The organism is Primorskyibacter marinus (genome assembly GCF_003313245.1).
Classification (GTDB): Bacteria; Pseudomonadota; Alphaproteobacteria; order Rhodobacterales; family Rhodobacteraceae; genus Primorskyibacter; species Primorskyibacter marinus.
The window spans coordinates 1-113,965 of the sequence record NZ_QJSD01000007.1 but is presented as its reverse complement, the minus strand read 5'-3'; the positions used below and the strand labels follow the sequence as shown (position 1 = coordinate 113,965).

Below are 113,965 nucleotides of genomic sequence, written 5' to 3'. Positions count from 1 at the left end.
CTGGCCATGGCGGAAACCGTCTGGCTGCAACTGGGGCCGACGATGCGGGCGCTTTACGGGCGATTGAACCGGACCGAGCCGCCGCATTTCCACCGACTTATCATCGCCGCGCTCAAGGCCGGGGACGAACCGGGGTTGCGGCTGGCCGTGCGGTCGGATGTGACGCAGGGGCTGAAGATGCTGGCGGGCTGATCCGGGGCGCGTCGATTCGCCGGCCTGCCCCGGTCAGGTTACGCCAGCATGGGCCTCAGGCGGCCAGCCCGCGCGATCCGACCTTCAGGTATTTGCTGTGCCGTTGCTTGACCAGATCCTTGCGCGAAATGCTGTCCAGATCCGACAGAAGCGACCCGATCGCTTCTCCCACGGCTGTCACCGCCGCGTCGCTGTCGCGATGCGCCCCGCCAAGCGGTTCCTGAATGACCTGGTCGGCAACCCCAAGCTTGGTAAGATCCTGTGCCGTCAGCCGCAGCGCCTCTGCTGCTTCGCGCATTTTTTCAGCGTCTTTCCACAGGATCGAGGCGCAGCCCTCGGGCGAGATCACCGAATAGACCGAATGTTCCAGCATCGCCAAACGGTCGGCCGTGGCAAAGGCAACCGCCCCGCCAGAACCACCCTCGCCGATGATGACCGATACCAGCGGCACGCGAATTTGCAGACATTTTTCCGTCGATCGGGCAATCGCCTCTGATTGGCCGCGTTCTTCGGCACCTCTGCCGGGATAGGCACCGGGCGTGTCCACCAGCGAGATCACCGGCAGGTTGAACTTGTCCGCCATCTCCATCAGTCGGATCGCCTTGCGATAGCCCTCGGGGCGGGCCATGCCGAAATTGTGGGCGATACGCGATTGCGTGTCATTGCCCTTTTCATGGCCGATCACCACCACCGGCCTGTCGTTGAAACGCGCCAACCCGCCCATCACCGCATGATCGTCGGCAAAATTGCGGTCACCCGCCATCGGCGTGTATTCGGTAAAGAGCGCCTCGATATAATCCTTGCAATGGGGTCGGTCCGGGTGCCGGGCGATCTGGCATTTCCGCCACGGCGTCAGCGTCTTGTACAGATCTTTCAGCATGTCGGCCGCTTTGCGATCCAGGGCCGCGGCCTCTTTCTCGATATCCATTTCCTCGTTGGTCCGTGCCATGGCACGCAGCTCTTCGGCCTTGCCTTCAATCTCGGCCAGAGGCTTCTCGAAATCGAGGTAATGGGTCATGTCATGCTCCGTTTTGCCGTCTCGCGTCCCTGCTGCTATATGGCGCGGCCATCGAGCAGATGCAACAAAACAAGATTTTTGGCACCGGGCCGCGTTTGGACTTCGGCATTGCTGGCGGGATCCTGCGAATCACTGCATCAAAACAGGGACGAGAGAGCCCACCAAAAGCAGCGCCATGGTCCAGTTGAATAGCTGAAGCCTGCGCGGATTGCTCAGCACGCGGCGCATCTGCTGCCCCATCAGGGTCCAGCTTGAGACACTGGGCAGATTGATCGCGCCAAAAATCGCGGCGACCAGAAGAACAGAGGCCAGGTTTCTTTCGGGCGCATAGAGCGTGACGGCGTTCAGTGCCATGGTCCAGGCCTTCGGGTTGACCCATTGAAACGCCGCAGCCTCGATGAAACGCATCGGGCGACCGGTTCCATCGGCAGATCCGGGGGCGGCGGAATGGGCGATACGCCATGCCAGCCACAGCAAATACGCCACGCTGACCCATGTGAGAATGTGATGCGCCACCGGCCAGGCATCGAACACGCGGACCAATCCGATGCCCACCAGTGCCACCATCACGACGAATCCGATCCCCACGCCCAGCATATGCGGAATGGTGTTCCGAAAGCCGTAATTGGCCCCCGACGCCATCAGCATCAGATTGTTCGGCCCCGGCGTAATTGACGAAACAAGGGCAAAGCCCGCCAGCGCAATGAGGATGTTTTCTGTCATGCGTGCACTTATTGCGCGGGTTTCGTGTCATTAAGTTGCATTTTGTATGAAGCGCGGACTATTTATGCAACTTATGAAGGGTCTTGACGAAATCGACCACAGAATATTGCGTGCGCTGACAGAAAATGGGCGTATCAGCAACCTGGATCTGTCCGCGCGGGCCGGGCTGTCGCCGTCAGCCTGTTTGCGCAGGGTCACGGCGCTGGAACGGGCGGGCGTCATCTCTGGCTATCGCGCGGTGCTGAACCCCGACGCCATGGGCACCGGGTTCATCGCCTATGTAACAGTGGGGTTGGGTCAGCATACGAAGGTCGCGCAACAAGCGTTCGAACGCGCAATCTCGCGCAGCCCCGAAGTCCGGGAGTGCCACAGTATCACCGGCTCCGTGGAATATCTGTTGCGGATCGAAGCCGCCGATCTTGCCGCTTACAAACATTTTCATACCGAGGTTCTGGGAACATTGCCGCAGGTGGCCGCGATCACGTCCTACGTCGTGATGGGGTCGCCCAAGGATGAACGCAGTTAGGTTATGTTCGGTGGTTCAGCCTGACCGTATCCGTTCTGGACACGGCAAGCGTCGCGTCAAGCTTGGCAAACAACGAATCGCGACTCTGGCGCGAGCCTTTGTCCGCTTGGCTCGCGGCATATGAGGGCGGCGGCCCGTCGCAAGACATCGCCGGGGAAGACTCGATGCACTCGACGGATTGCAGCAGATCGAAACGTTCCGCGTCGTTCTGCGCCGGCAATACCCGAACTGGCACCGACGCCGCCGGTATATACGCGCGTGGCGATTGCCATGACCAGACAGACGGCAAGTCCGCGCCAGCCCAGGAAAGCCCCCGCCAGGATGACAGGGACGATGCGCAGGTCGATGATGACGCCCTCGAACGGGCTGATCGGCATCTCCATCTCGATCACGGCGACCAGACCGAAGATCGCGCCCAGTACATATTGTGCCTGCTGCGGGCTGGACAGCCAGCGCCGGATTTCGCCCACGCCAACGATCAGGACGCACAACAACCCGATCGGGCCGGCAAAATCGACAATATTGTACCCTTGCAACATGTCAGGCCTCCAGGACAAACACACCTGGAAGCGTCATACATGCGCAACCGTTACGAGGTTGTAAACGCTGCCGGATTTAGGTGCTTTGCGCGATCATTTCCGATTGTTTCACAATCACTTCGGCCTGTTTGATCGACGCGATGTCAACAAGACGCCCCTTGTAGACGGTCGCCCCTTCGCCATTGGCCTTGGCTTGCTCCATCGCGCCCAGAATTTCGCGTGCCTCGGCCACGGCGGTGTCGGAGGGCGTGAAAACCTCGTTGGCAATCGCCACCTGCTTGGGGTGGATCGCCCATTTCCCGACCATGCCCAGCGTGGCGGACCGCAGCGCCTGCGCGCGGAACCCTTCATCGTCAGAGAAATCACCAAACGGACCATCGACCGGCAACACGCCATGCGTGCGGCAGGCCGCGACGATGGCCGCCTGCGCCCAATGCCAGGGGTCGGACCAGTATTTCTGGCCTTCGCGCGCCATGTAATAGGTTTCCTGCGTGCCGCCGATGCCGGTGGTCGCCATGCCCATCGAGGCGGCAAAATCGGCCGCCCCCAGACTCATCGCTTGCAGGCGCGGCGTGGCAGAGGCGATCTCCTCGACATGGCTGATGCCCGCCGCACTTTCGATGATCACCTCGAATCCCAGCGGCTTGCTGCGGCCCTTGGCGCGCTCCACGGCTGTCACCAGCGCATCGACGGCATACAGATCGGCCGCACAGCCGACCTTGGGGATCATGATGATGTCGATCCGTTCGCCCGCCTGTTCCAGCAGGTCCACCACGTCGCGATACCAGTAGGGCGTGTCCAGCCCGTTGATCCGCACGCTCAGCGTCTTGTTGCCCCAGTCAATGTCACCGATGGCCTGAATGATGTTGGCGCGGGCTGAATCCTTGTCGGTGGGCGCGACGGAATCCTCAAGATCAAGGTTGATGACATCGGCTGCACTTGCCGCCATCTTCTCGAAGATCGCAGGACGCGAGCCGGGACCAAACAGTTGGCAGCGGTTCGGACGGGCGGCAGGGGTTGGCTGAATACGGAAGGACATGCGCGGACCTCTGGGTAAGGATGTTTCGTTTTGGTCGGCTTGAGTAGTATATTCTTGCGCCCCATGCTGCAAGTGCGAATGTGCGGTTGCAGCATTCAGGGCGCGCTGAGAATGCGGTTGGTCAAGCCGACACCGGCACCGCTTCGTCCAGAAAACAACAGCGGCAGCGAAGATAATGGTTCCGTGCTTGCGGCGGTATCTTTGCGATGAATCCTCCCCGCTTGTCATAAAGCAGTGCAAGTTTTCTGCGAAATATATAGAATGAATCGAAGAATCTTGTGCCAAACCTTTGCTTTTTCCGCGACTTGCGAAACTCTTTTTCCGCTCCAGTTGTTAGGGTCGCAAACAAAACTGATACAGAACCCGAGGTGCCGCCATGATCCAGACCCCCTACCTGTTGTTTCTCGGGGATGCCCCTGATGCGCTTGCAGCAAAAGTCGCGCAGGGCATTCGCGACTGGCGGCCCGACAATGCTGTCGGCCAGTTCCGGATGGACGGTTGCAAGGCCGACATGAAGCTGCCGGACATGACGCTGGCCGAGGCAAAGGCAGCAGGGGCAAAGACGCTGGTGATCGGCGTTGCCAACCGGGGCGGCGTGATTTCGCAGGCCTGGAAAAAGGTGCTGGTAACCGCGTTGGAGGAAGGCTTTGACCTTGCCTCGGGTCTGCATAACCTGCTGCGGGATGAGCCTGATCTGGTGGCCGTGGCCGCCGAATGTGGGCGCACGCTGCATGATGTGCGGGTGCCGTCGGTGAACTACCCGATTGCCGACGGGGTCAAACGGCGCGGCAAGCGCGTTCTGGCGGTGGGGACGGATTGCTCTGTCGGCAAGATGTATACCGGGCTGGCGCTGGACCGGGACATGCGTGCGGCGGGGATGAAATCCACCTTCCGCGCCACCGGACAGACCGGCATTCTGATCACCGGCGACGGTATCCCGCTGGATGCGGTCGTGGCCGATTTCATGGCCGGATCGGTGGAATGGCTGACGCCCGACAATGACGACGACCACTGGGATGTGATCGAGGGGCAGGGCAGCCTGTTCCACGTCTCCTTTTCCGGCGTGACCATGGCCTTGATCCATGGCGGCCAGCCCGACGCGCTGATCCTCAGCCACGAACCCTCGCGCGCCCATATGCGCGGGCTGCCGGACTATGCGCTGCCGTCACTGGAGGTCTTGCGCGATACGGCACTGCCACTGGCGCGGGTCGCCAATCCGGCCTGTCAGGTGGTGGGGATCTCGGTCAACACGCAGGCGATGGAAGAGGACGAGGCCCGCGATTATCTGGCGGGGCTTGAACAACGCATGGGCCTGCCCGCCACCGATCCGTTCCGCTTTGGCACGCAAAAGCTGGTGAAGGCGCTGGCTGCCATTTGAGTTCCGATCTCGCCCGTGGCAGGTTGTGCCGGGCAGCTAAGACAGGAGTATATCCGGTGCAGATAGACGTGACGCGCGATGCGTTCCCGCTGGCGCAGGTGTTCCGCATCAGCCGGGGTGCCCGGACCGAGGCCAAGGTGCTGACCGTCCGTATCGCCAAGGATGGCGTGACCGGCTGGGGCGAATGCGTGCCCTATGCCCGCTATGACGAAACGCTGGACAGCGTCGAGGCCCAAATCGCGGGCCTGCCGGACAGGTTCGACCGCACGGCCTTGCAGGATCTTCTGCCCGCCGGTGCCGCGCGAAATGCCGTGGATTGTGCCCTGTGGGATCTGGAGGCAAAGACCGCTGGCAAGCGCGTGTGGGAACTGGCGGGGCTGGCGCGGCCATATCCCGAGATCACCGCCTATACCCTGTCGCTGGATGAACCCGACGCGATGCGCGCGTCCGCTGCAAAGCACGCCCATCGGCCCTTGCTGAAGATCAAGCTTGGCACGCCCGACGATATGCCAAGGCTGGAGGCCGTCCGCGCAGGCGCGCCGAAATCCAGCATCATCATTGACGCGAATGAGGGCTGGAGCGCCGAGATCTACGCCGATCTCGCCCCGCATCTCAATCGCCTTGGCGTGGCCCTGGTGGAACAGCCTCTGCCTGCGGGCGAGGATTCCGCCTTGGACGGGATCGCGCGTCCGGTGCCGGTCTGCGCCGATGAAAGCTGCCATGACCGGCACGATCTGGACCGGCTTCAGGGCCGCTATGACATGGTCAATATCAAACTGGACAAGACCGGCGGGCTGACAGAGGCGCTGGCCACCCGCGAAAGGGCGCGGCGGTTGGGCTTTCAGGTCATGGTCGGCTGCATGGTCGGAAGCTCTTTGGCGATGGCGCCAGCGGTCCTGCTGGCGCAGGATGTCGAGGTGACGGACCTTGACGGGCCGCTCCTGCTGGCTAAAGACCGTGACGACGCGCTGGTTTTCGACGAGGCGGGGGTTCACCCGTCCGAAGCCGCGCTTTGGGGGTGATCCGCCCCGCTAGCCACGACCGGGTTCCGCACCCGACAGAACAAAGGACCACGATATGAGCCGCACCGTCTATGTGAATGGCGACTACCTGCCTGAGAGTGACGCCAAGATCTCGATCTTTGACCGGGGCTTTCTGATGGCGGACGGGGTCTATGAGGTCACAAGCGTTCTGGGCGGCAAGCTGATCGACTTTGACGGCCATGCCGTGCGGCTGGAACGGTCCTTGACCGAGCTGGATATGGCCATGCCCATGTCCAGGGACGAGCTGCTGGAAATCCACCGCGAGTTGGTGCGGCTGAACGAGATTGACGAGGGGATGATCTATCTTCAGATCACCCGTGGCGCGCCTGCGGATCGCGATTTTGCCTTTCCCGACCCGGAAGCGACCGCACAGACGGTTGTGCTGTTCACCCAGAACAAGCCCGGTCTGGCCGATAACCCGGTCGCGAAACAGGGCATCAAGGTGATCTCCATCGACGATATTCGCTGGGGCCGCCGCGACATCAAGACGGTGCAGCTGCTCTATCCGTCGATGGGCAAGATGATGGCCAAGAAGGCCGGTGCCGACGATGCCTGGATGGTCGAGGACGGGTTTGTGACCGAGGGCACGTCGAACAATGCCTATATCGTCAAGGGCAACAAGATCATCACGCGCGAACTGTCCAAGGACATCCTGCACGGCATCACCCGTGCGGCCGTGCTGCGCTTTGCCCGCGAGGCGCAGATGGAGGTGGAGGAACGCAATTTCACCATCGACGAGGTAAAACAGGCGGATGAGGCCTTCATCACCTCGGCCTCGACCTTCGTGATGCCGGTGGTGGCGATCGACGGCGCGGCGATCGGCGACGGGGTGCCGGGCGCAAAGGCGCTGCGGCTGCGCGAGATCTATCTGGAGGAAAGCCGCAAGGCTGCGGTCTGAGGTTTCGCGGCGAAACCTAAGCCATTAATATTTAACAATAAAATGTAAATTCTGTGCGCGATGCAACAAGGGTTTGTTTACTCGATTTGCATCGCGGGCCGTTCATATAGTCCGGTGATGCAGCCGGTTTCGTTGTCGAGTTGACTGGCGCGATAATCCAGACGCTCGGGCACTTCGAAGCGGGCGCAAAGCCGGAAGGTGGTGTCGCTTTGCCGCTCGTAGCGGTAGGGCGCGCCAGTGAACGGATCCTCGCGGGGCGTGTCCTCCGGGCAGGCGGCGACCGGGGACAGGGTCGGGGGCAGGGTATCTTGCCCGCCCTTGCGCGCGACGCAAACCACAAAACGCTCAAGCCCGGTCAGATCATTGAGCCGGGCAAAGTCGCGTTTCTCGGCCCGGCCCATGCCCGGCCCGCCGGTTTGCATCAGCGCAAGCGCCAGCATCGCGGCGACAAGCACGGACAGGCACCAGACGGCAAGTCGGTCAGGTTTCATTTTCAGCCTTTGTCGGATCGGAGGCCATCAGGCCTTTGACATACAGAAAGGCCAGCGCGGCCAGCAGGGCGACAAGGGCGGATTTTGCCGCGAAGCGCAGGGACAGATCGCCCGACAGGAAGGTGAAAACCACGGAAATGGCATCCCCGAGAAGGGTGAGCGCGGCAAGAAAGAGCGCAAGAAAGCCCAGCACCGCCCGCGCGCGGGATCTGCGTTGGGCACCGTCCTGCCGGGTCGCGCGGACCATTCTGCGGTCAAGGATCAGGAACAGCGGCAGGAATATCGCCAGCACGGCAATGGGCCAGCGCATCCGCGCTGCCAGGCGCATGAGTCTGTCCGCCGGGTCCGGCAGCCAACTGTCGATCAGGGCAAAGCCGAGCGGAACGGAAAAGCCCAGAACCACGGCCAATGCCGTGAACATCAGTGCATAAAGAAAAGCGTCACGCGCGCCCAGAGATGGCAACGGCTTTGGCACGGGCAGGGCAAAACCGTCTTGCGCCCATTGGCCCATCGCATGGTCGATTTCGCTTGCCGACCAGCCCGCAGCGCGCAGCCGGGCGGCAATCTCTGTCCGGTCGTGGCCGGCGGCCAGCGCGGTTTGCACAAACCCTGTCAGCCGATCATCGCCAGCCATTGCCCTGTCAGCCCTTGGGGCCGACATTTTCGGCGAAGGCCTTCTTGAAGGCGTCCTGCTTATCCGCGCCCGCATCGGTCTGGTAGTTGGCTTTCCAGTCGTCCATCGTCATGCCGTAGAACGCCTCGCGGCCTTCGTCCTTGGACATCTCGATGCCGCGTTCATTGGCGGCCTCCTGATACCAGCGCGACAGGCAGTTCCGGCAGAACCCGGTCAGGTTCATCATGTCGATATTCTGTACATCGGTGCGGTCTTGCATCAGGTGCTGGCGCAAGCGGCGAAAGGCGGCGGCCTCAAGTTCGATGCGGGTCTGGTCATCCATGTCGTGTCTCCTTGTCGGTGGCCCTGGCCATCATTCAAAGGTGGGTATCGGCAAGGGCGGCTTCAAGCAGCGGTGCAAGGCGCCGGCCCCAGGCCTGTTGCTGATCCGGTGTGGCGATCAGATCGTGGCGTAGCTCGATCAGCACGTTCAGCCGCCCGTGTTGCAGCGCGTGCCGGTCGATCGAGTCGCCGGGCAGGTGACCGCCGTAAGGTTGGTTCATCCCGACAACCAGATCGCCTTCGGCGGTCAGGCGGTGAAACATCGGTTTGGTCAGGCGTTCGTCGTAAGCGTGCAGCACGCCGATATGCCACGGGCGCGGTGGCCGCCCCTTGAGCTGTGGCGTGAAGCTGTGGATCGACACGATCACCCGTTTCGGATGCAGCGCCGCCACTTCCTCCACTGCCGCATGATAGGGCCGGTGATAGGCGTCAAGCCGGCGCTTGCGCTCTGCCGCATCGGCATGGCGGTTGCCGGGAATCACCGTCCCGTCATAGAGCCGCATCAGCAGGGTCGGGTCATCTTCGCCGCGATTGGGGTCAATGACCAGCCGCGAGAAATTGGACAGCGCCACCGGGGCATCCAGCGCGTCTGCAAGGGCGCGGCTGACGCCTGCGGCCCCTATATCATAGGCGATATGACGCGCCATTTCGCTTTCGGGCAGCCCCAATGTGCCGCCAAGTTCCGGTGGCACAAGGTTGCTGGCGTGATCGCAGGTGACCATCCAGCGAGACGGGCGTTGCACACCTTCGATGAAATATGGTTGATACGTCATGTGATTTTCATGTTGCTTGGCGATTGCATAGGGCAGTTGCGTCAGAATGTGAAATGGGCAATAACGCCCCAAAGGGCTCGTTAGCGATAACATCGCTGCGCCGATCCCGCCTGCGAAAAATCAATATGCAAAGGAAGAGCTGATATGAGACGCCTGCGGAACGTCAAGATCGTCGCCACGCTGGGCCCTGCCTCCAGCGATTATGACACCATTCGTGCCTTGCACGAGGCCGGGGCGGACGTGTTTCGTCTGAACATGAGCCATGGCAGCCATGACGAGATCAGCAAACGCCACGAGATCATCCGCAAGGTCGAGAAGGATCTGGATTCGACCATCGGCATTCTGGCCGATCTTCAGGGGCCGAAGCTGCGTGTGGGTGAATTTGCCGATGGCGAGGAAGAACTGGTCGAGGGGGCGGCATTCCGGCTGGATCTTGATGAGGCCAAGGGCGACATCAACCGCGTGCGCCTGCCACATCCCGAGATTTTCGCCGCCCTGGAAGAGGGCGCGCATCTGCTGGTCAATGACGGCAAGATCCGACTGAAGGTCGAGAAATGCGGCCCGGATTTCGCGGATTGCACCGTGATCACCGGTGGGACGATTTCCAACCGCAAGGGCGTGAACGTCCCGGATGTGGAACTGCCGCTGGCGGCGCTGTCGGAAAAAGACCGCAAGGATCTGGAATTTGTCTGCGCGCTGGGCGTGGATTGGCTGGCGCTGAGCTTTGTGCAGCGCGCCAAGGATGTCTGGGAAGCGCGGGAACTGGTCAATGGCCGGGCCGCGGTCCTGTCAAAGATCGAAAAGCCGACCGCGGTGAAATCCTTCGAGGAAATCCTTGAGGCGTCGGACGGCATCATGGTGGCGCGCGGCGATCTGGGTGTGGAACTGCCGGTGCAGAACGTGCCGCCGATCCAGAAGCGTCTGGTGCGTCGCTGTCGCCGGGCGGCCAAGCCGGTGATCGTCGCGACTCAGATGCTGGAATCGATGATCGAATCGCCGATGCCGACACGGGCCGAAGTGTCCGACGTGGCCACCGCGATCTATGAAGGGGCGGATGCGATCATGCTGTCGGCGGAATCCGCAGCCGGCCAGTATCCCACGGAGGCGGTTCAGACGATGGACAACGTCGCCCGCGAGGTCGAGGCGGATGAAACCTACCGGGAAGTCATCGAGGCCAGCCGCAAGGTCGACCGGACCTCGGTTTCCGACGCGATCGTCTCTGCCGCGCGCGAGATTGCCGAGAATGTCGATATCAAGGCGATCTGCTGCTTCACGCAATCGGGCACCACGGCGCTGCTGACAGCGCGTGAACGGCCACGGGTGCCGATCATCGCCATGACCTCGGAGCGTGGAACCGCGCGCCGGTTGGCGCTGAGCTGGGGGACGAACTGCGTGATGACCGGCGTGCTTGAGCGGTTCAAACAGGCGGTGGTCAGTGCTGCGCGGGCAGCGCGGGCAGGGGGCTATGCCTCTGCCACGGATCATATCGTGGTCACTGCGGGTGTGCCTTTCAACGTCCCCGGCACCACCAACATTCTGCGCGTCGCCCCCTGCGACGAGCGTTTGATCTTCAGCACCGACCCGGACTAGAAGCGACGCCAGACGGCGTTTGGAAAAGAAGGGGCGAGGCATGGAGAGTGATCTTTACCTCGTCCTCGGCTGCCTTCTGGGCGTTTTTTCGATCACGCGGGCGGCCGCTGCGCTGGCGGATGGGCGCGCGCCGGTATTTGCGCTGATCCTGTTGGTCATCGGCGGCGGGCTTGTCGGCTATGCGTCCTATCTGGAACCCGGCGGGCTGACTTTTGACGACGTGCCGCGCGCTTTCGCTGCTGTTATCGGACGCATCATCAACTGAAATCGCGGATCGGTTCTTGTCATCCGCGCGGGCTGCGCGTATAGGGCGGCTTCGCCTGCGCGTCCGGCTTAAGTGGCATGCCGAGTCGCGCGGTAACCGAACCTAATATCAAGGAGCCGGAAATGCCCAAGATGAAGACGAAATCGAGCTGCAAGAAGCGGTTCAAGATCACGGCCTCGGGCCGGATCAAGGCAGGTCAGGCAGGCAAGCGCCACGGCATGATCAAACGCTCGACCAAGTTCATCCGCGATGCGCGCGGAACCACGGTTTTGGCCAAGGCTGATGAGCAGATCATCAAGCCAATGATGCCCTACGCGCGCTAAGGAGATCTGAACAATGGCACGAGTCAAAGGTGGGACAGTCACCCACGCCCGTCACAAGAAAGTCACCGACGCCGCGAAGGGCTATTATGGCCGCCGCAAGAACACCTTCAAGGTGGCGCGTCAGGCTGTCGACAAGGCAAACCAATACGCCACACGCGACCGCAAGAACCGCAAGCGGAACTTCCGCGCGCTGTGGATCCAGCGGATCAACGCGGCTGTGCGCGGCCATGATGAAACGCTGACATATTCGCGCTTCATCAACGGTCTGGGTCTTGCCGGGATCGAAGTGGACCGCAAGGTTCTGGCCGATCTGGCCGTCCATGAGCCCGAAGCGTTCAACGCGATCGTGGATCAGGCGAAAGCCGCATTGCCCGCATAAGCGTGGCGCTGTCCGAGCAATCGGTCGAAACATCAAAGGGTCGTCTCTGCGGAGGCGGCCCTTTTCTTGTGTGGTGCCGGTTGCGGGGGTCCATGACGTTATTGCCCGGTCACACACGCCCTGATAGCATTGCGTCAGCTTGCAGCACGTCCGGGCTGCGCCATACTCAGCCAAGCGGAGCGCGCATGACCCGAATTGTTGCTTTGAGATACCTCGTTGCGGCGCTTGTGCTGTCGCTTCTTGTCGGCTGCGGGCGCCCGCCAGAGCTGATCGGGGTGGTCAACCCGGACTTCCCGGCGGCATCCTTCGATCTGCACCGTCAAAAGGTCTTTATCGCCACGACCCGGCAGGCCACAGAAGTGACCGGCGCGTTCTTTACCGCCCAACGAGCGCCAGAGCTGGGCTTGGCCTCTGTCGAGGTGACGATCCCGCCCAACCATATGCCCGGTCGGGTGGAGCGTGCGCGGCAGTTGCCGCCTGATCCGAGGCGCGAATTCACAGTCGTTGATCCGACTGTCTTTGACAGCGACGGCGCTTTTGTCGCGGCGCTGAACAAGGAGCTGGCGACAAGGCCTCCCGGTCAGCGGTCGGTGATGTTTTTCGTTCACGGCTATAACACCAGCGCCAGCGACGGCATCCTGCGGCTGGCGCAATTCGTCGAGGATACGAAGTTCGAGGGTGTGCCGGTGCTGTTCACCTGGGCCTCGGCGGCCAGTACGCCGCGCTATGTCTATGACCTGAACAGCGCGCTGGTGGCCCGCGCCAAGCTGAAGGAAATCACCGAGATCCTGACGCGGACCAATGCCGAAGGATTTGGCATTTTCGCCCATTCGATGGGGACGTTCCTGACAATGGAAGGTCTGGTCGATGCGCAACTGGCCTCGCGGTTGAAACATCATGGCAAGCTGGAACATATCGTTCTGGCCGCGCCGGATATTGATATTGATCTGTTCCGCACACAGGTCAGCATCCTTCCCGCCTCGATCCGGGAAAAGCTGTATGTGCTGGTGTCCAAGGATGATTTCGCGCTGCGCATCTCCCGCCGCATTGCGGGCGGGGTGCCGCGGGTCGGCGCGGCGGATGCGGCGGTGCTGGAACGGCTGGGGGTGACGGTGATCGACCTGTCGAAGATCCACGATGCAAGCTCCAGCAACCATACGAAATTCGCGGGCTCGCCGCAGGTGGTGCAGATCATCGGGCAGGGGTTGAACGCGAATACCCAATTCAGTCGGTCGCCATCGCCCGCGCTGGGGCAGCTTCTGGCGGCGTCACCGATCCAGATTTTCGGAAACTGAGCCGGACGGCGCCGCCTTTGGATCTTTCGACACCCGGCAGGCACGGTGCCGGGCGCGGGTGATTGCGCGCGCCCGGTCTTGAATTCACGGCCTCTTGTGATAGCAGGATGCCAATCAATTCCGGGGTGCGGCAATGGACGATCTGAAATCAAAATACCTGAACCTGATTGCCGAAGCGGGCGATGAATCCTCGCTTGAGGAAATCCGCCTGACGGCCGTGGGCAAAAAGGGCGAAGTGGCGCTGAAGATGCGCGAGCTTGGCAAGATGACGCCCGAGGAACGGCAGGTCGCCGGCCCCGCGCTGAACGCGCTGAAGGACGAGATCAACGCGGCCCTTGCCGCCAAGAAAGCCGCGTTGGGCGATGCCGCGCTGGACGAACGTCTGCGGACCGAGTGGCTGGACGTGACGCTGCCCGCGCGGGGGGCACGTCAGGGCACGATTCACCCGATCAGTCAGGTGACGGAAGAGGTGACCGCGATCCTTGCCGAGATGGGATTTTCCGTTGCCGAAGGGCCGCAGATCGACACGGATTGGTATAATTTCGACGCGCTGAACATCCCCGGCCATCACCCCGCTCGGGCCGAGATGGACACGTTCTACATGCACCGCGCCGACGGCGACGACCGCCCGCCGCATGTGCTGCGCACCCATACCTCGCCGGTGCAGATCCGGCATATGGAAAAGCATGGCGCACCGTGCCGGATCATCGCGCCGGGCCGGGTGTACCGCGCCGATTACGACCAGACGCACACGCCGATGTTCCATCAGGTCGAGGGGTTGGCGATCGACCGGGACATTTCAATGGCGAACCTGAAATGGGTGCTGGAAGAGTTTTTCTCGGCTTTCTTCGAGGTGGACGGCATCAAGACCCGCTTCCGCGCCTCGCATTTCCCGTTCACCGAGCCGTCCGCCGAGGTTGATATTCAGTGTTCATGGGAAGACGGGCAGCTCAAGATCGGGCAGGGCGATGGTTGGCTGGAGGTTCTGGGCTCCGGCATGGTCCACCCCAAGGTGCTGACAGCGGCGGGCGTTGATCCGGCCGAATGGCAGGGCTTTGCGTTCGGCATGGGCATCGACCGGATCGCGATGCTGAAATACGGCATCCCCGACCTGCGCGCCTTCTTCGATTCCGACCTGCGCTGGCTTCGGCATTACGGGTTTGCATCGCTGGACGTCCCGACCCTGCGGGGTGGGTTGAGTAGGTGAATGTGTGAGCAGCAATGCGATATTTGAAGGGATCGCCAGCATCGCACAACTGGTGACCGCGTTCGCTGTCGTTGCGGGCGTAAGGGTAGCCTATCGACAGCTATCGACGTGGCGGGATGAGCGTCACGAAACGAAGATTTTCGAAGTTTCGCTCGAACTCTTGGTGAGTTCCATGGAGGTTTCGGATACTTTAAAAAGCCTACGAAGCCGTTTCGATCGCATCCCAATAGAAGAAAAAGACAACAAGCTCTACCCCTACGAGCAAAGACTAAAGCGGTTCAGAGATGCGGCCTTTCATTTCGAGCGACTAAGAAAGTCTCAGCTTCTTACAACTGCAATTATGGATGATGAAACACTGAACGAAGCAGTGGAGGTCCTTTTTGAAGTTCGACGTCAAACTATCATCGCGATAGAAATGTTGGCAGAAGAACCAGAAATGTATCGCGACGAAGACAAAGAGAATAAGAAGTTCTACCAAAGTCTGAGACGAGATATGTGGGGAAGTTACAGCGAGAAAGACGACCCACTTGGCATGAAGCAACTAAACGCAGTTGAATTGATAAGGCAAATTTTGACCCCGCATATCAAATTGCGACGTTAGGTTTCGTCTTTTCCAAGAGCTCCAAATCCGATGGGGCATTCTTGCCATCCAACAGCGCGGAATCAAGCCCGGAGGGCGCCGCGCTAGGGCCAGTCCGCCCGGACGGGCTGGCGCTTTGGTGAGGTTTGCGCATCACTGTGAAGGTGTTCGGACTTGGCGGCATAAAGCGTGCAGAACAGATGTTTCGGCGCCACCCCGCGGACTGGCCCTTGCGCGGCTTGCGTGCGGCGGTGAGCGCTGGGGAAAGACGGGCCTCGGAAACTTTGCCCGTGCTTGCTACGTTAGGCCGGATATTCCCGACACTGCAAAGCGAGGCGCCCCATGCAGCTTTTCCGACATTCCAACCGCACCCGTACCGCAGAGACTCAGCGCGTTTATGCGGCCTATGAGCTGGCGCATACGCTGGTCGATTTTGCCGCCGCGATCAGCTTTACCATCGGCTCTGTCCTGTTTCTGTGGGAGAGCATGAAGACGCCCGCGATCTGGCTGTTCATCGTCGGCTCTTTCTGTTTTCTCTGCAAACCCAGCCTGCGCCTGATGCGCGAGGTCAAGCTGTGGCGCATGGGCAAGGTCGATCAACTGGCCCGCCGCATGGAGGCCGAGTAGCGCCGGGGTCTTTCCCCTCTCGCCCCTTTCGGCTAAGGACGGCGGCAAAGGCAAACAAGCGGCGGACGACCCATGAAATTCACGCTCTCCTGGCTGAAATCCCACCTCGACACCTCTGCATCGGTGGAGGAAATCACCGATGCGCTGACCGATCTCGGGCTGGAGGTCGAGGGGGTCGAAAACCCCGCCGACGCCCTTCGGACCTTTACCCTGGCCAAAGTGACCCATGCCGAACAGCATCCCGATGCGGACCGCCTGCGCGTGTGCAATGTCGCGACGAATGAGGGCGACAAGCAGATCGTGTGCGGAGCACCCAATGCGCGTGAAGGGATCACCGTGGTGCTGTGCAAGCCCGGCGATTATGTCCCCGGCATCGACACCACGCTGAGCGTCGGAAATATTCGCGGCGTGGAAAGCCACGGGATGATGGCCTCGATGCGCGAATTGCAACTGGGCGAGGATCACGACGGCATCATCGAGCTGCCTTCGGGCGAGGTGGGCGAGCTGTTCGTGGACTGGCTGGCCGCGAATGACCCCGCCAGGGTCGATCCGGTGATCGAGATTGCGATCACGCCGAACCGGCCCGACGCGTTGGGCGTGCGCGGCATTGCGCGCGATCTGGCGGCGCGGGGTCTGGGCAAGATGAAGCCGCGCGATTGCGACGGGATCGAGGGCGAGTTTGCCTCGTCCATCAGCGTTTCGATTGACGAGGACGCGCGCGACGGTTGCCCGGTGTTTTTCGGCCGGATGATCCGGGGGGTCAAGAACGGCCCCAGCCCGGATTGGTTGCAGGATCAGCTGCGCGCCATCGGGTTGCGGCCGATCAGTTTCCTCGTCGATGTGACGAATTTCTTCACCTATGACCGCAACCGCCCGCTGCATGTGTTCGACGCCGACAAGGTGTCCGGCAACCTGCGGGTGCATCTTGCGGCGGGTGGCGAGGAACTGGCGGCGCTGGATGACAAGACCTACCGGCTTGAGCCGGGGATGGTGGTGATCTCCGACGATGCGGGGGCGCAAAGCCTGGGCGGGATCATGGGCGGTGCGCAAACGGGTGTGACCGAGGATACGGTGAACGTGTTCCTTGAGGCCGCGTATTTCGATCCGGTCCGCACCGCCTATACGGGGCGCGCGCTGAAGATCAACTCTGACGCGCGCTACCGGTTCGAGCGCGGGATTGATCCGGAATGGACGCCCGAAGGCATCGAACACGCGACGCGGATGATTCTGGATCATGCGGGCGGTGAGGCGTCCAAGGTCGTGGTGGCGGGGCATATGCCCGACTGGAAACGCGCCTTCAAGCTGGATCCGGCACGGGTGCGGTCGCTGGTCGGGATGGACATTCCCGAAAGCGAGCAGCGCCAGACGCTGACGGCGCTTGGTTTCCGGCTGGAGGGCAACATGGCCCATGTGCCAAGCTGGCGCCCCGATGTGATGGGCGAGGCCGATCTGGTCGAGGAAGTGGCGCGCATCGCCTCCCTGACCAAGTTGCAGGGCAAGCCTTTGCCGCGCGTACCCGGCGTGCCGAAACCGGTTCTGTCCCCGATGCAGAAACGCGAACAGGCCGCACGGCGCACGACGGCGGCGCTGGGGTATAATGAATGCGTGACCTACAGTTTCATCGACGCCAAGACAGCGGCGCTGTTTGCGGGCGGCGATGATGCGACGATGCTGGCCAACCCGATCAGTTCGGAACTCAGCCATATGCGTCCGGCGCTTTTGCCCGGTCTCTTGCAGGCGGCGGCGCGCAATCAGGCGCGCGGACAGGCGGATTGCGCGCTGTTCGAAGTGGGGGCCGCCTTTCACGGCGGAGAGCCGGGCGAGCAGCATATGCTGGTCTCGGGCCTGCTGGTCGGGCGGACGGGGCCGAAGGATGTGCATGGTGCATCGCGGCCCGTGGACCTGTATGACGCCAAAGCCGATGCAGAGGCGGTGCTGACCGCGATGGGCGCGCCTGCCAAGGTGCAGATCCTGCGCGGCGCTTCGGACTGGTGGCATCCGGGTCGGCATGGCAAGATCTGTCTGGGCCCGAAAAAGGTGATGGGCATCTTCGGCGAGATCCATCCCCGCGTGTTGCGCGAGATGGATGTGAAAGGACCAGCGGTGGGCTTCACGCTTTGGCCTGCGGAAATTCCGCTGCCGCGCAAGCAGATCTCGACCCGTGCGGCGCTGGTGTTGAACGACCTGCAATCGGTCGAGCGTGACTTTGCCTTCGTCGTCGATGCAGAGGTCGATGCGCTGGCCTTGGTCAATGCCGCCGCCGGTGCCGACAAGGCGCTTATTCAGGATGTGCGGGTCTTCGATCAGTTCATCGGCGGCAGTCTGGGCGAGGGCAAGAAATCGCTGGCCATCACGGTGCGCCTGCAACCCAGCGGTGCCACGCTCAAGGAAAAGGACATCGAGGCCGTCAGCGCGAAGATCGTCGAGAAAGTCACCAAAGCCACGGGTGGCAGCCTGCGCGGCTAAGCCACCGCTGTGCGATATGAAGGAGAAGATGATGTTGAGAGTGTATCTATCCGGTGAAATCCACACCAGCTGGCGCGAAGAGATCATCGAGGCCTGCGATGGGCTGGACATCGCGTTCGACGCCCCGGTGACGGATCACGAAGCCTCTGACGATTGCGGCGTGGCGATCCTTGGGGCAGAGCCGAACAAGTTCTGGCACGACCGCAAGGGCGCGATGGTCAACGCGATCCGCACCCGCAAGGGGATCGAAGAGGCGGATGTCGTCGTCGTGCGCTTTGGCGAGAAATACAAACAGTGGAATGCGGCGTTTGACGCTGGCGTTGCCTCGGCGCTTGGCAAATCGCTGATCATCCTGCAACAGCCCGACCACGATCATGCTTTGAAAGAGGTGGATGCCGCCGCGCTGGCCGTGACCCGCACACCTTCCGAAGTGGCGCAGATCCTGCGCTACGTCCTGACGGGCAAGCTGCCCGCCTGAGCGGATGACGTCCTGCAACACGCCTTCCGGCACCAAGAACGCGCCGGAAGGCAGAGCCCGTCAGTCGCGGGCCGGTGTCACCAGGCCAACCTGAACGGCAGGGCGCGCTGTGAACCGCTCCAGATAGGCCTTTAGATTTGGGTGGTCGTCCCATGCCAAAAGGTCTTGCGTGCCATAAAAGTCCGGCGCACGCAGCCAGGGGCCAATGGCCATATCCGCGATGGAATAATCCCCCGCCACCCAGTCGCGCCCGTCCGACATGTGCTTTTCAAACACCGCCATCAGCCGGCGCGCTTCGTCCAGATAGCGTTTGGCGGGATAGGGATCTTTGACCTCCTTGCCCGGACCGGAATGGAAATGGCCCATCTGGCCGAACATCGGGCCAAGCCCGCCCATCTGCCACATCAGCCATTGCACGATCTTGGCACGCTCGGCGGCAGTGCTGCCAAGAAACTTTGACGTTTTTTCGGCCAGATAGATCAGGATCGCCCCGCTTTCGAACAGGGCCAAAGGCGTGCCGTCCGGCCCGTCGGGATCAATGATCGCCGGGATCTTGTTGTTCGGGTTGACCGACAGGAATTCCGGGCTTTTGACATCCGCATCCGCAAGGGTGACTGTGTGCGCCTCATAGGGCAGGCCCATTTCCTCCAGCGCGATCGAGATCTTGACCCCGTTGGGCGTGGGGAAGGAATATAGCTGGATACGCTCGGGATGTTGCGCAGGCCAGCGGCGGCTGATGAGATGATTCGACAGGTCGGCCATGATGTTCTTTCGTGTTTGTGCTTTGCGGTCGGACCGTAACTCTTTTTCCCCGTATGCAAAGGTGCAGTTTTGTGCGAATCCGGAACCACTATGTTTTTTAACGCACTTAACCCGTGAGAGTAATCGTCTGGAGGGAACCGAATGGTACAAGAATTCAAGGATTTCATCGCCAAGGGCAATGTCATGGACATGGCCGTGGGTATCATCATCGGCGCGGCATTTACCGCGATCGTGTCATCATTGGTTGGCGATCTGATCAACCCGATCATCGGCCTGTTCACGGGCGGCATCGATTTCACCAACAAATACGCCGTGCTGTCGGGCGAAGTCCCCGCGGGTGCAAGCCTTGAAGCCGCCCGCGAAGCCGGGGCGTCGGTCTTTGCCTATGGGTCTTTCATCATGGCCGTCATCAACTTTCTGATCATAGCCTGGGTCGTGTTCATGCTGGTCAAGATGGTCAACCGGGCCAAGGCGATTGCAGAAAAGCCCGATGATGTGGCCCCCGAGGTCGATACCGGCCCGTCGGAGTTGGATATCCTCATCGAAATCCGCGACTCGCTGAAGAAATCCGCCTGAACCGATCGGGCGTGACAGCCAGAGGCCCGTCGCAGCAGCGGCGGGCCTTTTTCGTTGCGCGATCTGAAGTAATTGAAAATGCGAGACATTATCAATTGCGCTGCAATGCTTGCTGCCCCGATGTGCACAGGCTATCAGGCGGCACGCAAGGCCGGGGGTGCATTCGTGACAAAGACGATGAAGATCGCCTGGGGCAGCCTGTTCGTGGGCATCCTGGTGTTGGGCATCAAGGCGCTGGCCTGGTGGATGACCGATTCTGTTGCGCTGTATTCCGATGCGATGGAAAGCATCGTCAACGTGGCCACGGCCATCGCCGCGCTGATGGCGATCCGTGTGGCGGCGCAGCCTGCCGATGCCACCCATCCCTACGGGCATCACAAGGCCGAGTATTTCAGCGCCGTTCTGGAAGGCGTGATGATCGTCATCGCGGCGCTTTTGATCCTGCACGAGGCGTGGCAAAGCTTTGCCAATCCGCATCCCCTTGAAGCGCCCCTGTCGGGTGTGGCGGTGAACCTTTTTGCCAGTGTCATAAATGGCGTGTGGTGCTGGATCCTGCTGCGCACGGCCCGCACGGAACGCTCGCCCGCGCTGGCCGCTGACGGGCGGCACCTGTTGTCGGATGTTGTCAGCTCGGTCGGGGTGACCTTTGGTGTGCTGATAGCGATCATGACGGGTGTGCCATGGATCGATCCTGCGGTGGCGGCGCTGGTGGCGCTGAACATCCTGTGGTCCGGCTGGCATGTCATCGCCGCCTCGCTCAGCGGATTGCTGGACGAAAGCCTGCCCGAGGACATCCTGGCGGAGCTGCGCGAGGTGATCTCGGATCAGGCCGAAGGCGCCGTCGAGGCGCATGACCTGCGCACCCGTCAGGCCGGGACGGCGACATTTATCGAGTTTCATCTGGTTGTGGATGGCGCAATGTCGGTAGACGATGCACATGTCATCTGCGACCGGATCGAAGCGGGCCTGCTGGAGCGAGTGCCCGATTGCGTTGTCACCATCCATGTCGAGCCTGAACACAAGGCCAAGCATAGCGGTATCGTCGTGCTTTGACACGGTTCGGGACCGCGGACCGCGCCCGCGATGTGCAGGCGCGGTGCCTGGCAGGAGGGTTCAGCCCGTCTGTTTCAGGATGACTTGCGGTGCTGTCACGTCGATGCCAAGCGCGCGGCCCACGGCATAATAGGTCAGCTTGCCCGCATGCACGTTCAACCCGTCAAGCAGATGCGGGTCATCGGCGCAGGCTTGCTGCCAGCCCTTGTCGGCAAGCGCCAGCATGAAAGGCATCGTGGCATTGCCCAATGCGATGGTCGAGGTGCGCGCAACCGCGCCCGGCATATTGGCGACGCAGTAGTGAATGATGCCGTCAACATCATAGATCGGATCCTGATGGGTGGTCGCCTTCGACGTTTCGAAACACCCCCCCTGATCAATCGCCACATCCACCAGCACCGAACCGGGCTGCATCAGCGATAGCTGCTCGCGCGAGATCAGTTTGGGGGCTGCGGCACCGGGGATCAACACGGCACCAATGACCATGTCGGCGCGCGGCAGAAGCGTCGTCAGCGAATGCTGGTCGGAATATTGTGTGGTCAGGCGTCCCATGAACACATCGTCAAGATAGGACAGGCGCGGAATGGATCGGTCGAGCACGGTGACATTCGCGCCCATACCGGCGGCCACGCGCGCCGCGGCCGTCCCCACAACGCCGCCACCCACGATCACCACATTGGCCGGGCGCACACCGGGAACGCCGCCCAACAGCACGCCGCTGCCGCCATTGGCCTTTTGCAAGGCCCATGAGCCGCTTTGCGGGGCCAGCCGTCCGGCCACCTCGGACATCGGTGCCAGCAGGGGAAGGCCGCCACGGCTGTCGGTCACGGTTTCATAGGCGATGCAGGTCGCGCCGGACGCCATCAGATCCTTCGTCTGTTCGGGATCGGGGGCAAGATGCAGATAGGCGAACAGCACCTGACCTTCGCGCAGCATCTTGCGCTCTGCCGCTTGCGGTTCCTTGACCTTCACGATCATGTCGGCGCTGGCATAGACCTCTTCGGCGGTTTCGATGATCCGCGCTCCGGCGGCGATGTAATCCTCGTCGGTAAAGCCCGCGCCGGTGCCCGCACCCGCCTGTATCAGCATCTCGTGCCCGTGTTGCACGGCCTCATGTGCGGCGTTGGGCGTGACGCCAACCCGAAATTCCTGCGGCTTGATCTCTGTTGGGCATCCGATTTTCACGACGATCTCTCCTCCTGGTCCATTATCGCGGAGGATCGCGCAGACCTGCCGCAACTGCTTTTAGAAATAGCTCGTAAAACCACTATTGTATCGAATAACCTTCGGCAATCTGCTGCCTTCTGAAAGACATCGTGAATAATGACATTGGATGAGACGGACCGACGGATCCTCAGGGTACTTCAGCGCAGGGGCAGAATCTCGAATGCGGATCTGTCGGAAGAGATAAACCTGTCGGCCTCGGCGTGTCACAGGCGGGTGCAGCGATTGGAAGCCTGCGGCATTATCCACGAGTATGTGGCGCTGCTGGAACCGCGCAAGCTGGGCATCTCGACAACCGTTTTTGTGGAAATCACCCTGCAAAGCCAGTCGGATGAGATTTTTGACGCATTCGAGAAAGCTGTCAGCCGCATTCCGGATGTGCAGGAATGTCACCTTATGGCAGGGACGGCGGATTATATCCTCAAGGTCGTGGCCGAAGACACCGATGATTTCGCCCGCATCCACCGGCAGCACCTGGCGCGGCTGCCGGGGGTCGCGCAGATGCAATCTTCCTTTGCCCTGCGCACCGTGTTCAAAACCAATGCCCTGCCGGTCTAGGCGGCTTGCGCCGGGTGGGACGTCGGACACCGCCAGCCCGCTGACAGCGCAGTCTTCCCGAAACCCGTTGGCGTTGCAGGAATGTTGCGGCCCGATCGTCGCAATACATCCCGAAAACGACAAACCCCCGGGCAGGTGCCGCGGGGGTCGTCATTCTGGTCGTAAGCTTGAAGGTCATCAACGACCCTCGGGCAAAGTGATTTACATCATCCCTTCGCGCTGTGCTTTTTTGCGTGCCAGTTTGCGGGCCCGCCGGATCGCTTCAGCTTGCTCACGCGCTTTTTTGACGGACGGTTTCTCGAAATGTTGCTTGAGCTTCATTTCACGAAAAACGCCTTCGCGTTGCAGCTTCTTTTTCAGGGCACGAAGCGCCTGATCGACATTGTTGTCGCGAACACTAACCTGCATGTGGTTTTCACCACCTTTCTAAGTTCGAGTTGCGTGGATTGCAGGAGGTGGCCCTATAGCAAAGCCACCCTAGCTTGTCTAGACTACCGATGACCGAACGGAGGCACCGATGACCGACAGTGGACACTCCCCGCAAGAGCAGCTATTGGATGCGGCCCTGACGCATGTCGCGTTTGACGGCTGGACAGAAACGACGTTCCGCGCGGCTGTTGCGGATACCGACATGGACCCGGTGATGGCGCGCGCGCTTTACCCGCGCGGCGCGGTGGATCTGGCGCTGGCCTTCCACCGGCGCGGCGATGCGCAGATGGTGGCGCGGTTGAAGGCGGCGGACCTGTCCGGGATGCGGTTTCGAGATCGAATCGCCGCTGCCGTGCGGTATCGTCTGGAAGCGGCCGAGGATCGCGAGGCGGTGCGCCGTGGCACAACCCTGTTCGCGCTGCCGATGCATGCCGCTGACGGGGCCAAGGCGATCTGGGGCACCGCCGATCTGATCTGGAACACGCTTGGCGACAGCTCTGACGATGTGAACTGGTACACCAAGCGCGCGACATTGTCGGGGGTTTACGGCTCTGCCGTGCTGTTTTGGCTGGGCGACGATTCGCCCGACCATCAGGCGACATGGGCGTTTCTGGATCGGCGGATCGACGACGTCATGCAGATCGAGAAGGTCAAGGCGCAGGTGCGCGACAACAAATTTCTCAGCGGGGTGCTCGCAGGGCCAAACTGGTTGTTGGGTCAGATCAAGGCACCAGCACGCAGGCATGACAGTGATTTGCCGGGGCATTGGGGTGGGTCCGGGCGACCCTAGCCAGTTCCGCAACAGCGATTGAATGTCGGGGCTTGCCGAGCGGCGCAGAGAAGCTAGGCTGCGGCCAGAAGATATTGGAAAAGGTCCAGCCAGATGACACAGACAATGCGCGCAGTCGAGATTTCACAACCCGGCGGGCCAGAAGTGCTGACGCTGGTCGAACGGCCACGCCCGGAGGCGGCGCATGGGCAGGTGGTCCTGAAGCTTGCCTATGCGGGCGTGAACCGACCGGATGCCTTGCAGCGCGCGGGGGCCTATGCGCCGCCTCCGGGTGCGAGCGACCTGCCGGGGTTGGAAGCGGCGGGGGAGGTTGTCGCCGTGGGGCCGGGTGTCGATTGGCCGTCTGTGGGCGACAAGGTATGCGCGCTGTTGCCCGGCGGTGGTTATGCCGAATATGTCGCGACCCCTGCCGCGCATTGCCTGCCCGTCCCGCAAGGGATGGATCTGAAACAAGCCGCCTGTCTGCCGGAAACCTTCTTCACCGTCTGGTCCAACGTCTTCATGCGCGGCGGCCTGCAAGCGGGCGAGCGGTTTCTGATCCATGGCGGGTCCAGCGGCATCGGGACGACGGCGATCCAATTGGCGGGGCATTTCGGTGCCCGTGTCTTTGCCACCGCCGGATCTGCCGACAAATGCGCCGCCTGTACGGATTTGGGCGCGGAGCGGGCGATCAACTACCGCGACGAGGATTTTGTCGAGATTTTGCGCGCCGAGGGCGGGGCCAACCTGATCCTCGATATGGTGGGCGGTGACTATATCCCGCGCAATATCAAGGCTTTGGCGGATGATGGGCGACTGGTTCAGATCGCCTTTCTGAGCGGGCCGAAGGTTGCGCTGAACTTTGCGCAGGTGATGACGCGAAGATTGACGATTACCGGTTCGACCCTGCGGCCACAGTCGGATCTGGCCAAGGCGCGGATCGCAGACGCGCTGCGCGAACAGGTCTGGCCGCTGCTGGACGCTGGCAAAGTCGCCCCGGTGATGGATTCCGAATTCCCGCTGGAACAGGCTGCGGACGCCCATGCGCGCATGGAGGGCAGCACCCATATCGGCAAGATCGTTCTGAAAATCGACTAGGACAATCCGCCGCGATTTGCGAGTTCTCCGAAGCTAGTGCAGCTTCGGGTTCTCGTCATACATCCTGCGCGCAAGTTTGATCCAGAACGCCGGCGGCACCCGGTTCCGATGCACCAGATGGGGGTCTGTGTTTGGCCATGTGATTTTCAGATCATGGCCGGTCTTGCGAATGTCTTCTTCGAACGCAGTGTTGAGCGGTTCGAAAAAACTGATCATCCGCGCGACCTCTGCCTCGGAATAGACGGTGGTCTTGACGCCTTCGCGGAAATGTTGTTCCAGCACGCTGCGGGTGAGGTTCAGAAGTTTCCGGCTGGAGGACTGCTTGATAGAAATCTGCGCCGAAGCCCAGGCCGTCAGCGGATCTTGCGACACGTTGCTGTCCCCGGCGCTCAGCGCCGACAGTTGCGGGGTCAGATGCCCGAAACCCGCCAAATCCATGATTTCGCCAATGATCCCGTCAGGCCGTCTTATCGCCTTTTCGTAAACGAAGAAACGTATCTCTTCAGGGGCGAAACCACGTTTCAGATGGCCGTATAGCCAATTGAAATCCATCAGGACGCCGGTTGCCATGCGATGCGACAGCGCGCGTTCATACAGTCTGACCCACGGCACGGCGACGGTTGACTTGGCAACCTGAAGGTAGATGGATTGCAGAAAGGACACTTGGTTGCGGATGCAGCAGATGACCTGAAACTCGTCAAATTCCGAGCACAGTTCGCGGATGTCGGCAAGGTTGATGCGCTGTTTCGGATCGCCGCGCGAAAACTCTTCCGAGGACACGAAAACCGTCTTGTCCGTGTTGGCATAGTCGCGCACCAGCGCCTTCCACGCGCTGACCGAGCCTTCTTCGTACTGGTATTGCGGCGGCAGGGTGATCCAGTCGGTCACCAGCCCGTGCTGGCCGCTTTCCGTTCCCAGTTTTGGAAAGACAAACCCATGCTTGGCAAGCATTTTTCGGTTGAGGGCCAATATGTTCTGTATCGAGGTTGTGGCGGTCTTGTGGGTGCCAACATGAAGGATCAGCTTGGACATTCGGGCCTCGTAACGGGTCGGTTTGCCGGGGTCTGTTAGCACTGCGGACGATGCTGCGCCAGCCTCCTAGCGCACGGGGTCCAGCAGAGCATCCGTCATCCGGCAATCACGCAGGACGTCGCTGCCACAGGGCACCGGGTCAAGGTCTTTCGACAGACAAATCCGCACCTCCTGAATGCGCGCGCTCTGGCAGGTGATGGTGACCATGTCAGGCGCGAATGTCGGGTTGGCCTTCAGGAACGCTTCTTCGACGACCAAGGCCGGAATTTTCACGGGCTGATCGAGTTTGCGAAAGACCGCAGGCCGCGTGATGCTGCCATAGGCCTTGCGGGAGAGGGCAAAATAGGCCTTCGCGGAGAGGCCGGAACAGGTGCCATGCTTTTTCCACTGATGCCAGGCCAGCCCGCTTGTCCCCATGATGTCGGCCATCGCTGCTGTCTGTTGACGCGACGGCGCGCGTTCCCGCGTGCGGCAATAGGACGGCCAGCCACGGTGATATTGCGGCCAAAGCCCGTGCAGCACCCAGCCGAAATCGCGCCGCGCATCGCATTGCGGAGAGTTGCGCGCATCGCCTTCAAGCGCGCACCAGGTCGGCGACCAGCTAAGTGACAGGACGTAATAGTCGAATTTGCCTGATGGTTCACCCTCTGCGCGCGCCAGTCCCGCACTCATCAAAAACAGCAATACCAACAAACGCATTTTCTCTTTCCTCTTCCGTCTTGCGCCACTATATAGGCCCGAAGTTCCCCGACAATGGTAACCGGTCCGGATCTCGGATCAGCCTCTAGGCAGGCATCGGGGAAGATTTGTAAGGAGATACCCGATGGCAAAACTGCTGCATCCCAAGGCGACCGCCGTCTGGCTGGTGGACAATACCACGCTGACCTTCAAACAGATTGCCGATTTTGTCGGCATGCACGAGCTTGAGGTTCAGGGCATTGCCGATGGTGACGTGGCCACAGGCGTCAAGGGGTTCGATCCCATCGCCAACAATCAGCTGACCCAGGACGATATCGACAACGCTGAGAAAAACCCGCTGAACCGGCTGAAGCTGAAGTTCAACGCCGCCGCCCGCGATGAGGAAAAACGCCGTGGCCCGCGCTATACGCCGCTGTCAAAGCGTCAGGATCGTCCGGCCTCGATCCTGTGGCTGGTGAAATTCCACCCCGAACTTTCGGATGGTCAGATTTCCAAGCTGGTGGGCACCACCAAGCCGACAATTCAGGCGATCCGTGAACGGACGCATTGGAATATCGCGAACATTCAGCCCATCGACCCGGTCGCGCTGGGGCTGTGCAAACAGTCCGAGCTGGATGCAGCGGTGCAGAAAGCCTCGGCCAAGAAGCAGGCCGAGGGGGCGGCATTGTCGGACGATGATCGTCGCAAGTTGCTGTCCACCGAACAAAGCCTTGGCCAGCCCGCCGAGCCGCGGATCCCGACGGCGATCGAAGGGCTGGAAACCTTCAGCCTGTCCGACCCGCGGGGTGACGAGGACGAGGATGAGGACGAAGCGGACAAGCGCGATTCCCGCGAGTACCTGGATGCGGACAGTTTCTTCAACCTGCCGGAAAGCGGCGAGGATGACGAGCAGCCGTAATCCGGTTTTTGATGCGATTTTAATGGACCCGTTGGCCAGCGCCTGCGGGTCTTTTTTGTTTGGTCCTGTCATTATGGGGCGCGTGCGTGGACAGGGCAGGAGCGAGGGGCCAGCCCCTCGCGCTCCCCGGAGTATTTTGCCAAGAAGAAGGCGCGAAAAAAGGGGATGATCAGATCGGTTTGCGGGCGTTCAGGGCGGCTGAGATCGTACCGTCGTCGAGGTAGTCCAGTTCGCCGCCGATCGGGACACCCTGCGCCAGGGAGGTCAGCGTGACCCGGTGTTCCATCTGGTCGGCGATGTAATGTGCGGTGGTCTGGCCCTCGACCGTGGCGTTGAGTGCGAGAATGACTTCGGTGATCTCTTCGTCATCAATCCGGTCCGCGAGGCGGGGGATGCGCAGGTCTTCGGGCCCGACCGCGTCAAGCGCGGAGAGCGTGCCGCCGAGCACATGATAACGGCCCTTGAAGACGCCTGATCGTTCCATTGCCCAAAGGTCGGCCACATCCTCGACCACGCAGATCTGGCCGTTGGCGCGTTTGTTTGACGTGCAGATGTCACAAAGGTCGGCGGTGCCGATATTGCCGCAGTTCACGCATTCCCGCGCGGAGGCGGCGACGTTTTGCATGAGATCGGCGAGCGGCGTCATCTGCAAGGCGCGCTTGCGGATCAGGTGCAGCACCGCGCGGCGGGCCGAGCGGGGGCCGAGGCCTGGCAGCTTGGCCATCAGGACGATCAGCGCGTCGATATCGCGGGTGCTGGACAAGCGGGGTTTCCCTTGCAGGTAGGGCGGCGCGTCCGGAGAGGCACCGCCGGTTGCCGGATCAGAAAGGCAGTTTCATGTCCTTGGGCAGGCCCATGCCTTCGGTCAGTTTGGCCATCTCGTCCTGCGCCTTTTCGCTGGCTTTGGCCTGCGCGTCCTTGATTGCGGCAAGGATCAGATCCTCGACCACTTCCTTTTCGTCAGGATTGAAGATCGACGGATCAATATCCAGCGCCCGCAGGTCGCCCTTGGCCGAACAGGTTGCCTTGACCAGACCCGCGCCGGATTCTCCGGTAACGGTGATATTCTGCATATCTTCCTGAAGCTGGGCCATCTTGCCCTGCATTTCCTGCGCTTTCTTCATCATCCCGGCCATGTCACCGAGATTTCCGAGGCCTTTGAACATCTGAATATCCTTTTGTTATCGGGTTGGTGCCTGAAATACGCATTGCCGGGCAGTGTCACAAGTGGGGAAGGGTCAGTTGTCCTCGAACGGATCCCATTCGCCCTCGACCTCGGGCAGGGCTTCGGCACCTGCTTCGGCGGCAATGTCTTCGGCGGTGCGGATGGTGGTGATCCGGGCCTTGGGGAAGGCGGCGATGACGGCTTGCCACATCGGGTGTTCCATTGCGCGCATCTTGAGGGCCAATGCAGCGGCATCGCGTTTCTCGGCAATGGTTTCAGCCGTGGCACCGTTCACGACCGACACCGCCCAGCGGTTGCCCGTCCAGCGTTGCAGGGCGCTGCCCAGATTCTGGGCAAGGTTGGCAGGGGCGTTGTCTGTCGGCGTAAATTCGATCCGGCCGGGTTGGTAGGCGGCGAGACGCAGGCCGGTTTCCACCTCGACCAGCAGCTTGACGTCGCGATTGGCGCGGATCAGGTCCAGGACATGTTCGAAAGTGGGGAACCGCGCGAGTGCGTGATCCTGCGCGATGGCCTGTGCGGGCGCGCCTCCCTGCGCGGTTGCGCCGGAAGAGGGCGCTGATCCGCGTGCGTGTTGGGGCGTTGCTTGTAGGGTCGAAGCTGTGGTGCCGCCTGTTGGCGCGCCACCACCCGATGGTCCATTGGGCGGCGGTGGGGGCGTGTCCTGCAACTTGCGCAGCAATTCTTCGGGCGAGGGCAGTTCCGCCACATGGGTCAGGCGGATGATCGCCATTTCGGCGGCCATCATCGCGTTTGGCGCGCTGGCAACCTCGTCCAGCGCCTTGAGCAGCATCTGCCACATTCGCGTCATGGCGCGCATCGGCAGCGCCTCGGCCATCTGCAGGCCGCGGCTGCGTTCGTCGGGCGAAATCGTGGGATCCTCGGCGGCCTCGGGCGTGATCTTGACCACGGAGATCCAATGCGTAATCTCGGCCAGATCGCGCAGCACGGCCATCGGATCGGCCCCATCGGCATATTGGCCGGAGAGTTCGGTCAGGGCACCCGCCGCATCGCCCCGCATGATCATGTCATAAAGGTCCAGCACCCGGCCACGATCGGCCAGCCCCAGCATGGCGCGGACCTGCTCGGCGGTGGTCTCGCCAGCACCGTGGCTGATCGCCTGATCCAGCAGCGAGGTGGCATCGCGGGCAGAGCCTTCGGCGGCGCGGGTGATCAGGGCAAGCGCCTCGTCGGTGATCTCGGCGCTTTCGGCGCTGGCGATCTTGCGCAGCAGGGCGATCTGGGTTTCGGGTTCGATCCGGCGCAAATCGAAACGCTGGCAGCGTGACAGGACGGTGACGGGAACTTTGCGGATCTCGGTCGTGGCGAAGATGAACTTGACGTGTTCGGGCGGCTCTTCCAGCGTTTTCAACAGCGCGTTGAATGCGCCGGTGGACAGCATGTGAACTTCGTCGATGATGTAGACCTTGTAGCGCGCCGAGGCTGCCCGGTAATGCACGGAATCGATGATTTCGCGGATATTGGCGACGCCGGTATTCGATGCCGCGTCCATTTCCATCACATCGACATGGCGGCCTTCCATGATGGCCACGCAATGTTCGCATTGCCCGCAAGGTTCCGTCGTCGGGCCGCCGTTTCCGTCCGTGCCGATGCAGTTCATCCCCTTGGCGATGATCCGCGCGGTGGTGGTTTTGCCAGTGCCGCGAATGCCGGTCATGATGAAGGCCTGCGCGATGCGGTCGGCCTTGAACGCGTTTTTCAGCGTGCGCACCATCGCGTCCTGACCGACAAGATCGGCAAAGGTTTCGGGCCGGTATTTCCGGGCGAGCACCTGATAGGCGGGGGAATCGGTCATGCGGTCCTTGCTGGGATTTGGCTGTGTCGGGCAGAGCGTACAAACACGTCGGCCAAAGGTCCAGCGAACAGCGCTCTGGCTGGTTCGCGCGCGGCTATGACAGCGGGCGGATGGCCGATTGCGATACATTCGGCGCGGAACGGTTGTAACGTCGAAAGCAGGTGGGTCCGCGTGGCCCCCTGACGGGCGCTGAACAGTCGCCGCCAAGGCAACCATTCGCGGCTCTCGCATGATGCGGGGAAAGGTGAGAGGCTGGACAACGACCCAAGCGGGGCTCGTTACGGCTGCTTCCTTCCGGATCTGACCGGGTTGGCGAGGCGCTCGCCCGCGCCAACCTCTCACCCCCTATCTAGGGTGTTGGATCAAGATTCGCAAGGTGCCGGTAGCAACCCGGCCTGATGCGCGCCCAACAGCAGGCTGTCCGCGACGATTTGGGCGAATTTCCCCGAGGCCGGAATGATGTCGGGCACCTGTACAACATGCATCCCGGCGGCAAAGGCCGCTTGCGCGCCGGTTTCGCTATCCTCGAAGGCCAGACAGGACTCTGGGCTGACGCGCAGGCGGCGCGCGGCTTCCAGATAGGGTTCGGGATGCGGTTTGGCGTTGGTGATGCAGTCCACGGTCACAACGGTTTTTATCCAACGCCCAAGCCCGGTAATGCGCAATTTCTGGTCCGCCTCTGCCTGACTGGACGAGGTGCAGATCGCGCGGGGCACGTCACGCTCTGCCAGCCAGGTCAGCAGCTCTTCGACGCCGGGCTTCAGGGGAATCTCCGTCTCGAAATGCTCGCGCGCGACCTCGACCCAGGTTGCGAACAGCGCGGGTAGGTCGATATCGCCATATTCCGCGCGCAGGATCGACGTTCCCGCAACCTTGTCCTTGCCGATGAGGCTGTGCAGCAGCTTGTCCGTCACAGGCAGCCCATGTGCCTCAAACGCGATCCGGGAGGAATTCATCGACAGGGTTTCCGTGTCGATCAGGGTGCCGTCGAGATCAAAGATTACAGCAGCGAAGGTCATGGTTTCTCCTGTAGCGCCCGTATTTGCCGGTCCGCGTTTTGCGGGCCTCAACCGTGTTGCATCGGATCGCGGATTTTCCGGACGGTATCACGCATTTAGCGGGGCGATGTATGTGGAGATCGCATGAACCAGATCGGATGCAAGGTGCTGTAAACACCATACGGGCGGCGCTGTCGAGCCGCCCGTGTCGCTATAGTTAGCGGTAACTTGTCGCGTCAACGCGTCTGCGTGTCAGAGCGTGATGCGGAATTGCGCGAAGCCATCGGCACCGTCGCCGGCATCCTGAATGGTCACGCCCTTCACATCGGACGTGTAGTCACGCGCCTTCGGGCCGGTTTCGAACAATACGCTGGTGTCTTTCAGCGGAGCGAAGGACCAGTTGGCATCGGCGGATGGATTGATGGTGCCTTGTTCCACGATATAGCGCACAATGACGTCGCGGTTGGTGTCGGGTGCCTCGAAGATGATCGTGTCGCCCATCGCGCCCGGAAAACTGCCGCCGCCGCTGGCACGGTAGTTGTTGGTGGCGATGATGAACTCCATGTCCGGCGTTACTGGCTGGCCATCATAGGCCAGATCCACGATGCGGTTGGCATCGGGGTTCAGCGGCTCGCCCTTCGGGCCGTATTTCGACGGCTGCGACAGGTCGATCTGATAGGTCACGCCGTCGATCACATCGAAATTATAGCTGGGAAATTCGGTGTTGAGCAGCACCTGATCGGCCTTGCCCACCTCTACCTGATTGAACATGCCGGCAGAGCGTTCCAGCCAGTCCTTGAGTTGCTGGCCGTTCACCTTCACCGCCCGTGCCGTATTGGGATAAAGGTAAAGGTCGGCCACGTTCTTGATCGCCACATCACCGGCAGGCACATCCGTGTAATAGTCCGGTCCACCCCGGCCACCGGCCTTGAAGGGGGCAGCAGCGGACAGGATTGGCAGGCCTTCGTATTCGGTGCCTTCCAGCATCTGCTCGATATACCATTTCTGCGCGATCGACACGATCTGCACCGACGGATCATCGGCCACCAGCGCGAAATAGCTGTGCAGCGGCGCAGAGGTCTTGCCGACGGCGCGGCGTACATAGGCAAGCGTTTCCTCGTGCTGCTGGCGCACACTGTCCAGCACGGCCGGATCATCCTCGACCAGCGCCGTGACGGACCGATCCTCGTTGCGTTTGCTGATCGGGCGCGCCTCTGACGCGGTGGACACGACGCGCCATTCGCCGCCCTCGCGTTCCAACATCAGGTCGATCACGCCCAGATGGCTGCCCCAGAAGCCGCCCATCGCGGCGGGCTTGCCGTGGATCGTGCCCTTGTCCACATCGACTGCGGCGTAATCCGCATAGGTGGGCGATGGAAAGACCAGGTGGCTGTGGCCGGTCATCACCGCGTCCACCGCGTCAACCGAGGCAAGCGGCACGCTGGCGTTTTCCATACCGTCGGTTTCCTTGGCCGCGCCGATGCCGGAATGCGACAGCGCGATGATGATGTCGGCGCCTGCCTCTTTCATCTCGGGGATATAGGTGCGGGCGGTCTCGACGATATCGCGGGCCTCGACATTGCCTTGCAGGTGCTTGCTGTCCCAGTTCATCACCTGCGGCGGGGTGAATCCGATAATGCCCACCTTGATGTCGTGGCTGGCACCCGCACCGTCGGTCACGGTGCGGTCAAGGATCACATAGGGGGTGAACAGCGTGGTGTCGTCGCGCGGGGCGGCACCTTTTTCGGTGGCCAGATTGGCCAGCACGATCGGAAATTCGGCACCGGCGGCAGATTTCATCAGGAAATCCAGCCCGTAGTTGAATTCGTGATTGCCGATCGTGCCCGCGTCAAATCCAACGGTGTTCATGGCGGTGATGATCGGGTGCAAGTCGCCTTCCTTCATGCCGCGCTCATAGGCGATGTAGTCGCCCATCGGGTTGCCCTGAAGAAAGTCGCCATTGTCGACCAGCATCGAGTTGGTCGCCTCGGCGCGGATGTCGCCGATGATCGACGCGGTGCGCGACAGGCCCACGGTGTCCACCGGCCGGTCGGAATAATAGTCATAGGGGAAGACATGCACATGCAGGTCCGTGGTTTCCATGATCCGCAAATGGACCTGCCCTTCGGCCGCGCGGGCCGAGAATGGATGCAACGTGATCATCGACGCCCCCGCTGCCGTACCGGCAAGGAAAGCGCGTCGTGAAAGGGTCGGGAAGACGGTCTTGGGCATTGTTCGGCTCCGTTAAGGCATTGACGTGACAAGAGCATGCGAAGACTACAATCCGATGACAAGACAACTGGAACAGGTTGCTGAAAAGAGGGTCAACTCTTGGTCGCGCAGCCGCTTGGTCAAACTCAAGGTGTTTGCCACCGGATCAGGGGCATGACATGGGAAGTGTGACATAAATGGGAGCATTTGCATGCAATTTTCTGAAACCGTGACCTTCGGCGGATCTTCGCTCGACCGGGCTGGGGAAATGCGCGGAGATGCGCCGAAATTGAAGGCGCTCGCTGATTCTGACGCGTCGCGCGCGGTGTTGTTCTGGCGCGGCAAGCCGCTGGTGGTCGCTGTTGGTGAGGGGATGATGCTGGCAAGGTTGCCGATGCGGCACCCGATCCTGACGGGTTTGGCAGCCCCTGTCTTTCTGGGGCGCGAAACTGAAGAGGCCGGATATTTTGCCTATGAACTGCGCGGCTGGGTGCCAGAGGGGCTCGACGAGGCGGCACTTCAGGAATTTCACGACCAGTCCGAACAGACCCATCCGGCTCTGACCGAGGGGCAGCATTTTGCAGAGCTGCGCGCCGTTATGACCCTGCTGGATGCACGCGATGCCGAACTGGCCGCGACCGGCAAGGCAATCCTTGGCTGGCATGGCACACACGGATTCTGCGCCGCTTGCGGTGCCAAATCGGATATTTTCATGGCGGGTTGGCAGCGCATTTGCCCGGTCTGCAAAACGCATCATTTTCCGCGCACCGATCCGGTTGTTATCATGCTTGTCACCCGTGGAAATTCTGTCCTGCTGGGCCGCTCGCCACATTGGCCGGACGGTATGTATTCCCTGCTTGCAGGCTTTGTCGAGCCGGGAGAAACGATGGAGGCCGCCGTGCGCCGTGAGGTTTATGAAGAGGCGGGCATACGCATCGGGCATGTCAGATACCTCGCCAGCCAGCCCTGGGCGTTTCCATCCTCTTTGATGCTGGGTTGTACAGGAGAGGCGCTGACGCATGAAATCAGTCTGGACCCGGTGGAATTGGAGGACGCTTTGTGGATCACCCGCGAGGAATTGATGGAGGTCTTCGCCGGCAGAAGAACCGACATACTGCCTGCCCGAAAAGGTGCAATCGCGCAGTTCCTGCTGAGCAACTGGCTTGCGGACAGGGACGAATGACGCAAAACTGGCGGTCTGTCAGATCCCGGACAGATCCACGGCGAAGCAAGGCAATAACACGATGGAACTGACAGCGAACGAAGACATCGACGCGCCTTTGGACGCGGTTTTTGCGGCGGTAACGGATTTCGATGTCCTCGAACGTTCTGCTCTGCGCCGGGGGATAGATGTGCGGCGCACCGACCGAATGTTCGAACCCGGTGCCGGCATGACCTGGGCCACGACTTTCGCGTTTCGCGGCAAGACGCGCACCGCAACCATCGAACTCACGCGGTATGAAGGGCCGGAATCTCTGGCCTTTGCCGGGACGTCAGGTGGTCTGGATGTCGGCGTGTCGATAGAATTGGTCGCACTCTCCCGATCGCGCACACGGCTGGCGATGAAGGTCGCGCCGCGCCCCCGGACGCTTTCGGCGCGGCTGCTGATGCAGTCGATGAAGCTGGCAAAGGGTAATATTGGCAAGCGGTTCCGGGTGCGTATTGCCGAATACGCCAAGGATATTGAAGATCGCGCCAAACGTATCGCGTGAAGCGATCACGCAGGTCTTTGAGCCGAGCGCTTGCAGGTCACGTCGCGGCATCATTTTTGTCTTTTGTCTTGTGAGGCAGGGGCCGCGCCTGCCACTCTCACGCATCTGTGGATTGAAACCCTGTGCAGCGCCGCTACAGTTCGGCCCTACTGCCGACCAACCGTAAGGATTTTGCCGATGCGTGCGCTTGCCTTGATTGCCGCACTCTTACCCGTCGCGGCCACTGCCCATGAATTCTGGATTTCGCCGCTGGAGTATCAGATCACGGTGGATGCCCCGTTGGTTGCGGATATTCGAGTGGGCGAGAATTTCGAAGGCTCGGCATTTTCCTATCTGCCGATGCGGTTTCGTCGTTTCGACGTGGTGATGGGCGGTGATCTGTCAGAGGTCCCCGGTCGGGCCGGGGACAGGCCTGCGCTGACCATGCCCGCACTGCAAGAGGGGCTGGCGGTGGTGGTGCATGAAACCACCGATTATCTGCTGACCTACAAGGAATGGGTGAAATTCGAATCCTTCACGACCCACAAGGATTTTGGCTGGGCCATGGATCAGCACCGCGCACGCGGTTTGCCGGAAACCGGATTTCGCGAGCGCTACAGCCGATATGGCAAAAGCCTGATTGCTGTCGGAGATGGGGCAGGGCGTGATCGCGAGGTCGGGTTGCTGACAGAGATCGTGGCGCAGGCGAACCCCTATACCGATGATCTGTCCACTGGGTTTCCGGTAACGGTTCTATATGAGGGCGCATTGCGCACGGACACACAGGTTGAACTGTTCGACAAGGCACCCGATGGGGCCGTTACATCGACGCTTTACCGCACCGACGAGGAGGGGGTGGCGATATTCCCGGTCAGCCCCGGCCATACCTATCTTGTCGATTCCGTGGTCATGCGCCCGCTGGACCCAGAGGCGCAGGATGACCCGGTTTGGGAATCGCTATGGGCGTCATTGACGTTCCGTGTGCCGGACGACTGAACGGCACCGCACGCTGCCGGACCGAGACCATTTGACCCAGAGGGTGTGGTCGCCTCAATTGCGCCAGTCAAAGAAGCCCGGCCCGCCCTGCGCCAACAGCTTGCGCGCCATTTCATGGCCCAACGCGGCCCCGTCCTCGACCGGTGCGCTGGCATCGTCGGACACGGCATCCGAGCCGTCCGGGCGCAGGATTTCCCCGCGCAGCCGCAAGGTGCCGCCGTCCAGTTCCGCCAACCCGCCGATCGGCGTCTCGCAAGACCCGTCGAGCGTGGCCAGAAAGGCGCGCTCTGCCGCCAGTTGCTTGCCGGTCAGCGCATCATGGATCGCTTCCAGCATATGGGCTGTGGGGGCATCATCGGCGCGGCGTTCGATCCCGATGGCACCCTGGGCAATGGCGGGCAGCATGTCCTCGGGGGCGATTGCGGTGCGGGGCACGTCCGCCATCGCCAACCGGTTCAGCCCGGCCATGGCAAGGAACGTGGCGTCCGCGACGCCCTCTGACAGCTTGCGCAGCCGGGTCTGCACATTGCCACGAAACTCGACGACAGTCAGATCCGGGCGTCGGTGCAGCAGTTGCGCACGGCGTCGCAGCGACGACGTGCCCACGGTTGATCCATGCGGCAATTCGAAGATGCCGGTAAAGTCATTCGAGACAAACGCGTCGCGCACATCCTCGCGGGGCAGGTAGCAGTCCAGCACCAGCCCGGCAGGTTGCAGCACCGGCATGTCTTTCATCGAATGCACGGCAATGTCGATGCCGCCGGACAGAAGCTGTTCTTCGATTTCCTTGGTGAACAGGCCTTTCCCGCCGATTTCTTTCAGCGGCCGGTCTGCGGCGATCAGCGCCCGGTCATCACCGGTGGTCTTGATCGGAACGATCTCAAAGGCAGCAGCGTCCAGTGCAAAGGCCGCGGCCAGTCTGTCTCGGGTCTCGTGGGCCTGGGCCAGCGCCAGGGGCGAAGCACGGGTGCCGATCTTCAGCGGGGTGTCGGGAGAGGGAAGTGTATGCGTCATGCGCCCAGCTTTAGTCGCGTCATCCTGCCCCGGCAAGCCGCGATGGCTTGACATATCGCCGCCCGCAAGGGACCACGGGTCGATTGACGAGAAGGACGACATGGCGATGAGCAAGACCATTCTGCGCGCACTGGCCGGAGAGGCACAGCCTGTCCCGCCGATCTGGATGATGCGGCAGGCGGGGCGCTACCTGCCCGAATACCGCGCGACACGGGCAAAGGCCGGGGACTTTCTGTCGCTGTGCTACAATTCCGAACTGGCCGCAGAGGTCACGATGCAGCCGATCCGCCGCTACGGGTTTGACGGGGCGATCCTGTTTGCCGATATCCTTCTGGTGCCGCAGGCGCTGGGGGCGGATCTTTGGTTTGTCACCGGCGAAGGGCCGCGGCTGTCCACCGTGACCGCACAGGCGGATTTCGACCGGCTGGGGCAGGGCGAGATGATCCACGAAACCCTGTCGCCGATCTATGAGACGATCCGCATCCTGAAGGGGGAATTGCCGCCCGAGACCACGCTGATCGGCTTTGCCGGGGCACCCTGGACCGTGGCGACCTATATGATTGCCGGCAAGGGCACACCGGATCAGGGGCCTGCCCATGCGCTCAAAGCCGAAAACCGCCCGCTTTTCGAGGCGCTGATGGACCGGCTGACGGACGCAACCATCGACTACCTGTCCTGCCAGATCGAGGCGGGTGCGGAGGTCGTCAAGCTTTTCGACAGTTGGGCGGGGTCGCTGAAAGGCGCGGATTTCGATGACTTTTGCCTCAAGCCCGCACAGCGCATCATCTCGGCGTTGAAGGTCAAACACCCGGATACGCCGATCATCGCGTTTCCGCGTGAAGCAGGCGAGCGCTATGTCGGGTTTGCCAAGGCAACGGGGGCCGATTGTGTGGCCATCGACAATTCCGTCAGCCCGGACTGGGCTGCCAGCCATGTGCAGGTGGATGGGTGTGTGCAGGGCAATCTTGCGTCGAAACACATGGTCACCGGCGGGCAGGATCTGGTGGACGAGACGCGGCGCGTGGTGGATGCGCTTCGCGGTGGGCCGCATATTTTCAACCTCGGCCATGGCATCACGCCGGACGCGGACCCCGACAACGTGCAGTTGATGATTGATACGGTGCGCAACGGCTAGGCCGGCTGACCGGTAAGGCTGGTAGGTCTTTCTGGATTCGTGGCGAAGCTGCTGCGCCCTGGCCAGCAATGGCCCGGACGCAGCGCGGATTCGCGTCGACGGCGATTTCGCACAGACTGACCTGCGCTGACGCAGGTTGCATTCTGAACAGACAGGTTTAGCTTTCGCGTCGCATACAGGAGACGCATATGACGGCTATGGTAAAGATTTCGAACCTTCGTAAGATCTATGATGGCGGGTTCGAGGCGTTGAAAGGTGTTTCGCTGGAGATCCGCGAAGGCGAGATTCTGGCGCTGCTTGGGCCTAACGGGGCAGGCAAGACCACGTTGATTTCCGCTGTTTGCGGAATCGCGGTGCCGACCTCCGGCACGATCAGCGTGGGCGGGCATGACACGATCACCGAATACCGCGCGGCGCGGCAGCTGATCGGGCTTGTGCCGCAGGAAATCAATCTGGAGCCGTTTCAGAAGGTCATGGATGCAGTGCGGTTTTCGCGCGGCTTGTTCGGATGCAAGCGCGACGACGCGCTGCTGGAACGCATCCTGCGCCAGCTGTCGCTGTGGGACAAGCGCGATGCCAAGGTCAACGAGCTTTCGGGCGGCATGAAGCGGCGCGTGTTGATCGCCAAGGCATTGTCTCACGAACCGCGCGTGCTGTTTCTGGATGAACCCACCGCCGGCGTCGATGTCGAGCTTCGGCGCGATATGTGGGACACCGTTGCGCAACTCAAGGCCGATGGCGTGACGATCATCCTGACAACGCATTATATAGAAGAGGCAGAGGCCATCGCCGACCGCGTGGGCGTGATTGCCAAGGGCGAATTGCTGCTGGTCGAGGAAAAGGCCGCTCTTATGGCGCGGATGGGCCGCAAGGAATTGATCGTCGATCTGCAAGAACCCGTGGCGGAGATACCGAATGCGCTTGCGGCCTACGATCTGCGCTTGATCGAAGACGGGAGGGCGCTGGTCTATACCTATGACACGACGGCAGACCGCACGGGCATCACGAACCTGCTGGCAGAGATCGCCGCGGCGGGCCTGACATTGCGCGACATCCGCACCCATCAGTCCAGTCTGGAGGATATATTCGTTGGCTTGGTGAAGGAGGATGCAGCATGAACCTGCAAGCGGTCCGTTCGATCTATTACTTTGAAATGGCGCGCTTCTTTCGCACCTTCCTGCAAAGCTTCATCTCGCCGGTCATCTCCACCTCGCTGTATTTCGTGGTCTTCGGCACCGCCATCGGCAGTCGGATAGATCAGGTCGAGGGCGTCAGCTATGGCGCGTTCATCGTGCCGGGGCTGATCATGCTGACGGTGATGACTCAGGGCATCTCGAATGCCAGTTTCGGGATCTACTTTCCGAAATTCATCGGCACGATCTACGAACAGCTTTCCGCGCCGGTGAATTTTCTGGAAATCGTGCTGGGCTATGCCGGGGCGGCGGCCACCAAGGCGCTGTTCATCGGACTGGTGATCCTGGGCACGTCGGCCTTCTTCGTGGATCTGAGTATCCAGCATCCGCTGGCCATGGCGGGTTTTCTGATCCTGACCTGCATCAGCTTTGCGCTGTTCGGGTTCATCATCGGGATCTGGGCGAAAAACTTTGAACAGTTGCAACTGATTCCGCTGCTGATCGTCACGCCCTTGGTGTTTCTGGGCGGATCGTTCTACTCGATCTCCATGCTGCCGCCGATCTGGCAGACGATCACGCTGTTCAATCCGGTCGTCTACCTGATTTCCGGCTTCCGTTGGGCGTTCTTCGGGACGGCGGATGTGCCGGTTGGGTTGAGCTTGCTGGCCATTGCGGGGTTTTGCGCCCTGTGCATGGCGGTGGTGTGGATCATCTTCCGCACCGGGTGGCGCTTGCGCAGCTGACGGGCGCGGCTTGACGGCGGACGTCTTCGCGCCTACCCGGATGACACATCAAGCCCCGGAGACGCCGCAATGCCGACATTCACCGCTTTCACCACCCTGACCGGCAAAGCCCCGGCCGAGGCGCTTGGCGCCGCGATGGAGAATATGATCCCCGAACCCACCGGCATCGGCGTGTTCGAGATGGAGGATGGGTCCGGCCTGTGGGAAGTGGGGGGTTATTTCACCGAAGCGCCCGACGATGTGGCGCTGAGCCTGTTGAGCGCAGCACATGGCGCGCGGGACTTTGTGGTCAGCGAGTTGCCCGATGTCGATTGGGTCGCCAAGGTGCGTCGTGATCTTGCCCCGGTCGAGGCGGGCCGCTTTTTCGTCTATGGCAGTCACGATGCCGACAAGGTTCCCGAAGGGTCCGAACCTCTGCTGATCGAGGCGGCAATGGCGTTCGGCACCGGCCATCACGCCACGACCTTGGGCTGTTTGCGTGCGCTGGACCGATTGGCCAACAATGGGTTTGTCGGTCGCAATGTCGCCGATATCGGCTGCGGCACGGCGGTTCTGGCAATGGCAGCCGCGCGGATCTGGACCGATCCCGTGGTGGCGTCCGATATTGACGAGGTCGCGGTGGACGTGGCGCTGGCAAATGTCGCAGCCAACGGTTTGGAAGGGCGCGTGGCTTGCTTGGAGGCGACAGGGTTCGATCATCCCGACCTTGCAGCCAAAGCACCGTTCGATCTTGTCTTTGCCAACATCCTCAAGGCCCCGTTGATTGACCTTGCACCGGCTATGGCCGCACATCTGTGCCCCGGTGGCTGGGCGATCCTGTCAGGGCTGTTGAACGAGCAGGCGCAAGAGGTGATCGGGGTCTATGCGGGCCACGGCATGACCTTGTCGCATCACGAACAGATCGGCGATTGGTCGACGCTTACGCTGACGAAGAACTCCGCTGAATGACGATGATCCTGCTTGCGCGATGCTGAACTGCACGGGACGCCTGCGTCTAAATCCCAGGGTATTCCAACGTAAAACGGCCGCACCTGATGGTGCGGCCGTTGGCCTGCCGTGCAAAGCCGAAATTGGCTTAGCGTCCCCGTGCGACAGAGTTGATCTCGCCGCGTGTCAGGCCGATATCGGCCAGCTCGGTGTCGGTAAGGCTGGACAGAGCCTTGCGGGTCTGACGCTCTTCGTTCCAGCCTTTGATGCCGGCATAGGCATTGGCAAGAACCTGACCAACACGGTCGGCCAGAAGCACGGTGTGAAAGTGGGTGCGGGTGGTGTCGATTACGGGCATGTCACATACTCAAGCGGTTAGCGGGCGTCCTGCCCGAAGGTTTCATTCTGCTGCCGAGTTAGGCGGGGGGACGAATTTCGGCAAGGACCGAAAGCGCATAGGTCATATGCGGTTTTCGCAATGCTTTGAGATTAGGCGCATGGCGAAAAAAATAGGTGAATTGAGCCATTTATCCGTGTCGCGCCTGGGCTGGAAAGAGACGTTTTCGGGCCTCGAACAGCAGCACCCTGTCGCTTTGGTGGCGCCGAGGTCGCTTTCGGACATAAAGCGTGTCGTTTTCATTCTGCTTGGTGTTTGTTCGCGTTTCGTGCTAGTGGGTCAAAAAAACAACAACGGGTGGGCAGTGATGCGTGTTCTGGGGATCGATCCGGGGTTGCGGACCCTTGGATGGGGCGTGATCGACGTCGATGGCAGCCGAATCAGCCATGTCGCGAACGGGCATTGCGTTTCCGAAGGCAAAGTCTTGTCACTGCGTCTGCTGGCGCTGCATAGCCAGTTGACCGATGTGCTGATGCGCTATCAACCCGACCAGGCGGCGGTGGAGCAGACCTTTGTCAACAAGGACGGGGCGGGCACGCTGAAGCTGGGGCAGGCGCGCGGTATTGCGATGCTGGTGCCCGCGCAATACGGTATCGACGTGGGCGAGTATTTTCCGAACACCATCAAGAAGACGGTTGTGGGGGTCGGACATGCCGACAAGTCTCAGGTGCAGCATATGGTCAAGATGCAGCTTCCCGGTGTGACCTTTGCCGGTGCCGACGCGGCGGATGCGCTTGCGATCGCGATCTGTCACGCGCATCACGCCCGCGCCCCTGGCCTGAGGGTGCGCGCATGATTGGCAAGATTTCCGGACGTATCGACTATCTCGGGGATGACCATGTGCTGATCGACGTGCGCGGCGTGGGCTATGTTGTCCACTGCTCGGACCGGGTGCTGCTGTCGCTTCCCGGCGTCGGCGAGGCGGTGGCGCTTTATACCGATCTTCTGGTGCGGCAGGATATTCTGCAACTTTTTGGTTTCCCGACCCTGATCGAGAAAGAATGGCACCGCCTGTTGATGAGTGTTCAGGGCGTTGGCGCAAAGGCGTCGCTGGCGATCCTTGGGGCCTTGGGGCCGGATGGGGTCAGCCGGGCGATCTCGATGGGCGATTGGAATTCCGTAAAAGCGGCCAAGGGCATCGGCCCCAAGACCGCACAGCGCGTGGTGAACGAGCTGAAAGACAAGGCACCCGCCGTCATGGCGATGGGCGGACGCGGCGGGGCCGCCAGCCCTGCCATGTTGGACGAGGTGATCGAAACGCCCGTTGCGGCACCGGTCGCGCGCGCCGCACCTGCGCCCGCGCCCTCTGCCGCCGCACAGGCAGAGGCGCTCTCGGCCCTGTCCAACCTTGGCTACGCGCCGGGCGAGGCGGCGTCTGCCGTGGCCACCGCGGCTGCCGAGACGCCGGAGGCAGACACATCCGGCCTGATCCGCGCGGCGCTGAAGCTGCTCGCGCCAAAGGGGTAAGGGGCCGACATGACCGAACCAGACCCGACATTGCGACCGGAAGCACTGCCAGAGGATCACGACCGCGCCTTGCGCCCGCAGATGCTGGGCGATTTCATCGGGCAGGCCGAGGCGCGTGCCAACCTGCGGATCTTTATCCAATCCGCGCGGCAACGTGGCGAGGCGATGGATCACACGCTGTTCCACGGTCCGCCCGGCCTTGGCAAGACCACATTGGCGCAGATCATGGCGCGCGAATTGGGCGTGGGGTTCCGGATGACCTCTGGCCCGGTGCTTGCCAAGGCGGGCGATCTGGCCGCGATCCTGACAAACCTTGAGGCACGCGATGTCCTGTTCATTGACGAGATCCACCGCCTCAGCCCCGTGGTCGAAGAGGTGCTTTACCCGGCGCTTGAGGATTTTGAACTGGATCTGGTGATCGGCGAAGGCCCCGCCGCGCGGACCGTCCGGATAGAGCTTCAACCCTTCACGCTGGTCGGGGCCACCACGCGTCTGGGCCTGCTGACCACGCCGTTGCGCGACCGTTTCGGCATCCCGACCCGGCTGGAATTCTACACGGTCGAGGAATTGCACAAAATCGTCACCCGCAACGCTGAAAAGCTGGGGGTGCAGGCGGAATCCGATGGGGCGTTGGAAATTGCCCGCCGTGCGCGCGGCACGCCGCGGATTGCCGGTCGGTTGCTGCGCCGCGTGGTGGATTTCGCCGTGGTCGAGGGGGGCGGGCACCTCACCCGGCAGCTTGCCGACAATGCGCTGACCCGTCTCGGCGTCGACAAGCTGGGCCTTGATGGCGCGGACCGTCGCTATCTGAGGCTCATTGCGGAGAACTACGGCGGTGGCCCGGTCGGGATCGAGACGATCAGCGCCGCGCTGTCCGAAAGCCGCGACGCGCTGGAAGAGGTGATCGAACCGTTCCTGCTGCAACAGGGTCTGATCCAGCGAACGCCCCGTGGCCGGATGCTGGCGCAAAAAGGCTGGACGCATCTTGGTCTGGCAGTTCCGCGCGCACCGGGGCAGGTCGATCTGTTCGACTGATCCCTGCGGATTATCCGGTCCGGACGCGGCCACAAGCTCTGTCCCGCCCCGGCCCCCGAGCCGGGGCCTTGCGGTTTTTCGCGTCCGGGGCTGGAAATTCGCAGCGCGCGCATTTACTCCAGCACCGCATCGAACCGCGCGCCCGAGGATTCCATGACCGCCCTGATGACCCCAGAAGAGATCGCCGCCCATTTCACCCAAGCTGATGGCACCTACCGGTTCGCGCGCTGGGGGCGGCCTCTTGCCCCGGTCGCCTTCGGGATCGAGGAAGAGACCCTGCCCGTCCTCAAAGGCGCGATCGAGGCGGTGGCAAAGCTGGCGGGCCATGAGGTCGTCGAGACTGACCCGGAACTCGGCTCCAACCTGATGATCTTCTTCTTCCGCGACTGGCAGGAACTGCCCGGCGTGCCCAATCTTGATCGGCTGGTGCCGGATCTGGAACCGCTTGTCGCGCGGTTGACCAAGGCGGATGCCAGCCAGTACCGGGTGTTTCGTTTCGACGACGCGGGCGCGATCCGGGCCTGTTTCATCTTCATCCGGATGTCGGGGGAGATGACAGAGCAACCCGCCGAGACTTTGGCGCTGGGACAGGCGGTGCAGGCGATCCTGCTTTGGTCGGAACAGGCCTTCGCCAGGCGCTCGCCTCTGGGGCGTCTGGAAGACGGCCGGTTGATCCTGCGGCCCGAGATTGCCGGGCTGATCCGCGCGGCATACGCCCCGATTTTGCCCGCCGTCGCGCAGGATGCCAGCCATGCGCTGCGCCTCTATGCCCGCCAGACGCCGCCAGAGTAACGCAAGCGCCCCCCGGTCTTGTGCGCCTATCTGCCTGCCCCTAGGGTCGCAGCAGTTGCTGAAAACGACTTTTGAAACAAGGGCCAGCGCATGAACCACCGTTTTCCCGTGCATGTCTATTACGAGGATACCGACCTCGCGGGCATCGTCTATTACGCCAATTATCTGAAATTCATCGAGCGCGCCCGGACCGAATGGGTGCGCGGACTGGGGATTGACCAGTCCCGTCTGAAAGAGGCCGAGGGGATCGTCTTTGCCGTGCGCCGGGTCGAGGCCGACTATCTGATGCCCGCCCGGTTCGATGACGCGTTGGAAGTGGACACCACTGTCGAGCAGGTCACAGGCGCACGGATCGTGCTGAAACAGGACGTGCTGCGCGATGGCGAGCGGCTGTTTTCCGCCATCGTGACGCTGGTTGCCTTGCAGGAAAGCGGCCAGCCAGCCAGGCTTCCGGCAAATATCCGCCTGATTTTGCACTAAGGATCGGTGCTGTCGCGCTCGTGATGCGGCAGTTGTTGGTTTCCCCCGTGTTTTCCGCTAGAATCACTGGCAATGAGAACGGACCGGGCGATAACGCACCGGCGGCGGAACCGAGTGAGCAGGTAAATGGAAGCTGAGACCCTTGCCCTGGCGCAGGAGATAGATTTCTCCATGTGGGGGCTTTTTGCACGGGCCACGATAACCGTGAAACTGGTGATGATCCTGCTGATCGTCGCCTCTTTCTGGTCATGGTCGATCATCATTCAGAAACTGATTTCCTACAGGCAGGCCCGGCGCGAGGCGGCGATCTTTGACCGTGCGTTCTGGTCGGGCGAGCCGCTGGACGAGCTGTTCGGGCAGATCGGTGTCGACCCTTCCGGACGGGCAGAGCGGGTGTTTGCGGCCGGCATGGTCGAATGGCAACGCAGCCACCGCGAGGATGGCGCGCTGATTGCGGGCGCTCAGGCGCGGATTGACCGCAGCATGGATGTGTCGATCCAGAAAGAGGCCGAAGAGCTGCAAGGCGGTCTGCCGGTGCTGGCCTCAATCGGGTCAACCGCACCCTTCGTGGGTCTGTTCGGCACGGTGTTCGGCATCATGAACGCGTTTATCGAGATTGCAGCGCAGCAGAACACCTCGCTGGTTGTCGTGGCCCCCGGTATCGCCGAGGCGCTGCTGGCCACCGCGCTGGGTCTTCTGGCCGCGATTCCGGCTGTGATCTTCTACAACAAGCTGAGCGCCGACAGCGACCGTATCATCGCAGGCTACGAGGCATTCGCGGACGAATTCTCGACCATTCTCAGCCGTCAATTGGATAGCTGAGCGATGGCGGCGGGGCTTCTCAATTCCTCGGGCGGTGGTGGCCGCAGGCGCAGGCGTGGCGGCGGACGCCGCGCGCGGCCGATGTCCGAAATCAACGTCACGCCGTTTGTGGACGTCATGCTGGTGCTGCTGATCATCTTCATGGTGGCCGCGCCGCTGCTGACGGTTGGTGTGCCGGTCGAATTGCCAAAGACCGCAGCGGGTGCCTTGCCCAACGAGACCGAAGAGCCGCTGACCATCACCATCACGGCCGAGGGCGGCATCCTGATCCAGAACACCGAAACCCCGCGCGATCAATTGGTCGCCAAACTGCGCGCGATTGCTGCCGAACGCTCGGATGACCGGGTGTTCCTGCGCGCGGATGGCATCGTGTCGTATGAGACCGTGGCGCAGGTCATGGGCGCGCTCAATGCGGGCGGCTTTTCGTCGATCGGGCTGGTGACGGATATCGGTGGACCCGCTCTCGACCAGAGCGATGGCTGAGGCCAGACGTGCATACGGGGCAATATATCTCGGGAGCAGGTCATCTGGGCCTGATCGTGTGGCTTCTTCTGGGGCCGGTGTTTTCCGCCGATCCGCCAGAGATGCAGGTGACTGACGTCTCGGTGATCTCGTCAGAGGAATTCGCGGCGTTGACCGAGGCATCGAATGCGCCGCAAAGCGTGCCCGAACCGACGGTTCCGCAGCAGCCGGATATTCCCGAAGACACGGCCCCCGACGTTCCGGCAGAAGCCCCGGCCCCCGAACAGGTCGCCGAGCCACAAGCGCCAGCGCCAGAGGAACCCGCCGATGCTGTTCCGGATGTGCCCGAACCTGCGCCTCTGCCTTCGCCGGACGTTTCAGAACCCAGCCCGCAGCCAGAGCCGCCCGCACCAGATCCGGAGCCGGATTTTGACGTGCCGACGGCCGCGTTGCGTCCGCAACCGCGTCCGGCACCGCGCGTCGCCCCCGAACCCGTGGCCCCGCCGGAACCGGATGTGACCATCGCCGATCAGACCCAGACGGCACCGGACCCGGAGGCCACGACCGACACGCCCCCCGATGCCGAAGAAACCACCGCCGAAGCAGAGGCCGCGACAGAGATCGTGACCGAGGCCGAGGAGCCGGCAGCGTTGGCACCGACACGGTCTGTGCGGCCAAGAACCCGGCCTGAACGCGTGGCCGCGGCCGAGCCCGAGACACCAGCCGAGACGCAACCGCCCACAACCACACCCGACGCGCCTGCGTCGCAGCCAAGCGTGTCCGAGGACGCAGTGCAGGCGGCATTGGCCGAAGCCCTTGGCGGCGCGGCAGATCCGGAACCGTCGGCACCCTCCGGGCCGCCTTTGACCAGTGGCGAACGCGAGGCATTGCGCGTCGCCGTGCAGGATTGCTGGGTGGTCGATGTTGGCAGCGAGGCCGCGAATATCACCGTGACGCTTGCGATGTCGCTGGATCGTAGTGGCAAGGTCGTGGGCGACATGCGTATGATCGGGTCTGAAGGTGGCAGCGGTTCGTCTGTGGATGTTGCCTTTCAGGCTGCGCGCCGTGCCGTGCTGCGCTGTCAGAAGGATGGATATGACTTGCCGGCCGAGAAGTACGAGCAATGGCGCGATATAGAGATGACATTCAACCCCGAGAAAATGAGGCTGAGATGATGATGACACGCCTGCTGGCCCTGATTTCCGCCCTGTTCATGCTGTCGCTTCCGGCGCTGGCGCAGGATGGTCCGCTACGGATCGAGATCACCGAAGGCGTGGTTGAACCTTTGCCCTATGCCGTGCCCGATTTCGTCTCTGAAAGCGCGGGTGGGTCCGAAATGGCGGCACAGCTTGCACGGGTAGTGGCGGACGACCTGACCGGCACCGGTCTGTTCCGCGAGATCCCGCGCGACGCTTTCATCAGCCAGATCACCAGCTTTGCCAGCCCGGTGCAATTTGCCGATTGGAAAGCAATCAACGCGCAGGCGCTGATCACCGGGGCCGTCACTGTCAATGGCGATCAGCTTGTGGTCAAGTTCCGGGTCTATGATGTCTTTGCCGGAACCGAGCTTGGGGCAGGGCTGCAATTTGCCGGCACCACCGATGGCTGGCGCCGCATGGCGCATAAAGTGTCCGACGCGGTCTACAGCCGGATCACCGGCGAGGGCGGATATTTCGACAGCCGTGTGGTTTTCGTATCCGAAACCGGCCCGAAGGACGACCGTCGCAAGCGTTTGGGGATCATGGATTACGACGGCGCGAATGTGCAGTACCTGACCGACAGTTCATCCATCGTTCTGGCTCCGCGCTTTTCGCCCACCGGCGACCGCGTGCTTTATACCAGTTATGAAACCGGCTTTCCCCGTATCCACATCATCAATGTGGGCAATGTGCAAAGCACCATCCTTGAAAGCCGCGAGGGCGATATGAGTTTTGCGCCGCGCTTTGCGCCCAACGGTCAAACGGTGATCTATTCGCTGACCCAAGGGGCAAATACCGATATTTTCTCGATGGACGTGAATTCCCGGCAGACATCGCAACTGACGACCGCGCCGTCGATCGAAACCGCGCCCAGCTATTCGCCGGATGGCAACCGGATTGTTTTCGAAAGCGACCGGTCCGGGACGCAGCAGCTCTATATCATGCCCACCGGCGGAGGAGAGGCGCAACGGATCAGCTTTGGTCCCGGTCGTTACGGCACGCCCGTGTGGTCGCCGCGTGGTGATCTGATTGCCTTTACCAAACAGAATGCGGGCCGTTTTCATATCGGCGTCATGCGCACCGATGGCAGCGAAGAACGTTTGCTGACCGCGTCCTTCCTTGACGAGGGGCCGACATGGGCCCCCAACGGAAGGGTCATCATGTTCACCCGCGAAACCCAGGGCGAATCCGGCGAGGCATCGCTGTATTCGGTCGATATTTCGGGCCGGAACCTCAAGAAAGTGCGCACACCCGGCGGCGCATCTGATCCAAGCTGGGGGCCACTTCAGCCATAAAACGTGTGGGCGTTTCCAGACGCCTGAAAATATGTTAGAAACTCAGGAAAATATGAGCAGGACAGTAGCCATGAGTAGAATTTCCACCGCCTTGATGCTGAGCGCGGCGCTTGCCGTATCGGCTTGTGCCAATGCCGACCGATTCAACGGTATGGGCGATGGCAGCAATGCGAATAACAGGTCTTTGTCGAACGCCCCGGTGCCGGGCAGTGCGCAGGACCCGCGTTCACCAGCATATTTCCAGCAGACCGTCGGGGACCGTGTGCTGTTCCTGATTGACCAGTCCACGCTGACACCTGAAGGGCGCGCCACGCTAGACGGGCAGGCACAATGGCTGCAAACCAATTCGGACTATCTCGCGGTGATCGAAGGCCATGCCGACGAACAGGGCACACGCGAATACAACCTGGCCCTTGGCGCGCGCCGCGCGAGTGCCGTCCAGCAATACCTGATCTCCAAGGGGATCTCGCCATCGCGGTTGAAATTCGTAAGCTACGGCAAGGAACGCCCGATCGCGATCTGTTCGGAAGAGGCATGTTATGCCAAGAACCGCCGCGCGGTCACGATCATCTCTGCCGGGCTGACCAGTTAAGACCGACCTGAAGGAATCCAGCCCATGTTCAGAGCCACGCTTCTGATCCTTTCCCTTGCTCTGCCCGGCACAGTGCTGGCGCAGGACCGCGCGCAATCCCTGGCCGATATTCGGCAGGATCTGACCTTGCTGAGCATAGAGGTCAAACGGCTCCGGACAGAGCTGTCGACGACCGGGGCCGCGCAGGTCAACGTGGCAGGCGATACGCTGGAACGGGTCAACTCCATCGAGGCTGAATTGCAGCGTCTGACGTCCAAGACCGAAGAGTTGGAGTTCCGCATCGACAGGGTCGTCGAAGATGGCACCAACCGGATCGGCGATCTGGAGTTTCGGTTGGTCGAACTGGAAGGCGGCGATGTCTCGAAGCTGGGCGAAACGTCGACGCTTGGTGGCGGCGCGGCGCCTGCGGTGTCTTCGGGGGCTGCGCAGCCTGCGAAACCGGACGCTTCCTCGGCGTCCGGTGGCGAGTCACAACTGGCCGTGGGCGAAGAGACGGATTTTCGGCGGGCGTCGGAGGCGCTCGCCAATGGTGACTTTCAAAGCGCCGCGAACCAGTTTGAGACCTTTCGCGAGACCTATCCCGGCGGACCGCTAGAACCTGACGCCCTGCTGGGGCGGGGTCGCGCGCTGGAAGGCGCGGGCGACATGCGCGAGGCGGCGCGGGCCTATCTTGACAGCTATTCCGGGTATCCGCAAAGCAAGGTCGCGGATGTGGCGCTGTTCAAGCTGGGCGAGGCGCTTGGCAAGCTGGGCAAGACCAATGAGGCCTGCCTGACGCTGGCAGAGGTGGAGCTGCGTTTTCCATCCTCGGCTCAGGTCGCCGAAGCAAAGCAGGCGATGGCGGGGCTGTCCTGCCAGTGAGCGGACAGCCATCGCTGGACCAGCGATTTGCCGACAATATGGGGCAGCTGCTAGGCCCCGATTTCCCCACAGATGTTGCGCTGGCCGTTTCCGGTGGGGGCGACAGCATGGCGATGCTGACACTTGCGCATAACTGGGCGCGGGTGTGGGGCGTGCGCCTGTGGGTGGTGACGGTGGATCACGGTTTGCGCGCCGAAAGCGCCGCAGAGGCCGCGATGGTCGCCGAGGAATGCAGCCAACTGGGCCACCCCCATGCAACGCTGCGCTGGCATTGGGACGGGCAGGGCAACCTGATGGATTCGGCCCGACGCGCGCGCCTGTCGTTGATTGACCGCTGGCGCGCGGGGCTGGCGCATGTGCTGATGGCGCATACCCAGGACGACGTTGCCGAAACCTTTCTGATGCGACTGAAGCGCGGCTCTGGCGTCGAAGGGCTGGCCGCGATGCAGGCCTCTGTCAATGCGTGTCCGTATCCGGCGGGCAAGCCCGCTTTGCCGGCCCGCGATGTCTGCTGGACGGCACCGCCGCCGGCATCTTCTGGCGGCCACAGACAATCGCCGGGGTTCCGCGTTCTGCGGCCCTGCCTTGACATGAGCCGCGCCGAGTTGCGCCATTACCTGCGCTGTTTACAAGGTCGTTGGGTCGATGACCCTTCCAATGATGACATCACCTATGACCGGGTGCGTATGCGCAAGCTGCTGGACGTGTTGGAAGCTGAAGGATTGGACCGCGAGACGCTGAACGCCACAGCACACCGTTTGACACGCGCGCGGAACGCGCTGAACGCCCGTGCCCGCGACGTGGCCGCGCGAATTGCGGATGAAGAATCTTTGAACGGCTTGCCCACGGGGGCCGTGCTGATTGACCGCGACGGCTTTGCCGAGACCGAAGAGGACACCCGGCTGCGCATCTTGGCGCAATCACTTCGCTGGGTTGCATCGGCCGAATATCGCCCACGATTGCAGTCCCTCGAACAGTTGGCAGAGCGCGTGCTGGCGGGCGGAATGGGCACGTTGCATGGCTGTGACGTGCGGTGTGTCGACGCGCAAATTCGGGTGGGCCGCGAATTTTCAGCCCTTGGCGCGCCCGCGCGACCCGGCGAGTTCTGGGACGGCCGCTGGCAGATAAGCGGTGATGTGCCGAAGGGCAGCTATCTGCGCGCTTTGGGGCCGGACGGGCTGAAACAGGCGGGCGGGCGACCACGGGGCGCACCTGTTGCGAAGATGTTATATGCTTTTCCGGCCGCGTTTCGCGCCGAAGTTCTGGTCGCTTGCCCGCATTTGGGCTATGGTGAAAAGATCAATATTCAAAGGATGGATACGGGGTCTTCCTTTGCTGCGTCGTTCGTTCTGCATTGAATACGCGCCCGCGATCTCTATTTTAGTTCCAAGCGCCCTGTGCTACGGACGGGCCAACCGAATTTTGGGAGAAGTTTCCTTGGGCAATCTGCGCAACATCGCCTTCTGGGTGGTCCTGTTCCTGCTTATCCTTGCACTGTTCAATCTGTTCTCGGGTGGCGGCAACACTCTCCAGAGCCGCGAGATCAGCTATTCCGACTTTGTGGAGTCGGTCGAATCCAACACGGTCTCTTCGGCCACGCTGGATGGCGAGCAGATCCGCTTTCGCGGCAATGATGGCAACGATTATGTGACCATCAAGCCAGCGGATGCTGCTGCGACAGAATTGCTGATGAATAACGGGGTGACAATCCGGGCCGAAAGCCAGGAACAGTCCGGTTTCCAGACCTTTATCCTGTCATTGCTGCCTTTCCTTCTGTTGATCGGGGTGTGGATCTACTTCATGAACCGCATGCAGGGCGGCGGCAAAGGCGGGGCGATGGGCTTTGGCAAATCGCGCGCCAAGTTGCTGACCGAAAAGCATGGCCGGGTGACGTTTGATGACGTTGCGGGCATTGACGAGGCCAAGGAAGAACTGGAAGAGATCGTCGAATTCCTGCGCAACCCGCAGAAATTCAGCCGTCTTGGCGGCAAGATTCCCAAAGGCGCGCTGCTTGTTGGTCCTCCGGGGACGGGTAAAACCCTGCTGGCCCGCGCGATCGCGGGCGAGGCGGGTGTGCCGTTCTTCACCATTTCAGGCTCTGATTTTGTCGAGATGTTCGTCGGTGTGGGTGCGTCGCGTGTCCGGGATATGTTCGAGCAGGCCAAGAAGAACGCGCCCTGTATCGTTTTCATCGACGAGATCGACGCCGTGGGCCGTAACCGTGGCGCAGGCCATGGCGGCGGCAATGACGAACGCGAACAGACGTTGAACCAGCTGCTGGTCGAAATGGACGGGTTTGAGACCAATGAAGGTGTCATCATCCTTGCCGCGACCAACCGTCGCGATGTTCTGGACCCCGCGCTTCTGCGTCCGGGACGTTTTGACCGGCAGGTGACGGTCCCCAACCCAGACATCAAGGGCCGCGAGAAGATCCTGGCCGTGCATGCGCGCAAGACGCCGCTTGGCCCGGATGTGGACCTGCGCATCATCGCGCGTGGTTCGCCCGGCTTCTCGGGTGCCGATCTGGCCAATCTGGTGAACGAAGCGGCCCTGATGGCCGCCCGCGTCGGCAGACGTTTTGTGACGATGGAAGATTTCGAGAATGCCAAGGACAAGGTGATGATGGGCGCTGAACGGCGATCCATGGTCCTGACGCCCGAGCAGAAGGAAAAGACCGCCTATCACGAGGCCGGTCATGCCATCGTCGGTATGAGCCTTCCGCAATGCGATCCGGTCTACAAGGCAACGATCATCCCGCGCGGCGGGGCGCTGGGGATGGTGGTCAGCCTGCCAGAGATTGACCGGCTCAACTGGCACAAATCCGAATGCGAGGAAAAGCTCGCGATGACGATGGCCGGCAAGGCTGCTGAGATCATCAAATACGGCGAAGGCAATGTGTCCAACGGCCCGGCTGGCGATATCCAGCAAGCCTCGGCCTTGGCGCGCGCGATGGTGCTGCGTTGGGGCATGTCCGACAAGATCGGCAATATCGACTATTCCGAAGCCCATGAAGGATATAGCGGCAACACCGCCGGTCTGTCGGTGTCTGCCAACACCAAGGAGCTGATCGAGGAAGAGGTCAAACGCTTCATCGGAGAGGCGTATGACCGCGCCTTCAAAATCCTGACCGACAAGAAGGACGAATGGGACCGGCTGGCGCAGGGGCTTTTGGAATACGAAACCCTGACCGGCGACGAAATCAAGCGCGTGATCCGGGGTGAGCCTCCGCATTCGAGCGATGATGACAGCGGCACGCCCGAGGCCGAGGACAAACCAAGCGTCACGGCGATTCCCAAGACCAAGGCCAAGGCCAAACCCGACGATTCGGGGCTGGAACCCGAGCCCACCGCATGAGCGCATCCGCGCATACCGATTGGAACCCCGGGGCCTATGCAAGGTTCCGGGGTTTGCGTTTGCGCCCGGCGCTGGATCTGTTGAAGGCTGTGCCGTCTTTGCCATCTGGCGGGGTGGTTGACCTTGGATGTGGCAATGGCGCGGTGGGTCGGGCACTTGCAACGCTGGGTCGGCCTGTCATCGGCGTCGACAGTTCCGACAAGATGCTGGAAGAGGCCCGCAAGACAGATACCTATGCGGAATTGCTCAAGACGGATATTGCCGATTGGGTGCCTGCACGCGCGCCTGCGCTGATCTTTTCCAATGCCGCCCTGCAATGGCTGCCAGACCATTCGCATCTTTTGCCTCGACTTGCGGGGCTGCTCGCGCCGGGCGGAACGCTTGCAATCCAGATACCGCATCAGAACAATGCGCCATCGCACCGGGTCTGGCGGTCTTTGATGGATGAACATTTTCCCGGCCGGGTAGACTGGCAGGCTGGTCCATCCGTAATGTTGCCGGCCGAGTATTTCCACCTGCTGTCGCCGCTGGGGGCGTTTGATATGTGGGAGACCGATTATTATCAGGTGCTTGCCGCCGAAAAAGACGCCCATCCGGTGCGCAAGTTTACCGAGAGCACATATGCCCGCCCCTTGCTGGATCGGCTCGCGCCGTCCGAAGCCGACCGGCTGATCGCCTTCTACGAAACGGTCATGGAAAAGGCTTATCCGCGCGGTGGCGACGGGCAAGTGCTGTTCCCGATGCGCAGACTGTTTCTGTTGTTGACGCTGCCTGCATCTGCCTGATGACGGATCGCGTTCTGTTCAATTGACGCTTGTGCCGGGCTGACGACAATCGCCCGTCTTCTGGCCAATATTGCGACCGCGCGATGTGGGCACCTGACAGCGCGGAACCGGGGGCATAAGGGCGCTCATATTCAGGTGGGAACGGGCACCATTGTGCCTTGGACGATCGCGATCGGGGTCTCGTTCTCGGCGGTTCGGGCGCTGACCTCTGCTGTCACCACGACCAGGCGCTTACCGTTGCGAATGACCTTTCCGCGGGCGATCAGCTCGTCCCCTTTGGCGGGGCCAAGGAAGTTGATCTTCATCTCGGCGGTCACGACCTCCTGCTCCGGGGGCAGCATCGACAGGGCAGAATAGCCCGCAGCGCTGTCGCCCAGCGAAAACACCAGCCCTCCGTGACCGAAACCGGCCTGTTGAAGGGCAAGCGGCAGGATTGGCGCGCGGATGGTGACGGCCCCGGCGGTGACAGGTCCAAGCGCGGCGCCGAACGTGGCCATCAGGCTTTGTCGGGCAAAGCTGTCGTGAATGCGCTGTGTGATCTGGTCCATGTCGCGGATGAAGCCATGTCGCGCGGGCTTTGGCAATGGGCGTTATGGTTGCCGCGTTGACGGGGCCCATAGAGAAGATCTGCCTAGCGCGGCATCGGGATACGCCGCGGGGTCGGACCTGTCAGTATCGCCTGCGCTTCTGGTTCCATCATTGTGGTCAGAGGCGTACGGTCGCACCGCAGCCCGCCGGTATAGGTGCCATAGGCGGGCAGGATCAAACGTCGGGTATCAAACAGAAAGCACGGGCGCGACAGGCTGCGCGAGCGCGTGCGGATCAGCGCCTTGGGGTGATAATGGCCTGAGACTTCGGCAGTGGTATCGCTGCATATGTGACGAAAGGTCAGCGGGCCGATCCGCACCTCGCTTTGATGACTGCCGCCAAGCGCGACAGGGCCGGGATCGTGATTGCCTTCGATCCAGACCCATTCACGCCCGGCCTGAAGACGCGCGATATGCAGACAGGCATTCTCTGACAACCGTTGCGCGGCCTCGGCGTCGTCAAAGCTGTCGCCAAGACAGATCACCATGCGCGCGCGCGTGAATTGCAGGTCGCGGTCCAGACGTTGCAGCGTGTCTGCAACCTCGTAGGGGGGCAGCTCCATCCCGCCGCTGCGGGCTGCGCGCGCGGATTTTCCCAAATGCAGGTCCGACACGCATAACACGCCCCGCGCCTGCCACCAAAGCGCGCCGGAGCCAAGCGCCAGCAAATCGGCACCCGCAAAGTGAAACGGTAGAGTGTTCATGGCTTGTTCTTGCATTTGGACCGCTTGGGGGCAAGAGCCGGATGTTTGCGGACTGGCATCCTTGTGCAAACGGGTCGCTGTCTCAAATCCAGCTTTGTCCAAAGACCTGTCCTTGCCGACAGAATGGTCAGTCGGCGCCAATGTCGACCTGCGCCAGTCCGCTTTCGTCCATCAGCCGTTGTGCCTCTTCCGCCAGCAGGCGTTCGTCGGCCTCGCCCGCAACGGGCACTCGGCCCACCTCAAGGAACAGTGGCGCGGCCAGTGGTGTGACACGCGGCAGGCGCAGCGTGTCGATCCGTCCGCCGACCCGGTCCAGCATCTCGCGGATGCGGCTGAAATCGACCAGGCCGCGCAAAGCCTCTTCGCGGGTGATGCGCATCAGCAGGTGATCGGGGTCGTATTTCAGCAATGTGTCATAGAGGATATCCGAGGACATCGTCGTCTGCCGCCCGGTCTTGCGCTGTCCGGCAAAGTTTCGCTCTATCAGCCCGGCGATTGTGGCAGAGGCGCGAAAGGTGCGTTTCATCACCGCATTGCCCGCCAGCCAGCCCTCCAGCCCGTCCTCCAACGCTACCGGGTCAAACAGCGGGACCGGGTCCAGAACGGCGTCCAGTCCCCAGATCAGCGTCGCGTAGTCGCTCGCGACAAAGCCGAGCGGCGCGAGGCCCATCTCCTCCATCCGTTTGGTCAGCAACAGCCCCAAGGTCTGCTGTGCATTGCGCCCGGCAAAGCCATAGACACACAGATGTTCGCGCCCGTCATGGGGGAAACTTTCAATCAGCAACCGGCCGGGTTGTGGCAGGCGGCTGACCTCGCGTTGCAGGCCCAGCCAAGTGGCGGTGTGTTCGGGCAGGTCCGGCCAGTTGTCCTGTTGAAACATCCGCAGGATGCGCTGGCTCAACTGCGTGGAGGTGGCGAATTTTGTCCCCATGAAAGTGGCGATCTTGGGCTTGCGGCCGGGATCGCGCGTGACCTCTACGGTCATGTCGCGCAGGCCCTCATACCGCACGATCTTGCCGCCGATCAGGAACGTGTCGCCTTGGCTAAGCGACGCGGCAAAGCTTTCCTCAATCTCGCCCAGTGGCTTGCCGCCGCGACCGCGAAACCGCACCTTGAGCGTGTCCGTATCCTGTATCGTGCCGATATTCATGCGGATCCGTTTCGCGCTGCGCGGGTCGCGCAATTGCCACAGCCCGTCGGCGCGCTGCATCAGGCGTTGCCATTTGTCATAGGCGCGCAGGGCGTAGCCACCGGTGGCGCAGAAATCGAGACAGTCGTCAAACTCGGCGCGGGTCAACCCGGCATAGGCCCCGGCGCTGGTCATCTCGGCATACAGCGCATCGGCGTCAAAAGGCCCGGAGCAGGCGGCGATCAGGATATGCTGGCACAGCACGTCGCGCGGGCCGGGGCCGCGGGTCTCGCCGTCCAGATCATGTTCCTTGGCGGCCTCAAGGGCGGCCACGCATTCGACGACCTCGAACCGGTTGGCAGGCACAAGCAGCGCCTTGGACGGCGCGTTGTAGCGGTGATTGGCCCGCCCGATGCGCTGCACCAGCCGTTTCACGTTTTTCGGCGCGCCGACCTGAATGACCAGATCCACATCGCCCCAGTCGATGCCCAGATCCAGCGATCCGGTGCAGACGATGGCGCGCAACTCGCCGCGCACCATCGCGGCCTCGACCCGTTCGCGTTGCGTTCGGTCGAGGCTGCCGTGGTGAATGCCGATCGGCAGGCCTTCGTCATTGGCGAGCCAGAGGTTGTGAAAGAAAATCTCGGCCTGCGCACGGGTATTGTGAAAGATCAGCGTGGTCCGATGCTGGCGGATCTGTTCCAGAACGGCGGGTATCGCATGGGCCGCCCCTCCGCCGGACCAGGGCGGGGCCGCGTCGGTGGTCAGCATCGCAATGTCCGGATCGGGGCCGGGATCGGCGAGGATGATCTCGCAGGGGTCGGGATGGCGCGCCAGAAGCCGGGCAATGGCGTGTGGATCCTCGACCGTCGCGGACAGACCGACGCGGCGCATATTCGGGCAGAGCGTCTGAAGCCGTGCCAGCGCCAGCATCAGCTGATCGCCGCGCTTGGAGTCCGCCAGCGCGTGGATCTCGTCCACGATGACGCGTTGCAGCCCGGCGAACATGCGCGGCGCATCCGCGTAAGAGGTCAGCAGTGCAAGGCTTTCGGGCGTGGTCAGCAGGATATGCGGCGGATCGGCGCGCTGGCGTTTCTTCTGCGTGGCGGTGGTGTCGCCGGTGCGGTCCTCGATGCGGATGGCCATGCCGGCCTCGTCCACCGGGATACGCAGGTTGCGCCGTATATCGGCCGCCAGCGCCTTGAGGGGGCTGACGTAAAGCGTGTGCAGCCCCTGCGCGGGATCGGCCCCAAGCTCTGCCAGCGTCGGCAGGAAGCCTGCAAGCGTCTTGCCGCCGCCTGTGGGCGCGATCAGCAACAGCGCCGGGGCGGCGGCCCGGTCCAGCATGGCCTGCTGGTGCGGGTGGATCTGCCAGCCGCGCGTGTCGAACCAGCGCTGAAGAGGGGCAGGAAGCGATGTCATTCCTGGCATGTAGGTCGGCGCGCGTCGATTGTCAGGCTCGGCTGCGTCGGTTCTGACCGGCAGCCCGGCAATAACCACGAGAACCGGCCTGAACGAGCCGTGTCTCCGGATGCGGCAAAGACTGCGATGATCTGAGCGGGAATCACACGCGCCATGGCGTTCGCAGCGAAGATGTGTCGCCTGAATGGATCGCGCACTGGTGAGGCAGCGGTGTCAGTGGAACCGGGCGGGCGACAGGGCCGCTACAGTCGTCGCGTCAAGCACAGGCGGGGTTCCGTTCAACAGATGCGCCACAAGGTCGGCGACGGCGGCGCAGGTCTGAAAGCCGTAACCCCCCTGACCAGCAACCCAGATGAACGCCGGCTCTGCCGGATCGGCACCGACAACAAGCGCGTGGTCGGGGGCAAAGCTGCGCAGCCCGGCCCAGTTGGACAGCAGGCGGGTCACGGGTTCCGTCACCATTTCCTCGTAGCGGGCCAGCCCTTCGGCCAACACCATATCGTCGGCCCATGCGTCATGCGGGTCCATCGGGTCCGCCTCGGACGGGGACACCAGCAAGGCACCCGCATCGGGTTTGGCATACCAGCGGTCATCGACGGCGGCGAAAAAGGGCCAACCACTGACGTCATGCCCCCCCGGTGCAGGCAGCCGCGCCATGGACCGGCGGTAGGGCTGAATGCCCAGGGGCGCGACCCTGGCCAAAGCGGCGACCTGATCGGCCCAGGCACCTGCCGCGTTGACCAGATGCGTGCCCTCCCAGTCGCGCGTGCCGTCAGACACGCACCAGCGGCCATCCATGCGACGGATCGCGGAGATGCGGGCGCGGGTTACAACCTCGGCACCATTGCCGCGTGCTTCGCGCAGGAAATTCTGCAATAGCAGATCGGTGTCGAGGTCAAAGACATCCGGACGCCAGGCAGCGCGTGTGACGGTTGCCGGGTTCAGGATTGGCACCCTGGCGCGGGCATCTGTGGCCGAGATTTCGGTCAGCCCGAAATCCAGCGCCTGTGCGGCAAACCTGTCAGGCTCATCCGGGCCTCCAAGCAGCAACTGCCCGCGCGGCGACAGAACCCCACCATTTGCGTTGTGCAGATGGTCGGCGCTGGCCCGATTGAGGGCGCGCACCACATCGTTGCCGTAGTTTTCCAGAAAGGCCGCCGCCGAACGTCCGCTGGCGTGATAGCTCAACGCATCCTCGGCCTCTAACAGGGTGACGCTGCCCAACGCGGACAGGCGCGCCGCAGCAGACACGCCGGCAATGCCGCCGCCAATGATCAGAAAGTCGGTCACGCTTCCTCCAACCGATCAGTGGCAGGGGGCGGTGCGGGATAAAGCGTCGAAACCTGTGCATAAACTGCATCGTCCATGTCAAACTGCATGGCGGCAAGCGAGGGGGCCAACTGTTCCGGCGTCCGGGCCGACAGCAGCGGCACCGGTCGGGACGGATGTCGCGCCACCCAGGCGGCCGCCAGCGTTGCCGGATCCGTGCGCAGATCTTCGGCCAATGCGGTCAGTCCGGACGCGGCCTTGTGCATCTCGGCGGGGCCGTAACGCTTTGTATAGCGCGCATCACTGTCTAGTCGCCCACTGTCGCCGCGCGCGTATTTGCCCGTCAACAGCCCGCCACCCAGCGGCGAATAGGTGGCCGCAACAATGCCTTCGGAGGCGCACATCGGCAAAAGCTCAACCTCTGCCTGACGTTTGACGAGATTATACATCGGTTGCAGCACGTCGATGCGCAGGTCGAACTTTGCGGCGACAGATTGCGCTTTCATCACCTGCCATGCGGCGTAATTGGACACGCCGATATAGCGGATCGCGCCGCGTTGTTTCAGCTGGGCAAGCGCGTCGAAGGTTTCCTCCAACGGCGTGTCATTGTCCCAGCGATGCATGTAATAGATGTCGACCATATCCATGCCCAGCCGTTTCCGGCTGGTGTCGATACTTTCCAGAATGTTGTCGCGCGTCCCGCCGCCGGGAAAATTCGCCTTGGTTGCGATGATAAGCGCGTCCCGATCCGGCCCGGCGAACTTGCCCAACAGCTCTTCGGACCTGCCATCGGTATAGACATGGGCGGTGTCGAAATGCACGATCCCCGCCTCGCGGCAGGCCTCATACATGGCACGCGATTGCGCCTCGTCTGCGCGGCCTCCCCATTGCATGGCGCCAAAGGCGAATTGCGGACCATGGGTGCCATCGGGGCTTGTGATATGCTGGGTCATGGGGGGACGGTGGCACGGCGCGGAGGCAAAGAAAAGACCCGATCTAAGGTGGATCAGGCCGCGCGTTGTTCCAAAGCCGTTAGCAGAATGCCCAGACGCAAGCAGGCGCCCCAACCGACAGGTCAGGACGCCCGAATATTGCGTATTGCGAAGGGTGGCTTAGTTCGGGATCTCTGCGGTCAGACCTTCAACATAGAAATCCATGCCCGCCAATGTACCATCATCGGCGACTTCGCCCTCTGCCAGCCAATCGCTGCCATCCTGCTTTTTCAGCGGTCCGGTGAAGGCATGGTATTCGCCCGAGGCCAACGCCTCTTTCAGGGCCAAGGCCTCGGCCTTCACGTCTTCGGGAACGGCGTCGGTAATTTCGCCGATGCCGACCATGCCCGCGCCGATACCGTCCCATGTGTCGGTGGATTCCCATGTTCCGTCCAGAACGGCCTGTGTCCGGGCGATATAATAGGGGGCCCAATCGTCGATGATCGAGGAAACGCGCGGCAGGGGCTTATATTCCGCCATGTCGGATGCCTGCCCGAAGGTGATGACATTGCCCGCCTCCTGCGCGGCCGCCTGCGGCGCGGTGGAGTCGGTGTGTTGCAGCACCACATCCGCGCCGTTTTCAATCAGCGCGCGGGCGGCGTCGGCCTCTTTCGCCGGGTCGAACCATGTGTAAAGCCAGATCACCGAAAACTCGACATCCGGGTTCACTTTCTTGGCGTGGATATAGGCAGAGTTGATGCCGCGGATAACCTCGGGGATCGGCACGGAGGCGATATAGCCGATCTTGTTGGTCTTGGTCATCTTGCCCGCAATATGGCCCTGAACCGCGCGGCCCTCGTAGAACCGCGCCGAGTAGGTCGACACGTTGTCAGCGCGTTTGTACCCGGTGGCATGTTCGAATTTCACATCCGGGAATTTCTGGGCCACCGCGATCGTCGGGTCCATGTAACCGAAAGAGGTGGTAAAGATGATGTCCGCCCCGGTCAGAGCCATCTGGGTGATTGCCCGTTCCGCATCCGCGGATTCCGGCACGTTTTCCTGATAGATGGTTTTGACCTTGCCGTCGAAATGGGCCTCCATCTTCTGGCGGGCCTGATCGTGCTCGTAAGTCCAGCCGCCGTCACCCGGAGGGCCGATATAGATAAAACCGGCGGTGATCTCTTCGTCCTGCGCGAATGCGGTTGTGCCAAGGGCCAGCGCAAGCGCGGCTGAGGTCAGTAGAGTTCTTCTTTTCATGTGAGGTTTCCCCGTTGGTGGTAAATGCGGCCTCTAGCGAGAGGCATGGAATGGACGGCCAAGGGAGGCAGGCGCCGCATGCGCGCCCCTGGCCGAGATGATCACCAGCACAAGGATGGTAATCAGATAGGGCGATGCCGACAAGAGCGCGACCGGCACATCCGCGCCCGCGGCTTGCAGGTTGAGTTGCAGGACGCTGACGCCGCCAAACAGATAAGCCCCCACCGCGACACGACCGGGCCGCCAGGAGGCAAAGACCACGATGGCCAGCGCGATCCAGCCGGCACCGGCGGTCATGCCTTCGGTCCATTGTGGCACGCGCACCAGTGACAGGTATGCGCCGCCAAGCCCGGCGCAGGCACCGCCGAACAAGATGGCCAGAATGCGGATATGCCGGACCTTGTAGCCAAGCGCATGGGCGCTGTCATGCGCCTCGCCAACCGCGCGCAGGATCAGCCCGGCGCGGGTGTATTTCAGAAACGCCCAGACAGCGACGACAAGGGCCACGCTGAAATAGACCATGATGTCATGCGAAAACAGCATTTTGCCAAAGATCGGCAGGTCCGACAGCAGCGGGATCTCAACCTTCGGGAAGGGGGGGGCTTTCATTCCTTCAAAGGGTTTGCCGATCAGGCTGGACAGGCCCAGCCCCACCATCATCAGGCCCAGTCCGGTGGCGACCTGATTTGACATCAGATACTGCGTGAGCAGCGCGAATGGCAGGCTGAGCAATGCGCCCGCAAGCGCCGCCCCGACAAACCCCATCCCCGGCGACGTATTGCTGACGGCAACGGCAAAGCCCACGACGGCACCGGTGATCATCATTCCTTCGACGCCCAGATTCAGAACGCCGGATTTCTCGACCACCAATTCACCGATAGCGGCCAGCAGGATCGGTGTCGCCGAGACCATCACAGAGGCGATCAGCAGGACCGGATTGATAGAGGACAGATCCATCAGGCAACACCTTTCTTGCCAAAGCGAAGCCGGAAGTTGGTGAACACATCCGCCGCGAGCAGGAAAAACAGCATCATGCCCTGAAACAGCTGGATCGCCGCGCCGGGCAGGTTCAGCATCAGCTGTGCCAGTTCACCGCCGATATAGGTCAGCGCCATCAACAACCCGGCCAGCAGGATGCCGACGGGGTGCAGACGCCCCAGAAAGGCGACGATGATCGCGGTAAAGCCGTAGCCTGCGTTGAATGATCCGGTAAGCTGTCCGGCAGGGCCGCTGACCTCGAACAGGCCCGCCGCGCCGGCCAGCAGCCCGGCAATGCCAAGGCAGAAGAACACCACGCGTGCTGGTTTTACCCCGGCGAACCGCGCGGCGCGCGGGGCCTCGCCGGTCAGGCGGATATTGAACCCCATGATATGACGGCTCATCAGCATATAGGCACCGATCACCGCGATCAGCGCCGCGACGACACCCCAATGCAGGCCGGTATTGGCAATCAGCTCGGCATTGAAGGCTGCGTCCCATTGCTTGAAATTGCGCGAGCCGGGAAATCCCATGCCCTCGGGGTTCCGAAGCAGGCCGGATGAGACAGAGATCAGGATGCTTTGCGCCACATAGGTCAGCATCAGCGAGACGAGGATTTCATTGGTGCCAAAGCGGGTTTTCAGCACCGCCGGGACCATCGCCCAGGCCCAGCCGCCAAGCCCACCGGCCAGCGCCATGGCCGGGAAAATCAGAAAGCTTTCAGATGGGTATAAGGCCAACCCCGCCCCCGCGCCGCAGATCGCGCCCATGATGTATTGGCCCTCGGCACCGATATTCCAGATCCCCGCCTTGAAGCCGATCGACAGGCCGATGGCGATCAGGATCAGCGGCCCTGCCTTGACCAGCAATTGCGGCCGCGAATAGGACGCGAACTGGTCGTTGAACAGCGGATCCCAGAAGATCACCTTGATCGCCTCAAGCGGTGGTTTTCCCAGGATCGCAAACATCATGCCGCCGACAATCATCGTCAGGAACACGGCAATGACTGGCGACAGCACCATCCAAAGCTGCGATGGCTGTGGTCGCTTTTCCAGCCTCAGTATCTGTGGCCTTTGCGCATTCCCGTGGACTCCCTCATGCTGCGTTCTGGGTGGTTACGCGTCGACATGGGCAACCTCCATGTCATGTGCGCCGCCCATCATCAGCCCGATCTCTTCCACCGTCAGCCCGTCAACCGGGCGCAAGTCCGACAGGCGGCCTTCGTTGAGAGCGCCAAAGCGGTCGCTGACCTCCATCAATTCGTCAAGATCCTGGCTGATGACCACAAGAGCGGCCCCGTTGGCGGCAAGGTTCAAAAGCGCCTGCCGGATGGCTGCAGCGGCGGCGGCGTCAACGCCCCAGGTGGGTTGGTTCACGATCAGCACCTCAGGCGATTGCAGGACCTCGCGGCCAATGACAAACTTCTGCAAATTGCCGCCCGATAGTGCCCGCGCGGCTGTGCCCGATCCTGGGGTGCGGACGTCGAAGGTGCGAATGACGTCTTCGGCAAAGCCCTTTGACTTCGGCCAGTTGATAAAGCCGCCAGACAGCAGGCCCATGCGCCCAGCACCGGTCAGAACGGCGTTCTCGATCAGGCTCATATCCGGGGCGGCGGCGTGGCCCAACCGTTCCTCTGGACCGCTGAGCACGCCAAGCGCGCGGCGTTCTGTCGGACCCATATTGCCGATCGGCCGGTCGCGCAGCCGGATCACATCGGCCCCGCTGAGGCGTTCGCCCGACAGGGCCGCCAGCAATTCGTCCTGACCATTTCCCGCCACCCCGCCAAGGCCCAGAATCTCGCCCGCGCGGACCTGAAAGCTTATTTCGCGCAGCGGCGTGCCAAAAGCACCGGGGGCGGGCAAGGACAGGCCGCGCACGTCCAGCATCACCTCGCCCAGTTGTCTGGCTGCCTTTTGGGGCGTCTCGAAACTGGCACCCACCATCATCTCGGCCAGCTCACGCGCCGAAGCCTCGGCCGGGGTGCAGGTCGCCACCTTTTTGCCCAGACGCAGGATGGTGGCGTGGTCGCACAGGCTGCGGATTTCCTCCAGCTTATGGCTGATATACAGGATCGCCGTGCCTTCGGATGCCAGCTTGCGCAGGGTTTCGAACAGGATCTCCACCTCTTGCGGCGTCAGGACAGAGGTCGGCTCGTCCATGATCAGCAGTTTCGGATCTTGCAGCAGGCAGCGAATGATCTCGACCCGCTGGCGTTCGCCCGCAGACAGCGTACCGACGGTGCGTCCGGGGTCCAGCGGCAACCCGTAGGTTTCCGAAACCTCGCGGATCTGCCGCGCCAGATCACGCGGTTTCGGCGGGTTTTCCATGCCAAGTGCCACGTTTTCGGCAACGCTGAGCGCATCGAACAGCGAAAAATGCTGAAAGACCATCGCCACGCCTGCGGCTCGTGCGGCGCGCGGCTCGGCGGGTTCAAACGCCGCGCCGCGCAGCGTCATCGTGCCGCTGTCGGGTTTGACCAGCCCATAGATCATCTTGACCAGCGTTGACTTGCCCGCGCCGTTTTCACCCAGCAGCGCATGGATCTCGCCTTCGCGGATGTCGAAGGAAACATCGTCATTGGCCACCACGCCGGGATAGGCCTTTGTCAGACCTTCCAGCCCGAGAAGCACGTCATTCATGCACAATTGTCCTCTACGCCGCTGCGGCGCGCTGTTGCTGTGTCGCGCGCCAGTATGGCCGCTGCGACGCCGACCGCAATCGCCTGCGGATGTTTCCCCAACGTCGTGTCGCCAATCGGGCAATCTATGCGCGAAATCAAGGCTTTTGCATGGCCCAATGCCGCCAGACGGCTGCGAAACCGTGCCCATTTCGTGGCAGAGCCGATCAGCCCGGCGCTGGAAAATCCGTGGCCAAGCAGACGGTGGCACAATTCCAGGTCCAGCGCGTGCGAGAAGGTCAGAATCAGGTGATGGGCGTTTTTCGGGGCGTGGTGCACCAGAAATTCAGGCTTGGCGGCAGGCAGTATATCGACACCGGCGGGCACGTTATCGGGAAAGCGTTCCGGTCCGGTGTCCACCCAAGTGATCGCCATGCCGGGCAGGGGGGCCAGAACCTGCGTCAGCGCGCGGCCGACATGGCCGGCACCCCAGATCCACAGCCGGGTTTGAGGGCGGGCCACAGGCTCTATCAGCCAACCGTCAAGGCGCCGCACCTCTGGTTGGCGACCTTGCCCGCGGGCCTCTGCCAGCAGGCGGCGAACCGAGAGGGGCATCTCGCCGGGACCGCGTGCAATGACATCGTCGCTAAGCGTGTCCACGCGGGCCATATCGTAAATCTCGGTCCGCAGAACGGTAGCGCCGCCACAACATTGTCCCAGCGACGGGCCAAGCGCGTGACGCACTTCACTGTCGCCGCCCGTTTCCAGCATCGCGCGGGCTTCTTTTGCCGCGCGGTATTCCAACTCTCCGCCGCCGATGGTCCCGGATTGCCCATCAGTCCAAACGAGCATCGCCGCGCCCTGTTCGCGGGGCGTCGATCCGGCAGTATCGGCCACGACCACCCGCGCGACGCTGCCATGCGACGTTACCGCGTTTCGCAATCCGTGCAGGTCAAACGCCATCACGGACCCTTTGCACCGCCGCAAGCACCCGTTCGGGTGTTGCTGGTGCGTCCAGCGCCGGATAGGCCGTTCCGCAGGCTGCCACTGCGTCTGACAGTGCCATCAGCGCGGAAATTCCCAGCATCAAGGGGGGTTCGCCCACGGCCTTGGAGCGGTAGATCGTGTCCTCGCGGTTGTCGCCGTCCCAAAGTGCGACGTTGAAGACCTCTGGCAAATCGCCCGCTGCCGGGATCTTGTAGGTTGATGGCGCGTGGGTGCGCAGCCGACCCTTGTCATCCCAGACCAGTTCTTCGGTGGTCAGCCATCCTGCGCCCTGCACATAGCCGCCCTCGATCTGGCCTATGTCGATGGCCGGGTTCAGCGAGGCACCGCAATCGTGCAGAATATCGGCGCGCAGGATGCGGTACTCGCCGGTCAGGGTGTCGATCACCACCTCGCTGACTGCCACCCCATAGGCAAAGTAGAAGAACGGCCGCCCCTGACCCTTGATCCGGTCCCATTGCACCTTGGGCGTCTTGTAGAACCCCGTGGCGGACAGGCTGATCCGTGCCTCATAGGACAGCATGACGGCGTCTTCGAAGGTATAGGATTCCTCTGCAACGAACACGCGCCCATCGGCAAAGCGCACCTTTTCGGCAGGCACCTGATGCAACCCGCCCAGATGGGCCGCGATGCGCCCGGCAATCTCGTCACAGGCGGCCTTGACCGCCATGCCGTTCAGATCGGACCCGGAAGAGGCTGCAGTGGCCGAGGTATTGGGCACCTTGCCGGTATCGGTCGCGGTGATCTTCACCGCTTCCAGCGGGAGGCCGAACCGCGCGGCGGCGACCTGCGCCACCTTCTGGAACAGCCCCTGTCCCATCTCTGTGCCGCCATGGTTCAGATGAACAGAGCCGTCCTGATAGACATGCACCAACGCGCCCGCCTGATTGAGATGCGTCAGCGTGAAGGAAATCCCGAACTTCACCGGCGTCATCGCAAGGCCGCGCTTGAGCACATCATTCTGCGCGTTCCATTCCGCCACACGCACCCGCCGCGCGGCATAGTCCGCGCTTTCCAGCAGCGCGTCGGTCATCTCATGCAGAATGAAATCCTCGACCGGTTGGCCGTAAGGGGTGGTCTGATGCCCCGCCGGATCGGGGGCCACGCCGTTTTGGGCGATTGCGCCGACAGCGCCACGCGAGGTGACGTCCACATTCGCATTTTCCGGGTCGGGGAGGTTTTCGGGCGACGGCGTCGCTGGCTCGGTCGGGGCAGGTTTTCCGGCCCCGTGATTGGCCGCATAATAGTTGCGTTGACGGACCTGCGCCGGATCAAGCCCCAGATCATGCGCGACGTGATCCATGACACGCTCCATCCCGACCATGCCTTGCGGCCCGCCAAAGCCGCGAAAGGCGGTGGCGGATTGGGTGTTGGTGCGCAAACGGTGGCTTTCGATCCGGGCGGCGGGCAGATTATACGCGTTGTCGGCATGCAGCATCGCCCGGTCAGCCACCGGCAAGGACAGATCCTGCGCCCAACCACAGCGGGTGTATTGCAAGAACTCCACGCCGGTCAGCACGCCGTCATCGTCAAAGCCCGCGCGATAGTCGATCCGGAAATCGTGCCGCTTGCCGGTGATGGTCATGTCGTCATCGCGATCATAGCGCATCTTGCAGGGCTTGCCGGTCAGGCGTGCGGCCACGGCGCAGGCAACGGCCAGCGCGTTGCCCTGGCTTTCCTTGCCACCGAAACCACCGCCCATCCGGCGGGTTTCAACCCGCACGGCATGCATCGGCTTTCCGATGGCCTCGGCCACCTTGTGCTGGATTTCGGTCGGATGCTGGGTGGAACTCATCACCAGCATGTCGCCGCTTTCCTGCGGCCAGGCCATGGCGGCCTGACCTTCAAGGTAGAAATGCTCTTGCCCGCCCATCTCGATCCGGCCCTCGACGCGGTGCGGTGCGGAATCGATTGCCTCTTCGGTATCGCCCTTTTCCCAGATCCGCGGACCTTCCTCGAAACGCGCATCGGCGTCCAAGGCGTCTTCGATGGTCAGGATGGCGTCGCGTTCCTGATAGTCGATCCGCGCCATTCGGGCGGCCTTGCGGGCCGCAAGATGGCTGGTGGCCACGACCATGAAGATCGGCTGGCCGACATAGTGTACCGATTTGCCGGAAAGCAGCGGCTCGTCATGGATGGAGGGCGATACATCGTTGTCAAAGGACAGGTCGCCCGCTTCGAGCACCGCCACAACGCCGGGGGCACTGCGCACCGCCGCAAGATCAATTGCGGTGATGCGGCCAGAGGCGATCTCGGAGAGGCCAAAGGCAAGGTGCAGTGTGCCGGCCGGGCTGGGAATGTCGTCGATATAGCGCGCCGTGCCCTGAACATGCAGCGCGGCGGAATCGTGGGGCAGGGGTCTGGTCACGCTCATGGCGTCACCTCCGAGATCGTGCAGAGGCCGGATGAGTCCTCCAGAAAATATCGCAGGATCATGTTGCGCGCGGCATCCAGTCGGTAGGCGGCGCTGGCGCGCATATCGGACATCGGCTCAAAATCACGGTCCAGTTCGGGCATTGCGCGGGTGATGGTGTCACGCGTCCAGGGTTGGCCGATCAGGGCGGATTCCAGCGCCTTTGCCCGTTTCGGCGTGCCGGCCATGCCCCCGAAGGCGATGCGGGCATTGCTGACGGTCTGGTCCTTGATTGTAATATTGAAACAGCCGCACACAGCCGAGATGTCCTGATCGAACCGTTTCGACAGTTTGTAGCATTTCAGCCGGTCGGGTTGGCGCGGAATGCTGACAGCCTCGACAAATTCGGACTCGGCACGGTCCTGTTTGCCGTAATCGAGAAAGAACGCCTCGATGGGCAGGTCGCGGCGGGTGTCGCCCCGGCGAAGATGGAGGGTGGCATCAAGGGCGATCAGAGCCGGTGGGTTGTCCCCGATCGGCGAGCCATTGGCGATGTTTCCGCCGATGGTCGCCGCCGCCCGGACCTGGGCAGAGCCGTAACGCCGGATCATCGTGGCATAGGAGGGATGGTGGTCCTCTATCAGCGTCAGCACGCGGTCCATGGTGACGGCGGCACCGATGCGGATGGTGTCTTCGGTAACGTCGATGTCTTGCAGATCGCGGCAGAGATGCAGGAAAGCCGTGCGCGGCAGTTCGCGCAACTGTTTCGTGATCCAGAGGCCAACATCCGTGGCCCCTGCGATCAGCGTGGTTTCGGGATGTTCCAGCAAAAGGGCGGCGAGCGCGTCGGAGGACCCCGGCAGAGCCGCGGCCGCCTCCGCGCTCGCGTCGGGCTGATCGCCCTCCGGCACCGTGGCGACCGTATCGGACCCGGTATCGGTCAGCGCGTAGTCCTGATCGGTCTTCAGCCATGCGGGTTTTGCCTGAGCCTCGGCCGCCTTTGCAGCGCGCAGGATGGGGGCATAGCCGGTGCAGCGACACAGGTTGCCGGCAAGCGCGGTTGCGTGGTCAGTCTCATCATTGGCATGGCTGGTCGCCATCGCGACGACAAAGCCCGGCGTACAGAAGCCGCACTGACTGCCGTGATGGTCCACCATCGCCTGCTGCACCGGGTGCAGCGCGCCATCCGTGGCCAGCCCTTCGACCGTGCGCACAGCCTTGCCTTGCAATTGCGGTAAAAGCAGGATGCAGGCATTGAGCGCATGCGTGCCCCGTTCATCCGTGACCATGACGGAGCAGGCACCGCAATCGCCTTCGTTGCAGCCTTCCTTTGTGCCGGTGAGATGCTGGCTCTCGCGCAGCCAATCCAGGAATGTGGCCGTCGCGGGCACCGCCGGGGCGGACACGGTCTCTCCGTTCAGAAGAAACGTGATGTTCATTTTGAAAACCTGCCGCCTTACCCTGATGCCCCCATGACGCGCGCCCTCGATTCGGCGTAGAAGGTGCGTGGGCCTGATCTCTTCATCTTACAGGCTAGTCAGGAGGAAATCGGCTTGGCAAGGAAAAAGTGGCGAAAATCGTTGAGAAACCGGGTAATGGCCAGGTTTTGCGGCGCTGTCCGGCAGGCAAAACGCCGACCTTCCGGTTTTGCGCTGGTAACGCCATCCAGATGTTGCCGTGATCTTGTGAGAGACGCGCGCAGCCCATGTTTGCCGGGGCGTGAAATAATAAAAGAAACGCGACCGCGTCACTGCTACGACCTCTGCTGCCGGATTTGGGCTTTCCGCCGCGCACGCCGAGCCATATCGTGCCCGCATGAACAATGATCCCCGATTCATCCATCTTCGCGTCCATACCGAATACTCGCTTCTGGAGGGCGCGGTTCGGCTGAAAAAACTGCCGGGCCTGTGCGAGGCCGCGGGCATGCCCGCCGTGGCGGTGACGGACAGAAACAACCTCTTCGCGGCGCTGGAGTTTTCGGTCACCGCCAGCGGGGCAGGCATCCAGCCGATCATCGGCTGTCAGGTCGATCTGCAATTCACGACACCCGCGCCGGGCGAGCGGATGCGAGACCCGGCGCCTCTGGTTCTTCTGGCGCAGAATGAACGTGGTTACGAAAACCTGATGAAGCTGAACAGTTGCCTGTACCTGCGCGGCGACGGGACGCTGCCGCATGTCACGCTGGAAGATCTGGACCGTCATGCCGAGGGGCTCATCTGCCTGACCGGCGGGCCGGATGGGCCGGTGGGGATGCTGCTGCAACAGGGACAACGGCCTGCGGCAGAGGAGTTGATGCAACGGTTGCACAAGACCTTTGCCAACCGGTTGTATGTGGAACTGCAACGCCATCCCGGTGAAGGCGGCCTGCCCGAAAAAGAGCGCCTGACGGAACGCGGCCATGTCGAGATGGCCTATGCGATGAACATCCCGCTGGTCGCCACCAACGACGTGCATTTCCCCAAACCCGAGATGTACGAGGCGCATGACGCGCTGATCTGCATTGCCGAAGGTTCTTACGTCGATCAGCAGGCACCGCGTCGGCGTCTGACCGCGCAGCATTATTTCAAGTCGCAGCAAGAGATGGTCACGCTGTTCGCGGATCTGCCCGAGGCGATTGAGAACACCGTCGAGATCGCGAAGCGCTGCGCCTTCATGGCCTACAGGCGCGATCCGATCCTGCCGAAATTCGCCGATGACGAGGTTGATGAGTTGCGCCGTCAGGCCAATGAAGGTTTGCAGGCACGGCTGGCGGTGATCCCGCATGCGGCCTCCGTTGAGGAATACCAGAAACGGCTGGATTTCGAACTTGATATCATCGAGGGCATGGGCTTTCCGGGCTATTTCCTGATCGTTGCCGACTTCATCAAATGGGGCAAGGATCACGATATTCCGGTGGGGCCGGGGCGTGGGTCTGGCGCGGGCTCGCTCGTGGCTTACGCGCTGACCGTCACCGACCTTGATCCGCTACGATATTCGCTGCTGTTCGAGCGGTTCCTGAACCCGGAACGCGTCAGTATGCCCGACTTCGATATCGACTTCTGCATGGACCGGCGCGAAGAGGTCATCCAGTACGTCCAACAGAAATACGGGCGCGACAAGGTGGGGCAGATCATCACCTTCGGCGCGCTGCTGTCCAAGGCGGCCGTGCGCGATATCGGCCGGGTGTTGCAGATGCCCTACGGACAGGTGGACCGCCTGTCCAAGATGATCCCGGTCGAGGGCGTGAAACCGGTCTCGATCGAACAGGCCCTGACCGACGAGCCGCGCCTGCGCGAAGAAGCCCGCAATGAAGAGGTTGTGGCCCGGCTTCTGGACTACGGCCAGCAGGTCGAAGGGCTGCTGAGGAATGCCTCCACCCATGCGGCGGGTGTGGTGATCGGCGACCGACCGATTGATGAACTGGTGCCGCTCTATCAGGATCCCCGCTCGGACATGCCGGCCACGCAGTTCAACATGAAATGGGTTGAACAGGCGGGGCTGGTAAAGTTCGACTTTTTGGGCCTGAAAACGCTGACGGTGATCCAGAACGCGGTGGATCTGATCCTGAAATCGGGCCGCCCGCTGCATGTGGCCGCCGACGGCACGCAGCTTTATGAACCCGCACCCGGTGCCGAAAACCAGATGAACCTGATCCCGCTGGAGGATGAAAAGACCTACAAGCTCTATGCGGCGGCGAAGACTGTGGCCGTGTTTCAGGTGGAAAGTTCCGGCATGATGTCGGCGCTGCGGCAGATGAAACCCACCTGTATCGAGGATATCGTGGCTCTGGTGGCGCTCTACCGTCCCGGCCCGATGGAGAATATCCCGACCTATTGCGACGTGAAGCACGGGCGCAAAGACCTCGAAAGCATCCACCCGTCGATCGACCATATCCTGGCCGAAACGCAGGGCATCATCGTCTACCAGGAACAGGTGATGCAGATCGCGCAGGAAATGGCGGGCTACAGCCTTGGCGGCGCTGACCTGCTGCGCCGCGCGATGGGCAAGAAGATCAAGGAAGCCATGGATGCCGAACGGCCGAAATTCGAGGCGGGCGCGGCCAAAAACGGCGTTGACAAGAAGAAGGCCAGCGAGGTGTTCGACCTGCTGGAAAAATTCGCGAATTACGGCTTCAACAAGTCCCACGCAGCGGCCTATGCGGTGGTCAGTTACCAGACCGGCTGGCTGAAGGCGAACCATCCGGTCGAATTCATGGCCGGTGTGATGAATTGCGATATCCACCTGACGGAAAAGCTGGCGGTCTATGCCGAAGAGGTCCGGCGCGGGCTGGACATCCCCATCGTGCCCCCTTGTGTGAACCGCTCGCAAGCGGGTTTTGACGTGGTCGATCAGCAATTGGTCTACGCGCTGGGGGCGCTCAAGAACGTCGGCAGCGATGCGATGCAGATGATTGTGAACGCACGCTGTGACGACGCGGCACCTGTCCCGGGCTCGACCCGGGACCTTGCGGCAAAGGCCCCGGATCAAGTCCGGGGCGGGCAGGGCAAGCCGTTCTCGACGCTCTACGATTTTGCGCGGCGGGTGGATTTGAAACGCGTCGGAAAGCGGGCGCTGGAGATGTTGGCGCGGGCCGGTGGATTTGATCAACTCGACCCCAATCGGCGAAAGGTGTTCGACAGCCTCGATGCGCTGGTTGCCTATTCGGCAGCTATTCATGAACAGAAAGCCTCCGCCCAGGTGTCGCTGTTTGGCGAGGCGGGCGAGGATTTGCCGGAACCGCGGCTGAGCCCGGTGGCCGATTGGGTCGCGTCGGAACGCTTGATGGAAGAACAAAAGGCCATCGGCTTTTTCCTTTCAGGACATCCGCTGGATGACTATGCCGCAGCTTTGAAACGAAAGGGGATCTCGACAATAGCCGATGCGCAGGCCAAGGCAGAGCAGGACGGCGCGGCCATCGTCAAATGCGGCGTCATGGTGTCGGGGTTTCGCGAGATGAAATCCTCGCGCGGGTCGCGGTATTTCCGGATGAATATTTCTGATCCGACAGGGCAACTGGCAGGCATCGCGATGTTCGCACGCGAGGAAAAGGATCTGAACGCCGCCCGGCAAGTGTTCGAAGCCACCGACAAGGTGATCGTCACGCTGGAGGCGCGGTTCAATGACGGGCAGTTCGATCCAACCATCAGGTCAGCCGCGAAGATGGACGACATGGTCATTGACGCGGGCAGCGCGGGGGTGCGGATCTTCGTGGAGGAGGCTGTCGCCATCGCGGCTGTGGCGCAGGTTCTGGAAAACGCGTCGGGTCAGATGGAACGCGCGGCGCGCGGACCCGTCCAGTTGTGTCTGATGGATGCAGCATTGCCCGGCGAGGTCGAGATCGACCTGGATCGCCAGTTTCCGATCACGCCCGAGATCAAAGGCGCGATCAAAAGTCTGGGCGGCGTGATGGCCGTCGAGGAGCTTTAGGCCGTGCGGGTCTGAACGACGCGCTGGCGTCCTACGCACGTCGCGCCCAATGCCTGCGGCGTCGGGCGGGACTGATTGCTGGCGACAGAGCCGGCGGTCCTCCGCCGGTTCGCTGGACGCCGGAGGGGGCGTTACGCTATGTTTGAATGTCTGAACGGGATGGGTGTTGCTTTGAGAAAACTGTTTCTTGCCATGACGGCGGCGCTGATGCTTGCAGCTTGCGCCGACCCGCTGGAAAAGGTGGGGCGGCTGGAAGATGTGGATATTGCCGAGGATGCCCCGATGGTCGAAGCGCTGCCCGCCCCGGCGGAATCGCGGCCCGAAGGCGGTTTCTTCTCGCGGTTCTTCGACGGCGGATCTGCCAAAGGGGCCAGCCAAAGCGGCACGGTGAGTATGGGGCAGACGCTGCCATATGGCGAGGTAGGCGTGCTGTGCGGCGTGTCCGACCGCAAACTGGGAAAGGCCATCGCCCGGCACCCGGAACGTGGCCGCGGATACACGTTGTACGACAGTGCGCCGGGATCGACGGGGCCACACAGTTTTTATGTGACCGGCTTTGACGACCAATGCGCAAGGCAGATCACCGGGGCGCTGGTGATGTTCGGGTCGCCTTCGATGCACGAGCAGCTGCGCTATGGGTTGCCTGCGGACTCTCAACCCGTTTCGGCCACGGACGAGGCGTATGAGACGCTCAAGCGCAGGGTCTGCGGCGCGGCGCGGGGCAAACCGTGTGGCAGAGGGATCGCGCGGATGGAGAAGAAGACCGTCTTCGTCACGATCTACGAGAATTTCGCCAGTAACCCCCGCTGGGCCGAACTGCTCCTGCATGACGGAGAACTTCTGGCGCAGGGCATGAAAGGCCGCTGAGCCTCGTCCGTTTCAACTGCGTCCGCTTCAATAATGGGGCGGACGCTCATCCCCCAAGACGACGCCGCCAGTGCCTTCGGCCTCGCGCCCGGCTTCGCGCTGCATCAGCATTTCGACCCGGCGGGTGAGCGTGGCGATTTCCGTATCCTGACGGGCCACGACCTCTGACAGATCGTCGAGGGCGCGCATCATATGGGCGAGCTTTTCCTGAAGGGTCTCGATTTCCGTAGGCATGAGGGGATCCTTTCGTCCGTGGCATAGCGCGGGCGTGCGGCTTGTGCAATCGACGGCGCGTGACCGCGCGGAGTGCGCGTGCCGCGCACGCAGTTTACGATTTGCGTACACGCAGTTGGGGCATCCTGCCCCCGGCGCGTGCCGCGGCCTCCCCCGGTGGTCCAAGCCTCCGGACCTATCGCATTGCTTGCCCCTGTCGGAACGAGCGGCTACACGGGCGGCGCATGAGTTGGAGCCGGATGCACGCCATGGCGAAAGTGAAGAAACAACCCCGTCCCAAGGCGGTCACCCCCAAGGGGTTCCGCGACTATTTCGGTGCAGAGGTCAGTGACCGCGCCGCGATGCTGTCAAAGATTGCCGGGGTGTATCATCGCTACGGGTTCGATGCGCTGGAAAGCAGTGCGGTAGAGACCGTCGAGGCGTTGGGCAAGTTCCTGCCGGATGTCGATCGCCCGAACGAGGGTGTCTTTGCCTGGCAGGACGAGGATGACGCCTGGGTCGCGCTGCGCTATGATCTGACGGCACCGCTTGCGCGGGTTTATGCCCAGCACCGCAACGATCTGCCGTTGCCCTACCGCCGCTATGCGATGGGACCGGTCTGGCGGAATGAAAAGCCGGGACCGGGACGCTATCGGCAGTTCTATCAGTGCGATGCGGATACGGTGGGCGCAGCGTCGGTCGCTGCTGATGCCGAGATCTGCGCGATGCTGTCAGACGTGCTGGAGGTCGTGGGTATTCCGCGCGGCGACTATATCGTGCGGGTCAACAACCGCAAAGTTTTGAACGGCGTGCTGGAATGCATGGGTCTTTCCGATGATGGACAGCGCGACGCTGTTCTTCGGACCATCGACAAGTTCGATAAGGTGGGCGAGGCTGGCGTGCGCGAGCTGTTGGGGAAGGGGCGGCTGGATGCCTCTGGTGCCTATATTGACGGAGTGGGCCTGACGGATGCACAGTCCGAACCTGTCTTGGCGTTCCTGACGTCCAAGGGCGCTGATGCAAAGGATACACTGGCAAAACTGCGTGCGGCGATTGGCGATTCCTCGGACGGCGCAGAAGGTGTGGATGAACTGGAACAGATCGCGGATTTGTTGGCAGCCCAAGGTTATGGTCCCGACCGGATCGTGATTGACCCATCCGTCGTGCGCGGTCTTGGCTATTACACCGGGCCGGTCTTCGAGGCGGAGCTGACGTTTGAAATCCTCGACGAGAAGGGGCGCAAGCGTCAGTTTGGCTCTGTTGCGGGGGGCGGGCGTTATGATGACCTCGTCAAGCGCTTTACCGGGCAGGAAGTGCCTGCGACCGGCGTTTCCATCGGGGTGGACCGTTTGTTGGCGGCGCTGCGTGAAAAGGGCCGGATCCAAAGCCATGAGGCGGGGCCTGTCGTCGTGACCGTGATGGACCGCGACCGCATGGCCGATTATCAGGCGATGGTGGCGGAACTGCGGGCGGCAGGCATCCGGGCAGAGGTCTACCTTGGCAATCCCAAGAATTTCGGCAACCAGTTGAAATACGCGGACAAGCGCAACTCGCCTGTCGCGGTGATCGAAGGCGGTGACGAGAAGGCGCAGGGCATCGTGCAGATCAAGGACCTGATCCTCGGCAAGCAGATGGCCGAGAATGCGACATTGGAAGAATGGAAGGAACGGCCTTCGCAATACGAGGTTGCACGCGGCGATCTGGTTGCGAAGGTCCGCGAGATCCTGGAGCAGCAATGAACGTGCCGTCTACTGTGACCCGCGCCGAAGCTGCGCGGCTGCTGGCGTTTTTCGAACAGGCCGGTGCCCAACGTGTGGATTGCGGCATTCTGCAACCCGCAGAGGTGCTGCTGGACCTTTACGGCGAGGATATTCGCGGACGGGCCTATGTCACGCAGGACCCGTCACGCGGCGAGCAGATGTTGCGGCCGGATTTCACCGTGCCGGTGGTGCAGATGCACATGACAGGCGGGGCGGAGCCCGCGCGCTATACCTATGCCGGGGAGGTGTTCCGTCGTCAGGAGGACCACCCCGAGCGCGAGAACGAATATATCCAGGTTGGCTATGAGGTGTTCGACCGTGTGGACCCGGACGCCGCCGACGCCGAGGTGTTTGCGCTGTTTCACACCGCGCTTGCGCCGTTGGGGCTGCACCCGGCAACTGGTGATATCGGCATCCTGATGGCCGCGGTCGAAGGGCTGGACACCAGCGCGCGGCGTCGTGCCGCGCTGATGCGGCATATCTGGCGGCCCCGACGCTTTCGGGCGCTTCTGGATCGGTTCGCCGGGCGCAGTCCCGTGCCTGCGTCGCGCGCGGCGCTGCTCCGCGCCGAAGATGCGTTGGCAGATGCCGGCCCGATGATCGGACTGCGCAGCGTGGCGGAAATCTCGGCGCGTATCGAGGCGCTGCGCGAGGATGCGCAGGATCGCCCGCTGTCCGAGGCGCAGGTCGCCGCGCTCGACGCGGTTTTGGCAGTGCGTGAAACCTGTCCCTTTGCGCTGGAGCGGTTGCGCGACATTGCGGTGGACCTGCCCGCCATTTCGGGCGCGCTGGACCGGTTTGCGCGGCGGATCGACGCGCTGGACAAGCGCGGGGTCGACATTGAACACCTTGATTTCGAAGCCAGTTATGGCCGGACCTCGATGGAATATTACGACGGGTTCGTCTTTGGCTTTTACGCTGCCGGGCGTCCCGATCTGCCGCCCGTAGCGACCGGCGGGCGCTATGACGCGCTGACCCGCAGGTTGGGAAACGGGGCCGAGATTCCGGCGGTTGGCGGCGTGATCCGGGCTGGTTTGATCGAAATTCTGGGAGGCGGGCAATGACCGTCAAACTGGGTGTGCCGTCCAAGGGGCGGTTGATGGAAAAGACGTTCGACTGGTTCGGCGAACGCGGCGTGACCCTGTCGCGCACCGGGTCGGAACGCGAATATTCCGGCAAGGTCGACGGGGTGGAGGACGTGCAGCTTGTACTGCTTTCGGCCGGAGAGATTCCGCGCGAGCTTGCGGCGGGGCGGTTGCATCTTGGCGTGACCGGCACCGATCTTGTCCGCGAAAAGCTGGTGCAATGGGATCAGCAGGTCGAAGAGATGGCCGCGCTTGGTTTCGGGTTCGCCGATCTCATCGTTGCGGTGCCGAGTTGCTGGGTGGATGTCGACTGTCTGGACGATCTCGATGCGGTGGCTTCGGCGTTTCGGGCCGAACATGGCCACAGGCTACGGATTGCAACGAAATATCACCGGCTGGTGCGGGATTACCTGCGGGCAGGTGGGGTGGCCGATTACCAGCTTGTCGACAGTCAGGGTGCCACCGAAGGCACGGTTAAGAACCTGACGGCCGAGGCGATTGCCGATATCACCTCGACCGGCGAGACGCTGCGCGCGAACCACCTGAAGATTTTGGGCGACGGGCCGATCCTGCGATCCCAGGCGACACTGTTCCGCAGCCGCAAGGCGCAGAAGTCCGTGGCGGAACGCGCGGCATTGAAGCAGTTGCTGGACAGGCTGGGCCTTTAGGGGCAGGCACCGCACCTGTCGCTGCATGCGCTGTTCAGCGCATGGCGCAAACGCTGCGATCAAAGCACGCCAATCTCGGCCAGCGCGCCCGCCAGTTCCGGCGGCAAACTGTCTTCGGAGGCGCGGCGCGCGCCCAGATCGGCGGGCGAATCTTCTGGTTGCAAATAGCGCCAGCCTTGGAAGGGGCGTTTTTGCGAGGGTGCAACACGGATGATTTCCGGATCCAGTACGATGGCGCAGCGGCGGATGCCGTCTTCGCCGGTGACCTCATCCAGTCGCAACACGCGCTGCCGACATTGCACCAGCCCCTTGATGACCCAATACAGCGATCCGCCATTGAGGATCGCTTCGCTGCGTTTTGGCCACATCCGCGTGACGTGCCGCGGTAACCCGTCGGCCGTCTGCGCACGGCGCGACGTTTGCCAGTCCGCCATGGATTCGACGCTTTCGCTGCCGACGCTGAGCTTGATGAGATTGGTGAAACGAGTCGTCATGGCGATCATTGTAGCCTGCCGGGCGGCAGCGGCAATGTCCCCGGTTCAGAAACTCTGGCCACTCACCAAAGTGTTCCGAACCGGGATGTGCACCGTGCAAGCGCAACAGAAACAATACCGAACATGAACACTAACATCATGGCGCATGGTCTTTCGACCGGGATGCTCAGCCTACTCACAACGACTGAAACACCCTTGCACGGCACTCTGCGCGGCACTGATCATGTTTGAGTATTGGCGTCAATACGTTGTTATTGTTATAAAAAATATTTTATAAAGGCTGAAACTTCTTTCTTTTCAGAGCGTGTATTTATTCTTCGGCGGAGTCCGTTTCTGCCGCGTCCTCGTGGCAAGATGGAGCGACCGGTCTGCTTGACCGCAGCCCCCCGGCGGCCTAATCTGACAAGCCTTCTTCCAGTTGCCATAGGACTTGCCATGACCCGTTTCGCCGTGCCGATCTCTGAACAGATCTGGGACATGAAGTACCGGCTGAAAGAGGCTGATGGAACGCCTGTCGACCAGACCGTCGAGGATAGCTGGCGCCGCATCGCCCGCGCGCTCGCCTCTGTCGAGGACGACGCTGATCTGTGGCAGGATCGGTTCTACGGTGCGCTGGAGGATTTTCAGTTTCTGCCAGCGGGCCGAATCACGGCGGGGGCAGGCACCGGGCGGGCGGTGACGCTGTTCAACTGCTTTGTGATGGGCACCGTGCCCGACAGCATGGGTGGCATCTTCGAGATGCTGAGAGAAGCCGCGCTGACCATGCAGCAGGGCGGTGGCATCGGCTATGATTTTTCGACCATCCGGCCGCGTGGGGCAGATGTCAAAGGCGTGGCCGCCGATGCCTCTGGTCCGCTGTCGTTCATGGATGTCTGGGACGCGATGTGCCGCACGATCATGTCAGCGGGGTCACGCCGTGGCGCGATGATGGCGACAATGCGCTGCGACCACCCGGATGTTGAGGATTTCATCAGCGCCAAGGCTGACAGCGCGCGCCTGCGGATGTTCAACCTGTCGGTGCTGGTCACGGATGCCTTCATGGACGCGGTGAAATCCGACGGCAGTTGGGATCTGCAATTCGACGGCAAGATCTATCACACCGTCAAGGCGCGCGATCTGTGGAACCGGATCATGCGCGCAACCTATGACTACGCGGAACCGGGCGTGATCTTTATTGACCGGATCAATCAGGCCAACAACCTCAGCTATGTGGAAACCATCGCCGCAACCAATCCCTGCGGCGAACAGCCCCTTCCGCCTTATGGTGCCTGCCTGTTGGGGTCGGTCAACCTCGCCCGTCTGGTCGATCGCCCGTTCGAGACAGGCGCGCAGATCGACGAGGCTGCGCTGTCCAAACTGGTGGCCGTGGCGATCCGGATGATGGACAATACCGTGGATGCCAGCCGCTTTCCGCTGGAGCAACAGCGCCAGGAGGCGATGAACAAGCGCCGCATCGGTCTGGGCGTGACCGGGCTGGCAGATGCGTTGCTGATGTGCGGCATTCGCTACGGATCGGATGAGGCGGCACAGCAGACAGAGCGTTGGCTGCATGCCATCGCCCGCGCCGCCTATCTGGCAAGCGTCGAACTGGCGAAGGAAAAGGGGGCTTTTCCGCTGTTCGATGCCGAAAAATACCTGGCTTCGGGCACCATGCAAAAAATGGACGATGACGTCCGTGCCGCCATTGCCGAACACGGCATCCGCAACGCGCTGCTGACCTCGATCGCGCCCACCGGAACGATCTCGCTTTACGCGGGCAACGTATCCAGCGGGATCGAGCCGGTCTTTGCCTATGCCTACACCCGCAAAGTGCTGCAAAAAGACGGCTCGCGCACCGAGGAAGAGGTTGTCGATTACGCCGTGCAAATGTGGCGCGACAAGTTCGGCGATGCAGATCTGCCGGATTATTTCGTCAACGCCCAGACGCTTGCACCGCTGGACCACGTCAAGATGCAGGCGGCAGCCCAGAAATGGGTGGACAGCTCGATCTCCAAAACGATCAACTGCCCCGAGGACATCTCGTTCGAGGCGTTCAAGGACGTGTATATGGAGGCCTTCGAGTCCGGCTGCAAAGGCTGCACCACCTACCGCCCGAACGATGTGACGGGGAGTGTGTTGAGCGTGTCGGAGGAGAGCCCTGCGATCAGAAAGGATTTCCGTGAAATTATCACCAACCTCATTGACGCGCGCGGAACAACGATGCGGCAGGTATCGCTCGAAGCAGGTTTGAGCCACGGATATTTGCATGGGATTATCAAAGACGGAAAAGATCCCACGCTAGAACGTTTGTCCAAAGTGGCAAAAGTTCTGAATGTGTCACTTGGTGAGATTGTCGGAAGTGAAGCGGCACCAGAAATCCTCGCCACCACCGATGCCGAGCCGCAAACCCCCCATGGCGACGTGATCTACATGTCCGAACCGCTCGACCGGCCACAGACGCTCGAAGGTGCCACCTACAAGCTGAAATGGCCCGATAGCGAGCACGCCATCTATCTGACAATCAACGATCTTATCGTCGGCGGGCGCAGGCGCCCGTTCGAGGTGTTCATCAACTCCAAGAACATGGAGCATTTCGCCTGGACCGTGGCGCTGACCCGCATGATCTCGGCCGTGTTCCGGCGTGGCGGCGATGTGTCCTTCGTCGTCGAGGAACTGAAAGCCGTCTTCGACCCGCGCGGCGGCGCATGGGTGAAAGGCAAATACATCCCCTCAATCCTCGCAGCCATCGGCGGCGTGATCGAACAACACCTCATCGCCATCGGCTTTCTCGAAGGCGAAGGCATGGGCCTGAAATCCGACCCCCAGGCCCAGGTCGTCGGCCTCGACACCCCCAAAGGCCCCGCCTGCCCATCCTGCGGCCAGTACACAATGATCATGGCCGAAGGCTGCCTGACCTGCTCCTCCTGCGGACACAGCAAATGTTCTGGATGAAATGGGCGTTTCTTGATCTGACTACCAATTATTAGCCACTGGCCGGGCTGAAATGTCTATTTTGCAAGCAAAAAGGGTCAATCGGGCGGAAACGCCCGATTTCGCCGATATTTCAGCCGATTGCGTGCGAACGAAGGTTCGACTCTGTCCCACGGGATATGGGTTCCGAACACGCGAGACCAAAATCTTTCTACGGAAGTTTTCTGATGGATTGACGAGGCAGCGCCTGGATAGGTCACAGGTTCATCATGCTGTCGCTGGGTTCACGGTCAAGACAAGATCGACCAGGACGTGACCTGATGCGGTCACGCTTAGCCGATGTGTCGGCGGTCGTGGGTGAGCGATGAGCGAACACGAAAAAGGGCGGCTGGAGCCGCCCTTTCATTGGTTTCTGATGGGTTTACGAGAAGAGCGACTGTCGCAAGGCAGCCTCCACGCGGGCGTAGGCCCGCAAAACTTGGTGCTGGGAGAGGTCGGCTTCGCAGAGGGGATGGGCGAGAATTCCCCCGCCGGTATCGCGAAACTCATAGCCAATCGCGAGGAATGCCGCCTCGGCACCGGACAGCACGCGGAGTGATTTTCCGTGGGAAGCAAGCGCATGCACACCTGTAATCAGTCGACCCCGCTGCCATCGATGTCGGTACAGCCAGAGCCGGACCGATGGGACATGATATTTCACGCAAAGCCACGCTGTCACATCGCAGATGTCCTGCGCCAGTTGTGCAGAATGCGGATCTTCATCCAGCCCTCGCGCTTCCCACGCGCACGGCGGCAGGAGCCTATCCGACATGTCGAAACCGCGCGATCAGATCGCTCAGCCGCGCACCATGCCAATGCGCGGCTTCCGCTGCGTAAAGGTTGCGCTCTCGTGAAATCCGCTCGAGCAAAGACGCCGATTGCGCAGCAATAATGCGCCGGATATCGCGCAGCGCGGCGTTGACGGTATCGGCATCCGGAAACGGTGCCGCAAGACCCGAATGGAGCACGCAGAAGGCCTCAAATCCTGCGGGATCATCGAGCGCGTCGAGCAGGTCGCACAAGCTTGCTCCGTGCTGGCGGAGGTGCTTTTGCGTGTCGGCGACCGCATCATAGCGGACCTGCTCGGTGTCGATAGTGGTGGTGTTTTGCATGGCTGTCTCCCTTTTGCATGCGTGAACGGTGGTTTGCCTGATTCATCGGCGTCATGTTCCGTGCATTGCAGGAAGGGTTCGGTGTCCGTTGGTCTCCTCTTTGGCGGTCTCAATGGCTAATGTGTGGCGCTGGTAACAAGAACATTGGTCGTTTTGCTCCGGGACGAAGGAAAAATCTGCGGGTCGGTGCATTTTTTGTGATCGGCTGGCCCACGCCCTGGCGCGAGGCGGGCGTAGGCCAGTCAATCACGCTACCCGAAAGTCTGGAGTGGGGAAGATGGCCGCGCTGCGCAGGGCGTCGTCGAGCCCATCCGCAAGGAGGCAGATCTCGGGAACCGCCGGATCATCGGGCTCCAGTATCGCGACGAGGTCGAATTCCTCCGAGTCGTCGCCATGCTCGAGAAACAGCAGCCCGCGCAGCTCCAGAAGGCGGCGCCGCAGGCGGGTGGTCAACGGCCCGGGCTGGCCCAAGCCGTCCTTGATGCCATTGATCAGCCGTGCGCCGCGCCGATCGGCCAGCAGGACTGCGGCATGGCCGAGCGCTGCTTCGTGTTCGGACAGATACGCCCGCAGCGCCAGTTCTCCGGTCGGCATGTCGCGTAGATCCGAACCTGGTTGAATTTTGGTGTGGTACATAGTGGGCCTCCTTTATTTCGTTGTGTCGGTCCGGGAATCGTCCCGAGTCAAAAAGGGTGGAGGTCCGTGTGTCGGCGGGCGCCGGGTCTCGCGCCTCATGTCCAAGGCGTCGGGACCGGCGGTCGGCGGGGGATGTGCGTGGTTCCTTTCTTCAGGTGCGGTTGCGGTCTGTCTCAGCGATCAACAACGACATTGGCCAAAGCCTACTTAGACGAAGGATTTTTTTGAGACTCTGTCGAATGCTTTAGTTGCGACTCTGGAGAGAGTTTTTTCGGTGTTGTGCGTCAATCGACAGGAGGTAGGTTCTGCCGGGATCAGCGGACTGCGATCGTTCGCTGTGGCATTCACCAATGTCAGCTATTTGCGGGAAAATGCTGGTGCAAATCTGTGCCATCACCGAGAAACTTAATAGATATGTCGCGGACTGTTGGGTCACAATCGCAGAGCACGGAGACAGGTCGAAAACAAGTTCGCAGGTGCATTGCTGCAGTTGTCCGTCTTTTTAAGAAGTGTTGCTCCCTGTACGTCGCATGAACCGCCCCTTGTTTGCCGGAGACGCCCGCCAGGTTGCCCGAGACATCGCAAAGACCAAGCAATACGACATCTCCATGAAGCTCCGGAAGAAGGTCGAGATGCTCTTCGCGCACCTCAAACGCATCCTTGGCTTGGGGCGGCTCCGATTACGTGGTCCATGCGGCGCAAATGACGAATTCCTCCTCGCCGCAACCGCCCAAAACCTCCGGAAACTGGCGAAGATCTTTCCTGCACCGCAGCAAACGCGCATAGCCTGATAAGAAAGGCGCGCACATCTTTGTCGGCCACCGATATTCTGCGCTCGCGAATGGCTGTTTTTCCACAGAATCGGCGGTTTCCGGCCATTCCCTGCTGAAGCGAACACGGCTATGTTATGTGTTCGAAGCAGACATTCTCGTTGGACATCTTGATAGCCGTGCCGCAGTCTAAGATTGATTCAGAATGGCTGATTTTATTCAAAAGGATGTTTCAGAGTAATGCGGATTCGACATCTGAAAATAAGAAGCTTTCGGGGCATCCGTGAACTCGATTGGACTATTCCAGACAGAAGGCTCCTTTGTTTAGTTGGTCGTGGTGACGCCAGAAAGTCGACGCTCCTCGAAGCCGTTCGGCGCTTATTTCATCCGCATTGGAACTTATCTTTTGACGATGCTGATTTTTACCAATGCAGACCAGAAAATCCCGTTCTCATAGAAGCCGTGCTTGGGGACCTTCCTGACGAATTCAGAGATCTTGAGAAATATGGACACTGGCTCAGTGGATGGGACGTTGCGACCGGTAGCAGGGTAGAAGATCCAGGAGAAGGCCTCGAAGACGCATTGACGGTTCGTCTGTCAGTTGGTGAAGATCTTGAGCCCATTTGGTCTGTCATCAAAGACGACGATGCTGCCGGTATACCATTCAAGGCCGCAGACAGGGCCAAAGTAGCTGTCAGCCTTATTGGAACGACGTCGGATCGACACCTAACTTGGTCCCGCGGCTCGATATTGAGCCAGCTTACAGAAACAGGGAACATAAACTCATCTCTCGCAGGCGCAGCGCGAGCTGCCAAAGCAGCACTGGAGACACGCCGCACTGAAGACCTGAACGCTTTCGACGCCGTAGCCGCGACGGCTGAGATTACCGCGCGTTCTCTGGGCGTTGCGGTACAATCATCTTTCAATGCACACCTCGATGCCGACGCAATCAACGTTCGTGTAGCAGGCCTGGCATTGCATGACGGTGATATCCCACTGCGCCTTTTGGGATTGGGTTCGAAGAGGATGTTGACCACCGGCATGCAAAAACAGGCCCTTATGGCGCCTCATATTACTCTGTTCGACGAGGTGGAGGTTGGCCTCGAACCGCATCGTATTGCTCGCTTATTGAAACACTTAAAGGACGATACTTCTGGACAATACTTTCTGACTACGCATTCGCCAGTAGTGCTCAGAGAACTGACAATTGCAGATCTGCATGTCGTTCATTGCAATGCCGGCCGCGTCGAGGTTGTCGATGCTAATAAATCGGGTATTTCAGATATCATGCAGGGGAAAATTAGATCAGGTGCTGAGGCATTTCTCGCACCCAACATCATCGTATGTGAGGGGGCAACTGAAGTGGGGTTTCTGCGCGGCTTAGACGGCCACTGGTCTGACAACCGCGGATTAGAGGCGTTTGCCTATCGTGGAGTCGCTCTCTTCGATGCGGCTGGTGCCGGAAATATTAGAGTTACGGCTACCGGATTGAAAGAGCTTGGATACAACGTTGCCGTACTGGCCGATTCTGACGAAGATATCCATTTCAGCGATGCTCATGCGGCTGAACTTCAGGCCGTCGGAATATTCGTAGTGAAATGGAACGACGGCACCTCAATTGAAGAGCGTGTTTTTTGCGATCTACCTTGGGAAGGCATCATGTCTTCTTTTGAGACGGCTCGTGCCATTATTGGAAACGACCCCTCGCTCATTGCCCAGATTCAAAGTCGTTTCGGTGCCGGTTTTGAACCGAATTTTGAGAATTGGGTCGACACTCAGGAATTGAGGGCTGCTCTCGGTCGAACTGCAAAAGAAAAGGACTGGTTCAAACGTCAAGATTTTGGCGCGGAATGGGCTAATGCGATTGCCGCATGTCTCGAAGATAATGACATTCGCGAAAGTGATTTGGTTCAAAAGCTTAATGGCTTGCGGCAATGGATTGACGATGTGTAATCTCGCGATAACCTTGGCGGACTACCGAGGCGCAGGATTTGTCGTGGCACCTGCCGGATTTGGCAAAACGTATTTGATAGCAGAAGCGACGGCCCTTTCAGATGGCCGGCAGCTCATCCTGACGCATACATATGCTGGCGTGAATGCCCTCCGACGGAAGTTCCGCATTTTGGGGGTCAATGAGCACCAGTTTCATGTTGATACAATTGCGAGTTGGGCACTGCGCTTGTGCCTTTCCTACAAACACACTTCTGGTTGGGCCATTGAAAGGCCAGCAGACAACGATCAATGGAATGCACTATACGCTGCCGTCGGTGATTTGCTCGATCATGAGTTCGTTAGGCGGATCATCCGTTCGTCATATGTCGGTCTTTACGTGGATGAGTACCAAGACTGTTCAATTAGCCAGCACGCTATCGTAATGAAAATTTCCCGCGACCTCCCCTGCCGCGTGTTGGGTGATCCCCTACAGGGAATATTCGATTTCGGGGGCCAACAGTCAGTCGATTGGACTCGTGATGTTGAGGGCGTGTACGCACAGGTTGGCCAGCTTGATGTACCACATCGTTGGGTCCAGGCAGGCGCAGGCCAGCTCGGAGAGTGGCTGCGCAACGTGCGCGAAAACCTCGAAAATGGAACTACGATAGATCTTAGACGACGCCTGCCTCAGGGAGTTAGGTATGTCGCGGCAAACGCTGCACCGCAAGATCTTCAGCGAACACAGGGCAACACATGCCGCTATTTCAATTGTGGACCGGGGCAAACGATCATTGCCATTCATAAGGGCAGTCAAGAATTCAAGGCGAAATGTCATCGTCTGTCGCAGAACTTATCTGGACGGTACTCGTCAATTGAGGAGGTCGAGGGGCGTGATATGTTTGCGTTCTTCAGACGTATGAATACTGCTGCCAGCAATAGTCGCCGCCTTCAAGAAGTCATCGCGTTTGCTGGAAAGTGTATGACGCAGGTCAATGCGAACCTACCAGCCGGCACATGCCGGGGGGAAGCGGTCACTATTCGCGCAGCTACCCGTAGCCCTGAAGTGGCCAGGTTGGCCAATGAATACTTGGATAATCCCAGTAGCGGCCGTCTGGCAGAGCTGTTGAAGGCAATCAAAGGGCTTGCCCAGACGAACGTGACGCGAGCCGATCTCCTCAACCGCGTTCTCGGTGTCTTACAGAAACATACGATGCATCCCGAACTGTCATGTGATGAAGCCGCGGAAAAATACCAACGCGAATTTCGTTTCAAGGGGCGCCCGGTTGGCAATCTTCGCCAAATTGGTACGACGCTGCTTGTGAAGGGACTGGAGTACGACCACGCCATCGTTCTGGATGCGACGACATTATCGCGCAAGGAGCTTTACGTTGCGCTGACACGCGGTGCTCGAACACTCACGATTGTATCGACCAATCCCGTGTTGAATCCGGCCGCCTGATTTCACCATATTCTGTCGGAAGTCAGCTTTTGAGCCAACCTTAACTCGGAGATAAGAACTCGATGACGATGAAATTACAAAATGAAGGGGGCATAATAATGGTGAAAATTATAGTGAGCCGGGAACCTGGTGGACGTTTTTCTACCTCAACTAAACACACAGGCCTTTCGCAAAGAGATAGCTTGGAAACGATAATCTCGAACTTGTGTGATCACTTGGGTATTAGGAAAGTCTACAAAAAATATGGCGCACGAGGCGGCACATTTTACTGCCCCGATAATGAAAGGGGTGTGTATCAGAGCGCGACCAATACGATATTGGGTTTGTCAGCTAAGTTAAGCTTGTCAAGAGGTTAAGAACTTTGAGTTTGTTGCATCGATCGATCAAGCTCACACCCAAAGAAAGCCGGGACATCCCAGGTTACTGCACAGTAAGCGTCCGCTTTACGAAGGCCGCACCGCAGCGTTGCGCGGTATCGCGAACGACCGCAATGGGCCGGTAATGTCGCATGATCAAGCCAAAAACCGCGAAGCGATGGCGGCGAAGATGGCCTGTTGCAAGGGTGAGATGTCCGCAAAGTGCTTTTCACCCGGTTTCGTGATCCGATGCACTTCGAATTGCCCAAGGCATCCGCACCCATTTTGCAACCCACGGCACTCATCCTGTTGATAATCGCCGATTATCACCATACGGTCCCGAAAACGAGGAGCGTTGATGGATCACCCTGGAATCACTGTGCGCGCTGAGTGCCTGGTACCTCTTGGCCTGAGCGTCACGGCCGCTGCTGCGATCTTGGGTGTTGACCGGCAGACATTGAGCAACCTGCTCAATGGTCGATCGGGAATCTCGCCGGAGATGGCCTTGCGGTTGGAAAAGGCATTCGGCGGGTCTGCAAGAACCTGGATGGAACGACAGATGGAATACGAATTGGCTGGCATCATGGCGCGCGCGGAGGAAATCAATGTTCGGCGATACGGGGAGGGCACCGACAAATGAACCCGGTCGAGATTGAGCAGGCCATTTCCGATCTGGCCGAGGCGCCGTTTGATGCTGCCGAATTCCCCTATGCCTTTCTCGAGGCCTTCGGGCGCAAGGCGACCGAGATCAAGAAGCTGCGCAAGGGGGATACCAACAGATCCGATCTGGGCGGCGTCCTGCAGCGCAACAACATCCACATCGCCACCTGTGCGCCGGGTGAAGTCTCCGCAACCCTCGCGGCTCTCAAGGCCAGCCCCGCCACCACCAGGTTCAAGGCGAAGTTCATCCTCGCCACGGATGGTCAGGAGTTCGAAGCCGAAGACCTGATCGGCGGCGATACCGTCGCCTGCGCCTACACCGATTTTCCGGATCATTTCGGCACCTTTCTGCCCCTTGCCGGTATCTCCACCGTCAAGCAGATCCGCGAGAGCGCTTTTGACATCAAGGCCACGGGCCGGCTCAACCGTCTCTATGTCGAGTTGTTGAAGGACAACCCTGCCTGGGGCACTACTGAGAAACGCCATGACATGAACCATTTCATGGCGCGGCTGATTTTCTGCTTTTTCGCCGAAGACACCGATATCTTCACCAGCAGTGACCTCTTCACCAACACGATCGACCGCATGTCGAACCGTGATGGTACGAACACGCATGAGGTCATCAGCGAAATCTTCCGCGCGATGAACACCGCAAACAAGGACCGCGGCACGGCAGAACTGCCCCGCTGGGCCGATGCCTTTCCCTATGTGAACGGCGGGCTGTTCTCGGGCAGCACCGAGGTGCCGCGCTTTTCCAAGATCGCGCAGCGCTATCTCAGCCACATCGGCGGGCTGGACTGGACCAAGATCAACCCCGACATCTTCGGCTCCATGATTCAGGCCGTCGCGGATGAGGATGAACGCTCGGTCCTTGGCATGCACTACACCTCTGTGCCGAATATCCTGAAGGTGCTGAACCCGCTGTTTCTGGATGATCTGAACGCAGCATTGGAGGAGGCAGGGGATAACCGGCGCAAGCTGGGCAATTTGCGCGCCCGCATTGCCAAGATCCGCGTGTTTGATCCGGCCTGCGGGTCGGGGAACTTCCTTGTCATCGCCTACAAGGAACTGCGCGCGATCGAGGCGGTGATCAATCAGCGGCGGGGCGAGCCTGACCGCAAGACCGACATTCCCCTGACCAACTACCGCGGGATAGAACTGCGGGATTTTTCCGCCGAGATTGCGCGGCTGGCGCTGATCATCGCGGAATACCAATGTGATGTGACCTATCGCGGGCAGAAAGAGGCGCTGGCCGAATTCCTGCCGTTGGATGCGCAGAACTGGATCACCTGCGGCAACGCCCTGCGGCTGGACTGGCTGTCGATCTGCCCGCCCACGGGAACAGGGGTGAAGTTCCAATCCGAGGATCTGTTTCAAAGCCCGTTGGATCAGGCGCAGATTGATTTCGAAAATGAGGGGGGCGAGACATATATTTGTGGGAACCCGCCTTTTTCGGGTCTCACGAAACAGGAGAAAGATCAAAAAGATGACCTGAAAATACTTTTCACTGGAACAGAGTTTTCTGCATCTTCTGTCGACTATGTTGCGGGCTGGTATTTTAAGGCTAAGCTATACTGTGAATCTCAACCATGTAGGTTTGCCTTCGTTAGTACAAATTCGATGTGCCAGGGGCAGATGATTCCAAAATTTTGGAAGCCGTTCCTTTCTGGCGGTATGGGCATAAGATTTGCCCATGCATCGTTTCTTTGGAAGAACTTGGCAAAAAATAATGCTGGCGTGATTGTGGTTATCGTCGGTGTAGACGCAACGCCCTCCGGAAAGCGGGAACTGTTTAAGGATGACGTGTGCACAACAAGCACCTACATAAATCCTTACCTCACTACAGCAGAAGTAAGTCTGGTAACTGATAGTAGAAAACCGCTTCATAGCTTGTCTGACCTTGTCCGCGGTAGCATCCCAAATTGCGGTGGGAATTTGGTGCTTTCAGCTGAGGACGCTCGAAATTTGAAGTGCATGTATCCGACTGCTAATCATTTCTTGAAGCGTTACGTTGGCGCTCAAGAAATCTCTAAAGGCATCGTGCGTTATACACTTTCGATTGAAGACCGAAACTTAGATGATGCCAGAAAAATACCGGAGATACGACGAAGGATCGACGCCGTCAGAGAGGTCAGGTTGCAGAGCTCCAAAGAAAATACTCGAACAGTCCTTGCAGATGTTCCGCATAGATTTGAACTTATTAGTTCTAAAGGGCATGCCGCAACAGTGGCTGTCTCGCGAACTACATCGGAAAATCGAGAGTTTCTTGCAACTGACCTACTTCCTACGGGGACAGTTGCCAATGACAATGCTTTCTTCTCAGAGATCGATCAATTATTGATTTTCGCGATCCTTGTTAGCCGCTGCCACCTTGCGTGGATCGCAACAGTTTGCGGTCGCATGAAAAATGACTACCGATACGCAAACACCCTCGGCTGGAACACCTTCCCCGTCCCCAAACTCACCGAAAAGAACCGCGAGGATCTGAACCGCTGCGCCGAAGATATCCTTCTGGCTCGCGAGGCGCATTTCCCCGCCACCATCGCCGATCTCTACAACCCCGAAACCATGCCCGAAAACCTCCGCGCCGCCCACGACCGCAACGACGAGACCCTTGAACGCATCTACATCGGCCGCCGCTTCCGCAACGACACCGAACGCCTTGAAAAGTTGTTCGAGATGTACACCAAGATGACCACGAAGGTTCCGGCATGAGCCTCGACAATAACGACGCCCATTTGCCAACCCTGGACGATCTGGAGAGCCTGTTTGTCAACAATGCTGATCTGGACAACGTCCGTGCCCACCTCAGCCGCTTTAACCCCATCAAGACCATGGGCATGGAGCGGATGGAAATCCGGCACTCTGCCATCCTTGGCTGGCTGCTGAACCCTCAGGAAACCCATGGGCTGGGCGACACCTTCCTCAAGGCGTTTCTGGCTCAGGCATTGCGCGGCGATGACAGTAAGGCACGGCCAACAGCGCTGGATGTTTCGCAAGCCGATATGATGGACGCCGAAATCAGGCGCGAGTGGCGCAGCATTGACCTGCTTGTTCTAAGCCCACGCAACGGTTGGGTGTTTGTGATCGAGAACAAATTCGACAGCGGTCAACACAGCAACCAGCTGAAACGATATATGGACGTAGTGGATGCGACCTTCATGGGATCGGATAGCTTTCACTTGGCACGCGGGATCTTTCTGACCCTTTGGGAGGAAGACCCGGAGGACGACCAATACGCGCCGATCGAGTATGGTGCCATCTGCGAGTTGTTGGATCAGACCGCGTTGTCGGGTCGACTGCCATTGACGCCAGAAGTTCAAACATTCTTGCAGCATTATTTAGACGTTATTCGAGAGGCGACAGGCATGAGCAATGAGCAAGCCGAAATGGAGAAATTGGCGCGGCAACTCTACCGTGACCACAGACGCGCTCTTGATTTTATTGTGGAACATGGGAAAAGCACGGATTTCTCCTTCGCCTGTGACGCCGTATTCGGGGAGGATCTTGAAGACGAAGCCGTCATTAAGGTTGGAAAGCGTGAGTTTGTTTTCGATCGTTCGGATGCCCATATATTCAGTTTTTTGCCGAAGGCCTGGTACGATGCCTTTGGTTCTGACGAATATTGGTGGCATGGCTGTGAGAACTGGTGGGCAGGCTTCCCCCTAATTGCCTGGATTCAGCTGACAAGCGATGCCAATGGTTCAAGTGGCCAGGTTCGTCTGTATGCAGAAGTTGGACCCCTAAGCGACCATGATTTTCGGCGTGACCTGATTGCTGCGATTACTGAAGTAGCAAAGAAGAAATCACTGAAAACGATCGGCTTTCAACGCGGCGCTGCCGACGAGGGCAAGAAATTCTCGAAGTTTTTCAAAAAGAACTTCTTTGCGGTCGATGACATTCATGATCACGACAAGATTGCCAATGCGATCAAGAAGGCGCTGAAGTCTTTTGAAGCGGAGATGGACGTTGTTGCTAAGGTGTTGCCACAGTTCATACCGCACGGTCAGGAAGAGAGTTCGAAATGATTGGCTTTCCTGTCTGCGATTTCGGTGGATTCAATTCTGAACTTGGCGGCGCTGTGAGACGTGAGAAAAGGTTTTCCGTCATACTCAGCTCCGCGCACAACTGCGACGACGAGACGCTGGAGCGCATCTACATTGGCCGCCGCTTCAAAAAATGTCACCGAACGGCGGGAAAAGATCTTTGACATGTACACGAAGAGGACCACGAAGGTTTCGGCATGACGATTTTTAACAGCATGACTCTGATGGCAGCGGGCGAGATAATTGCTGAAATGTCTACGCAAGCCGCGTTCTCATCGTTGACCCTGAGCTGGGGCGTTGAAGAGTTTTGCGGTTCTGGATCAGTCGCTTCAAAGGCAAATGATCTGGTCAGATCCGCAAAAAACAGCATGGGTCAACGGTCGGTTCCAACGATAAACGGATATTGTGAGCTGCGAAGGGCCATCGTTGAGCATGCAATCACTGCTAACGACCAAGCCAAACGAAACCAGCCCAAAGCTTGGGCGCGGCTTGTCGCAGGGTTGAAAATGGATGGCTATGAAATAGTGGCCGCAAAAGTTCCTGACCCGTCTGGGAGGCAATCCATTTTTGAAGATGGGCCAGCAATGGTTTCTCAGCCAACCCTAACACGAATGCTCCCCCAATCGGTTCCTGGTACAGACTTCAGAGAAGCTGATGATGAAGTAACCGGTCTGTTGAAGGCGCATGGATTTTCAGTCGCCTTGGGACACATGCAGCAGGCGATTTCAGCATTTCAAAGAGGTGATTGGGCTGCCGCCAATGCACAGCTTCGGACCTTTACCGAAAGCTACCTTTCAGATCTTGCAGGCAGGCTTGGATATCAAGGGCCGGACAAGATGAACAATCGGTTCAAATTTCTGGGGGAAGTAGAGCCGCCATTCTTGATTGCGGCCTATAACGAATGGAATTTGAACGATCAAAAACCTCAATTTACAAAGGGTCTATGGAGCCGGATGCACCCCGAGGGAAGCCATCCAGGTCTTTCTGAGGAAGAGGATGCAACATTCCGAATGCAAATCACTCTGATTGCCGCAAGACTATACCTAAGACGCTTTGACCAACGGATTTCGAAAAAATGACACGTTCAGTTCCCTCTGTCTCTGTCTCATACCCCGCCAATGGCAGCTCCACCAAATCCAACGAGTTGGGCATGCGCGCCATGCAGGAGCGCGCCTATGAAAAACGCGGCGAGCAATATCTGCTGATCAAATCACCCCCTGCCTCGGGGAAAAGCCGGGCGCTGATGTTCATCGCGCTCGACAAGCTGCACAATCAGGGGCTCAAACAAGCGATCATCGTGGTGCCGGAAAAATCCATCGGATCGAGCTTTGCCGATGAGCCCTTGTCGAAGTTCGGGTTCTGGGCCGACTGGGTGGTGCCGCCGCAGTGGAACCTGTGCAATGCGCCGGGCGGGGATGATGGCAAGGTCGGCGCGGTCGGCCGGTTTCTGGAGAGTGACGACCGGATCCTTGTCTGCACCCATGCGACGTTCCGATTTGCCGTCGATCGGTTCGGGATCGAGGTGTTCGACGATCGCCTGATCGCCATTGACGAATTCCACCATGTCTCGGCCAATCCCGACAACAAGCTGGGCGCGCATCTGGGTGACCTCCTCGCCCGCGACAAGGTGCATGTGGTGGCGATGACCGGATCCTATTTCCGCGGCGACACCGAGGCCGTGCTGACCCCCCAGGACGAGGCGCGGTTCCAGACCGTGACCTATACCTATTACGAACAGCTCAGCGGCTATACCTATCTCAAAACGCTGGACATCGGCTATTTTTTCTACAGTGGACCCTATGCGGATGAATTGTTGAAGGTGCTCGACCCGTCCGAAAAGACGATCCTGCATATCCCCAACGTCAACTCCCGCGAAAGCACCAAGGACAAGCATCGCGAGGTCGAGCATATCCTCGATGCCCTGGGCGATTGGCAAGGCACCGACCCGGCGACCGGGTTTCAACTGGTGAAGCTGCCCGATGGCCGGGTGCTTCGGATTGCTGATCTGGTGGATGATGATCCGGCCAAGCGCGACAAGGTAGCGGCGTCCTTGCGAGACCCGGCGCAGAAGGACAGCCGCGATCATGTGGACATCATCATCGCGCTTGGCATGGCGAAAGAAGGGTTCGACTGGATCTGGTGCGAGCATGCGCTGACGGTCGGCTATCGCTCGAGTCTGACTGAGATCGTGCAGATCATCGGCCGTGCCACACGCGATGCCAAGGGCAAGACCCATGCCCGTTTCACCAACCTCATCGCTGAACCAGATGCGTCGGAAGAGGCTGTGCGGGAGGCCGTGAACGACACCCTGAAGGCCATCGCCGCCAGCCTGCTGATGGAGCAGGTGCTGACGCCGAAATTCGAGTTCAAACCCAAGAACCCGGCCAATACGGCGCAGGAAGGTTTTGACTATGGCGAGGGGGGCTATGATCCGGGCAAGTGCAATGTCGGTTTCAATGAAGAACAGGGCACCTTCCAGATCGAAATCAATGGCCTGACGCAACCCAAAAGCCCCGAGGCCAACCGGATCTGCCAGAACGATCTGACCGAGGTGATCACCGCCTTTGTGCAGGACAAGACATCGATCGAACGCGGGCTTTTCGATGAGGAAATGGTGCCCGAAGAGCTGACGCAGGTCCGCATGGGCAAGATTGTTCGTGACAGGTATCCTGAGTTGGATGACGCTGACCAGGAAGCCGTGCGCCAACACGCGATTGCGGCGATGAACTTCACCCAGCAGGCGAAGAAATCCCTGATTGGCGACGGCAGCGAGGCGGCCGTGAATACGGCATTTGTCGATGGCGTCCGCCAGTTTGCGCTGAGTGTTCGGGATCTGGACATAGATCTGATCGACCGGATCAATCCGTTCAGCGAAGCCTATGCGATCCTTGCCAAAACCATGAGTGAGAAAAGCCTGAGGGATGTGGCCGCGGTAATCGAGGCCAAAAAGATTCAACTGTCACCCGAAGAGGCGCGCGATCTGGCCCGGCGCGCCGTGAAGTTCAAGCAGGACCGCGGACGGCTGCCATCTCTGACGTCGACCGATGCTTGGGAGAAGCGGATGGCCGAAGGCGTCGCCTTCCTGGCCCGCATGAAGCAGGACGCAATGAATGGGTAATAGTTTCACCGACGACGACGATGCGCTGCTTGCCGAATTGGGCATCGAGGTCGAACAGAAAAAACCGGTCAAACGAACACCCCGCGAGGAGCGCATCATTGCGGGGTTTGAGGACATCCAGAGGTTTGTCGCCGAACATGGCCGGCCGCCGCGCCATTCCGAAGATGGAGACATTTTTGAGCGGCTCTATGCGGTGCGTCTTGACCGCATCAGAGAGCTTCCGGAAGCGTCTGACCTTCTGGCAGAGTTGGATCATGGCAATCTGTTGGCTGACGCCGAACTGGCAGAAGGCACCGATGATCTTGACGACGACGCCCTTCTGGCGGCTCTGGGTGTCGAGGTCGAGGCCAGCCCGATTACCGAGTTGAAGCATGTCCGCTCCGCATCGGAGAGGAAGGCAGCTGATGATGTCGCAAACCGCCAGCGATGCGAAGACTTCGATAAATTCAAGCCGCTGTTCGAAAAGGTGCAGCGTGAGCTGGACTCCGGCGCGCGAGAAACCCGACCATTCGAGCTTAAAGCGGAAATCCGGCAGGGGCGGTTTTTCATTGTCGAGGGGCAGAAGGCCTATGTCGCGGAAATGGGTGAGACGACGCTCACCGATCAGGGCCGCACCGATGCGCGATTGCGGGTGATTTTCGACAATGGCACGGAAAGTAATATGTTGATGCGCTCGCTGCAGCGGGCACTCAACAAGGATGACGCCGGGCGCCGCATTACGGAAGCTGGCGCGGGGCCACTGTTTTCGGATGCGCCCGAAGAAGGCGATAGCACAACAGGCACGATCTATGTGTTGCGCAGCAAGTCCGATCATCCGCTGGTGGCGGCCAATCGCGAACTCGTCCACAAGATTGGCGTGACGACCATGCCTGTAGAAAAGAGGGTCGCAGGTGCTCAGCTACAGCCGACATTCCTCATGGCGCAGGTCGAGGTTGTTGCGACCTACGAGCTCTACAACATCAATCAAACCCGGCTGGAGAACCTGATCCATCGCATCTTTGGCAAGGCACAGCTCGATATCCAGATCGCCGATCGCTTTGGTCGCCCGACCTCTCCGCGCGAGTGGTTTCTGGTGCCTCTATTTGTCATCGATAATGCTGTAGAGAAGATCAAGGATGGCACGATCACCGGCTTTGAATACGATCCCGAAAGGGCGGAGTTGGTCGAGCGCTGACGTCTCCGGGCGTTACTCATCGACCAGCTTCCAGAACCCATATTTGCGGCCATGCTTCTGCTTCAGCGCCTCGACGAATGCCGCGTGTGCCGGAAAGCTGTGATAATTCTCGATGGCGGCATCGCAGCTTGCGCATTCGGCAAGGTGGCGCGCGGCATGGCGATATCGCTTTGATTTTGCACCATCGAGGGTGTCCTCGCTCATCGTGCGGCGCATGATAGTGGCGGCGAGCGGATGCTCTGCCTCAAGGGCGTCAGCGGCAGTCGAGAGGGTGCCGTAGGAGTCGCCGTCAAGGGCATCGGCCCGCGACAGCACGACCCGGGCTGCCCGCTCATGTGCAGGCCAGCCGATGAGAAAATTCACCGCCGCGCCAAGATGAGGGTGGTCCATGGCCAGATCCAGTGCCTTTTCCTCGGCCTCGAAATCGTCGAAATCAGGGAGCAATTTCAGATAGGCGCGCAGGCTGCGGTCGCTGAGTGTCTGCCGGAAACTGTCCCAGAGGTGGGCTTTCAACTCATCCGTCTTGCCTTGCCGCTCCAGACACTCCTCGTAAACCTTATCAAGATCATACCGGAACATCCGGAACGACTTGCCTTCTTCCGCGGCTCTCGCGCCCATGATGATGTCATAGGCCTCGTCCACCCGGTCCGCATCCAGCAGGCGGCGGGCAATATCGGGGGCTATGGTGCCATAGGTCAGCTGTTCGGGTGAATAGCGCGCCATATAGGCATCAACGTCGCCTTGCGCATCCGCGATATCGGCAAGGATGACCGAGGCGGTGAGTTGCTTGTTGCGCAGGACCGCTTCTGCAGGCGCGGACGAGAGCCCGTACGCACGATATTGCTCCAGCTCATGTTCGCTGGGCGGGGCGGTCTGCCATTCCTCGGTGATCGCTTTGAGATGCTTCATTCCTTCTTTGCCCAGAGCATCAGCGGTCGCCGGGATGATGCCGTCGAATTCGCCATAGCCCGCGTCGGAAACTGCATCCAGGATGCGTTCGGCCAGCAACTTGCTGTCAATCTCGATCCGTGGCGATATTTGCGCGATCATGTCGACGACATCACGCAAAACATCCCCGACGGATCCGTTGCTGTCGTCGGTCCGCTCATGGATCGACGGGGCCAGCTGCAGGAAGGACCAGAGCAACTCGAATGACTGGCTCGGATCAACTGGCGCAACAGTGGTTTCGATCATGGCCAAAAGCCCGCGCAGGTCCTTGACCAGCGCCTTTTGCTTGCGCCAATCCACAAAGCTGGTCGAACGCCGCAGCGATGCGAAGCGTTTGCGCAGATCGGCGGCGACTTCCTTGGGGCCTTGTGCGGCGCTGAGTTCCATCCGTGCCCTGCGCTGCAAGGCAGCGCTGCCTTGCACCAGGTCCATGACCAGCGCGGCGAGCTTTTCCGCTCCCAGCTTTGCGAGGTTCGTTTGATTCAGGGTCTTCTTGGCCATGAATTCAGGCTATCAGGCATCATAGTCGGATGGCAGGCTGTTTCATGCAAATCAAGACATGATCCACTGGACTAATGTCTGGTGCCATCAAAGGCGAAACCTTGGATCCCGGCGCGGCAGGACCCAGACCGTGCCGCCGGCGGTCTGAGAGGATGTTGGATAATCGAGTCAGATATCCAGATGCGCTACTTCCTCAAGATCGTGACGATTCGCAATGAACCTGATCGTCGGCGTCGAGCGGTCGGGGATTCAAACCTACGACCCTCAACCGGGTTTGCCGGGGCACGTTGCAAAAATGTCTCGGAGGCGGTTCAGCGTTTGCGCCAAATCATAGCGGTTTTCCACTTCGCCAAAAAAAGTTTGACTGACGGCCTTCCGGATGAGCCGCCTCTGATGTCGTATTTATACATTAAAAACACTTGCTTAGCGGGTCTCGAAAAACTCACTCGGTTCATCTGAATTGAAACGGAAATGATTTCGACAAATTTATTTTGGCCGAAAACAGCTGTTGTCGGGGTGTCCGAAATGGGTAGTTTCTCGGCCTCAAGCGATGGCTGAACAGCGGATCACACAGATCGGGACGCGGTTTTTTCTTCGTGAAACAGGCGGTCAGCCAACCTTTCAATCAACAGCGTCGGAGCTCGGCGACGATTGAGAGGTCACAGCCAAGAGGAGATGAACGACCATGGTCAACGAAACGGAATAGACCACCAGAACTGGCAGGCCCGTCAAACATGAGGCCTGCATCCAGGGTCACCTGAAGTCCCAGGGGCCCACAAACACAAAACCAGAATTCGGTATCGCCGCCTTTGGGCAGCGTCGGAGCGCATTCCGGCGAGCGATACCCTCATGCCAAAAGGAAAAAGCATGGAATATTCGTCAGACGGCGGGCTCGTGATGCCCGAGCGGCTTCGGACCTCTCGCAAGATTGCGAAAGGTCGCCGGACACAATTCACCGGCCAATTCACCTTTGGGCCCGACGAGGGTCGGACCATGGATATCGAGAGCCACACCGAATTGTGCACCGCTCTCGTGACCATCGCGCGACCCGATGTGGTGGGCCTTGAGAACCAGGTGCCGTTCGAATGGGTAACGCCTAATGGCAAGACCGCGACTCATCATTTCGATTTCCGCGTGCTGATGGCTGACGGTTCCCGCCGGGCGATCATGGTGAAATCCGAATATCGCCGTCGCCAGCTCGAGGTTCAACAGGAGTTGGCGCAGGTCGCGGCTCAGGTGACACCGGAGTTTGCGGATGAAGTGATCATCATGACCGAGCGGGATCTCGACCCGGTCGAGCTTTTCAACGCCGAGATGATGCACGAAATGCGCCGCCCCGACCCTGAGGCCGACGCCGCTGCGCGCCGGCTCATGGGGGAGATGGTCGCCTCGGCCCAAATCCAGGATCTTGTCGACGCCATCGGCCTCGGCGCGCGCGGCTTCCGGGCCATTGTTCGCCTGCTCCGATCTCACGAACTCAAACTCGTCATCAAGGTCGCTATCGCACACGAGGCCTACGTCCGCCGGAGGATTTCCAAATGATCGCCATCAAACCCAGCCCCGTACCGCCCAAGTTTTCGTTTTCCGAATACGATGGCATCGTGATCGGCGGCCAGCCCCACCGATATTTCCAGACGCGTGAGGAGGGGCACATTTTCGTTGCTGCGAAAGGTGCAGGCGTGCCTCAGGTCATGACCAATGCAGAGATCAGCCGCTATCTGTCGGCCGGCAATTTCGCGTGCACACCGAATGAGCATCAGCCCGAACATCTGCGGCAGCGAACGCTGCCGGATGGAGACCTCCTGTCGCTGAGGCCGACCAAGGCCCAGAAAAAGGCAGGGATGCGGATAGCGGTGGTGAACGCTTTCCGCGAAATTCTGAATGACGATTCCAACGACGTCACTCGGACCGCATCATCTGTCACGCCCGTTCTTGGAGCTATCAAGTTGCGCGCCGGGGAAATTCAACGGGAAGGCGCGCCGGAAGACCGTGGCGAACCACTCCCCGTGCCGGACAGGCTGGGCGCAAAAACTGTACTCGAATGGGAGCGCAAAGAGCGGCGTTTCGGGCTGGCCGGCCTCTACGACAGGAAGTCGGAGCGGGGGAATCGGGATCGTCGTCTCACGGCCGACGAACTGATGATCATGGGAAAGGTCGTGAGTGAGTATCTCAACGACCAGCGCCCGCCCCAAGCAATCATCTTTGAGAAGGTGAGAACCGCCTTCGCCAAGGAAAACGAGCGACGCCGGGCCGAAGGGCGGCCCGAGATCGTCTGCCCGTCCCGTGAAACCGTGCGCCAGGCCATCCGCAAGCTCAATCCCTTCGACGTGACTCTTACCCGTCATAGTCGCCAGGCTGCGAACCGGCAGTTCGCGCCGGTAGGCATGGGGCTGCAGGTCGAGCGGCCAATGCAAAGGGTCGAGTTCGATGAGTGGGAGGCCGATGTCATCGCCCTCATGGCGGAAGGCGGGTTGTTCCATTATCTGACCGAAGAGGAGAAAAAGAAACTCGGGCTCGACAAGAAGAAGGCGCGCTGGTGGATCACCGTCGCCATCTGTTGCGCTACCCGCTGCATTGTCGGGATGGTCATATCGCGCACGCCGAACTCGCAAAGCGCGCTTCGCGTCATCGAGATGATGATGCGGGACAAGGGCGTCTGGGGAGATGCCTGTGGTGGGCTTACGCCCTGGAACCAGTTCGGGTGGCCTTCAGTCATCGTAACGGATTGCGCAGCCTACAACATCTCGGCTCTGATCCAGGCAAGGACATCGGATCTGGGGATCACGGTGCAGTATTGCCCGGCTGGCGACCCGCACCTGAAAGGCCGCGTCGAGAGGGGGTTCGGAACGTTCGCAACCCAGCTGATGCCCAGGTTGAGCGGGCGCACCTTCAGTAACAGCGTCGAGCGCGGTGATTACGAGTCTGAAAAACGCGCAGTCCTGAACCCGGAAGAGTTCTGCTCGGTTCTTGTGCGCTACATCGTCGATGTCTACCACCGCACGCCGCATAGCGGGCTGGACCGTGAGACGCCGCTCGATTGCTGGAACCGGCTGGTCGAGAAATTCGGCGTCCAGCCGCCGCCCGATCTGGGTCGCAGACGCCTCATCTTCGGACAGGAGCGTGAGCGCACCGTGACCCGCGAAGGCATTACCGTTCTGGGTGTCCGCTATCATTCGGAAGTGCTGGCGCGGTTCATGACCAAGGCGGAAGAGCGTAAGGTTTCGATCCGGTGGTATCCCGAGGATATCGGCGCCATCTGGGCCGAGCTACATGGCCGCTGGTACGAGATCCCCGCAGTCTTCGATCGGTATCAAGGCGTCTCTGCGCAGGAATGGCTGCACGCGGCGGCCGAGATCCGGGCGCAGAATGCCAAGAACGCTGAGGTCAATCTCGCCGTGGTGCGCCAAGCACTCGATTATATCGAGAAAACCAACAGTGATGCCATGAACCGGGTCGGCCTGATCATTCAGGACTGGTCTGAGCAGCGGATGGACTACGAGGAAGACCGCCTGTTCATCGGGTGGAAAACCTCGGAGACGGAAGCGCAGAGCCCCTACGACAGTCAGCGCAGTGAGTGGGGCACCAGCCTACCGATGGCTGGGTCGGCGCCTGCGAGCGCTCCCAACGACGAAACCCTGCCCGGGTCAGAAGATATTTCTTCCGGCGGATTGGGGGCGATCCAATTTCCCGATCATCAGCCTGGCGATGATGCCGAGACGGCTGACGACAACGACGCCTGGACCTTGGAGGACAAATGACCATGTGCACTTCACTGCCGACCATCAACCAAAAACTCGCAGCCGTGGACCGGCTGCGAGACAAGCACCTCGTGACCCCGCGAGACACCCAGTTCCGCAGCTATCTGGATCGGCTTCTGCAGCGGGACGACGAGGGAAATCTTATCCCGGCCCCGCGCCTTTACACAAAGGACGGCGATGCACGTGGCATCGCCGTGGTGGAACCCGCTGGCGGCGGCAAGACCTCGCTGGTTCATCATGGCCTCAAGACCCATCCGGCGCTTCAGCCGCGTGATGCGGCACATCAGCCTTGGGTGGGGGTCCGGGTTCCCAGCCCAGCCACCGCCAAGAGCCTTGCGATCGAGATCCTGCGCAAGAGCGGATACCCAACGGTCTCCCGCTCAAATTCTGTGACCGAAGACGACATCATGCGCAAGGTGCGCAACCATTTCAAACTGCGGGGTACGGCGATCCTCTGGATCGATGAGGCGCATGACCTCTTCGGTGCCGGCAGCAGGTTCAAGATCGATGTGTTCCTGAAGACGGTTCGCAACCTGATGCAGGGCGATGGCGCGGTCAGTGTCGTGTTGAGTGGCATTGAGAGCCTCTGGCAGATCGCGTCCTGCGATGCTCAGGTCACGCGCCGCTATTGGCGGCTGCCCTTGGCGGATGTCTCTCCGCATTCCGATCGCAGGGCGCTGACCCAGGTCATCGCGGGTTTCTGCGATGCGGTCGGTATGCAGCCGCCATCGAACGAAGACCTGGTGGATCGGCTCGTTCATGCCAGCCGGAATCGCTTCGGTCGCTGCATCGAAAACATCCTTGCTGCACTCGAAACGGCCGCGCTCGCCGGCTCCGATAAGCTGACGATCAATCATTTCGCAGAAAGCTGGGGCATGCAGGAAGGCTGCGCCATGGGCAGCAACGTATTCCTTGCGCGCCACTGGGCCAAGATCGATCTGGCGGAGAACCAGATTTCCGGAGGGGTGGGACAATGAAACTCGCTCCGTATATACCATTTGATCCGACCGAGAGCCCACTCTCCTTCGCGGCGCAGCTCGCAAAAATCCATGTCGGCGAACGTCTGGTTCCATTTCTGCACGATATCAACATTGATCTCGGAGATATGGCAGCGAACTCTGAAAAAGCGCTTGCTCGATTGGCCGAGGTGTCGGGCGTTGCGGTCGAAGACCTGCGCGCCAATGTCGCCATCCCGTTGGGCGACAGGATCTATGATTTGCGGGGCGAGCTGGTCTCAGCAGAGTTTCTGGCCAACCCGCACACGGTATATTGCCCGGCCTGTCTGGCGCAGGATGATCAGATCGGCTTGCGCCGTGGCCGCTGGGAGTGGGCGCTGTCGGTGGTGCGCACCTGCCCACACCACGAAATCCCACTCTTACGGCAAGCTTCTACCAAATGGGATGATAAGTTTCATGAACTTGATCTGCGAGTCCCTGAACGCGGCGAGGAACTCGACGCTTTGGTAACGAAGGCTCCGCATCGCCAGGTTTCACCACTCCAAGATTACGTCATTCGCCGCCTTGAAGGGAAAGCTGGTCCCAAATGGTTGGATGCGCAGACCCTGGATCAGGCTGCGCGCGGAACGGAGCTTCTCGGTGTGTTGATGGCTTACGGGCCGGCGCAGAAGCTGCCACAGCTTTCCGTGGACGATAACGATTACGCTGGCCGCGTCGGGTTCGATTTCACCTCGCGCGGCGAGGAGGGTATCCGGGAGGCATTGGAGTCACAGCTTCGCAGGTTCGATGAGGCAACGGGAACACCAGGTGCGCAGAAGATTTTCGGGTGCTTTTACACAACCCTTGCTGGCTCGAAGTCGCTGAAAGAACCGGGCGATATCGCCCGCATATTGCGCGATGTCATTACAGAGAGGATCGCTCTGCCTGCCGGGCACAAGGTTCTTGGCAAGAAACTCGATGAACGGCGACTGCACACCGTGGCTTCGCTTGCCAAAGAGCAGGGATTGAATTCGGTAACTCTCCGTGGCGTGCTGGTCGCTGCGGATGTTATTCCTGAAAATGCCCCTTCCCATTTCCCCATCCCAGTTGACCAGGGCAGGGAGGTCGCTGGTCGCGTCAATCGGATGGTCCATGTCAATTCCTTGCCGGATTTCATGAATTGTGCCCGTCCTCTGGTGGATCAGCTTTTCTCTGACCGTCTTCTCACACCCATATACACGGGGAGCCCCGGCATTAAGGGCCGGACGAAAAAATCCGTAGACGAGAAGGAGATTGCCATGCTGGTTGGCAAGCTCCACGCAAAAGCGGTTTTGACTGACGTTCCCCTTGCTGGATTGGTGCCGATTTCGAAAGCCGCGGAAAAGGCCAAGGTTCCGGCGATCATCGTGCTTCATTTGATCCTCGGTGGCTTTCTCGACCGTGTGTTTCGTCTTGCCAGCCAGGAGGGGGTCGGTGCGCTCTTGGTGGATTCCGATGAGGTGAAGCGTCAAAAGGACTGCGTGACAGTGGGGCTGCCTTCAGTGGATGCGTTCTCACCCCTGAAGATTGCGAAAGAGGTGGGTTGGCGGCTGGTCGATCAATATCAGGCCATTAGCGGTCTGACCGTCATCGAAATATTCGGGCCCGACCGAAACCACCCGATCCGACGGCTCGACGCCGACAGTGTCGCCCGGTTCAGCGCAACATTCACAACGCCAGCTCGCCTTGCCGAGCAGCATGATCTGCAGATCGGGGAGGTCGTGGGGCGTTTGAAACGGTCAGGGGCCAGGCCGGTGATATCGAAAGCCGAGATTGGTATGGATTTCTATCGGGTCAGTGCTCTGAAACGGGACCTTTTCTTATGAGATGCAAGGCTGGGGTGTGCCCCAGCCTTGCATCATGTGAAAAAAGGCAGATGCGCGGGAATGCTGGTGAAAAAATACGGGGGGTTGCAGACGATCAATGCAGAAATCCGCAGGGACGGTAATTTAGCGGTCATGACCAGGGGATGAAGACGATTTGAAGGTTTGAAACCCGACTTAACATAAGGGGCCTTACCAGCCCATCTCGATGAAAAATTTCAAGATCGTCCGAAAGGACGGTCTTTTTTTGTCCGATTTGTTCAGGTATGAAGATGCTCCAATCTCGGGTTCGTGCGCTCGAGAAATGGGCACCTTATGCCTGCGAGAAATAGACGTCTTATGCTCGTGGAAAATAGACGTTTTATGACTGCAGAATGGCTAACTCAATGGCCGAGATTGATTTGAGATGCAATGAAATCAATGGCTTAGATTGATGCGATGGCCATTATTCGGTTGTAGTGACATTTCTATGGTTGTGAGACCCAGCATAAAATGTCCATTCTCGGCATTTTTTGACCATTCCGACACAGATCAAATGACCACCGGCAACCCAGGTTGTCGGTGGTTTCTTTTTATTTCAATGACTTAATGCTGTTTTGGCGATTTGCGCCCACTGACTTTGGTGTGGGCTTGCGGAGTGCCCTGGTGTCGTTGACCTGGGTGGCGCGGTGTTCTCATAACGTTCTCAAGGATCCGGATCCTCTGACTGAAACCCCTGGCAGCCCCGCGCTGCCGAATGCTGGTCGCCAATCGAATGGCGCGCCGGCTCAGAGAGGAGCCCCAATGCCACGTATCAAGTTTATCGATGTGACCTTCCCACCCAGCAACTTGCCATCCTCTTTCGATATCGAGAGTCGTCTGAAACGACACCTTCATCAGTTGCGCCAGAAAACGGGTACCGCGCGGGAAGACTACATGCTGGAAGATTCGGACCGACTGAAGGTCAGGCGTCGGACCGAAGCCTATTTGAATGCCGTCGCCCGGAAGTCCGGCATGGGTCACTTGGACAAAGATGATCGGAAGAAGCTGGAAGTTTTCCGAACGGGCGCCGAACTGAAGACGGTGGAAACAGAACACAGTGCGGATGAGATCGCGAGCGCCCTCCACGCCGAAATGCCCTGGATGGCGGAAGCGACCGAGCGCGTTTGGCAGGATATGCGTGCGTCGGTGCGCAACGGTGACCCTGCTCCCCGGCTGAGGCCGTTGCTTTTGGTCGGGCCGCCGGGGATCGGTAAAAGCTTCTGGGCGCGGTTGCTCGGTGACAAGTTGACCGTGCCAACGACGGTCATTGAAGCAACGGGTGAACCCGCCGCGTTCTCCGTGACAGGCAGCCAGAGAGGCTGGGGATCCGCAGGTCCAGGGAAACCGCTGGAAGGCATCATGGCCAGTGGCATCGCGAACCCGGTCGTGGTGGTCGACGAGATCGAGAAAGCCGGTATCGTGGACTCGAATAGGGGAATGAGATTTTCGCTAAGCGAGGGCATGCTCCCCCTTCTGGAACGTTTCACTGCGGCGCGGTGGTCATGTCCATTTTTCCGGGTGTCGTTCGACATGTCTTGGATCACCTGGGTGATGACCGCAAACTCTCTAAGCGGTCTGCCCGTCCCGTTTCTGAGCCGCTGTCCTCCCCTGCATCTGTCGGCCCTGTCCGCAGAGGATCTGAAAGGGTTCGCGACGAGAGAAGGTGGCCGCCGCAGCCTGCCAGACGATGCAATCGCTGCGGTACACGAGGTGATCGCGGCGATTGACAAGCCACAGCTCGTCAGCCTGCGGTCCGTGGTGCGCATGTTGGATGCTGTGGACCAGGCGATACATCGCCCGGTGCTTCATTGACGCGGGCGGTTGCGCCGGGCCGGTATTGGACGTCAACATGCCTCACAGACGGCCTTCATGATGGTGAAGGGACAGAGAAATGACAGACGACGACAAGCCGCGTTACTTCAACTTCGAGGAGCGGCAACGGCAGAAAGCGCGGGCTCGGCAACGCGACGAAGAGCGCCTGGCGCGAGGGGTGATTTCGGCCGCCGAGTTGCAGCGTGAGAACATGCCATTTCGAAAACTCAGGCGCGATCGGGTGGCGATCTACAGAAACAAGAAGACCGGCGAGTTTGTATGGACGTCTTTTGAGCGGAAACGGGGGGCCGAAGACGGCAGTGAGGATTGACGCTGCGCTGGAGGGCCTGGCCGTCAGTTGGCGTGTGAAGGGTCTTCGTTCTCTTGGTGTGGGAGGGCGCTGTTGCACGCGAGGATTCTCGTGTGCGGCGGTGCCTTGGATAGAGGATTGAGGGAAGATGGTTTTCTGCCGGTCCCCTGATCGTTCAGAGAGTTTCAACTGTCCACCTATCCTGTCGGTACGACGCGACCGGCCCAAAGCCGACCTTGCCCACCAATTCAAAATGCTGCAATGTGGTCCGCCATTGCGGCCATTCATACAGAGCGCAGCATTTTGTCGGCTCAAACGTCAGTGTGGGGACGTTTCGGATAGTCGCTGCGCCCTCATTAATGCTCAGATCTGCCCAGCAGGGGCTGACGTCAGACAAGCCTGAACTAACGTGACAAAGGGAAAACGGCTGTCCTCTTGACCGTTCCGTAGACAAAACTCGTGTCGATGGAAGCGACGCCGCCGATGGGGTGTATCCGATTGCGGATAAAGTTCTCGTAGGCTTCGAGGTCAGGGACCAACACCCTCAACTGATAGTCCATCGCCCCGGTCATCACGTGACATTCGAGCACTTCATCAATTAGCCGAACCCGTTTCTCAAATTTTTGGACATCCTCTTCATTGTGCCGCTCCAGCTTAATTCGCACAAAAACAGTGATGGCCAGACCGTAGGCGGCCGCGTCAACTTCAGCGCTATATCCCTGAATGACCCCCTTGGCCTCCAGGTTTCTTACCCTGCGCAAGCACGGGGATGGCGACAGGTTCACGGCCTCAGCAAGATCCTGGTTGGTCATTCGCCCATCACGCTGGAGGGCACGGATGATTTGTCTGTCTTTGGTGTCCATTATGCGTCCTGATTGGCAGATAATGTTAAATTATCTATATATGATAGCATGATTGGCAATCAAATGCCTTCATAAATAGCGCATAATGACCCGAAATTAATTCAGGAGCTCTTTATGACCCGTCCAGCCAGCTTTGCCACTCGCGCTATTCACTACGCCTATGATCCCATGCAAAACGAAGGAGCGCTAACGCCGCCTCTGCACCTGACTTCGACCTTTGCCTTTGAGACGGCCGAGGCTGGTGGCGAGATGTTTGCAGGGGAGCGGCAGGGATATATCTACAGCCGTATTTCAAACCCAACCTGCGATTTGTTGGAGCGTCGCATTGCTACGTTAGAGGGCGCCGAGGCGGGCTTGGCGCTTGCCAGCGGAATGGGCGCTATTACCGCCGTGCTGTGGACGCTATTGTCGCCCGGTGACGAAGTGATCGTAGACAAGACGCTCTATGGCTGCACCTTTGCCTTCATGCAGCATGGGTTGGCAAAATGGGGAATCACGATCACCCATATCGACATGACCAACCCAGAAAACCTACGCGCGGCAATCTCCGAGAAAACCCGTGTTGTCTATTTTGAAACCCCGGCTAACCCGAATATGCGTCTGGTAGACATAGCGGCCACGGCCGGGATTGCCCACGCAGCGGGCGCGCAGGTGGTTGTAGATAACACCTATGCCACGCCATACCTGACCCGCCCGATCGAGATGGGGGCCGATATCGTTGTGCATTCCGCCACCAAATACCTGGGCGGTCATGGCGACGTGGTGGCCGGGCTGGTTGCTGGCAGTGCAGAACAGGTGGCTGAGATCCGGTTGGTAGGCATGAAGGACATGACCGGCGCGGTGATGGCGCCTTTCAACGCGATGTTGATCTTGCGCGGGCTCAAGACGCTGGCGTTGCGAATGGACCGCCATAGCGCGTCGGCCCGTGTCGTTGCAAAATTCTTGGAAGCGCACCCTGCAGTGCAGTCCGTATACTTCCCGGGGTTGGAAAGCTTTTCCCAGCAGAAACTGGCAGAGCAGCAGATGGACCAACCCGGCGCAATGATCGCGTTCGAAATCGATGGCGGCATGTCCGGCGGTATCGCCTTTATGAACGGGTTGAAGATGATCAAACGTGCCGTATCATTGGGTGATGCCGAGACACTGATCCAGCATCCAGCGTCGATGACCCACTCTACCTACACGCCCGAGGAGCGCGCCGAACATGACATCAGCGACGGTTTGATCCGCTTGTCCGTGGGGTTGGAAGAGGTCGAGGATATCCTTGCTGATCTGGAACAAGCCCTGCCGATGCCAGACCGCCACGCTACCGAATAAGGAAGAGATTCATGCGCCCCAATCTGACCCATCTGAAAACCATTGAACAGCGTCTGCTGTGGTTGTCGCATTGGATGATCCATCACGCAAATCACGTGCGGCCCAAGGTGGACGGGATCAAGGTCGGCGGGCATCAGGCCTCGTCGGCATCGATGGTATCGATCATGACCGCGCTTTACTTCTCGACGCTGAAGCCAGCGGATCGAGTGGCTGTGAAACCCCATGCCTCGCCGATCTTCCACGCGATGCAGTATCTCATGGGCAACCAGACGCGCGAAAAGATGGAAAACTTCCGCGGGTTCGGTGGTGTGCAATCCTACCCCAGCCGCACCAAGGATATCGACGATGTGGATTTTTCAACCGGTTCGGTGGGATTGGGTGTGGCGATCACGTCCTTTGCTTCGATCATTCAGGATTACATCAAAGCCAAAAGCTGGGGAGGCGATGCCCCGATGGGCCGCATGGTCGCGTTGGTGGGCGATGCAGAATTGGATGAGGGCAATATATACGAAGCCTTGCAAGAGGGCTGGAAGAACGATCTGCGCAACACATGGTGGGTGATCGACTATAACCGCCAATCGCTCGACGGGATCGTGCGTGAAGGACTTTTCGAGCGTCTCGAGAAGATTTTTGATGCCTTCGGTTGGGACGTGGTGCGGATCAAACATGGTGCTTTGCAGCGTGCGGCATTCGAGGAACCGGGCGGAGACAAATTGCGTGACTGGATCGACGCTTGCCCGAACCAAGAATATTCGGCGTTGACTTACATGGGCGGGGCTGTTTGGCGCAAACGGCTTTTGGATGATCTGGGGGATCAGGGCGACGTCAGCGCATTGATTGAACGGCGCCGCGACGATGAACTGGCCGCATTGATGGAGAACCTCGGAGGCAATTGCGTCGAGACTATGGCTGACATGTTCAATGGTATCGACCACGACCGCCCGACCTGTTTCCTTGCGTATACAATTAAGGGCTGGGGCACGCCGATCGCAGGCCACAAGGACAACCACGGCGGGCTGATGAGCAAAACTCAGTTTGCCGATTGGCAGGCTCATATGGGCGTTGCAAAAGGGGAGGAATGGGAGCTGATGGCAACCGTTCCAGACGAAGCGGCCCTGCGTGATTTTCTGACGGATGTGCCGTTCTTTGCCAAGGGCACGCGTCGCTATCACGATGACAAGCTGGCGGTCCCGGTTATTGACATCGACACCTCGCGCGAGATTTCAACCCAAATGGCGTTCGGTAAGATTCTTGATGACTTGTCCAAGGGTGACAGTGAACTGGCCGCGCGGATCGTCACCACATCACCGGATGTTACTGGCACCACCAGTCTCGGCCCTTGGGTGAACCGCCGCAAGCTTTTTGCTCGCGCGGAGCAAGCAGATGCATTTATCGAGAATCGTATCCCTTCCACCGCGAAATGGGAATTTACGCCCAGGGGTCAGCACATAGAACTCGGCATTGCGGAGATGAACCTCATGTTGCTGCTGGGAGCTGCTGGCTTGAGCCACAGCGTTTTTGGCAAACGGCTGATCCCCATCGGAACGGTTTATGATCCCTTCGTGGCGCGCGGGCTCGATGCGTTGAACTATGCCTGTTATCAGGACGCACGTTTCATCCTTGTGGGCACACCTTCCGGCGTGACGTTGGCGCCCGAGGGCGGCGCACACCAATCTGTGGGCTCGCCACTGATCGGGATGTCTCAGGATGGGCTGGCATCGTTTGAACCCGCCTTTGCCGACGAGTTGGCCGTGATCATGCAATGGGCTTTCAACTATCTACAGCGCGATGGCGAGGGCGACCCGGATGAGCGGACATGGTTGCGCGATGAAACCGGGGGATCGGTCTATCTGCGTCTGACCACCAATCCGATTGAGCAGCCTGGGAAACGGAGGGATGAGGATTTCCGTCAAGGTGCCATCGATGGTGCCTATTGGCTCCGCAAGCCGGGGCCGAATTGTGAAGTGGTCATTGCTTATCAGGGAGCCGTTGCGCCGGAAGCGATCAAGGCAGCGGGTATAATCGGTGAAGCGAGGCGCGATGTCGGCGTTCTCGCCGTTACTTCGGCAGACCGCCTGAACGCGGGTTGGACTGCGGCGCAACGAGCGCGCTCGCGGGGAAACAAGGCAGCGCAGGCCCATATTGAAACCCTGATGACCGACTTGCCACCGCATTGCAAAGTCATCACCGTCATCGATGGTCATCCCGCAACGTTGTCATGGCTCGGCAGTGTTCAGGGGCATCAGACGGTTCCGTTGGGGGTCGAGCATTTTGGCCAAACTGGGACCATCGCTGATCTCTATCGCCACCACGGCATTGACGCGGCTGCCATCGTGGAACGGGTGAATGGTTTGACGGTCGGGAAAGAACTGAACCAAAGCATTCCGGATACGCACACCTACAACTGAGGTTTTGTGACCAATACCGTGGCTGTGATTGGCGGTTCACCGCCCTTATTGCAGATCGACGCTAACGGCCACTGCAGACATTTGCCTGTCGCTACAATGCTGCGGCGCAGCTTTGCCAGACCTGCCGTTCGTGCTTTGCGCAGCATTTCTATTAGGCAGCCGACTCATAAAACTCGATCCACAGCCTGACCGATGCCAATTTGATCATCGACAGGAAATTGCGTGACGTCTTCTCGTATCGGGTTGCGATACGGCGGAACGAGGCTTTCAGCCTGCCAAAGAAACGCTCGATTTTGTTGCGTTCCCGGTAGATTGCAGCATCAAATTCGGCGGGTAGTTTGCGGTTGGCCTTGGGAGGGATCACGTCGATAGCGCCCTGTTCCCAGATCAAGTCTCTGATCCAGTCTGCGTCATATGCTTTGTCCGCGAGCACATGTTGGCCAGGTTGCAAATTGTCCAGTAGCGCCTTGCACGGCGGCGCGTCATGAGCTTGGCCGGGTGTCAATTCATATCGGATCGGCAGCCCATCCTGATTGGTAAGTGCATGTATTTTCGTTCCTAATCCGCCCCGTGAGCGACCTAAACAGCGGCGCGGGTCTTTTTTTGAGAGTCGTGGCGGAATGATGCGCGCGCACGCTGGTCCCGTCGACCATCACTGTGTCCACGTTATGCGCGTCGGCGATGGCGTCCATGATCCGGTCCCAGTGGCCCGCATAGCTCCACCGGTTGAAGCGATTATAGACCGTTGTCGGTGGGCCATATTCGCTGGGCAGATCGGCCCAAGGGATGCCGGTGCGCAGGACGTAGAAAATACCGTTGATCACGCGGCGGTCATCCACCCGCTTCTTGCCGCGCGTTTTGTTAGGTAAGACAGCTTTGATGAATTCCCATTCCAGATCGCTCATGTCTGATCGTGCCACTTCCATCCTCCCGCCCGTTGTTTAGACGAAATGAATCACAAACTTATGCTCCTAAACAAGAATTAATGGGTGTGCTGCCTA

107 protein-coding genes, 1 other RNA gene and 1 pseudogene (1 of these 109 cut by a window edge) are annotated in these 113,965 nt (G+C 60.5%); 67 read left to right on the top strand and 42 right to left on the bottom strand.

Translation table 11 applies throughout. The annotated features are described in order from the left end of the window. A protein-coding gene (locus tag DMZ65_RS11145; protein WP_116599018.1) for a GntR family transcriptional regulator crosses the window boundary here: on the top strand, positions 1 to 192 show its final stretch. Its footprint begins 462 nt before the window's first position; the window shows 192 of its 654 coding nt (coding positions 463–654); its start codon lies off the left edge, out of view; its stop codon occupies positions 190 to 192. A 55-nt stretch (positions 193 to 247) separates the two neighbouring features. Here DMZ65_RS11145 and DMZ65_RS11140 read toward each other — a convergent pair whose 3' ends face one another. Together DMZ65_RS11140 and DMZ65_RS11135 are read right to left on the bottom strand one after the other, a co-directional pair. Beyond that, positions 248 to 1,210, bottom strand: coding sequence for an acetyl-CoA carboxylase carboxyltransferase subunit alpha (locus tag DMZ65_RS11140; protein WP_116598972.1), 963 nt, complete (start codon positions 1,208 to 1,210; stop codon positions 248 to 250). Between the two features lie 129 nt (positions 1,211 to 1,339). Continuing rightward, positions 1,340 to 1,933: a LysE family translocator gene (locus tag DMZ65_RS11135; RefSeq protein WP_116598971.1), complete on the bottom strand. Its 594-nt coding sequence runs from the start codon at positions 1,931 to 1,933 to the stop codon at positions 1,340 to 1,342. A 73-nt stretch (positions 1,934 to 2,006) separates the two neighbouring features. Between DMZ65_RS11135 and DMZ65_RS11130 the strand changes: the two genes are divergently transcribed. Next, positions 2,007 to 2,459 carry an Lrp/AsnC family transcriptional regulator gene (locus DMZ65_RS11130; RefSeq protein WP_116598970.1) on the top strand — a complete coding sequence of 151 codons (453 nt, stop codon included), beginning with the start codon at positions 2,007 to 2,009 and terminating at the stop codon, positions 2,457 to 2,459. A 56-nt stretch (positions 2,460 to 2,515) separates the two neighbouring features. On the opposite strand, the gene DMZ65_RS11125 is transcribed toward DMZ65_RS11130, so the two are convergent. Further along, positions 2,516 to 2,998, bottom strand: a complete 483-nt coding sequence (locus DMZ65_RS11125) for a LytS/YhcK type 5TM receptor domain-containing protein (RefSeq protein ID WP_116598969.1) — start codon at positions 2,996 to 2,998, stop codon at positions 2,516 to 2,518. A gap of 76 nt (positions 2,999 to 3,074) precedes the next feature. Next, positions 3,075 to 4,037: an L-malyl-CoA/beta-methylmalyl-CoA lyase gene (locus DMZ65_RS11120; protein WP_116598968.1), complete on the bottom strand. Its 963-nt coding sequence runs from the start codon at positions 4,035 to 4,037 to the stop codon at positions 3,075 to 3,077. Positions 4,038 to 4,413: 376 nt separating this feature from the next. On the opposite strand from DMZ65_RS11120, the gene dgcN reads away from it, so the two are divergent. From dgcN to DMZ65_RS11105, 3 genes are read left to right on the top strand one after another with little or no spacing between them, the layout of a single operon-like run. Next, a complete protein-coding gene (gene dgcN / locus DMZ65_RS11115) occupies positions 4,414 to 5,415 on the top strand; it encodes an N-acetyltransferase DgcN (RefSeq protein WP_116598967.1) in 1,002 nt (333 codons plus the stop codon). Positions 5,416 to 5,471: 56 nt separating this feature from the next. Next, a complete protein-coding gene (gene dgcA, locus DMZ65_RS11110; RefSeq protein ID WP_116598966.1) occupies positions 5,472 to 6,437 on the top strand; it encodes an N-acetyl-D-Glu racemase DgcA in 966 nt (321 codons plus the stop codon). Between the two features lie 55 nt (positions 6,438 to 6,492). Further along, positions 6,493 to 7,356 (top strand): D-amino-acid transaminase, encoded by an 864-nt coding sequence (locus DMZ65_RS11105; RefSeq protein ID WP_116598965.1) that lies wholly within the window; start codon positions 6,493 to 6,495, stop codon positions 7,354 to 7,356. A gap of 77 nt (positions 7,357 to 7,433) precedes the next feature. On the opposite strand, the gene DMZ65_RS11100 is transcribed toward DMZ65_RS11105, so the two are convergent. The 4 genes from DMZ65_RS11100 to DMZ65_RS11085 are packed head-to-tail and all read right to left on the bottom strand — an operon-like array spanning position 7,434 to position 9,575. Next, a complete protein-coding gene (locus tag DMZ65_RS11100) occupies positions 7,434 to 7,847 on the bottom strand; it encodes a hypothetical protein (protein WP_116598964.1) in 414 nt (137 codons plus the stop codon). After that, positions 7,837 to 8,481, bottom strand: a complete 645-nt coding sequence (locus DMZ65_RS11095) for a DUF5671 domain-containing protein (RefSeq protein ID WP_116598963.1) — start codon at positions 8,479 to 8,481, stop codon at positions 7,837 to 7,839. The genes DMZ65_RS11100 and DMZ65_RS11095 overlap by 11 nt, the downstream gene beginning before the upstream one ends. A gap of 7 nt (positions 8,482 to 8,488) precedes the next feature. Further along, complete coding sequence (locus DMZ65_RS11090) at positions 8,489 to 8,803, bottom strand: DUF1244 domain-containing protein (RefSeq protein WP_084352956.1); 315 nt, start codon at positions 8,801 to 8,803, stop codon at positions 8,489 to 8,491. 34 nt (positions 8,804 to 8,837) lie between these two features. Next, positions 8,838 to 9,575, bottom strand: coding sequence for an N-formylglutamate amidohydrolase (locus DMZ65_RS11085; RefSeq protein ID WP_116599017.1), 738 nt, complete (start codon positions 9,573 to 9,575; stop codon positions 8,838 to 8,840). A 144-nt stretch (positions 9,576 to 9,719) separates the two neighbouring features. Here DMZ65_RS11085 and pyk point away from each other — a divergent pair, with 144 nt between their 5' ends. From pyk to DMZ65_RS11035, 10 genes are all read left to right on the top strand, one after another. Continuing rightward, on the top strand, positions 9,720 to 11,165 hold the full coding sequence (pyk, locus tag DMZ65_RS11080) for a pyruvate kinase (protein ID WP_084352958.1): 1,446 nt from the start codon (positions 9,720 to 9,722) through the stop codon (positions 11,163 to 11,165). A gap of 40 nt (positions 11,166 to 11,205) precedes the next feature. Continuing rightward, entirely contained in the window at positions 11,206 to 11,430 is a 225-nt protein-coding gene (locus DMZ65_RS11075; RefSeq protein ID WP_116598962.1) for a hypothetical protein, read from the top strand. Between the two features lie 122 nt (positions 11,431 to 11,552). Next, positions 11,553 to 11,753, top strand: coding sequence for a 50S ribosomal protein L35 (gene rpmI, locus DMZ65_RS11070; RefSeq protein ID WP_084352960.1), 201 nt, complete (start codon positions 11,553 to 11,555; stop codon positions 11,751 to 11,753). Positions 11,754 to 11,766: 13 nt separating this feature from the next. Beyond that, complete coding sequence (gene rplT / locus DMZ65_RS11065) at positions 11,767 to 12,132, top strand: 50S ribosomal protein L20 (protein ID WP_084352961.1); 366 nt, start codon at positions 11,767 to 11,769, stop codon at positions 12,130 to 12,132. A 185-nt stretch (positions 12,133 to 12,317) separates the two neighbouring features. Then, positions 12,318 to 13,427, top strand: a complete 1,110-nt coding sequence (locus tag DMZ65_RS11060; RefSeq protein WP_116598961.1) for an alpha/beta hydrolase — start codon at positions 12,318 to 12,320, stop codon at positions 13,425 to 13,427. A 133-nt stretch (positions 13,428 to 13,560) separates the two neighbouring features. Beyond that, complete coding sequence (gene pheS / locus DMZ65_RS11055; RefSeq protein WP_116598960.1) at positions 13,561 to 14,634, top strand: phenylalanine--tRNA ligase subunit alpha; 1,074 nt, start codon at positions 13,561 to 13,563, stop codon at positions 14,632 to 14,634. 4 nt (positions 14,635 to 14,638) lie between these two features. Then, a complete protein-coding gene (locus DMZ65_RS11050) occupies positions 14,639 to 15,235 on the top strand; it encodes a hypothetical protein (protein WP_116598959.1) in 597 nt (198 codons plus the stop codon). A 321-nt stretch (positions 15,236 to 15,556) separates the two neighbouring features. After that, entirely contained in the window at positions 15,557 to 15,841 is a 285-nt protein-coding gene (locus DMZ65_RS11045; protein WP_116598958.1) for a YrhK family protein, read from the top strand. Positions 15,842 to 15,913: 72 nt separating this feature from the next. Then, positions 15,914 to 18,307, top strand: coding sequence for a phenylalanine--tRNA ligase subunit beta (gene pheT, locus DMZ65_RS11040; RefSeq protein ID WP_116598957.1), 2,394 nt, complete (start codon positions 15,914 to 15,916; stop codon positions 18,305 to 18,307). A 31-nt stretch (positions 18,308 to 18,338) separates the two neighbouring features. Continuing rightward, positions 18,339 to 18,785 (top strand): YtoQ family protein, encoded by a 447-nt coding sequence (locus DMZ65_RS11035; protein ID WP_116599016.1) that lies wholly within the window; start codon positions 18,339 to 18,341, stop codon positions 18,783 to 18,785. 60 nt (positions 18,786 to 18,845) lie between these two features. Here DMZ65_RS11035 and DMZ65_RS11030 read toward each other — a convergent pair whose 3' ends face one another. Then, the gene (locus DMZ65_RS11030) at positions 18,846 to 19,547 is read right to left on the bottom strand and encodes a glutathione S-transferase family protein (protein ID WP_116598956.1); all 702 of its coding nucleotides are present in this window, start codon (positions 19,545 to 19,547) and stop codon (positions 18,846 to 18,848) included. Positions 19,548 to 19,688: 141 nt separating this feature from the next. Between DMZ65_RS11030 and mscL the strand changes: the two genes are divergently transcribed. Together mscL and DMZ65_RS11020 are read left to right on the top strand one after the other, a co-directional pair. Continuing rightward, entirely contained in the window at positions 19,689 to 20,123 is a 435-nt protein-coding gene (mscL, locus tag DMZ65_RS11025; RefSeq protein ID WP_116598955.1) for a large conductance mechanosensitive channel protein MscL, read from the top strand. Positions 20,124 to 20,288: 165 nt separating this feature from the next. Next, positions 20,289 to 21,176 (top strand): cation diffusion facilitator family transporter, encoded by an 888-nt coding sequence (locus tag DMZ65_RS11020; protein ID WP_116599015.1) that lies wholly within the window; start codon positions 20,289 to 20,291, stop codon positions 21,174 to 21,176. Between the two features lie 60 nt (positions 21,177 to 21,236). Here DMZ65_RS11020 and ald read toward each other — a convergent pair whose 3' ends face one another. Further along, on the bottom strand, positions 21,237 to 22,361 hold the full coding sequence (ald, locus tag DMZ65_RS11015; protein WP_116599014.1) for an alanine dehydrogenase: 1,125 nt from the start codon (positions 22,359 to 22,361) through the stop codon (positions 21,237 to 21,239). Positions 22,362 to 22,499: 138 nt separating this feature from the next. Here ald and DMZ65_RS11010 point away from each other — a divergent pair, with 138 nt between their 5' ends. Then, entirely contained in the window at positions 22,500 to 22,958 is a 459-nt protein-coding gene (locus DMZ65_RS11010; RefSeq protein ID WP_116598954.1) for an Lrp/AsnC family transcriptional regulator, read from the top strand. Between the two features lie 201 nt (positions 22,959 to 23,159). On the opposite strand, the gene rpsU is transcribed toward DMZ65_RS11010, so the two are convergent. After that, positions 23,160 to 23,366, bottom strand: coding sequence for a 30S ribosomal protein S21 (gene rpsU, locus DMZ65_RS11005; RefSeq protein ID WP_116598953.1), 207 nt, complete (start codon positions 23,364 to 23,366; stop codon positions 23,160 to 23,162). A gap of 109 nt (positions 23,367 to 23,475) precedes the next feature. Between rpsU and DMZ65_RS11000 the strand changes: the two genes are divergently transcribed. Together DMZ65_RS11000 and DMZ65_RS10995 are read left to right on the top strand one after the other, a co-directional pair. After that, positions 23,476 to 24,177 carry a COQ9 family protein gene (locus tag DMZ65_RS11000; RefSeq protein WP_116598952.1) on the top strand — a complete coding sequence of 234 codons (702 nt, stop codon included), beginning with the start codon at positions 23,476 to 23,478 and terminating at the stop codon, positions 24,175 to 24,177. A 93-nt stretch (positions 24,178 to 24,270) separates the two neighbouring features. After that, on the top strand, positions 24,271 to 25,254 hold the full coding sequence (locus DMZ65_RS10995; RefSeq protein ID WP_116598951.1) for an NAD(P)H-quinone oxidoreductase: 984 nt from the start codon (positions 24,271 to 24,273) through the stop codon (positions 25,252 to 25,254). Positions 25,255 to 25,287: 33 nt separating this feature from the next. Here DMZ65_RS10995 and DMZ65_RS10990 read toward each other — a convergent pair whose 3' ends face one another. Then, positions 25,288 to 26,286: a hypothetical protein gene (locus DMZ65_RS10990; RefSeq protein WP_116598950.1), complete on the bottom strand. Its 999-nt coding sequence runs from the start codon at positions 26,284 to 26,286 to the stop codon at positions 25,288 to 25,290. Positions 26,287 to 26,352: 66 nt separating this feature from the next. Continuing rightward, on the bottom strand, positions 26,353 to 26,985 hold the full coding sequence (locus tag DMZ65_RS10985) for a ribonuclease T2 family protein (RefSeq protein WP_116598949.1): 633 nt from the start codon (positions 26,983 to 26,985) through the stop codon (positions 26,353 to 26,355). Between the two features lie 124 nt (positions 26,986 to 27,109). On the opposite strand from DMZ65_RS10985, the gene DMZ65_RS10980 reads away from it, so the two are divergent. Then, a complete protein-coding gene (locus tag DMZ65_RS10980) occupies positions 27,110 to 27,883 on the top strand; it encodes a DUF1013 domain-containing protein (RefSeq protein WP_084352976.1) in 774 nt (257 codons plus the stop codon). Between the two features lie 169 nt (positions 27,884 to 28,052). On the opposite strand, the gene recR is transcribed toward DMZ65_RS10980, so the two are convergent. The 3 genes from recR to DMZ65_RS10965 form a co-directional block, all read right to left on the bottom strand. Then, positions 28,053 to 28,646, bottom strand: a complete 594-nt coding sequence (gene recR, locus DMZ65_RS10975) for a recombination mediator RecR (protein ID WP_116598948.1) — start codon at positions 28,644 to 28,646, stop codon at positions 28,053 to 28,055. A gap of 58 nt (positions 28,647 to 28,704) precedes the next feature. After that, entirely contained in the window at positions 28,705 to 29,049 is a 345-nt protein-coding gene (locus DMZ65_RS10970; protein WP_084352978.1) for a YbaB/EbfC family nucleoid-associated protein, read from the bottom strand. 72 nt (positions 29,050 to 29,121) lie between these two features. Beyond that, positions 29,122 to 30,882 (bottom strand): DNA polymerase III subunit gamma/tau, encoded by a 1,761-nt coding sequence (locus tag DMZ65_RS10965; RefSeq protein ID WP_198662676.1) that lies wholly within the window; start codon positions 30,880 to 30,882, stop codon positions 29,122 to 29,124. 23 nt (positions 30,883 to 30,905) lie between these two features. Between DMZ65_RS10965 and DMZ65_RS19675 the strand changes: the two genes are divergently transcribed. Beyond that, positions 30,906 to 31,031: a neutral zinc metallopeptidase gene (locus DMZ65_RS19675; protein WP_232824968.1), complete on the top strand. Its 126-nt coding sequence runs from the start codon at positions 30,906 to 30,908 to the stop codon at positions 31,029 to 31,031. 93 nt (positions 31,032 to 31,124) lie between these two features. Here the strand turns inward: DMZ65_RS19675 and ffs are convergent. The 3 genes from ffs to DMZ65_RS10950 form a co-directional block, all read right to left on the bottom strand. Then, positions 31,125 to 31,223, bottom strand: an RNA gene (gene ffs / locus DMZ65_RS10960) — signal recognition particle sRNA small type. 21 nt (positions 31,224 to 31,244) lie between these two features. Further along, complete coding sequence (locus DMZ65_RS10955) at positions 31,245 to 31,901, bottom strand: HAD family hydrolase (protein WP_116598946.1); 657 nt, start codon at positions 31,899 to 31,901, stop codon at positions 31,245 to 31,247. Positions 31,902 to 32,132: 231 nt separating this feature from the next. Continuing rightward, entirely contained in the window at positions 32,133 to 34,112 is a 1,980-nt protein-coding gene (locus DMZ65_RS10950) for a bifunctional 2',3'-cyclic-nucleotide 2'-phosphodiesterase/3'-nucleotidase (protein ID WP_116598945.1), read from the bottom strand. Positions 34,113 to 34,302: 190 nt separating this feature from the next. Between DMZ65_RS10950 and nudC the strand changes: the two genes are divergently transcribed. The 3 genes from nudC to DMZ65_RS10935 all read left to right on the top strand — a co-directional run bounded on the left by nudC (position 34,303) and on the right by DMZ65_RS10935 (position 36,778). Beyond that, the gene (nudC, locus tag DMZ65_RS10945; protein WP_116598944.1) at positions 34,303 to 35,274 is read left to right on the top strand and encodes an NAD(+) diphosphatase; all 972 of its coding nucleotides are present in this window, start codon (positions 34,303 to 34,305) and stop codon (positions 35,272 to 35,274) included. A 61-nt stretch (positions 35,275 to 35,335) separates the two neighbouring features. Beyond that, positions 35,336 to 35,803: an SRPBCC family protein gene (locus DMZ65_RS10940; protein ID WP_116599013.1), complete on the top strand. Its 468-nt coding sequence runs from the start codon at positions 35,336 to 35,338 to the stop codon at positions 35,801 to 35,803. A 177-nt stretch (positions 35,804 to 35,980) separates the two neighbouring features. Beyond that, the gene (locus DMZ65_RS10935; protein ID WP_116598943.1) at positions 35,981 to 36,778 is read left to right on the top strand and encodes a DUF4198 domain-containing protein; all 798 of its coding nucleotides are present in this window, start codon (positions 35,981 to 35,983) and stop codon (positions 36,776 to 36,778) included. Positions 36,779 to 36,832: 54 nt separating this feature from the next. Here the strand turns inward: DMZ65_RS10935 and hemC are convergent, their stop codons facing one another. After that, positions 36,833 to 37,792, bottom strand: a complete 960-nt coding sequence (gene hemC / locus DMZ65_RS10930; protein WP_116598942.1) for a hydroxymethylbilane synthase — start codon at positions 37,790 to 37,792, stop codon at positions 36,833 to 36,835. 100 nt (positions 37,793 to 37,892) lie between these two features. Between hemC and hemE the strand changes: the two genes are divergently transcribed. The 4 genes from hemE to DMZ65_RS10910 all read left to right on the top strand — a co-directional run bounded on the left by hemE (position 37,893) and on the right by DMZ65_RS10910 (position 41,751). After that, positions 37,893 to 38,927 (top strand): uroporphyrinogen decarboxylase, encoded by a 1,035-nt coding sequence (gene hemE, locus DMZ65_RS10925; protein ID WP_116598941.1) that lies wholly within the window; start codon positions 37,893 to 37,895, stop codon positions 38,925 to 38,927. Between the two features lie 188 nt (positions 38,928 to 39,115). Further along, complete coding sequence (locus tag DMZ65_RS10920; RefSeq protein ID WP_116598940.1) at positions 39,116 to 40,045, top strand: ABC transporter ATP-binding protein; 930 nt, start codon at positions 39,116 to 39,118, stop codon at positions 40,043 to 40,045. Then, positions 40,042 to 40,803 carry an ABC transporter permease gene (locus DMZ65_RS10915; RefSeq protein ID WP_116598939.1) on the top strand — a complete coding sequence of 254 codons (762 nt, stop codon included), beginning with the start codon at positions 40,042 to 40,044 and terminating at the stop codon, positions 40,801 to 40,803. The genes DMZ65_RS10920 and DMZ65_RS10915 overlap by 4 nt, the downstream gene beginning before the upstream one ends. 69 nt (positions 40,804 to 40,872) lie before the next feature. After that, on the top strand, positions 40,873 to 41,751 hold the full coding sequence (locus DMZ65_RS10910) for a 50S ribosomal protein L11 methyltransferase (RefSeq protein WP_116598938.1): 879 nt from the start codon (positions 40,873 to 40,875) through the stop codon (positions 41,749 to 41,751). A 127-nt stretch (positions 41,752 to 41,878) separates the two neighbouring features. Here the strand turns inward: DMZ65_RS10910 and DMZ65_RS10905 are convergent, their stop codons facing one another. Continuing rightward, positions 41,879 to 42,088, bottom strand: coding sequence for a DUF1127 domain-containing protein (locus DMZ65_RS10905; RefSeq protein ID WP_116598937.1), 210 nt, complete (start codon positions 42,086 to 42,088; stop codon positions 41,879 to 41,881). A gap of 346 nt (positions 42,089 to 42,434) precedes the next feature. Here DMZ65_RS10905 and ruvC point away from each other — a divergent pair, with 346 nt between their 5' ends. The 14 genes from ruvC to DMZ65_RS10835 all read left to right on the top strand — a co-directional run bounded on the left by ruvC (position 42,435) and on the right by DMZ65_RS10835 (position 55,271). Next, entirely contained in the window at positions 42,435 to 42,923 is a 489-nt protein-coding gene (gene ruvC / locus DMZ65_RS10900; protein ID WP_179141467.1) for a crossover junction endodeoxyribonuclease RuvC, read from the top strand. Next, the gene (gene ruvA, locus DMZ65_RS10895; protein ID WP_116598936.1) at positions 42,920 to 43,594 is read left to right on the top strand and encodes a Holliday junction branch migration protein RuvA; all 675 of its coding nucleotides are present in this window, start codon (positions 42,920 to 42,922) and stop codon (positions 43,592 to 43,594) included. The genes ruvC and ruvA overlap by 4 nt, the downstream gene beginning before the upstream one ends. A gap of 9 nt (positions 43,595 to 43,603) precedes the next feature. Continuing rightward, complete coding sequence (gene ruvB / locus DMZ65_RS10890; protein WP_116598935.1) at positions 43,604 to 44,629, top strand: Holliday junction branch migration DNA helicase RuvB; 1,026 nt, start codon at positions 43,604 to 43,606, stop codon at positions 44,627 to 44,629. Positions 44,630 to 44,782: 153 nt separating this feature from the next. Further along, positions 44,783 to 45,421: a hypothetical protein gene (locus DMZ65_RS10885; protein WP_116598934.1), complete on the top strand. Its 639-nt coding sequence runs from the start codon at positions 44,783 to 44,785 to the stop codon at positions 45,419 to 45,421. A gap of 90 nt (positions 45,422 to 45,511) precedes the next feature. Beyond that, positions 45,512 to 45,901 (top strand): tol-pal system-associated acyl-CoA thioesterase, encoded by a 390-nt coding sequence (ybgC, locus tag DMZ65_RS10880; protein WP_116598933.1) that lies wholly within the window; start codon positions 45,512 to 45,514, stop codon positions 45,899 to 45,901. Between the two features lie 126 nt (positions 45,902 to 46,027). After that, a complete protein-coding gene (gene tolQ, locus DMZ65_RS10875; protein ID WP_116598932.1) occupies positions 46,028 to 46,723 on the top strand; it encodes a protein TolQ in 696 nt (231 codons plus the stop codon). A 3-nt stretch (positions 46,724 to 46,726) separates the two neighbouring features. Beyond that, positions 46,727 to 47,206, top strand: a complete 480-nt coding sequence (gene tolR / locus DMZ65_RS10870; RefSeq protein WP_084352996.1) for a protein TolR — start codon at positions 46,727 to 46,729, stop codon at positions 47,204 to 47,206. Between the two features lie 8 nt (positions 47,207 to 47,214). Next, positions 47,215 to 48,360, top strand: coding sequence for a cell envelope integrity protein TolA (tolA, locus tag DMZ65_RS10865; RefSeq protein WP_198662673.1), 1,146 nt, complete (start codon positions 47,215 to 47,217; stop codon positions 48,358 to 48,360). Beyond that, entirely contained in the window at positions 48,360 to 49,679 is a 1,320-nt protein-coding gene (tolB, locus tag DMZ65_RS10860) for a Tol-Pal system beta propeller repeat protein TolB (RefSeq protein WP_116599011.1), read from the top strand. The genes tolA and tolB overlap by 1 nt, the downstream gene beginning before the upstream one ends. Positions 49,680 to 49,749: 70 nt before the next feature. After that, the gene (pal, locus tag DMZ65_RS10855; RefSeq protein WP_116598931.1) at positions 49,750 to 50,271 is read left to right on the top strand and encodes a peptidoglycan-associated lipoprotein Pal; all 522 of its coding nucleotides are present in this window, start codon (positions 49,750 to 49,752) and stop codon (positions 50,269 to 50,271) included. 24 nt (positions 50,272 to 50,295) lie between these two features. Then, on the top strand, positions 50,296 to 51,132 hold the full coding sequence (gene ybgF / locus DMZ65_RS10850) for a tol-pal system protein YbgF (protein WP_116598930.1): 837 nt from the start codon (positions 50,296 to 50,298) through the stop codon (positions 51,130 to 51,132). Further along, complete coding sequence (tilS, locus tag DMZ65_RS10845; RefSeq protein WP_500048336.1) at positions 51,129 to 52,490, top strand: tRNA lysidine(34) synthetase TilS; 1,362 nt, start codon at positions 51,129 to 51,131, stop codon at positions 52,488 to 52,490. The genes ybgF and tilS overlap by 4 nt, the downstream gene beginning before the upstream one ends. 79 nt (positions 52,491 to 52,569) lie before the next feature. Further along, positions 52,570 to 54,486: an ATP-dependent zinc metalloprotease FtsH gene (gene ftsH / locus DMZ65_RS10840; protein ID WP_116598929.1), complete on the top strand. Its 1,917-nt coding sequence runs from the start codon at positions 52,570 to 52,572 to the stop codon at positions 54,484 to 54,486. Continuing rightward, positions 54,483 to 55,271, top strand: coding sequence for a methyltransferase domain-containing protein (locus tag DMZ65_RS10835; protein WP_116598928.1), 789 nt, complete (start codon positions 54,483 to 54,485; stop codon positions 55,269 to 55,271). Before ftsH ends, DMZ65_RS10835 begins: the two co-directional genes overlap by 4 nt. A 131-nt stretch (positions 55,272 to 55,402) precedes the next feature. Here the strand turns inward: DMZ65_RS10835 and DMZ65_RS10830 are convergent, their stop codons facing one another. The 13 genes from DMZ65_RS10830 to DMZ65_RS19465 all read right to left on the bottom strand — a co-directional run bounded on the left by DMZ65_RS10830 (position 55,403) and on the right by DMZ65_RS19465 (position 71,366). Beyond that, complete coding sequence (locus tag DMZ65_RS10830; protein ID WP_116598927.1) at positions 55,403 to 55,819, bottom strand: PaaI family thioesterase; 417 nt, start codon at positions 55,817 to 55,819, stop codon at positions 55,403 to 55,405. Between the two features lie 83 nt (positions 55,820 to 55,902). Next, complete coding sequence (gene pdeM, locus DMZ65_RS10825) at positions 55,903 to 56,562, bottom strand: ligase-associated DNA damage response endonuclease PdeM (RefSeq protein ID WP_116599009.1); 660 nt, start codon at positions 56,560 to 56,562, stop codon at positions 55,903 to 55,905. A gap of 127 nt (positions 56,563 to 56,689) precedes the next feature. Continuing rightward, the gene (locus DMZ65_RS10820; protein ID WP_116598926.1) at positions 56,690 to 59,113 is read right to left on the bottom strand and encodes a ligase-associated DNA damage response DEXH box helicase; all 2,424 of its coding nucleotides are present in this window, start codon (positions 59,111 to 59,113) and stop codon (positions 56,690 to 56,692) included. Positions 59,114 to 59,326: 213 nt separating this feature from the next. Next, entirely contained in the window at positions 59,327 to 60,403 is a 1,077-nt protein-coding gene (locus DMZ65_RS10815) for an NAD(P)/FAD-dependent oxidoreductase (protein ID WP_116598925.1), read from the bottom strand. After that, a complete protein-coding gene (locus DMZ65_RS10810) occupies positions 60,400 to 61,335 on the bottom strand; it encodes an aldo/keto reductase (RefSeq protein ID WP_116598924.1) in 936 nt (311 codons plus the stop codon). Before DMZ65_RS10810 ends, DMZ65_RS10815 begins: the two co-directional genes overlap by 4 nt. 159 nt (positions 61,336 to 61,494) lie before the next feature. Further along, a complete protein-coding gene (locus tag DMZ65_RS10805) occupies positions 61,495 to 62,571 on the bottom strand; it encodes a BMP family ABC transporter substrate-binding protein (RefSeq protein WP_116598923.1) in 1,077 nt (358 codons plus the stop codon). 33 nt (positions 62,572 to 62,604) lie between these two features. Then, complete coding sequence (locus DMZ65_RS10800; protein ID WP_198662671.1) at positions 62,605 to 63,528, bottom strand: ABC transporter permease; 924 nt, start codon at positions 63,526 to 63,528, stop codon at positions 62,605 to 62,607. Next, positions 63,528 to 64,613, bottom strand: a complete 1,086-nt coding sequence (locus DMZ65_RS10795; RefSeq protein ID WP_116598922.1) for an ABC transporter permease — start codon at positions 64,611 to 64,613, stop codon at positions 63,528 to 63,530. Before DMZ65_RS10795 ends, DMZ65_RS10800 begins: the two co-directional genes overlap by 1 nt. A 51-nt stretch (positions 64,614 to 64,664) precedes the next feature. Then, a complete protein-coding gene (locus DMZ65_RS10790) occupies positions 64,665 to 66,188 on the bottom strand; it encodes an ABC transporter ATP-binding protein (RefSeq protein ID WP_116598921.1) in 1,524 nt (507 codons plus the stop codon). Next, entirely contained in the window at positions 66,185 to 67,129 is a 945-nt protein-coding gene (xdhC, locus tag DMZ65_RS10785) for a xanthine dehydrogenase accessory protein XdhC (protein ID WP_116598920.1), read from the bottom strand. The genes DMZ65_RS10790 and xdhC overlap by 4 nt, the downstream gene beginning before the upstream one ends. Next, entirely contained in the window at positions 67,119 to 69,545 is a 2,427-nt protein-coding gene (gene xdhB / locus DMZ65_RS10780) for a xanthine dehydrogenase molybdopterin binding subunit (protein ID WP_116598919.1), read from the bottom strand. Before xdhB ends, xdhC begins: the two co-directional genes overlap by 11 nt. Continuing rightward, positions 69,542 to 70,963, bottom strand: a complete 1,422-nt coding sequence (gene xdhA / locus DMZ65_RS10775) for a xanthine dehydrogenase small subunit (RefSeq protein WP_116598918.1) — start codon at positions 70,961 to 70,963, stop codon at positions 69,542 to 69,544. The genes xdhB and xdhA overlap by 4 nt, the downstream gene beginning before the upstream one ends. A 94-nt stretch (positions 70,964 to 71,057) precedes the next feature. Next, the gene (locus DMZ65_RS19465; protein ID WP_157960606.1) at positions 71,058 to 71,366 is read right to left on the bottom strand and encodes a hypothetical protein; all 309 of its coding nucleotides are present in this window, start codon (positions 71,364 to 71,366) and stop codon (positions 71,058 to 71,060) included. Here DMZ65_RS19465 and dnaE point away from each other — a divergent pair. Both dnaE and DMZ65_RS10765 read left to right on the top strand, forming a co-directional pair. Continuing rightward, positions 71,340 to 74,930, top strand: a complete 3,591-nt coding sequence (gene dnaE / locus DMZ65_RS10770) for a DNA polymerase III subunit alpha (RefSeq protein ID WP_116598917.1) — start codon at positions 71,340 to 71,342, stop codon at positions 74,928 to 74,930. The genes DMZ65_RS19465 and dnaE overlap by 27 nt on opposite strands. A 138-nt stretch (positions 74,931 to 75,068) precedes the next feature. Beyond that, positions 75,069 to 75,797 (top strand): hypothetical protein, encoded by a 729-nt coding sequence (locus DMZ65_RS10765; protein ID WP_116598916.1) that lies wholly within the window; start codon positions 75,069 to 75,071, stop codon positions 75,795 to 75,797. Positions 75,798 to 75,824: 27 nt separating this feature from the next. Here the strand turns inward: DMZ65_RS10765 and DMZ65_RS10760 are convergent, their stop codons facing one another. After that, on the bottom strand, positions 75,825 to 76,031 hold the full coding sequence (locus DMZ65_RS10760; protein WP_412780753.1) for a SlyX family protein: 207 nt from the start codon (positions 76,029 to 76,031) through the stop codon (positions 75,825 to 75,827). Positions 76,032 to 76,279: 248 nt separating this feature from the next. Between DMZ65_RS10760 and hisS the strand changes: the two genes are divergently transcribed. From hisS to hisG, 3 genes are read left to right on the top strand one after another with little or no spacing between them, the layout of a single operon-like run. After that, the gene (gene hisS / locus DMZ65_RS10755; RefSeq protein WP_116598915.1) at positions 76,280 to 77,749 is read left to right on the top strand and encodes a histidine--tRNA ligase; all 1,470 of its coding nucleotides are present in this window, start codon (positions 76,280 to 76,282) and stop codon (positions 77,747 to 77,749) included. After that, on the top strand, positions 77,746 to 78,834 hold the full coding sequence (locus DMZ65_RS10750; RefSeq protein WP_116598914.1) for an ATP phosphoribosyltransferase regulatory subunit: 1,089 nt from the start codon (positions 77,746 to 77,748) through the stop codon (positions 78,832 to 78,834). Before hisS ends, DMZ65_RS10750 begins: the two co-directional genes overlap by 4 nt. Next, positions 78,831 to 79,523 carry an ATP phosphoribosyltransferase gene (gene hisG, locus DMZ65_RS10745; RefSeq protein ID WP_116598913.1) on the top strand — a complete coding sequence of 231 codons (693 nt, stop codon included), beginning with the start codon at positions 78,831 to 78,833 and terminating at the stop codon, positions 79,521 to 79,523. Before DMZ65_RS10750 ends, hisG begins: the two co-directional genes overlap by 4 nt. A 59-nt stretch (positions 79,524 to 79,582) precedes the next feature. Here the strand turns inward: hisG and DMZ65_RS10740 are convergent, their stop codons facing one another. Continuing rightward, a complete protein-coding gene (locus DMZ65_RS10740; RefSeq protein WP_116599007.1) occupies positions 79,583 to 80,017 on the bottom strand; it encodes a DUF1489 family protein in 435 nt (144 codons plus the stop codon). A gap of 435 nt (positions 80,018 to 80,452) precedes the next feature. On the opposite strand from DMZ65_RS10740, the gene DMZ65_RS10735 reads away from it, so the two are divergent. Next, positions 80,453 to 82,948, top strand: coding sequence for an adenosylcobalamin-dependent ribonucleoside-diphosphate reductase (locus DMZ65_RS10735; RefSeq protein ID WP_116598912.1), 2,496 nt, complete (start codon positions 80,453 to 80,455; stop codon positions 82,946 to 82,948). A gap of 343 nt (positions 82,949 to 83,291) precedes the next feature. Then, a complete protein-coding gene (locus tag DMZ65_RS10730; protein WP_116598911.1) occupies positions 83,292 to 83,525 on the top strand; it encodes a hypothetical protein in 234 nt (77 codons plus the stop codon). A 202-nt stretch (positions 83,526 to 83,727) separates the two neighbouring features. On the opposite strand, the gene DMZ65_RS10725 is transcribed toward DMZ65_RS10730, so the two are convergent. Next, on the bottom strand, positions 83,728 to 84,078 hold the full coding sequence (locus DMZ65_RS10725; RefSeq protein ID WP_116598910.1) for a hypothetical protein: 351 nt from the start codon (positions 84,076 to 84,078) through the stop codon (positions 83,728 to 83,730). A gap of 246 nt (positions 84,079 to 84,324) precedes the next feature. Next, positions 84,325 to 84,714 (bottom strand): hypothetical protein, encoded by a 390-nt coding sequence (locus DMZ65_RS10720; protein WP_157960605.1) that lies wholly within the window; start codon positions 84,712 to 84,714, stop codon positions 84,325 to 84,327. 554 nt (positions 84,715 to 85,268) lie between these two features. Between DMZ65_RS10720 and DMZ65_RS10715 the strand changes: the two are divergent. From DMZ65_RS10715 to DMZ65_RS10690, 6 genes and pseudogenes are all read left to right on the top strand, one after another. Continuing rightward, positions 85,269 to 85,505, top strand: a pseudogene (locus tag DMZ65_RS10715) (transposase); the annotation flags it as partial. Between the two features lie 219 nt (positions 85,506 to 85,724). Next, positions 85,725 to 87,437 (top strand): ATP-dependent nuclease, encoded by a 1,713-nt coding sequence (locus tag DMZ65_RS10710; RefSeq protein ID WP_116598908.1) that lies wholly within the window; start codon positions 85,725 to 85,727, stop codon positions 87,435 to 87,437. Then, on the top strand, positions 87,370 to 88,875 hold the full coding sequence (locus DMZ65_RS10705) for a UvrD-helicase domain-containing protein (protein WP_157960604.1): 1,506 nt from the start codon (positions 87,370 to 87,372) through the stop codon (positions 88,873 to 88,875). Before DMZ65_RS10710 ends, DMZ65_RS10705 begins: the two co-directional genes overlap by 68 nt. A 714-nt stretch (positions 88,876 to 89,589) precedes the next feature. Then, a complete protein-coding gene (locus tag DMZ65_RS10700) occupies positions 89,590 to 89,871 on the top strand; it encodes a HigA family addiction module antitoxin (protein WP_116598906.1) in 282 nt (93 codons plus the stop codon). Beyond that, a complete protein-coding gene (locus tag DMZ65_RS10695; RefSeq protein ID WP_116598905.1) occupies positions 89,868 to 92,606 on the top strand; it encodes a class I SAM-dependent DNA methyltransferase in 2,739 nt (912 codons plus the stop codon). The genes DMZ65_RS10700 and DMZ65_RS10695 overlap by 4 nt, the downstream gene beginning before the upstream one ends. Continuing rightward, entirely contained in the window at positions 92,603 to 93,919 is a 1,317-nt protein-coding gene (locus DMZ65_RS10690; RefSeq protein ID WP_116598904.1) for a PDDEXK-like family protein, read from the top strand. Before DMZ65_RS10695 ends, DMZ65_RS10690 begins: the two co-directional genes overlap by 4 nt. Here the strand turns inward: DMZ65_RS10690 and DMZ65_RS19460 are convergent. Beyond that, entirely contained in the window at positions 93,898 to 94,104 is a 207-nt protein-coding gene (locus tag DMZ65_RS19460; RefSeq protein WP_157960603.1) for a hypothetical protein, read from the bottom strand. The genes DMZ65_RS10690 and DMZ65_RS19460 overlap by 22 nt on opposite strands. A 30-nt stretch (positions 94,105 to 94,134) precedes the next feature. Between DMZ65_RS19460 and DMZ65_RS10680 the strand changes: the two genes are divergently transcribed. Genes DMZ65_RS10680 through DMZ65_RS10670 form a run of 3 tightly spaced genes read left to right on the top strand, consistent with a single transcriptional unit; the run spans position 94,135 to position 98,229 of the window. Further along, complete coding sequence (locus tag DMZ65_RS10680; protein ID WP_116598902.1) at positions 94,135 to 95,016, top strand: hypothetical protein; 882 nt, start codon at positions 94,135 to 94,137, stop codon at positions 95,014 to 95,016. After that, positions 95,013 to 97,055: a DEAD/DEAH box helicase gene (locus DMZ65_RS10675; RefSeq protein WP_116598901.1), complete on the top strand. Its 2,043-nt coding sequence runs from the start codon at positions 95,013 to 95,015 to the stop codon at positions 97,053 to 97,055. Before DMZ65_RS10680 ends, DMZ65_RS10675 begins: the two co-directional genes overlap by 4 nt. A 37-nt stretch (positions 97,056 to 97,092) precedes the next feature. Then, a complete protein-coding gene (locus tag DMZ65_RS10670; RefSeq protein ID WP_232824967.1) occupies positions 97,093 to 98,229 on the top strand; it encodes a GIY-YIG nuclease family protein in 1,137 nt (378 codons plus the stop codon). Positions 98,230 to 98,241: 12 nt separating this feature from the next. On the opposite strand, the gene DMZ65_RS10665 is transcribed toward DMZ65_RS10670, so the two are convergent. Continuing rightward, positions 98,242 to 99,678 (bottom strand): DUF6880 family protein, encoded by a 1,437-nt coding sequence (locus tag DMZ65_RS10665; protein ID WP_116598899.1) that lies wholly within the window; start codon positions 99,676 to 99,678, stop codon positions 98,242 to 98,244. Positions 99,679 to 100,545: 867 nt separating this feature from the next. Here DMZ65_RS10665 and DMZ65_RS10660 point away from each other — a divergent pair. The 6 genes from DMZ65_RS10660 (at position 100,546) to DMZ65_RS10635 (ending at position 108,397) form a co-directional block, all read left to right on the top strand. Further along, the gene (locus DMZ65_RS10660) at positions 100,546 to 101,220 is read left to right on the top strand and encodes a hypothetical protein (protein WP_157960602.1); all 675 of its coding nucleotides are present in this window, start codon (positions 100,546 to 100,548) and stop codon (positions 101,218 to 101,220) included. Next, a complete protein-coding gene (locus tag DMZ65_RS10655; protein WP_116598897.1) occupies positions 101,217 to 103,436 on the top strand; it encodes a TnsB C-terminal domain-containing protein in 2,220 nt (739 codons plus the stop codon). The genes DMZ65_RS10660 and DMZ65_RS10655 overlap by 4 nt, the downstream gene beginning before the upstream one ends. Then, complete coding sequence (locus DMZ65_RS10650; protein ID WP_116598896.1) at positions 103,433 to 104,413, top strand: TniB family NTP-binding protein; 981 nt, start codon at positions 103,433 to 103,435, stop codon at positions 104,411 to 104,413. The genes DMZ65_RS10655 and DMZ65_RS10650 overlap by 4 nt, the downstream gene beginning before the upstream one ends. Beyond that, positions 104,410 to 106,236, top strand: a complete 1,827-nt coding sequence (locus DMZ65_RS10645; RefSeq protein WP_116598895.1) for a TniQ family protein — start codon at positions 104,410 to 104,412, stop codon at positions 106,234 to 106,236. Before DMZ65_RS10650 ends, DMZ65_RS10645 begins: the two co-directional genes overlap by 4 nt. A gap of 780 nt (positions 106,237 to 107,016) precedes the next feature. Continuing rightward, on the top strand, positions 107,017 to 108,066 hold the full coding sequence (locus DMZ65_RS10640) for an AAA family ATPase (RefSeq protein ID WP_116598894.1): 1,050 nt from the start codon (positions 107,017 to 107,019) through the stop codon (positions 108,064 to 108,066). Between the two features lie 79 nt (positions 108,067 to 108,145). Further along, complete coding sequence (locus tag DMZ65_RS10635) at positions 108,146 to 108,397, top strand: hypothetical protein (RefSeq protein ID WP_116598893.1); 252 nt, start codon at positions 108,146 to 108,148, stop codon at positions 108,395 to 108,397. A gap of 383 nt (positions 108,398 to 108,780) precedes the next feature. Here the strand turns inward: DMZ65_RS10635 and DMZ65_RS10630 are convergent, their stop codons facing one another. After that, positions 108,781 to 109,239, bottom strand: coding sequence for an Lrp/AsnC family transcriptional regulator (locus tag DMZ65_RS10630; RefSeq protein WP_116598892.1), 459 nt, complete (start codon positions 109,237 to 109,239; stop codon positions 108,781 to 108,783). 114 nt (positions 109,240 to 109,353) lie between these two features. On the opposite strand from DMZ65_RS10630, the gene DMZ65_RS10625 reads away from it, so the two are divergent. Beyond that, entirely contained in the window at positions 109,354 to 110,556 is a 1,203-nt protein-coding gene (locus tag DMZ65_RS10625) for a methionine gamma-lyase (protein WP_116598891.1), read from the top strand. 11 nt (positions 110,557 to 110,567) lie between these two features. After that, the gene (locus tag DMZ65_RS10620) at positions 110,568 to 112,964 is read left to right on the top strand and encodes a thiamine pyrophosphate-binding protein (RefSeq protein ID WP_116598890.1); all 2,397 of its coding nucleotides are present in this window, start codon (positions 110,568 to 110,570) and stop codon (positions 112,962 to 112,964) included. A 151-nt stretch (positions 112,965 to 113,115) separates the two neighbouring features. On the opposite strand, the gene DMZ65_RS10615 is transcribed toward DMZ65_RS10620, so the two are convergent. Beyond that, positions 113,116 to 113,884 (bottom strand): IS5 family transposase gene (locus DMZ65_RS10615; protein ID WP_114963763.1). Its coding sequence is split into 2 segments (ribosomal slippage): positions 113,116 to 113,563 and positions 113,562 to 113,884, totalling 771 coding nucleotides; the frame shifts between segments, so codons are not numbered across the junction. Positions 113,885 to 113,965 lie beyond the last annotated feature (81 nt).

Coding starts and splice junctions, on each gene's coding strand:
- DMZ65_RS11140 (WP_116598972.1), bottom strand. CDS start 1,210: ATGACCCATTACCTCGATTTCGAGAAGCCTCTGGCCGAGATTGAAGGC.
- DMZ65_RS11135 (WP_116598971.1), bottom strand. CDS start 1,933: ATGACAGAAAACATCCTCATTGCGCTGGCGGGCTTTGCCCTTGTTTCG.
- DMZ65_RS11130 (WP_116598970.1), top strand. CDS start 2,007: ATGAAGGGTCTTGACGAAATCGACCACAGAATATTGCGTGCGCTGACA.
- DMZ65_RS11125 (WP_116598969.1), bottom strand. CDS start 2,998: ATGTTGCAAGGGTACAATATTGTCGATTTTGCCGGCCCGATCGGGTTG.
- DMZ65_RS11120 (WP_116598968.1), bottom strand. CDS start 4,037: ATGTCCTTCCGTATTCAGCCAACCCCTGCCGCCCGTCCGAACCGCTGC.
- dgcN (WP_116598967.1), top strand. CDS start 4,414: ATGATCCAGACCCCCTACCTGTTGTTTCTCGGGGATGCCCCTGATGCG.
- DMZ65_RS11105 (WP_116598965.1), top strand. CDS start 6,493: ATGAGCCGCACCGTCTATGTGAATGGCGACTACCTGCCTGAGAGTGAC.
- DMZ65_RS11100 (WP_116598964.1), bottom strand. CDS start 7,847: ATGAAACCTGACCGACTTGCCGTCTGGTGCCTGTCCGTGCTTGTCGCC.
- DMZ65_RS11095 (WP_116598963.1), bottom strand. CDS start 8,481: ATGGCTGGCGATGATCGGCTGACAGGGTTTGTGCAAACCGCGCTGGCC.
- DMZ65_RS11090 (WP_084352956.1), bottom strand. CDS start 8,803: ATGGATGACCAGACCCGCATCGAACTTGAGGCCGCCGCCTTTCGCCGC.
- DMZ65_RS11085 (WP_116599017.1), bottom strand. CDS start 9,575: ATGACGTATCAACCATATTTCATCGAAGGTGTGCAACGCCCGTCTCGC.
- pyk (WP_084352958.1), top strand. CDS start 9,720: ATGAGACGCCTGCGGAACGTCAAGATCGTCGCCACGCTGGGCCCTGCC.
- DMZ65_RS11075 (WP_116598962.1), top strand. CDS start 11,206: ATGGAGAGTGATCTTTACCTCGTCCTCGGCTGCCTTCTGGGCGTTTTT.
- rpmI (WP_084352960.1), top strand. CDS start 11,553: ATGCCCAAGATGAAGACGAAATCGAGCTGCAAGAAGCGGTTCAAGATC.
- rplT (WP_084352961.1), top strand. CDS start 11,767: ATGGCACGAGTCAAAGGTGGGACAGTCACCCACGCCCGTCACAAGAAA.
- DMZ65_RS11060 (WP_116598961.1), top strand. CDS start 12,318: ATGACCCGAATTGTTGCTTTGAGATACCTCGTTGCGGCGCTTGTGCTG.
- pheS (WP_116598960.1), top strand. CDS start 13,561: ATGGACGATCTGAAATCAAAATACCTGAACCTGATTGCCGAAGCGGGC.
- DMZ65_RS11045 (WP_116598958.1), top strand. CDS start 15,557: ATGCAGCTTTTCCGACATTCCAACCGCACCCGTACCGCAGAGACTCAG.
- pheT (WP_116598957.1), top strand. CDS start 15,914: ATGAAATTCACGCTCTCCTGGCTGAAATCCCACCTCGACACCTCTGCA.
- DMZ65_RS11035 (WP_116599016.1), top strand. CDS start 18,339: ATGTTGAGAGTGTATCTATCCGGTGAAATCCACACCAGCTGGCGCGAA.
- DMZ65_RS11030 (WP_116598956.1), bottom strand. CDS start 19,547: ATGGCCGACCTGTCGAATCATCTCATCAGCCGCCGCTGGCCTGCGCAA.
- mscL (WP_116598955.1), top strand. CDS start 19,689: ATGGTACAAGAATTCAAGGATTTCATCGCCAAGGGCAATGTCATGGAC.
- DMZ65_RS11010 (WP_116598954.1), top strand. CDS start 22,500: ATGACATTGGATGAGACGGACCGACGGATCCTCAGGGTACTTCAGCGC.
- rpsU (WP_116598953.1), bottom strand. CDS start 23,366: ATGCAGGTTAGTGTTCGCGACAACAATGTCGATCAGGCGCTTCGTGCC.
- DMZ65_RS11000 (WP_116598952.1), top strand. CDS start 23,476: ATGACCGACAGTGGACACTCCCCGCAAGAGCAGCTATTGGATGCGGCC.
- DMZ65_RS10995 (WP_116598951.1), top strand. CDS start 24,271: ATGACACAGACAATGCGCGCAGTCGAGATTTCACAACCCGGCGGGCCA.
- DMZ65_RS10990 (WP_116598950.1), bottom strand. CDS start 26,286: ATGTCCAAGCTGATCCTTCATGTTGGCACCCACAAGACCGCCACAACC.
- DMZ65_RS10985 (WP_116598949.1), bottom strand. CDS start 26,985: ATGCGTTTGTTGGTATTGCTGTTTTTGATGAGTGCGGGACTGGCGCGC.
- DMZ65_RS10980 (WP_084352976.1), top strand. CDS start 27,110: ATGGCAAAACTGCTGCATCCCAAGGCGACCGCCGTCTGGCTGGTGGAC.
- DMZ65_RS10970 (WP_084352978.1), bottom strand. CDS start 29,049: ATGTTCAAAGGCCTCGGAAATCTCGGTGACATGGCCGGGATGATGAAG.
- DMZ65_RS10965 (WP_198662676.1), bottom strand. CDS start 30,882: ATGACCGATTCCCCCGCCTATCAGGTGCTCGCCCGGAAATACCGGCCC.
- DMZ65_RS10955 (WP_116598946.1), bottom strand. CDS start 31,901: ATGACCTTCGCTGCTGTAATCTTTGATCTCGACGGCACCCTGATCGAC.
- DMZ65_RS10950 (WP_116598945.1), bottom strand. CDS start 34,112: ATGCCCAAGACCGTCTTCCCGACCCTTTCACGACGCGCTTTCCTTGCC.
- nudC (WP_116598944.1), top strand. CDS start 34,303: ATGCAATTTTCTGAAACCGTGACCTTCGGCGGATCTTCGCTCGACCGG.
- DMZ65_RS10940 (WP_116599013.1), top strand. CDS start 35,336: ATGGAACTGACAGCGAACGAAGACATCGACGCGCCTTTGGACGCGGTT.
- DMZ65_RS10935 (WP_116598943.1), top strand. CDS start 35,981: ATGCGTGCGCTTGCCTTGATTGCCGCACTCTTACCCGTCGCGGCCACT.
- hemC (WP_116598942.1), bottom strand. CDS start 37,792: ATGACGCATACACTTCCCTCTCCCGACACCCCGCTGAAGATCGGCACC.
- hemE (WP_116598941.1), top strand. CDS start 37,893: ATGGCGATGAGCAAGACCATTCTGCGCGCACTGGCCGGAGAGGCACAG.
- DMZ65_RS10920 (WP_116598940.1), top strand. CDS start 39,116: ATGACGGCTATGGTAAAGATTTCGAACCTTCGTAAGATCTATGATGGC.
- DMZ65_RS10915 (WP_116598939.1), top strand. CDS start 40,042: ATGAACCTGCAAGCGGTCCGTTCGATCTATTACTTTGAAATGGCGCGC.
- DMZ65_RS10910 (WP_116598938.1), top strand. CDS start 40,873: ATGCCGACATTCACCGCTTTCACCACCCTGACCGGCAAAGCCCCGGCC.
- DMZ65_RS10905 (WP_116598937.1), bottom strand. CDS start 42,088: ATGCCCGTAATCGACACCACCCGCACCCACTTTCACACCGTGCTTCTG.
- ruvC (WP_179141467.1), top strand. CDS start 42,435: ATGCGTGTTCTGGGGATCGATCCGGGGTTGCGGACCCTTGGATGGGGC.
- ruvA (WP_116598936.1), top strand. CDS start 42,920: ATGATTGGCAAGATTTCCGGACGTATCGACTATCTCGGGGATGACCAT.
- ruvB (WP_116598935.1), top strand. CDS start 43,604: ATGACCGAACCAGACCCGACATTGCGACCGGAAGCACTGCCAGAGGAT.
- DMZ65_RS10885 (WP_116598934.1), top strand. CDS start 44,783: ATGACCGCCCTGATGACCCCAGAAGAGATCGCCGCCCATTTCACCCAA.
- ybgC (WP_116598933.1), top strand. CDS start 45,512: ATGAACCACCGTTTTCCCGTGCATGTCTATTACGAGGATACCGACCTC.
- tolQ (WP_116598932.1), top strand. CDS start 46,028: ATGGAAGCTGAGACCCTTGCCCTGGCGCAGGAGATAGATTTCTCCATG.
- tolR (WP_084352996.1), top strand. CDS start 46,727: ATGGCGGCGGGGCTTCTCAATTCCTCGGGCGGTGGTGGCCGCAGGCGC.
- tolB (WP_116599011.1), top strand. CDS start 48,360: ATGATGACACGCCTGCTGGCCCTGATTTCCGCCCTGTTCATGCTGTCG.
- pal (WP_116598931.1), top strand. CDS start 49,750: ATGAGTAGAATTTCCACCGCCTTGATGCTGAGCGCGGCGCTTGCCGTA.
- ybgF (WP_116598930.1), top strand. CDS start 50,296: ATGTTCAGAGCCACGCTTCTGATCCTTTCCCTTGCTCTGCCCGGCACA.
- DMZ65_RS10835 (WP_116598928.1), top strand. CDS start 54,483: ATGAGCGCATCCGCGCATACCGATTGGAACCCCGGGGCCTATGCAAGG.
- DMZ65_RS10830 (WP_116598927.1), bottom strand. CDS start 55,819: ATGGACCAGATCACACAGCGCATTCACGACAGCTTTGCCCGACAAAGC.
- pdeM (WP_116599009.1), bottom strand. CDS start 56,562: ATGAACACTCTACCGTTTCACTTTGCGGGTGCCGATTTGCTGGCGCTT.
- DMZ65_RS10820 (WP_116598926.1), bottom strand. CDS start 59,113: ATGACATCGCTTCCTGCCCCTCTTCAGCGCTGGTTCGACACGCGCGGC.
- DMZ65_RS10810 (WP_116598924.1), bottom strand. CDS start 61,335: ATGACCCAGCATATCACAAGCCCCGATGGCACCCATGGTCCGCAATTC.
- DMZ65_RS10805 (WP_116598923.1), bottom strand. CDS start 62,571: ATGAAAAGAAGAACTCTACTGACCTCAGCCGCGCTTGCGCTGGCCCTT.
- DMZ65_RS10800 (WP_198662671.1), bottom strand. CDS start 63,528: ATGGATCTGTCCTCTATCAATCCGGTCCTGCTGATCGCCTCTGTGATG.
- DMZ65_RS10790 (WP_116598921.1), bottom strand. CDS start 66,188: ATGAATGACGTGCTTCTCGGGCTGGAAGGTCTGACAAAGGCCTATCCC.
- xdhC (WP_116598920.1), bottom strand. CDS start 67,129: ATGGCGTTTGACCTGCACGGATTGCGAAACGCGGTAACGTCGCATGGC.
- xdhB (WP_116598919.1), bottom strand. CDS start 69,545: ATGAGCGTGACCAGACCCCTGCCCCACGATTCCGCCGCGCTGCATGTT.
- xdhA (WP_116598918.1), bottom strand. CDS start 70,963: ATGAACATCACGTTTCTTCTGAACGGAGAGACCGTGTCCGCCCCGGCG.
- dnaE (WP_116598917.1), top strand. CDS start 71,340: ATGAACAATGATCCCCGATTCATCCATCTTCGCGTCCATACCGAATAC.
- DMZ65_RS19465 (WP_157960606.1), bottom strand. CDS start 71,366: ATGGATGAATCGGGGATCATTGTTCATGCGGGCACGATATGGCTCGGC.
- DMZ65_RS10765 (WP_116598916.1), top strand. CDS start 75,069: ATGTTTGAATGTCTGAACGGGATGGGTGTTGCTTTGAGAAAACTGTTT.
- DMZ65_RS10760 (WP_412780753.1), bottom strand. CDS start 76,031: ATGCCTACGGAAATCGAGACCCTTCAGGAAAAGCTCGCCCATATGATG.
- hisS (WP_116598915.1), top strand. CDS start 76,280: ATGGCGAAAGTGAAGAAACAACCCCGTCCCAAGGCGGTCACCCCCAAG.
- DMZ65_RS10750 (WP_116598914.1), top strand. CDS start 77,746: ATGAACGTGCCGTCTACTGTGACCCGCGCCGAAGCTGCGCGGCTGCTG.
- hisG (WP_116598913.1), top strand. CDS start 78,831: ATGACCGTCAAACTGGGTGTGCCGTCCAAGGGGCGGTTGATGGAAAAG.
- DMZ65_RS10740 (WP_116599007.1), bottom strand. CDS start 80,017: ATGACGACTCGTTTCACCAATCTCATCAAGCTCAGCGTCGGCAGCGAA.
- DMZ65_RS10735 (WP_116598912.1), top strand. CDS start 80,453: ATGACCCGTTTCGCCGTGCCGATCTCTGAACAGATCTGGGACATGAAG.
- DMZ65_RS10730 (WP_116598911.1), top strand. CDS start 83,292: ATGAGCGAACACGAAAAAGGGCGGCTGGAGCCGCCCTTTCATTGGTTT.
- DMZ65_RS10725 (WP_116598910.1), bottom strand. CDS start 84,078: ATGCAAAACACCACCACTATCGACACCGAGCAGGTCCGCTATGATGCG.
- DMZ65_RS10720 (WP_157960605.1), bottom strand. CDS start 84,714: ATGTACCACACCAAAATTCAACCAGGTTCGGATCTACGCGACATGCCG.
- DMZ65_RS10710 (WP_116598908.1), top strand. CDS start 85,725: ATGCGGATTCGACATCTGAAAATAAGAAGCTTTCGGGGCATCCGTGAA.
- DMZ65_RS10705 (WP_157960604.1), top strand. CDS start 87,370: ATGACATTCGCGAAAGTGATTTGGTTCAAAAGCTTAATGGCTTGCGGC.
- DMZ65_RS10700 (WP_116598906.1), top strand. CDS start 89,590: ATGGATCACCCTGGAATCACTGTGCGCGCTGAGTGCCTGGTACCTCTT.
- DMZ65_RS10695 (WP_116598905.1), top strand. CDS start 89,868: ATGAACCCGGTCGAGATTGAGCAGGCCATTTCCGATCTGGCCGAGGCG.
- DMZ65_RS10690 (WP_116598904.1), top strand. CDS start 92,603: ATGAGCCTCGACAATAACGACGCCCATTTGCCAACCCTGGACGATCTG.
- DMZ65_RS19460 (WP_157960603.1), bottom strand. CDS start 94,104: ATGTCAAAGATCTTTTCCCGCCGTTCGGTGACATTTTTTGAAGCGGCG.
- DMZ65_RS10680 (WP_116598902.1), top strand. CDS start 94,135: ATGACGATTTTTAACAGCATGACTCTGATGGCAGCGGGCGAGATAATT.
- DMZ65_RS10675 (WP_116598901.1), top strand. CDS start 95,013: ATGACACGTTCAGTTCCCTCTGTCTCTGTCTCATACCCCGCCAATGGC.
- DMZ65_RS10665 (WP_116598899.1), bottom strand. CDS start 99,678: ATGGCCAAGAAGACCCTGAATCAAACGAACCTCGCAAAGCTGGGAGCG.
- DMZ65_RS10660 (WP_157960602.1), top strand. CDS start 100,546: ATGGAATATTCGTCAGACGGCGGGCTCGTGATGCCCGAGCGGCTTCGG.
- DMZ65_RS10655 (WP_116598897.1), top strand. CDS start 101,217: ATGATCGCCATCAAACCCAGCCCCGTACCGCCCAAGTTTTCGTTTTCC.
- DMZ65_RS10650 (WP_116598896.1), top strand. CDS start 103,433: ATGACCATGTGCACTTCACTGCCGACCATCAACCAAAAACTCGCAGCC.
- DMZ65_RS10645 (WP_116598895.1), top strand. CDS start 104,410: ATGAAACTCGCTCCGTATATACCATTTGATCCGACCGAGAGCCCACTC.
- DMZ65_RS10640 (WP_116598894.1), top strand. CDS start 107,017: ATGCCACGTATCAAGTTTATCGATGTGACCTTCCCACCCAGCAACTTG.
- DMZ65_RS10635 (WP_116598893.1), top strand. CDS start 108,146: ATGACAGACGACGACAAGCCGCGTTACTTCAACTTCGAGGAGCGGCAA.
- DMZ65_RS10630 (WP_116598892.1), bottom strand. CDS start 109,239: ATGGACACCAAAGACAGACAAATCATCCGTGCCCTCCAGCGTGATGGG.
- DMZ65_RS10625 (WP_116598891.1), top strand. CDS start 109,354: ATGACCCGTCCAGCCAGCTTTGCCACTCGCGCTATTCACTACGCCTAT.
- DMZ65_RS10620 (WP_116598890.1), top strand. CDS start 110,568: ATGCGCCCCAATCTGACCCATCTGAAAACCATTGAACAGCGTCTGCTG.